Origin of the sequence: uncultured Pelagimonas sp., from assembly GCF_947498515.1 — a bacterium.
Taxonomy (GTDB): domain Bacteria; phylum Pseudomonadota; class Alphaproteobacteria; order Rhodobacterales; family Rhodobacteraceae; genus Pelagimonas.
The window spans coordinates 1-111046 of record NZ_CANMKO010000008.1 but is presented as its reverse complement, the minus strand read 5'-3'; the positions used below and the strand labels follow the sequence as shown (position 1 = coordinate 111046).

Sequence of the window (111046 nt, the reverse complement as noted above, 5' to 3'; positions counted from 1 at the left end):
GGACTATACCCCCAAGCAGATCAGCGTCAGCACAGGCGGCAAGCAGGTCTTGTACAACGCCTTGATGGCAACCCTGAATCCCGGTGATGAGGTGATCATTCCGGCCCCCTATTGGGTGAGTTACCCGGATATGGTGCGTTTGGGCGGTGGTGAGCCGGTGATTGTCGAAGGGGAACGTCAGCTTGGCTACAAGATCACCCCCGAAGCGTTAGAAGCGGCGATCACCCCGAAAACCAAGTGGTTTATCTTTAACTCACCCTCTAACCCAACCGGGGCAGGGTATTCGCGTGACGAGTTGAAGGCTATCACCGAGGTGTTGATGCGCCACGACCATGTTTGGGTGATGAGCGATGATATGTATGAACATCTCGCCTATGATGGGTTCGAATTCACCACCCCGGCGCAGATTGAACCACGTCTCTATGACCGCACTTTGACGGTGAACGGCGTGTCCAAAGCCTATGCCATGACCGGCTGGCGGATTGGCTATGCCGGTGGGCCCGAACATCTGATCGCGGCGATGCGCAAGATCCAAGGCCAGTCGACCACCAATCCATCAAGCATCAGCCAATGGGCCGCCGTAGAGGCGCTCAATGGCCCTCAGGACTTTCTTGCCGATAGGGCCGAGGCGTTCCTGCGGCGCCGCAACCTCGTGGTTGAGATGTTGAACGCCTGCAAGGGGATCACCTGTGAAACACCCGAAGGGGCGTTCTATGTGTATCCGTCGATTGCGGATTGCATGAACACAACCTCAGCGGGTGGCGCAAAAATCGCCACAGACGAGGATTTCTGCAAAGCATTGCTGGAAGAGGAAGGCGTAGCAGTCGTTTTTGGCGCAGCTTTTGGACTATCACCCAACTTTAGGGTGAGTTACGCTACGTCCGACGAGGCGTTGAAAGAGGCCTGCACCCGCATTGCCCGTTTCTGTGACGGTCTATCCTAAGGAGCTGATATGACAAGCGAGCTTCCTGAGTATTACTACCGCATCCGTGAAAACGGCGCGGCGGTTTTTCGTGTTGATACGGAGAACCGCCAGCGCCGGATTGAAATGGAACAAATCGCGGTGATCAACATGAACAAGGGCGAGATCAAGCCCCATGGTGATCGCGAATTAAGCCAAATGGACCAAAAGGAAATCAAGCGTTGGATGGCCGAACGCAAGGCGCTTTTGGCGATGCGCGACATCGACGATATTCATCGCGCGGTGGACTACATGAACACCACAACGCAATGGGCGCAATCCAAGGCCAGCCCTGAGCAGCTCGAAGAAGTGACGGATTCCTTGCTACTGGCAATGCATGATTTGCGCACCGTGCTGGTCCGCAAAAAGGCGGATCGTTTGACGAAAGGCTGACATCTGGCACGCCGGAGCCATCCCCCTGCCGGGCAAAGCCCGTTCGGCTTGGGGAAACCTATTGGCATTCTCCCCATGATCTTGCCCGGCGCTTCCTCCATACATGGATCAAATGTCATGGGAGGGAAGAGATGCTAAATCGTCCAACTTTGCCAACACCCGCGCGTCAGAGCTTGTTTCCCCTGTCGCCGGGGGCGCTGCGAACCTTGCTTGAGCGCTACGGCTCTTAACGCCGACGTTTCATAAACCATGGCATCGGCGGTGATGTCATTGCGGGCCTGTACCAGTAAAAACTGGACAGGCCTGTTTTTTGTTGGATTAGCTGCCTTGCAACTCGGCGCGGGCTTGGCTGCGCAAGTCATTAACAAGATCGGCATTGGCCTCTTCCCAGCTTTTGAAACCGCGATAACCCAAGCGGATTTGAGCGGCGCGTTCCGAGCTGCCCAAAGGGGCCGGGGTTTCGTCGATAAACTCAAGCTTGAGACGTTCGTAGTTGGCCATGCATTCGGTGACTTCTTCACGGGTTAAACCGCGCATCGCGGCCGCCTGATCACACATGTAATAAAGGCTCAGCAGGGACAAAATAGGGGTCATGGTGCTCTCCTTTGGGGGCGAAATGAGACCCCCAAAAGGTGGCAAAAATCCCCTGCGTTATGGTTAACGCACCGGTCGCCACCCTTTGGTGCCCCGAGATCAAAGGGTTATCCCAAAATGCCCGGCCAATTGGCTTCGCCCTTGGCGATATTGCCCGGAACATCCTTGAGCCACAATTCACGGGCGCGCAGATTGGCGTTCAGATAAAGTTTACCGTCATAAAGCGTCCAGGCTTCGGGCATCGTTGGCGCGACATATCCCAATGAGGCGGCATAGGCGCAATACCCGCCAAACTGTGGTGCATAGGCGGTTGGATTGGCCTTGAATGTTTCGGCATTGGCCGCCGAGGCAAAATGCCATTCGGCTCCGTTCCACGACACCGCATGAGACGCCGAGCCCGCGACCGGGCCGTTGTTGTCAAAATAGGCAACGGCGTCTGATCCGTCGATGGCAATGCCACCTTCGGCATAAATGGCCGGTTCTTTGGCCAATGCGGCGCGGGTCGACAGGATCAAAGCAGGGGCGGCAAGGGTCAGGCCAAGAAGAGAACGGCGGGTCATCTGGGTCATTGTGGGGCTCCGGTGTTGGTGTCTGTGTTACCAAAATGCGCGACATGGACGGTTTGCAAAAGACCCGGTCAAGCGGCTGTGATCACCCGTGTGATCAAGGCGGCAAATGTTTCAACATCGCAAATTGCGGCGGTTTTTCATCCTTTGGGTGCTGGGCCAAAGTGGGATTCGCCTATGGCGACAAGGCACCAAACATCCGAACTTTGGGCATTTATGATCGAATTTAGCGGAAAGAGTTCGGCTTTCCCCCTGTTTTTAGGGCTTTTTCGTATGAATAAATTGACTATTGCGCCGGTATTGGTAGCTTGGACAAAACACTGAATTAACCAGTCTTGAATGGGGGATATCATGCGTATTGCACGTATTTTCGTGGCGGCAGCCGCAATGGCCGTTTCTGGCTCGGCCGCTATGGCTTGGGGCGACATGTACATGGGGGATGCCACGCATAACCCGAATTCCAACGCTTTGGTGCATTCCTATAACGCACCCAATTACTGCCCTGCTGGCCTTCAGCCGGTTATGGCGGGTGGTGTGATCTGCTGCGGTACGCCGAATGCGGGTGCCTATGTTGACCGGCCGGGCAAAGTGCGCCGCGCGTCGACACCAAAGCCTAAATATCGCGCACCTGCGGCACGCGCTTATGCGCCCGCCGGCGAAAAGGGCGTTGTTTACCGCTAAGGCGCTTATCCCTTGGCTTTTGTCGTCAGGCCGCGTATATGCGCGGCCTGATCGCGTTTCACCACCACATTTTATTCACGGGGCCAAGCCATGCAAGGCAGTGCAAATCTAAACATCATGATCAAAGCCGCGCGCAAGGCGGGCCGTTCCTTGGTCAAGGATTTCCGTGAGGTCGAGAACCTCCAGGTTTCGATGAAGGGGGCCGGTGATTTTGTCAGCCGCGCGGACATCGCGGCGGAAAACACCCTCAAGGAAGAGCTGTTGGGCGCGCGTCCTACATATGGCTGGCTGGGTGAAGAAAGCACTGAAATCGCAGGCAAAGATCCGACCCGCCGTTGGATCGTTGACCCGCTCGATGGCACCACGAACTTTTTGCACGGGCTACCGCATTGGGCGATTTCGATTGCCTTGGAACACAAAGGTCAGATCGTGTCGGCGGTGGTGTTTGACCCGGCCAAAGACGAGATGTTCTTTGCCGAAAAAGGTGCGGGCGCTTGGTTGAACAACTCGAACCGTATTCGCGTGTCGGGCCGTAACCGGATGATCGAATCCGTCTTCGCCACCGGTGTGCCCTTTGCCGCGAAGCGTACCTTGCCCGCCACGCTCAAGGATTTGGCCCGTTTGATGCCGCAATGCGCTGGCGTGCGGCGCTTTGGGTCGGCTGCGCTTGATTTGGCCTATGTGGCCGCTGGCCGTTACGATGGTTATTGGGAGCGTGAGCTCAACCTTTGGGACATCGCAGGTGGCTATTTGATCGCTCAAGAGGCCGGTGCGTTGATCGAAGGCATCCGCAAAGATCAAAACCCACTCGAAAGCGGCAGCTTGATCTGCGCCAACAACGATATCTTTTCCAGCTTTGCGAAAACTATTCGCGACCCCAGCTAAGCCAGTTTAGCGGCGGGGTTGCCTTGCGACGGCGACCCCAAGAACCGGCCAACCACCCGTGTCATGTCTGATCTAGAACCGGAAACCAATCATCGCGCAGGCGTTGACCCGGTGTCATGTCATGACCGGGGAAGGGGGGCGAAGTTTTGCCCGGACGTTCGACATAGCGTGCGTCATCCCCCAAGAGCCGCAGAGAAAAGGCGCGACGGCGGTGATCGGTGGTATTGCCGCGCGCGCCATGCAAGACACCATAGTTGAACGCAACCGCGTCACCCGGTTCCATCGGCCATTCCAAAACTGTCATTCCCTCGGCATCCGGGTCCGGCACCGGCATGTAGGTGTCTTCGTCGGGATAAAAGTTCTCCTCAGATAACCAGCGCGTCGGCAAAACCGGCTTGTCCCAAAGATGCGAGCCAGCCACGCATCGCAGCGAGGCCTCGCGCACCGGATCAAGCGGAGACCAGAAGCTAACGGTTTGACGCCCCTCGACAAAATAATATGGGCCGTCTTGATGCCATGGGGTTGGCTTGGAAGTTCCCGGTTCTTTGACCAACACATGTTCGTGGAACAATTGCACTTGTTTTGACTGCATCAGATCGGCGGCCACGGCGGCAGCGGGGCCATTGCGGATCACATCCTCAAACTCTGGAATCCGTTGCCAGTTGCAATAGTCATCAAAAAATCGACCTGCCTCACCCTTGTGCAGGTTCTCGGCGGCATAGGGGCCGGGATTGGTCATATTGCGCTCAACACCGGCACGTAGGGTGTCGACCTGATCGGCCCAAAGCCCCTTGATAAGGGTGACCCCGTCGCGTTGAAATTGATCAATGTGATCTTGTGTGACAAGCGGATGCATAGCGTGCCTCTTAGGTGTCGGATGGGTGATTGACGCCATCCACCCATGAAATTGGTTCCATATCGACGGGGTTAACCCCTTCAATTGCATACAGGTTTACCCCATATTCATTCGGGTTTGAGCGGCGTTGGTGGTACATGTAAATGCCGCAGACCGAACAAAAGTGATGTTTGGCGGTATGGGTGTTGAAACTATAAAGGCGCAACGCCTCTTGGCCTTTGATCACTTTGATCCCGCCTAATGGAGCCGAGACAGCCGGAGCACCGCGACGACGGCAAAACGAGCAATCACAGCGCCTTGCCGTGTTAAAACTATCGGTGAGGGTCACGCTTAACTCGATGGCTCCGCAATGGCAGGTGGCTTTGACTGGGTCACTCATCTTTTCTTGATCCTAGGTACGCGGGTTTGTGAATAATCGGTTTCGGGGTGGGGCGGATGGCCGTGGTGGACCCGCCAAAAACGTGTGCCGCCAAGGCGCAAAAACGTCGGGATAGTTAGGACGAGCCCGGCGACAAATCCGCCCGCATGCGCCCAATAAGCGACGCCGCCACCGTTGGGATCGGACCCGACACCGCCAATCAACTGCATGCCAAACCATAGTGCCAGCATGATCCAAGCAGGCACCGGGAAGATTTTGAAGATGATGATCAGGATCACCAGAATGTCGATCTTCGCCTTTGGGTAAAGCAACAGGTAACCGCCCATCACCCCGGCAATTGCCCCCGACGCCCCAACGGTGGGCACATTGGAATAGGGGGCGGAAAGATAGTGGATTAACCCAGCGGCGATCCCCGCCGCCAGATAGAAGGCCAGAAAGCCAACATGGCCCATCTCGTCTTCTAAGTTGTCGCCAAAAATGAACAGGAACAGCATGTTCCCGGCCAAATGGGCAAGGCCGCCATGCAAGAACATGGAGGTCACCAATCCGGTGAAGCCATTGCCCTCGCTTAGGAAAATCGGGACAAGCGCGTAGTCGGCATAAAACTGCAAAAGCTCGCGAGGCGAGGCCGAAAGATGCCAAGTTGAGACAAAGACAACGACATTGATGATGATCAACGCATAGGTGACATAGGGCGTTCGGCCAGACGGGTTGTGATCGCGAATTGGAAACATATCGCGAGAGTGGCAGGCTTTGCGCGGGCGTCAAGCGCTATCGACTGGGTTGGTATCTGGGCGATGTCCTGCACCGCCCAGATGCATTTGGTTTATTCGTCGCCTGCCAAGAGTGAGGCATTGCCGCCCGCGGCGGTGGTGTCGATGCAGACATGGCGTTCGGCGCGCACATGCGCCTGATCCGGCATGTCAGTAATGAGCGAAAGGATCTGCCCAGGGCGGTCGGCCAAGGCGCGGCGATAGGGGCCCCCGGTGTCATCGTTGCCCCACCACAGCGCCCCTGAGAAACCAGAAAGCGTGGTAAGTGCATCAATTGGCAGCAGGCCGCGTGTCTCGATGGCAAAGCCGCCAAGGTCGCGAACCGCTTGTGCTTGTTTTGCGGCGTTTTCGGCACCCGGCCCAAGGCAAAGCACCGGGGGGCGGGGCATATGGCCGTGCTGATTGGATTCGCCCGTCGGGCCGGGCAATTCCTGTAAAACTGGCTCTGACTTGTCGCGCACGCCATTGAGCGCGGTTTGCACCCGATCCGCACTATCGTGGCCAGCCCAGTCACCGCTTTGGGACGCGGTGGCGACGTGGCGGAAGCGGTCAACATAGAACGGACCACCAGCTTTGGGGCCGGTGCCTGATAACCCTTCGCCACCAAAGGGTTGGCTTCCGACGATTGCGCCAATCTGGTTGCGATTGACATAGATGTTCCCGGCGTGAACCCGGTCTGTCACGTGTTGAACACGGTCATCAATGCGGGTCATCAACCCGAAGGTTAGACCATAGCCGGTGCCATTGATTGCATCGATCACAGTATCGATTTCATCGGCCTTAAAGGTTGCGACATGCAACACCGGGCCAAAGATTTCACGTTCAAGATCGGCAATGCCATCCACGCGGATCAAGGTCGGCGGCACGTAATATCCGGTTTCTGGCACAGCGCAGCGTTTGATTTCTCGACCTTCGCGGCGGGCCCTATCGATGTGGTCGATGATGCCAGCGCGGGCCGCATCGTCGATGACTGGCCCAAGGTCCGAACGCAGCTCCCACGGTGTTGCGGGCACCAGAGCGTCCATCGCACCGGTGAGCATCTCAAGGAAATCCTCGGCGATGTCTTCTTGAACATAAAGGCAACGCAGGGCCGAGCACCGCTGACCCGCCGATTGGAAGGCGCTTTCGACAATGGCTTGGACGGCCTGTTCAGGAAGGGCAGTGCTATCAACAATCATCGCGTTTAGCCCTCCGGTTTCCGCAATCAACGGTGTGCCGGGGGCCAGATTGGAGGCCACAGATTTATGAATAATCTGCGCCGTCTGGGTCGATCCGGTAAAGGCGACACCGGCAACTTGGCGTTGGCTTGTTAGGGCGGCCCCAACATCCCCGGCACCGGGGAGGAGTTGCAGCGCGGTCGCGGGAACTCCGGCCTCGTGCAGCAACTGAACCGCGCGATAAGCAATCAGGCCGGTTTGCTCGGCTGGTTTGGCCAAAACCGCATTCCCCGCCGCCAAAGCGGCCGAAATCTGACCGGTGAAAATTGCTAGAGGGAAGTTCCATGGTGAAATGCAGGCAAACACCCCGCGCGCCTCTGCCCCATCGGTTCGCGCGGCATAATAACGTAGGAAATCCACCGCTTCGCGCAATTCGGCAACCACATCGAGCATGGTTTTACCGGCCTCGCGATGTAGCAAGGCAAACAATTCGCCATAGTGCTGCTCATAAAGGTCTGCTGCGCGGTTCAAGGCGACGGCGCGTTCCGCTGGGGACGCGGCCCAAGGTAGGGCGGCCTGCGCCGCTAGGGCCACGATGTCCGGTGTTGCCCAGACAATATCGCCGACGCTTTCGGCTGGGTTCGCCGGATTGACCACAGGGCGCGATGGCCCCTTGGGGGTGTCTTTGGCGACAAGCGGATGGGCATGCCATTGGCTAGCATGAAACGGCTGACGCGCATCTTCGATTTGTTCAAGCGTTGGGCGGTCGCGAAGATCAAACCCGGCGGAGTTCGGTCGTTCGGGTTGAAACAAATCCGGTCCAAGGGTGATCTGCGCCTCTGACTTTGCTTCAAACGGATCGGCGGCCACCAGTTCCGGGGCAACGTCTTCATCGACAATCTGGTTCACAAAAGAAGAATTCGCGCCGTTTTCCAACAGGCGACGCACCAGATAGGCTAGTAAATCGCGATGTGCGCCGACGGGGGCATAAATCCGACACCGTGTCTGGTTTTGGTCTTTGACCAATTCATGAAGGGTCTCACCCATGCCGTGCAACCGTTGAAATTCATAGGCTTGTCCGGGTTCCGCCATCTGCAAAATCGCCGCAACCGTGTGGGCGTTATGCGTGGCGAATTGCGGGTAAATCCGGTCGCTCATGCTCAATAATTTGCGGGCATTGGCGATATAGGAAATGTCGGTGTTGGTCTTGGCGGTATAGACCGGAAAACCATCAAGCCCGGCCACCTGCGCCTTTTTGATTTCGCTATCCCAATAGGCCCCTTTGACCAATCGCACCATGATGCGCCGATCGTGTTGTTCGGCAAGCGTGTGCAGAAAATCGATGGTGGCCCCGGCCCGTTGGCCATAGGCCTGAACAACCACACCAAAGCCATCCCACCCGGCCAGCGATGGATCGCTTAGCACCGCTTCGATGACATCAAGCGAGATCGACAGCCTGTCAGCCTCTTCTGCGTCGATGTTCAACCCGATCCCAGCCGAACGGGCCAGGCCCGCCAAAGACCGTAGGCGCGGCACAAGATTTTGCATCACTGCATCGCGCTGCATTTCGTCGTAGCGGGCGAAAAGCGCGGATAATTTCACCGAGATGCCCGGATTTTCGCGAATATCGTCACTATGGGCGGCGTCTGCTATGGCCGAAATCGCACGCGAATAGGCAAGGTGATAGCGGCGGGCATCGGCCTCGGTGCGCGCGGCTTCGCCAAGCATATCATAGCTATAGGTGTAGCCGTTTGCCTCCATGGCGCTGCCGCGTTTCATCGCCGATTGAATGGTTTCGCCCAAGACAAACTGCGCGCCCATTTCCTTCATCGCGCGGGCGACGGCGGTGCGGATCACCGGTTCGCCCAAACGTTTGATCGCACCGCGCAAATGCCCGACGGGGCCGGGGGCGTCATCGTTCAAAACCTTGCCGGTCAACATCAAGGCCCAGGTCGAGGCGTTGACCAAAGGCGAGGTCGAGGCCCCCATGTGTTTGCCCCAATTGGACGGGGCGATTTTATCCTCGATCAGGGCGTCGATTGTGGTGGCGTCCGGAACCCGCAAAAGGGCTTCGGCAAGGCACATCAAGGCGATGCCTTCGTCGGTGGACAGGCCATATTCTGCCAAAAACACTTCCATCATGCCGGGTTTGGTCGATGATCGGATATCCCGCACCAATTGCGCCGCCTTCGTTGAAATCTCGATCCGTTCCGAGGCGCTCAAACTGGCCTGATTGCGCAGATGGGCCACCATCTCAGGTTCGGATGCATAGGTCAGGTCATCAACGCGGCTGCGCAGTTTGGATATGGGCATGGAATCCTCCGAAAGGGCCTTTGAGATGTCAAAGGTTGATGAATCCTGTGTAACCTATTTATTTCCATCTATTTCTCTGATATTGGCCAAAAAAGCAGGCGAACCGCCTTAGTTTTGATAAATGGACAGTCCAAATGGATCATATGAGCCTCGACCGATTTGATCGTGCGATTCTCACCACCTTGGCCGAAGAGGGGCGCATATCAATTGCGGATTTGGCGCGCCGGATCGGTCTTTCGAAATCTCCGACCCAAGCGCGCTTGCGGCGTCTAGAACGGGATGGGGCCATTCGTGGCTACCGTGCAATCCTCGATCCAATCCGCCTTGGCCTTGATCATGTCGCTTTTGTCGAGGTCAAGATGACCTCGACCTCCGAGGCGGCTTTGGCCAAGTTTAACCAAGCGGCGGCGGCCGTGCCCGAAATCGAACAAGTACATCTTATTGCAGGGAACTTTGACTACCTCCTCAAGGTGCGCACCGCCGACATGCGATCCTATCGACGGGTTTTGGCAGAGAAGATATCAACCCTGCCGGGGATGTCGGCCACCTCGACCTATGTCGCAATGGAAGCGGTCAAAGAGGACGGTCTCGCAGACGTGACTTGACGGATTGCTGATCTGTTGCACGATATCCGTATGATACGCACAGCTTTAATAACCATCTTTTGGGCTGGGGCCGCCGTTGCGGATGGCTGTCCCGAGGCACCAGACCATTCCGAACCCTTGCAAGGGTTGTATGTCCAACTTCAGCAAGTCGACGGCGACATGCAGGCGCGCCAAGTCTCTAACCAGATGTGGCAATATTGGGCCGATGCGCCCGATGAGGCCAGTCAGGAAATCCTAGACGAAGGCATGAAAGCGCGCGCCGCGTGGGACTTTCTAATGGCGATAGATCGGTTTGACGCGCTGGTCGCTTATTGTCCGTTTTACGCCGAAGGCTACAACCAACGCGCCTTCGTCAATTACTTGCGTCAGGATTATGAAGCCGCCTTGCCCGATCTTGAACGTACGCTTGAGATCAATCCCAAGCACTTGGGGTCTTTGTCGGGGCGGGCATTGACCCTGTTGGCGTTGGGGCGCGAAGTCGAGGGGCAAAAGGCCCTTCGTGAAGCGTTGGCGTTGAACCCGTGGCTGTCGGAACGGCATTTGCTAAAACCGCTCCCCGGACAAGAGCTTTAACCTTTCTGGGTCTTTACACCGACGACGGCCAAGCTATTGTCGCGCGCACTGGCCCGCGTGGTGGAATGGTAGACACAGGAGACTTAAAATCTCCAGGCTTAATAGGCCGTGCCGGTTCGAGTCCGGCCGCGGGTACCAGTGTTTATTTGTTGAAAGAATACGTATGCCGATCAGTGCTTCCAAATGGCGTGAAAGTCTTTTGGGGTTTTCTTTGGCTGTGGCGTTGCCTGTGATCTACGGGCTTCTATCTCATGGGGTGGGCGTAGAGCAGGCGCTAAATGGAGGTTTTACCGCTGTTTTCCTGCTTTTCGCACCGGTTTTGACCGTGTCTGAAAACCCTTGGCTTCTCTTGTTTGGGCTTGGCTTTTTGATCGGCCTTGGTGCCGCGTTCACCTATTTGAACGGGTGGATTTTGCGCTTGGTCTTTATGGTATTGGTCGTTTTGTGGATGTGCGTGGGGGCGTGGAGCGCCACCCAATACATTGCCATTTAAGGCTGTGCCTTGATTGCTTTAGGTTTTGCGCAACCGGATCACCACATCAACGGCGGCTATTTCCATACCTTCTGGGGCTTGCGGCAATTCGACGATTTTCAGCTGATCTGCCGAGGCATCAGTCAACTTGCCGCTGTCTTCCCAAAAGAAATGCGGGTGTTCGTGGGTGTTGGTGTCAAAATAGCTACGCGAGCCATCAACCGTTACCTCTTGCATCAAACCAGCCGAGCAAAACGCCTTGAGCGTATTGTAAACCGTGGCCAGCGACACCGGTTCGCCCATGGTCTTGGCACTTTCAAACAGGCTCTCGGCGGTGACGTGGCGATTTTGGCCATCGCCAATCAAAAGCGACGCCAAAGCAAGGCGTTGTCGGGTTGGACGCAGGTCCGATTTTCCGAGCCATTCTTTGCCGCGAGTCAGTGCCAGAGAGTTCATCAGGTGCCAGTTCCCATATGCTGCAGTCCTTATATAAGTCTGATTGGGGTATCTTTTCAAACGAATTTGCAGGTGCGCCTCACTCTCATCGCAAAGTGCCGCTTGGCGGCCCTGTGATTGTTGCCCTACTTGCTGGCATGCAAGGGCAGTGGTAGACGGGGTTTAAATAAGACAGAACAGAACAAAAGGGGCGTGTCCGCATGGCCGACTTTCCGACCAGCTTCAGCAAAGAAGACCTTCTAAAATGCGCCGCAGGCGATTTGTTTGGCCCGGGCAATGCCCAGCTACCAGCACCGCCTATGCTGATGATGGACCGTATTACCGAAATCTCGTCTGACGGTGGTGCACATGGCAAAGGCCATGTTTTGGCTGAATTCGATATCACACCGGACCTGTGGTTCTTTGACTGCCATTTCCCCGGCAACCCAATTATGCCCGGCTGCCTTGGTCTAGATGGATTGTGGCAGTTGACCGGCTTTAACCTTGGCTGGCGTGGCTGGCAGGGGCGCGGCTATGCGCTTGGCGTTGGTGAGATCAAGCTCAAGGCAATGGTTCGCCCCGAGGCGAAATTGCTGACCTATAAAATCGACTTCACCAAAGCCATCCAAACCCGACGTCTGACCATGGGTGTTGCCGATGGCGTCGTCGAAATCGACGGCGAATTGGCCTATGAAGTCAAGGACATGAAAGTCGCGCTGAGCGAAAGCTAAGTGAATATTTTCATCCGCTTAAATGATTTAAAAGAGGCCCGCGGGCCTCTTTTTTTGTCCAAGGACCTCAGCACCCCGATTTAGCCTGCCCTTTTGACTCTTAGCTCCGTCTCGGTCTTGTGCAGCTTGAATTGCGAAAGGCTGTTGATCAAATCGCTAAGCTTTTTGAATCCGAAACTGCGCGTGTCAAAATCCGTGTTTGCCGCCATGATCTGACTACCAAGACCAGAAAGCTTATAGCTATCACTGTCAGGGTCTATTTTATCCATGGCCGCATAGATCAGTGGCACAGCCTCTTGAGGTGATCGTTTGCCATTGAGTATCGCGCCACCGCTCCGGCGCGGTGTCTCTTCTACAATATTTTCCAGCAGAACAAACCGGTTACACACATTTCTCAGGCTTGCGGGTGTTTTGCTTTCTCCGATGCCAATCACATTAAGCCCGTGTTCCCGAATGCGGTTGGCCAAAGCCGTAAAATCGCTATCAGAGCTGACCAGGACAAAGCCATCAAAAATACCGGAATGCAGGAAATCCATCGCGTCAATGACAAGGCCAATGTCGCTCGAGTTTTTGCCTTTGGTATTGGCGGTGTTTTGATGCGCGACAAGCCCATGTTGATGCACTTGCTCGGTCCAGCCCTTTAGTTGGCCATTTGACCAATCGCCATAAACACGCCTAAGGGCGAGTTCCCCCAGCGTTCCAATTTCTTTCAAAATGGCCGTCGCAAATTTTGCCGGGATATTGTCGGCGTCAATCAGCACGGCAAGCCTCGGACGGTTTCTGGGCGTCATAAACATAACCTAATTTACATGCGTACAAAAATTTCTTTGCAGCCTATGTCGGAGAGCTTGCCAAGTATTTCAATCGGAAAGGACGATTTTTAAGAAACTCAAGAGGTTCTCCGGTTGTGCAAAGGGCCCTTGGACAAAGCACAGCGCCCTTTGATCTACGACATATTCGAGATTTACCATTTGTGCGATAATCGGGGCAGGAGGACACATTATGCGACAGCTATTATTGGTGCTTTTTCTGATTATCGGCCAGGTGGCCCATGCGGATTTCTTGTCAGACAATCGGGGCCATTGGGAGGGCAAGGGATACCTGCCATCCGGTCTTGAATGGCCGGTTTACATCGAGTTTCGATCAAACTCGGCCAAGGTTTACACGCCGGATGACGGGTGCGAGGCAAATTGGAGCTTTGAGCAGGTCACCAACAATCTGATCCGGGGGTGGGAACATGTTACCGTGGGAGCAGACCGGTGCTACGTCGGGCTCAAATTTGTCGTGACCCGTCATGACGCCAGCCGCATCAAGGTTGATTGGTTTCAGATGAACGGCATGCAAGTTGCCGAGGCGCTTCTCTGGCGGATCCAATAGTGCGAGCGGAGCTCATCAGAGTTTTTTGAACAGTGCAAGGTGGATGCAAATACCGCACCACCTTGCACCTTCCCCAAGCAATGCCCTACTAAGAGGCAAGCAAAATTAGGGAGGCCGCATGCGCCGTGTCGTCGTTACAGGTCTGGGGATTGTCTCCAGCATCGGGAACAATGCCGAAGAAGTTCTGGCATCTCTCAAATCCGGGAAATCCGGGATCACCGCCAATGAGGCGATGAAAGAACATGGGTTCCGCAGCCAGATCGCTGGCGATATCAACCTCAACCCAGCGGACCATATCGACAAGCGTACGCTGCGCTTCATGGGCCCCGGTGCGGCCTATGCCTATATCGCCATGCAACAGGCGATTGAGGATTCCGGTCTTGAGGAAAGCGACGTTGTGAACCCGCGCACCGGTCTTGTGGCTGGCTCGGGTGGCCCGTCCACCAGCGCCATGTTGGCCGCCCATCAGACCGTGTTGAAAACCGGCGCGACCAAGCGGATCGGCCCTTTTGCGGTGCCCAAAGCCATGTGCTCGACGGTTTCCGCCAACCTGTCGACCGCCTTTCAAATCAAGGGCATCAACTATTCCATCACCTCGGCCTGTTCGACGTCGCTGCATTGTATCGGCAACGCAGCCGAGCAGATCATGATGGGCAAGCAGGACGTGATGTTTGCCGGTGGCGGCGAAGAGCTTGATTGGACCCTGTCCTGTCTGTTTGACGCGATGGGCGCGATGTCCTCGAAATACAACGACACACCAGAGCGCGCGAGCCGCGCCTTTGACGCGGATCGCGACGGCTTTGTGATTGGCGGCGGCGGCGGTATCGTCGTGCTCGAAGATCTCGAACACGCCAAGGCGCGTGGCGCAAAAATCTATGCCGAAGTCACCGGCTATGGGGCCACCTCCGACGGCGCAGACATGGTTGCTCCATCTGGTGAAGGCGGCGAACGGGCAATGCGCGTGGCGCTGTCCACCGTGCCAGAAGGCCGCAAAGTTAGCTATATCAACGCGCATGGCACATCGACCCCGGTGGGTGATGTTGGTGAAATCGAAGCCGTCCGTCGGGTGTTTGGCGAAGGCTCGACACCTCCGGTCTCTTCGACCAAATCGATGACCGGCCACAGCCAAGGGGCGACAGGTGCTCAAGAGGCGATCTATTGCCTTTTGGCCTTGGAACATGACTTCTTGATCCCATCGATCAACGTCGAAACCCTCGACCCGGCGCTCAAGCCCGAGGAAATTGTGACAGAGCTGGTGGAAAACGCCGGGCTGGATTCGGTGATGACAAACTCATTTGGCTTTGGCGGCACCAACGGCTCGATGGTCATGTCGAAATTCAAGGATTGATTTGAAAAATGACCATTGATCTCAAAGGGAAACGCGGCCTCATCATGGGTGTCGCCAATGAACGCTCTATCGCTTGGGGCATCGCCAAATCCTGTGCCGAAGCCGGGGCTGAGTTGGCCTTCACCTACCAAGGTGAAGCCTTTGGCAAACGGTTAGAGCCACTGGCGGCCAGCGTCGGAAGTGACTTTATGGTTGATGTCGACGTCACCGACGACGCCTCGCTCGACACCGCGTTTGAACAGCTTGGCGCGCGTTGGGACAGCATTGATTTTGTTGTTCACGCCATTGCCTATTCCGACAAGAATGAGCTGACAGGGCGGATTTTGAACACCTCGCGCGAGAATTTCAAAAACTCGCTTGATATCTCGGCCTATTCTTTCATCGAAGTGGCGCGCCGCGCCCACCCATTGATGAAGGAAAACGGCGGCACCCTGTTGACGCTCACCTATATGGGCTCAACCCGCGTGACGCCGAATTACAACGTCATGGGTGTTGCCAAGGCGGCGCTGGAATCGACCACGCGCTATCTTGCCAATGATCTTGGTCCCGAAGGGATTCGCGTCAATGCGCTCTCACCGGGGCCGATGAAAACCCTTGCTGGGGCGGCGATTGGTGGGGCACGCAAAACCTATAAGCACACCGATCAAAACGCGCCTTTGCGTTCAAACGCGACGCTTGACGCGGTGGGCGGCACGGCGGTTTGGCTGATTTCCGATGCGGGTGCTTGCACCACTGGCGAAATTGTTCGGGTCGACGGCGGCTTCCATGTGCTAGGTATGCCGCAACAAGAGAATCTGTGATCTAGGGGGCTGTTATGCTGCGTTTTGTGTTGTCGAGTGTTGCCATGCTAGGCGTGGCGGGATGTATGCAAGGCGCGGCCCCCGATGCCAGTACGCCGTCAAGCGACGGTGTGGCGCGCAAATTGGCCAAAGGGGTGTCCCCGGCAGAGGCAGCCGTGGCCCTTGGCCCCGATGCCGGGTTCGAACGTAATCCCAACAATTGGGACGAAGCCTGCGTCAGCTATAACTACGGCTCCTCCGAGGCACCCAAATTTGTACATGCGGTGTTTGTGAATGACGCGATGACCCGGGCAACGGATGGGCATCTCGATATCTGTTCCTACGCCGAACAGGGGTAGGGGCACCGCCTCGCAAATTCCGTGCACGGAATTTGCAGCGCTTGCTACGCGGTTAGGGCAATGTCAAAACCATTGCCCAGGCTCGATCAGACCTAAATCCAGCAACTGACGGGAATGCCATTCAAACGGCGTTGAATTGTACCAGCGGAAACTACGGATATCAAAAGTTGATCCGGGATTGCGTTTCAAAGCTTTAGCGGTGCGAAACGACACAATCGCCGCCGTTAGGTTGTTGTGCCAAGGGCAGGTGTAGGTGTTGTATTCTTCGTCATCAAAGGTGTGGTCGTCGCGCATTTTCAAACCCGGTTTGGATTTGAACAAGGCCACGCGGTCAATTTTGCGCCGTTCAACGGGTACGTGTTCTTCGTAACGCCACCGCAAACCGCCAAAGAAATCGAGTTGCCGTTCCTTGGGGTAGTTGTTGTTGGCCGGGTCGGATCGGGCCAGAGCGTAATAGCCCGACCGATCCAGATGCGCATCGTCCAGCGACACAGCATTGGGGCATTTGTCGAGATCGCCGGCGTATAGGTCGACCACATAGGCCAGCATTGAATCGCGCCGCTCTTCGGTATGATAGCTCAACAACTCGCCCACCGTCCGCGTCTCGCAAAACGGATAGAACAGATATTCGGCGTTGTAGCAGTAATACATCCAGACGTTGGGGGCAGCTTCGATCACGGCGTTCATCGCGTCTGGCAGGGCGTTGTCCACCGTCATATCGTATTCGACCCGGTGCACTTTGTTTTCCAGATCGGGGGGTAAGGTGAACAGGGATGACATAAAGACCGTCACCGATGTGAACCCAGAATGCAGGTGATGGCGCAGGGTTGTACCCAGCTCTGCGTCATCTTCGGCAAAAACCAAGGCGATTGGCCCTTTGGCCAGCGCCGCGCCGCCGCGTTTGAGATAATCGTTGAGCCCGTCGTAATACATGATCTGCCTCTTTGCCGGGATTGCCCCGGAAATTTCTCCCAGAATCGGTGAAAATCTCGTGCATTGCAAGACAGGGTCTTTTTGCGTTATCTGCGGCCTCTGATCGGGGTGCGAATTTTTCGACGAAAATGGCCGCCCGCCCGCCAAAAACGCGACAGGACATGACATGACCGAGCCCAAGAAGCTTTTCATCAAGACCTATGGTTGTCAGATGAACGTCTATGACAGCGAACGCATGGCCGAGGCCATGGGCGGCGAGGGCTATGTTCAAACGGACACACCCGATGACGCGGACATGATTCTCCTCAATACCTGTCACATCCGCGAAAAGGCGGCGGAAAAGGTCTATTCCGAGCTTGGCCGCTACAAAGGCCTCAAGGCCGAAAAACCGGATCTCAAAATCGGGGTTGCCGGTTGTGTGGCTCAGGCCGAAGGCCAAGAGATCATGCGCCGTCAGCCAATGGTCGATTTGGTGGTTGGTCCGCAAAGCTACCACCGTCTGCCCGAGCTTGAGGCCAAAGCCCGCTCTGGTCAAAAGGCCTTGGATACGGATTTCCCCGAGGATGACAAATTCACCGCTCTGAAGTCACGCCCCAAAGCCAAGCGTGGCCCGACGGCGTTTTTGACCGTGCAAGAGGGCTGTGACAAGTTCTGCGCCTTCTGCGTCGTGCCCTACACCCGTGGGGCCGAAGTCAGCCGCCCCGCGACCCGCATCATGGATGAGGCGCGTGATCTGGTGGACCGCGGCGTGCGCGAGCTGACCTTGCTGGGCCAAAACGTCAACGCCTATCACGGCCACGACAAGGGCCTTGGTGGGTTGATCCGCGAATTGGCCAAGATTGACGGCTTGCAACGCATCCGCTTTACCACTTCGCACCCCAATGACATGGACGATGATCTCATTGCCGCTCATGGTGACTGTGACAAGCTGATGCCCTACTTGCATTTGCCGGTTCAGGCCGGGAGCGACAAGATCCTCAAACGGATGAACCGCGCGCACACAGCCGAGGAATACCTGAAGCTGATCGAAAGACTGCGTTCCGTGCGCCCCGATCTGCATCTGTCCGGTGACTTTATCGTCGGCTTTCCCGAAGAAACCGAAGCAGATTTCCAAGACACGCTCGACCTGATCAAAGCCGTTGAATATGGCTCGGCCTTTTCGTTCAAATACTCTGAACGCCCTGGCACCCCGGCCGCTGAACGCGCTCAGGTCCCCGAGGATGAAAAGAATGACCGCCTGCAGCGTCTTCAGGCCCTGTTGTCTCAACAACAGCGCGCCCTTCAAGACGCAATGATTGGTCGCGATGTTTCGGTTTTGATCGAAAAAGCCGGTCGCGAGCCGGGGCAGATGGTTGGAAAATCCGAATATCTGCACGCCGTTCATGTCCAAGCAGAAGGACAAGCCGAGGGAATCGCCCCCGGTGACATGATCCCGGTGCGAATCGTTTCGTCGGGTCGAAACTCACTAAATGGCGACGTACTCCCGCGCTAAACCCCTTAACAAGCCATTGTTTCGTAATGGCGAACAAGGTTATCCACAAGAAAGCATTAGGAATTCGGGAATTGTTTCCGATTCCGCGCCAATGAGTCGGCCTTTTCGCTTCACACGCGTGAATTGTTTGCTAATGTGTTGATTATAGTAAGTTTGCGTGTGCCGCTGCCAAATCGTGCGCGCGCAGTGGGGGAAACACAAACCAAGGGACAGTGGCTGTGGCTAATCGTATGACCAAAGCCGTCGGCGCAATCGCGCTGGCTGCTCTCGCTGGCATTTCGGCCGCCGCGCCGGCATTTGCCGATGTAGCGGGGCAAAAATCACCTTTTATTTCGACGCAAAACACGCGCACCATTCAGGGTGAGCAATATATTCCAGGTATCTGGATTGACCCGGATGGCTGCCAGCACTGGGTTATGGATGATGGTGTCGAAGGGTACATGTCACCGCGCACCGACCGCAAAGGCATTCCAGTCTGTAACCGCGGCAACGTCTGCGGCGTTATGAACTCTGACCAATTCTTTGCGACAGATAGCCACCGTATCTCGTCGTCGGGCAAACAGCGTCTGGCACAGTTCTTCAACGATGCCTCTGCGACCGCCTATATCATTGCCGGTCATACCGACAGCCGCGCCTCGGACAGCTACAACATGAAACTGTCCTACAATCGCGCGATGGCGGTTGCACAGGTTGCGCGCTCCACCGGGGCCAATATCTCGGACGTGCGTGGGTTTGGTGAGCGTCAACCCGTTGCCTCCAACGCAACGTCGACCGGCATGGCTAAAAACCGCCGTGTTGAAATCATCTGTATCCGCTAAGGGGGTCACACTATGAAACTGACGAAATTGGCCCTTGTGACCGGTGTTGCCGCTGCCTTCTTGGCGGGCTGTACCCCGATCGGACCGGACAAAAGCCTCGACCGTGGCCTGTTTGACAAAGATGACCTAAGCACCATGCATGCGGGTATCTGGGTTGATCCAAACGGCTGTGATCACTGGATCATCGACGATGGCGTCGAGGGTTACCTGTCGGCGCGTCTCGACAAATATGGCAAGCCTGTTTGCTCCGGTACCGCGCCTCCAACGGTTGCTACCGGCAACTTCAAGCAAGGGTCGACATCTATCATTGGTGACCCGCGCTAAAATCTGGATACTCCATCCTACAAAACGGCCGCGCAGCGTAATGCGTGGCCGTTTTTGATTCTATCCCCAGAAGAATGAACTACGACACTTGCGCATCGGCGCGTGGCTTGGCACCATATCTATGTATTTTGGCGCAGGAGACATGCGTGACCACTGGCCCATTGACCGAAGCTGTTCTTGAATTTCCCGACAACCGTTTGTTGATCGAACTTTGTGGGGAATATGACCGCAACCTGACTGACATCGAGGCGCGTACCGGGGTGCAAATCCTGCGTCGCGGCAATCAGCTTGCCATCCACGGTGTGCCCGAAGCTCAGGCTGAGGCAACTGAGGTGCTGCGCTCTCTTTATGATCGGCTCGAACAGGGGCGTGAGGTGAGCCATAGCGACATCGACCGCGAATTTCGGATGAGCGAAGAACCAGGCCCTGATAGCCAGATGGAAATGTCCATCGGTGAAAAGGTTGAGATTAAGACGCGCAAAAAGCTTATCGAGCCACGAACAGACGCGCAAAAGACCTATGTGAAATCGCTGTTCGAAAAAGAACTGGCCTTTGGCATTGGCCCAGCGGGGACCGGGAAAACCTATCTCGCGGTTGCGGTTGGGGTGAACATGTTGATCACCGGGGCCGTTGATAAAATCATCCTGTCGCGGCCGGCGGTCGAAGCGGGCGAAAAGCTTGGCTATCTACCCGGTGACATGAAGGACAAGGTCGATCCTTACATGCAGCCGCTTTATGACGCGCTGAACGACTTTGTGCCGGGCAAGCAACTGGCGAAAATGATGGAAGAGAAAACCATCGAAATCGCGCCCTTGGCCTTTATGCGCGGTCGGACATTGTCCAACGCCTTTGTGGTGCTGGATGAGGCGCAAAACGCCACCTCGATGCAGATGAAAATGTTCCTGACCCGTCTGGGCGAAGGGTCGCGGATGGTCATCACCGGCGACCGCACCCAAATCGATTTGCCGCGCGGTATGCCCTCGGGCCTTGCAGATGCAGAACGTCTCCTTGATCGTATCCCCGAGATTTCGTTCAACTATTTCACCGCCAAAGATGTTGTGCGCCATCCGCTCGTGGCCGCGATTATCGAAGCCTATGAAGAAGACGCCAAATCCTGATGGGCATTTCGTCTTGCCCGACAAATTCCGGGGGGGCGGGGGCTTGCCCTCGCATCTATCCGCATGACAACTGATACGGTTTTAGAAGACCCGCGTTGGCAAGAGGTCGATCTCATTGCGCTGGCCGAACAGGCCGAACAGGGGGTGTTTGCCCGGCTTTCACTTGATCCTGATAGCCACGAAGTGGTGGTCATGGGATGTGATGACAGCCGTATCAAGGAGTTGAACACAGATTTTCGCGACAAGCCGCGCGCGACGAACGTTCTCTCTTGGCCGTATGAGGACCTGTCCGCCGAAACGCCCGGCGAGTCTCCGCTCGCGCCCGAGGCCGAAGAGCTCGGTGATATTGCCATTGCCTTTGAAACCTGTCAGCGCGAAGCGCAGGAACAGGGCAAACCCATGGCCGATCACGTCACTCACTTGCTTGTTCATGGCGTGTTACATTTGTTGGGGTATGATCATATCCGTGACGAAGATGCCACGCTTATGGAACAGTTAGAGGTTGAAATACTTGGCAAACTCGGTCTGCCCGACCCATATAGAGGGGATACAGGGCCAGCCGGCCTATGATTGGTATGGATTGATGGGCGAAACAGACGGCTCGTCTAACGCAGCGCAAAGCGCGCGTGAGATGACACAATTGAATAAGAAACAGAGCGAAGGTGGCTTTTTCCACAAGCTTTTTGGCCGGTTAGGCGGTGCGCAGAATGTGGAAGATCCACAGCCTGTCAAACCCTTGCGAACCGTGTACCAACCTCCGACGCTTGGTTTGGGCAACCTGTCCCGGATGCGGGTCGAAGACGTTGCGATACCCAAAGCCGACATCGTTGCGGTGCAAAACACCATCACCAAAGAGGAATTGGTGAGCGTGTTTCGCGAATCGGGTCTGACCCGTTTGCCTGTCTATGACGGGACGCTCGACACCCCGATTGGCATGGCCCACCTCAAGGATTTTGCCCTAAGCCAAGGGTTCAATGGCGCAGGTGGCAGTTTTGACCTCAAGAAAATGCTGCGCCCGCTGCTCTTTGTGCCTCCGTCGATGCCGATTGGCGTTCTGCTTACCAAGATGCAGACAGAACGGCGGCATATGGCCTTGGTCATAGATGAATACGGCGGTGTTGACGGTCTCGTCACGATCGAGGACCTGATCGAACAGGTCATCGGTGAGATTGAGGATGAACACGACACCGATGAGGGGCAATACTGGACCAAGGAACGGCCCGGTTGCTACCTTGCTCTGTCGAAAACTCCGTTAGAGGAGTTTGAGGCCGAGCTGAGTATGCAGCTCACCGATCACGACGATATTGATGCCGAAGAGATCGACACGCTGGGCGGGTTGGTCTTTATGCTGGCGGGCCATGTGCCGACGCGGGGCGAAATCGTTCCGCACCCAGCGGGGCTAGATTTCGAAGTGGTCGATGCCGATCCGCGCCGGATCAAACGTCTGCGCGTTCGCTTGCCCGGTGTCGCGCGCGCCTCTGTCACCGCTCCCAAGCCCCCAGTTTCGGCCCCCAAAGCCGGGAATGCGCATGCCGACTAAGACGCAGGTGGCCACCCCGCCGCTGATCCGTTGGATACGCTTGCCGCTGGCCATTGCGGCGGGTGCGCTTATGGCGTTGGGGCTTGCGCCCTATGACCTTTGGTATCTTGGGTTGGCCGGGCTTTGCTCTGCGTTTTGGTTGTTTCGCGCCGCGCCGGTTGGTCTTTTTGCGGTCGGCACCGGCTGGGGCGTCGGCCTTGGCTATTTCGGTGTTGCGCTTGGCTGGATCGTCGAACCCTTCATGGTCGACGCGGCGGCCACTGGCTGGATGGCACCCTTTGCCTTGTTGGGCATGTCAGGGGGGCTGGCGCTCTTTTGGGCGCTGGCATTTTGGTTGGCGGGTCACAACGCCCGCTCACCGGCCATTGCTCTGGTTCTGACGTGGAGCGCCGCTGAACTGGCCCGCGCCTACGTCTTCACTGGTTTTCCATGGGCCTTGCTAAGCTATGTCCTCATGCCAACGCCGGCTATGCAATGGGTGTCGGTGTTTGGCCCTCATGGGCTGACATTCGCGCTCCTCTCCCTTGCTGCAATGATGGTCGGGGCGATCCGGTCAACCAGCAACCAGAGGCTTTTGGCGGGTGGGGCAGCCGTGACAGTCACGGTATTGTTTGGCGGCGGCTGGTTGCTCAGCCCGCCCATGCAAGACCTGAGCGACCGACCCTATGTCCGTCTTATTCAGCCAAATGCCGAACAGCACGAAAAATGGGATCCTCGCATGATCCCGGTGTTTTTTGAACGCCAACTCAAATTGACCGAGGCCTCCGCGATTGAGGGCGGGCAAAAGCCCGCGCTGATCGTTTGGCCGGAAACGGCACTGCCGGTGATGTTGGAACGCGCGGATGACGCGCTTGGCATGGTTGCTGATGCCGCCGCAGGTGCACAGGTCGTCGTTGGCCTACAACGCGGTGGGGAAGGAACCTATTTCAATTCTCTGGCGCTTTTGAATGGCGAGGGTCAGCTGGCCCAGGTTTATGACAAGCACCATTTGGTGCCGTTTGGTGAATACATGCCCGCGGCGGCGGTGTTCAAACGCTGGAATATTGCCGGTCTCGCGGCGCGCGCGGATGGCGGCTATACACCGGGTCCGGGGCCGACATTGCTTGAAATGGGCAAACTTGGTTTGGCGCTGCCGCTGATCTGCTACGAAGCGGTGTTTCCCCAAGACGTCTACCGCAGCCCGTCACGCCCGGACTTCCTTTTGCAGATCACAAATGATGCGTGGTTTGGCAAATGGTCCGGCCCCTATCAACACCTTGCCCAAGCGCGCATTCGCGCCATCGAACAGGGGCTGCCGATGCTGCGTGCCGCCAATACCGGGGTTTCGGCGGTGATTGATGGGGCAGGGCGTATCGTTGCAGACCTTGATTTGGGTGTTGCGGGCAAAGTTGATGCGCCTTTGCCAGCGCCCTTACGGGTAACGGTTTATTCACGCTTCGGGGATTTACCGACACTTATCTTATTAATCGTCTTGTGTATCGGCCTATTCAGGCCGAGGTTGCGCAAAACCGATTGACCTTTGTCGTGGCCCCGCCTAGGCGGGTCTTTATCTCAACCTGTCACAACGGCTTCCTGGCGTGACGGCGTTTAACCAATGGAGCACTCATGTCCCGACAGAACTACACTTTCACTTCGGAATCCGTATCCGAAGGCCACCCTGACAAGGTTTGTGACCGCATTTCAGACGCTGTTCTTGATGCTCTTATTGCCGAAGATCCGCTGGCACGCGTTGCGTGTGAAACCTTTGCCACAACCAATCGTGTGGTTATCGGTGGCGAAGTCGGATTGACCGATCAGGAAAAACTACACGACTATATGGGCAAAATCGATGCGATTGCCCGCGCCTGTATCAAAGATATCGGCTATGAGCAGGACAAGTTTCACCATGAAACTGTCGAAATCACCAATCTCTTGCACGAACAATCTGCGCATATCGCGCAGGGCGTAACGGGCGAGCAAGGCGACGAAGGCGCCGGGGATCAGGGGATCATGTTTGGTTACGCAACCAACGAAACCGACGCCCTCATGCCCGCGCCGATCCAATATAGCCACGCGATCCTGCGCCGTTTGGCCGAGGTGCGTAAAAACGGGATCGAGCCTGCGCTTGGCCCGGATGCGAAATCGCAGCTGTCCGTGAACTATGAAAACGGCAAGCCCGTTGGCATCAGCTCGCTTGTTCTCTCGACCCAGCACTTGGACGAGACCCTGAGCTCCAGCGATATTCGCGCCATTGTCGAACCCTATATTCGCGAAACGCTGCCTGATGGTTGGCTGACCGATGCCACCGAATGGCACGTGAACCCGACGGGCAAGTTTGTGATCGGTGGTCCAGATGGCGACGCGGGTCTGACCGGGCGCAAGATTATTGTCGACACCTACGGCGGCGCGGCCCCGCATGGCGGCGGTGCGTTTTCGGGCAAAGATCCGACCAAGGTTGACCGCTCGGCCGCCTATGTTGCGCGATATTTGGCCAAAAACGTTGTTGCGGCGGGGATGGCGGATCGCTGTACCGTGCAATTGTCTTATGCGATTGGTGTGGCCAAGCCTCTGTCGATCTATGTCGACACCCACGGCACCGGTGACGTCGAGGCCCGCGATATTGAAGCGGCGATCCCAAAGGTGATTGACCTGACTCCGCGCGGCATCCGTACCCATCTTGAGCTGAACAAGCCAATTTATCAGCGGACCGCAGCCTATGGCCATTTTGGGCGCGCTCCAGAAGCCGATGGCGGCTTTAGCTGGGAGCGGACCGATTTGGTGGACGCACTGCGCAAGGCGGTGTGACCCCAAATCTTTTGTAAAAGATTTGCAAATTCCGTGCACGGAATTTGGGCGCAGGTTTCACGACCTGCGCCCTTTTTCATCCGATCAACGTGATTTCACAGGGGCCGGATGCACGTCGCAAACTATGGATCGCCTCTAATTCCGGATCGTTGATCCAACCCATCGCGGCCTCGCGATCGGGGAACGATAACAAAACGGCGCGTCCCGGTGCTGGGGTATCGCCCTCAAGCCGGGTTGGTGTCGCGCTCATCGCTTCGGGCTTGGCCCCATATTTCGCTAGCGCGGCACCGGCTTGTTCGGCATAGGCGTCAAAGCTGTCTTGATCGGTGATGGTGAGTTGTACAAACGCATAGATCATTGTGATGTCCTGTTTCCTGAGGTGGGCCTGATGTAGGCCCCGCCGCAGCGTGCGAAAACGAGTGCTTTTGCATATTCTTCATGCGAAAAGGCACGTATGGATGCACATTGGGATGATTTGAAAACTGTTATGGTGCTGGTCCAGCGCCGCTCATTGGCCGAGGCCGCCAAAGTCTTGGGGATTAGCTACACCACCGTTGCGCGGCGTGTGACTCGGCTTGAAACGCAGTTGCAGCAAGGTCTGTTTATCCGCCAACCTGACGGGTATCAGCCAACCGAAGCCGGGCTTTTGGTGGCCAAACATGCCGAACAAATGCAAGCCGCCGAACATGATATGATGCGCGGGTTGACTGGCGGTGACACGCGTTTGCAGGGCAAGCTAACCGTCACCGCGCCGCAACTCATGATCGCCTATGTCTTTGCGCCCGTTCTTAAACAATTTCAAACGGCGCACCCGGCGGTCGACTTGCAAATTCGCGCCACCAATGATGTGCTTGATCTCACCCGGCGCGAGGCCGATTTGGCCATCCGTGTGAGCCGCAGTCCGGGGGATAGCCTAACGGGCCTGCGCCTCGCGGAGCAGGAAACCGCAAGCTTTGCAACGCAGGAGTGGGCAGACCGCTACCGCAGCAACCCGCAAGGCCCCATGGATTGGATCGTTTACGCCGCCCACAAATCGCTTCCTGAAATGGTGTTAGAGGCCGCGCCGGGATCGCGAATTTGTTTTCGCTTTGACGATATGGTGGCCATGGCCGGGGCCGCGCAAGCCGGGCTTGGCGTGGTGCGCATGCCGGTGTTTTTGGGGCGGGCTTTGCCGGGGCTTGTGCAGCTGCCGATCCTGCCGCCCCAGCCCTATGCCGATATCTGGGTTGTTGGGCACCCTGACGTCTGGCCCTCGGCGCGGGTCACCGCCTTTCGCGAGATGCTTGTGCCGTTCATGCGGGCCAAACGGGCGGAATTTGTCGGATAACGCGCCTACACGGGGCTCTGAAAGATTGCCATGCGCGCCCGCTCTGATAAAAGCGCCGCCATGACCACATCAAACAAACATCCCGGCGCGCCGTGGCGCAACTTCTATGGACGTATCAAGGGCAAGACCCTGAAACAGTCACAAGAGGCCTACCTTGACGAAGATCTCGCGGCTTTGTCGCCCGGTGCGATCGACTGGGACGACAACCCCGAACGTACGCCGCTTGACACAAAGGCGATGTTTGACGGCAAACCGGTTTGGCTGGAAATCGGCTTTGGGGGTGGCGAACACATGGTGCATCAGGCGGTGAACAACCCCGATGTCGGCATCATCGGATGTGAGCCTTATATCAACGGGGTTGCCATGTTGCTTGGCAAAATCCGTCAATCTGGCGCGACGAACCTCAAGGTGCATCCCGGCGATGTCCGCAACCTGTTTGACGTGCTGCCTGCGCAATCGCTCGACAAGGCGTTTTTGCTCTATCCCGATCCTTGGCCGAAAAAACGCCACCATCGTCGTCGTGCCGTGACGCCAGAATATCTCGACCCTTTGGTGCGGGCGCTTAAACCGGGGGCAGAGTTTCGTGTCGCCACCGACATTCCCGACTATGTGCGCCAAACCATGATCGAAGTGCCCAAGGCAGGTTTTGAATGGTTGGCGGAAGGGCCAAGCGATTGGCGCGACCCGTGGGGGGATTGGATTTCGACCCGCTATGAGCAAAAAGCGCTCCGCGAAGGCCGCGTGCCCCATTACATGACCTTTCGTAAGATTTAAGCGGGCAGGGGGCGCTGCCCCGTCTCAGCGAGGCTGAGACTCTCCGGGATATTTTGGGAAAGAAGAAACCAAAGGCGTGTTTCGTGACGCATGGACAGTGCGCGGGGCATGTTTTATCACTCCCGCGACCGCTAACAGGAAAGAATATTACCTATGTCCAGCCACGGTGACCCGATCCCGATGACCTCTCGCGCCTCTGGCCCTTTGATGGGTGAGGCGCATGTGCCGGGTGACAAATCGATTTCGCACCGGTCGCTGATCTTGGGTGCGATGACCGTTGGCGAAACCAAGGTCACCGGATTGCTCGAAGGGCAGGACGTTTTGGACACCGCCAAGGCGATGCAGGCCTTTGGGGCCGACATCGAAAAGCGCGATGGCACATGGTATATCAATGGCGTTGGGGTCGGAGGTTTTGCCGAGCCGGAGAACGTGATTGATTGTGGCAACTCCGGAACTGGTGTGCGTCTGATCATGGGGGCGATGGCGACCTCACCAATCACCGCGACCTTTACTGGCGATGCGAGCCTGAATGGCCGTCCAATGGCCCGCGTAACCGATCCGCTAGCGTTGTTTGGGACTAAATCCTATGGCCGCGCAGGTGGGCGTTTGCCGATGACAATTGTGGGCGCTGCCCAACCTATGCCGGTCCGTTACGAGACGCCGGTCCCCTCGGCGCAGGTGAAATCAGCCGTATTATTGGCTGGCTTGAATGCACCCGGTGAAACCGTTGTGATCGAAAAAGAAGCCACCCGCGATCATTCCGAACGGATGTTGGCCGGATTTGGCGCGACGATCAGCACCGAGCAAACCAATGAAGGGCGGGTGATCACCCTTCAGGGCCAGCCCGAGTTCAAACCGCAAACCATCATTGTTCCGCGTGATCCCAGCTCGGCGGCCTTCCCGGTCTGTGCGGCGATCATCACCGAAGGCTCGGATGTCTTGGTGCCCAATATCGGCCTGAACCCAACCCGCGCTGGATTGTTCTTTACCCTTCAGGATATGGGCGCAGACCTGACCTTTGAAAACATGCGCGAAGAGGGCGGCGAACCGGTTGCCGATCTACGCGCGCGCTTCTCTCCTGATCTCAAGGGGATCGAAGTGCCTGCCGATCGCGCCGCAAGCATGATCGACGAATATCCGATCCTCTCTGTGGTTGCGGCATTTGCGAGCGGCAAGACCCACATGCCCGGCGTCAAAGAGCTCCGCGTCAAGGAAAGCGACCGGATCGACGCCATGGCCATCGGGCTGCGCGCCGCCGGTATTCGCGTGGATGAGGGCGAGGATTGGTGGACAGTTCATGGCCTTGGTCACGGCAATGTGCCGGGTGGCGCCACCGCTGCAAGCCAGCTTGACCACCGCATCGCTATGTCGTTTCTGATCTTGGGCTTTGCCACGCAAAAACCGATGTCGGTTGATGATGGCGGACCAATCGCCACCTCTTTCCCAATCTTTGAAAGCCTGATGGGCGATTTGGGCGCTACGATCGAGCGTTCAGGAGCCGCGTCATGATGCGCGCCGCTCCGATCCTTGCTGCCCTGTCGGCATCGGTGTTCGGGGTGATGATTTGGTTGGTGGCGACAGTTTTGAAACCCCATGCCGACGGTTTGGCAACCTTTGACGAACGGTTTTTTGGCTATACTCTGCTTGATGCGCGCACCTACCTTGATGCGCTCGACAGTGTTGGCCGCGCCACCTATTTGGTTGAAATGCGGGCGCTCGATACCGTGTTCCCGGTGGTCTTTGCCATGTTGATTGGCCATCTGACCATGCGCTGTGCGGCGTGGATGCACCCTTGGTCGCGCATGATACTGGTGTTGCCGGTGGCGGGGTATGCGATCATGGATTTGGGTGAAAACGCCCTTGTTGCCGGGCTTTTGCACGCCGGGTCCGACGGGGTGACCGCCGACATGGTGTCGCTTGCGTCTGAATTCACCATCACCAAATCGGTTTTGTTTCTGATTTCACTGGTGCTTTTGGCGGTTTTGTGGCTAGTCGCGCGTCGAAAACAGAGCGCATAAGAGGCAGTTTATGGCGTTTACAATTGCAATCGACGGACCGGCGGCGGCGGGCAAGGGCACAATTTCCAAGGCCGTTGCGGCGCATTTTGGCTTTGCCCATCTCGACACGGGCCTGTTGTACCGCGCCGTAGGGGCCAAATTGTTGGCCGGAGTTCCGGCAATAGACGCAGCACTTGCGCTTGAGGCGGCGGACTTGGAACAGGGTGATTTGCTGCGCACGCCCGAGGTCGCGCAAGCGGCGTCAAAGGTTGCGGCGATCCCCGAAGTGCGGGCCGCTTTGGTCGATTTTCAGCGCGCTTTTGCCCGTCGGGCCGGGGGGGCTGTTTTGGATGGTCGCGATATTGGCACGGTGATTTGCCCCAATGCCGAAGCAAAACTATTTGTCACCGCCTCTGCTGAAACCCGCGCCCTGCGTCGCTTTGCCGAGCTGCAAGACAAGGGGTTGGCGGATGATTTCGCCACCGTTTTGGCCGACGTCAAAGAGCGGGATGACCGGGATATGAACCGCGCCGATGCGCCGTTGAAACCGGCGCAGGATGCGGTGTTGATCGACACCTCGGATCTGAGCATTGATCAAGCTGTGCAAACCGCGATCACCGCAATAGACGAGAAACGCGGCCAATCCTCGTAGTTTGGGCCGATAGGCTTGGGGGGCTTAGGCGCTCTTGGCCCGGTCTTCGACCTCGGCGTCAAATTTGGCGCGGGCGGCATCGATGCTCTTTAGGTTGTCTATTGCCCAGTATCCCATCGCCTTGACCGGTTCGCGGAAGGATTCCCCAAGCGGGGTCAGCGCATATTCAACCTTGGGTGGGATGGTCGGATATTGGGTGCGGCTCACCAGCCCGTCGCGTTCCAACTCACGCAAGGTCAGGCTCAGCATCCGCTGTGAAATCCCAAGATGACGTTTCAATTCGTTGAACCGCAAAACTCCGTATTGCGCCAATGAAATCACGATTAGAACGCTCCAACGGTCTCCGACACGCGACAAGACATCGTTGATACGTTGGCAATCGGGGCATTTTGCGGCGTCGGCCATGGGTGGTTCCCTTTTTGTGACCGGGGCACAAATTTGTGCCTTCTTGTTCCGGCATTAGTTCTGTTTATATAGCCAGTTACAAATTGATACCACCCCAAGGATGAAAAGACGATGACGTCGCTACTGGACAAACTGAACTGGCGCTATGCCACCAAAAAAATGGACCCGAGCAAAACGGTTCCCCAAGACAAGCTCGATCAAATCCTAGAGGCCATTCGCCTCGCGCCGACCTCATCGGGGACACAGCCCTTCGAAGTTTTCGTCGTCACTAACCCTGAAATCCGCGCCGAGATTCAGAAGGTCGCTTGGGATCAGGCACAGGTGACCGAAGGCTCGCATCTTTTGGTTTTTGCAGCCTGGGACAATTACACAGCGGATCGGATCGACGCGGTTGTTGACCAGATGGAAGACGAACGTGGCAAGAGCGAGATGCTAACTGGGTATTACGACAACCTGAAAAACACCTACCTGCCGCGTGACACCGACGTGAATCACAATCACGCCGCCCGTCAGGCTTATATCGCGCTGGGTTTTGCCCTTGCCGCGGCGGCCGAGCTTGAGGTCGACAGCACACCAATGGAAGGGTTTGACCCTGACAAGGTCGACGAAATTCTGGGTCTGCGCGAAAAGGGGCTGCGCTCCACCACGCTTTTGCCATTGGGCTATCGTCAAGAAGACGCCGATTGGCTGGTGAATATGAAGAAGGTGCGTAAGCCGAGCAAAGGTTTCATCACTGAAATCGCTTAAATCGCCAATCACCTGACCCAAAAGGTCCAAATCGGTCAGACCAAAAACCTTGGTCTGACCTTTTTCTTAAACAAAAATCCGTTTCAGCCGCTGATTTTTATTCGGCAGAGGTGCCCGCGTCGGTCGCGTGCACAGCGTAGTTCCAGAAACCGGTCGGGCGCGCAGGCTTCCGTTGACCGCGCCATCTACCTTGTAAACAAATGCCGCGCCGCATTCCGCCATTAACGTTCTACCAACCAAGGGCGCGATGAAGCACATGGGGGGCTTCTCCATTGATGCGTCTGTGGTGCTTTGGCGGGTGCTAAGCAAAAGGGTCGCAGATTCATTGTTACACTTGCGGTTGTCTAAACCTTCTCAAATAGCTGGTCCAGCCCCGACACCTTTTCGATCACTCCAGAAGGTGCAAAGGTCACAGCAGTTTTAGCGCCCAATCTTGACCCTTGGCTGGTTCTTTGGTTGCTTTCGTAGGTGTTTCAAGGGTGTCAGGGTGAATGATGAAAGATGATGCGGCGGTTGATCCATGGCTGGACGACCTTTTGGATTACCGGTCTTTTGGCAAGACATTCACAAATTTGGTGACCTCCTTTGACGAAGGGAGGGTGATCTCGATTGAGGCCGGATTTGGCCGCGGCAAGACCTTTTTCCGTCAAGCATGGGCACGGGAGTTAACGGCCAGAGGCGAAGTGGTCATCGAGCTTGATGCGCAACGTTCGGATCACTCCGGTGACCCGGTTGTAACCTTTATGGGGGCGATGGCCGCCAAACTCTCTAAACACGAAACCACGAACGCACAGAAAGCGTTGGTAGCTGTGTCCAAATATGGGCGTATGGGGCTGCGGGCCGGCCACGTTTTCTTTTGCGTGAAGGCGCAGAAGAGCTAATCGGAGAGGCACAGGAGACCTTGCTGGCCGAAGTTGAGGGTTGGGAGGCCTTGGAAGACGCAATCAAGGACGGTGGCGACGCTCTGACCAAATCCGCAGGCGCAGTCATTGCCAAACAGTTGGCAACTGAAAAAGCCCGTGAAACCATTCCGAAACAGTTGGAGATTTTGCGGAAGGCGTTGACCGGCAAAGACGACGGCGGCCGTGTTATCATCTTGATTGATGAGCTTGACCGTTGTCACCCCGACTATGCTTTGGCGCTGCTTGAGGCGATGAAACTGGTCTTTGATCAACCGGGGTATGTTTTTGTCTTGATGGTCAACGCGGATTACCTCGAACGCATTGCCGAGCACCGTTTTGGTAAGATGGAAAAGGGCGAGCGATACCTGGAAAAGTTCGTCGACATGAGACTGGCGCTGCCAATGACCGATGCGGTATTGTCGGCGGCGGTTGAGCGATTGGCTCGCAACCTCCCGCTGGCCGTTCCGTTTGGTGAGCATGAGGAGTTTTCGGTGGAACGAGCCGCCCGTTTGGCGGGGGAGCTAGCCCCCCAAAGCGGGTTGTCGATGCGGCAGTTAAAGCGGGTGCTTTTACGGGTCGAGATGGCCTTGCGCTGTTATAAAGACCAACCGATAGATTGCGCGCTGTTGGTTTGGTTGGCGTTTCGGAAAGTCTACGCAGACAAACAAGAAATAGAACTCTCCACTTCCTTTCTTACGCGAGCGGGTCTGCCCCCAGATTTAGCGGTAGTCGTCGGGGAAGATACCTTTGGAAAAAGGAAGCAAGAAAAGATTTTAACGTTTGTTCGAAAAAATTGCATGGAGCTGGATGATCTTTCCGATGACCGGTATTTTCTTCCAGATGAGCAAAACTACCACTGGTGGGCTAAGATTGGTATCTACCTCGCCCCCAACTACATCCCCCGCCACCAAGCCATGCTCGATGCTGTCCACCAAATCGAGGCGAAATGACCCGTCGGGCTTGCCCATAGCCATATTTCATTGTAAGGACGCCGCTATCTGACGGCCATCAAGAGTCGCAGTTCGTGGTGAGCAGGGCCTGGGGATTGCCTCCGGCCCTTCTTGTTTGTGTTTTTCACCGCATCTGCACGCTACATATGACGGCCCCAGAAACAACGAAACTAAGACCCGTGGAGACAACCGCGCGGCCCGAATAAACCAATGTAAAGGATTTGACGCCACATGGCTGATGCAACAATGGAAGAATTCGAAGCCCTCTTGAACGAGAGCCTCGAAATGGACACACCGGAAGAAGGTTCGGTTGTCAAAGGTAAGGTTATCGCAATTGAAGCGGGCCAAGCCATTATCGACGTAGGCTACAAGATGGAAGGCCGCGTTGAACTTAAAGAATTCGCAGAACCCGGCGAAGCCCCTAGCGTAAATGTTGGCGACGAAGTCGAGGTTTACCTCCGCTCCGCCGAGAACGCCAAAGGCGAAGCCGTTATCTCGCGCGAGATGGCGCGCCGTGAAGAAGCCTGGGATCGCCTGGAAAAAGCTTACGCCGACGACGCCCGCGTCGAAGGTGCAATCTTTGGCCGCGTCAAAGGTGGCTTCACTGTTGATCTGGGTGGCGCAGTTGCGTTCTTGCCCGGTTCGCAGGTTGACGTGCGCCCCGTGCGTGACGCTGGCCCATTGATGGGTCTCAAGCAGCCGTTCCAAATCCTGAAAATGGACCGTCGCCGTGGTAACATCGTTGTATCGCGTCGTGCGATCCTCGAAGAATCCCGTGCCGAACAGCGCGCCGAAGTTATCGGCAAGCTGCAAGAAGGTGATTCCGTTGATGGTGTCGTCAAGAACATCACCGAATACGGTGCGTTTGTTGACCTCGGCGGTGTTGACGGCCTTCTGCACGTCACCGACATGGCATGGCGCCGTGTGAACCACCCATCCGAGATTCTGACAATTGGCGAAACCGTCAAGGTTCAGGTCATCAAGATCAACAAAGAGACCCACCGTATCTCCCTCGGCATGAAACAGCTGCAGGAAGACCCATGGGATCTGGTTGGCGCCAAGTACCCATTGGCATCGGTCCACAAAGGCCGCGTCACCAACATCACCGATTACGGTGCATTTGTTGAGCTTGAGCCCGGCGTTGAAGGTCTGGTTCACGTGTCCGAAATGTCTTGGACCAAAAAGAACGTTCACCCCGGCAAGATCGTTTCGACCTCGCAAGAAGTTGACGTCATGGTTCTGGAAATCGACGGCTCCAAGCGCCGCGTTTCCCTTGGTCTCAAGCAGACCATGCGCAACCCATGGGAGCAGTTCGCTGAAACCTATCCTGAGGGCACTCAGGTTGAAGGCGAAGTCAAGAACATCACCGAATTCGGCCTGTTCATTGGCCTCGAAGGCGACATCGACGGCATGGTTCACCTCTCCGACTTGTCCTGGGACGAGCGCGGCGAAGATGCGATCCAGAGCTACCACAAGAACGACGTGGTTCAGGCCGTTGTCTCCGAAGTCGACATCGAAAAAGAGCGTATCTCGCTTTCGATCAAAGCCTTGGGCGGCGACAAGTTCGCAGATGCGGTTGGCGGCGTGAAGCGCGGCTCGATCGTAACCGTCGAAGTGACAGCCATCGAAGATGGTGGCGTCGAAGTGGAATACGAAGGCATGAAATCCTTCATCCGCCGCTCCGACCTGTCGCGTGACCGTGCAGAGCAGCGCCCAGAGCGCTTCAATGTTGGTGACAAAATCGACGTTCGCGTAACCAACATCGATTCCAAGACACGTCGTCTTGGCCTGTCGATCAAAGCGCGCGAAATCGCAGAAGAAAAAGAAGCCGTGGAACAGTATGGTTCCTCCGACTCCGGTGCGTCCTTGGGCGACATCCTGGGCGCAGCTCTGAAGAGCGGCGACGAGTAATCGTTCACCCCTTTGAAAACTCGAAAGGCCTCGGAGAAATCCGGGGCCTTTTGCTTTTGGGCGGTTTTGCGAATGGCGCTTTAGCCGCATGCATTTTCGGCAAAGCGCCCATTATTCTTGTTGATCAAAGGCCGCCCGTGATCGCGCGACGTCACTGTGCCTGCTGGCCGCCCAGCCCGTCAGCGCTTTGAGCAGCGGCAAGAGCTCTTGCCCCATATCAGTCAAAGTGTATCGAACGGCAACGGGTGGTCCGGCGTCCACGTCGCGCGTCAGATAGCCGTCTCGTTCAAGGCTTCGCAGGTTTTCGGTCAGAACACGTTGTGTGATGTCGCCAACGGTTCGTTTCAACTCTCCAAACCGCAACGTCCCATCCTCAAGCGCCAGCACGATCAACATCTGCCATTTCCCCGTCACCTTCGACAGAACTTGTCGAACAGGACAGCCATCGACCTCGGCTTTGGATACGGCGGTTACCTTAAGCATACTTGGTTCCTATATAGTGCGTAATTGATACTAGGTGCAGATTTGATACTTCATTTCATACCGAAGGAATCATCTCCTCACAACGGTTGAATGGAGCACCAAAATGACCGCACAAGACCTCGTCCTCGCCGCAGTGGCCGCAATTTTCACCGACTTTGACGTCGATACCGCCAAAGGGTTGTTGGCCCCTGACTACATCCAACACAACACCGCGGTGCCAACCGGGGCGGCCCCCGTTCTTGGTTTTATTCCAGGGTTGGAGCAAAGCGGAATTGCCCTGACAACGCACCGCGTTCTGAGCGAAGGCGACATGGTTGTCTTGCACAATACCTATGCCAATGCGCAGGCCCTTGGCGCAGAAACCCTCGTGGCGTTTGACGTGTTTCGGGTCCAAGATGGCCGGGTTGTTGAACATTGGGACAACCTTCAGGTCCCGCCAACCGAAACCGCGTCGGGCCGCTCAATGACAGATGGGCCGACCGAAGTTGTCGATCTGGCCCTCACAGGTGAGAACAAGGCACTGGTAAAAGGGTTTATTGCCGACGTTTTGCACGGTGGTGCCCCGGAGCGGATTACCACCTACATCTCGCCCGAGCTTTACCTCCAGCACAATCCATTGGTTGGTGATGGGTTGGATGGGCTTGGTGCGGCATTGACCGCAATGGCCGAGGCTGGTCAGGCGATGGCCTATTCTGAAACTCATATTGTTGTCGGTCAGGGCAATTTTGTGTTTGCTGCGTCCGAGGGTACGATTGGTGACACCCCGACGGCATTCTTTGACCTCTTCCGCGTTGCGGATGGCAAGATTGTCGAGCACTGGGACACCGTTTCGGAGATCCCCGCTGATATGGCTCATGAGAACGGCAAGTTCTAATCTCGTCGCACCCTTCGTCTTGCGAGGCGTCGGGTGCGCCCTTGCAAACAAGAGGACACCCATCATGTCACGCGCCCCCGAAACTGATCGAACATCAGACAAAGACAAAGCGAATGTCATCGCGTTTTACGAGATGATGTTCAACGATTGCCGGCCCGCCGAGGCCATCGCGACCTATGCCGGGGCGGAGTACATCCAACACAACCCGCATGTTGGCGATGGCAAAGCGGCCTTTGTCGCCTATTTCGAACGGATGGCGACTGAGTACCCCGGCAAACGGGTTGAGGTGAAACGTGCCATTGCCGAAGGCCAATACGTTGTGTTGCACTGCCATCAGATTTGGCCAGATGGTCTTGAATACGCGGGCATCGACATCTTTCGTCTCGATGACACCGGCAAGATCGTTGAGCATTGGGACGTGCTACAGGTCCTTCCCGACAACAGTGCCAACGAAAATGGTATGTTCTAACGCTTGGGTGCCGGGGTTTGGCGCGCGACTATGATATTCGCTAAACGGGCACAGGAGATGTCTTTCTCCTCTAAAATTGAGTTGCACTCGCCCAGCCGCCGCCCATAGTCTGATCACATTATAGCAGTGCGATTTTTGGGGGCGTTATGAAACGATTGATGGGTGGATGTGTTTTGGCTTTTTTGGCCATGCCGGTCTTTGCTGCCGGGGCGGACACGTTGAAAATGAAATTCAAGGTTGAGTCCGGCGTTCACATGATGATCGGTGTCTTTGGCAGCGAATGGGAACCGGGGCAGGTTCAGACCGAGGCCGCCAAGAACTGTGGGCAAATTGGCAAACCATTGGCGAGCTTCAAGGTCAAAGGTCGCAATTCCCAAGGGCTCAAAGTGTTTGAGGCGACCTGTAAATAGGGCCCCACCACGTGGCAGGGCCCTGAACCTTCAAAGGGTGGTGCTGTCATAGCGCAGGCGAATAACCTGCTGCTGGGTGTAGTCGTCAAACCGCTCGCCCAGCTCTTCAAATCCGAAACGCGCATAAAAACGCCGCCCGATCGGGTTGTCCTTGAACACGTCGAGTTCCAGAACCGGATGTTTGCTTAGGGCATGGGCCAGTAAGGCCCGCCCTTGCCCCGCGCTCTGACGCTCGGGATTGACGAAAAATCCGCCGACTTCTGTCCCCAATAGCGCGATGAACCCGGTGACAATGTCGTCTTGCGTGGCGACATAGGTTTCGGCGTTCGGCAAATAGATTTCGCGCACATTGATCGCTTCTTTGGCCCAGAATTCCTCGGACAAAAAGCTATGCGCCTGACGGCTGGCCGCAAGGTAGATGTCGACAATAGCATCATCGTCGGATGTGGGGTGATAGGGTCTAATCATGGTTTTGATATCTCGTTTGGCAGGGGCAAGACTCGCCAGTTTTGAATTGGATACACGCTTTGGCCCGGCAACCAGCCGGTTCACATACGTGGCAATGTTCATGGGTGTGGTGGCACCCGGCCCAATCAGGACATCAAACCTCCTGTATTTGCACACGAGCTAGTCGGAATGCTTGCCGTTTTCAAGCTAAGTAGAGCCCGGATCGCCACGAAGTCACGGCGAATCGCCGCAGGGAATGCTGCGCCTGCATAGTCGCCATCAGCCCCCTTTCAGTGCCGTTTTTGACAGCATGCGACGAGATTTCTTGTCAAATAGCTGCAAAACATGACTTTTTCCGCGATTGAAGAGTTTTCGGAATGGATTAGCCGTCTTATAGTCGAGCCATATCAAAGTACGCAAAGTCGTACCTCAGGGGGGAAACGAGGCCATGATTAGGTCAGAATTGATCCAGAAGATTGCAGATGACAATCCACACCTGTATCAGCGGGATGTGGAACGGATCGTCAATACGATCTTCGAAGAGATTACCAATGCCATGGCTCGGGGCGACCGGGTCGAGTTGCGGGGCTTCGGGGCGTTTTCGGTCAAGAAGCGGGACGCGCGCACCGGCCGCAATCCTCGTACAGGGGAATCGGTTGAGGTCGAGGAAAAGCACGTGCCCTTCTTCAAGACCGGCAAGCTGCTGCGGGACCGCCTGAACGGAAAATAATCGATGCGTTACATTCGCTACGCTTTCTATGCGGCCCTCGCCATTATCTTGATCACGGTCTCTGTGGCCAATTTGGGCATGGTGACATTGAACACCTTGCCCGAGGGAGTGGCTGGCATTCCCGGTATGGGATGGCTGGCGCATTCGATCGAGTTGCCATTGTTCGCGGTTGTTCTGGGCAGCTTGGTGCTTGGCGTTGTTCTGGGGGAAATCCTGGAATGGTTCCATGAGCACAAGCATCGCGCCGAAGCCGCCCAAAAGGGCGCGCAGGTACGCAAGCTTGAGCGTGAGTTGAAGAAAACTCAGGCCGAGCGTGACAAAGACAAGGATGAGGTTCTGGCTCTGCTTGACCAAGCAAGCTGATCCTACTCAAATTGTTGCCCGAGATGGGCTGGGGGAGGGGGCGCTGCCCCCTCTTGCTTTTCAAGCAATTCACCCCTGGGATATTTGTTGAAAGAAGAAGCGAGGGTGCGCGGGATGGATGTTCGCGTCAAAATCTGTGGGTTGAGCACATCGGATGACGTCACGGCGGTTGCTCAGGCCGGAGCCGCCTATGCCGGTTTTGTGTTTTTCCCAAAATCACCGCGCAACGTGAGCGTGGCGCAGGCGCGCGATCTCGCGGTTGAGTGCCCCATTGGCTTGGCCAAAGTGGCGTTGGTTGTGAATGCCGACAATGCTTTGCTTGATGAGATCACCGGCAATGTTGCCATCGACATTTTGCAATTGCATGGCAAGGAAACGCCCGAACGCGTGTCTGAGATCAGGGCGCGCTATGGGTTGCCAGTGATGAAGGCCGTGGGCGTTGCCGGTGCTGATGATCTGCCCCAGCTCGCGGTTTACGAACAGGTTTGCGATCAAATCTTGGTTGATGCCAAGGCGGCAAAGGGCGCGGATCTGCCCGGTGGCAATGGCTTGGCCTTTGATTGGAAACTGATTGCCGGGCGTCGCTGGTCTCGGCCTTGGATGCTGGCCGGTGGGCTGACCCCGGACAACGTGGCCCGCGCGGTGGAATTGACCGGCGCGACACAGGTGGATGTCTCATCCGGTGTCGAAAGCGTGCCGGGGCGCAAGGATGCCGATTTGATTGCGCGCTTTGTGAATGCCGCCAAAGCCAGCCGCGAAATCCCCAAGCTTTAGCAAAAAGCCCCGGCCCTTAACCGGGGCTTTGTCTTATAGCACTGTCAAAACCTGTTCCGGCGGGCGGCCAATGGCGGCTTTGTCACCGGCAAACAGGATCGGGCGTTCGATCAGCTTTGGCTGATCCGCCATGGCCTGCAACAACACCGCGTCATCACTGTCTTTGCGGAGACCCATGTCTTTGAACGCGGCCTCTTTGACCCGCATCATCTTGATCACAGGCAGGCCAAGCGCGGCCTGTGCGGCCTTTAACTCGTCCAAACTTGGCGCATCCTCAAGGTATTTGCGTATCTCGGGTGTCACGCCCTTTTCCTCAAGCAGCGCAAGGGTTTGGCGCGATTTCGAACAGCGTGGATTGTGCCAAAGGATCATGTCCATGCCTCCCGTCCACTGCCAACCGCATCGGCGACATTGGCGAACCCATCGCGGGCCAAGAGCTGATCCAACCCACGGGCGATCTCGGCCCCCAAGGTCAAACCGCCATAGACCAGCGCCGTATAAAGCTGTACCGCCGAGGCCCCGGCGCGGATTTTCTCATAGGCTTGCTGGGCCGATCCAACGCCACCAACCCCAATAAGGGGCAGCTTGCCCTCGGTCAAAACCGACAATTGCGCCAAAACGCGGGTGGATTTTTCAAAAAGGGGTTGCCCCGAAAGCCCGCCCATTTCGCCTTTGTGCTCCGATTTTAATCCGTCGCGCGACAGCGTCGTGTTGGTGGCGATCACCCCGGCCACACCAGACGCCAGCGCCACTTCGGCCACATCCTGCAACCCCTGTTCGTCCAGATCGGGGGCGATTTTCAAGAACACCGGGATTGGCGTGTCAAGCGCGGCTCGCGCCTCCATCACCCCGGCCAAAAGCGCCGCAAGCGCCTCTTTGCCCTGCAAATCGCGTAGCTTTTCAGTGTTGGGAGAGCTGACATTGACCGTGGCGAAATCCAGATGCGCGCCACAGCGGCTTAGAACTTTGGCGAAATCGTCGGCGCGGTCATCGCTGTCTTTGTTGGCCCCAAGGTTGAGGCCCAAAACCATGTCGCGCGGGCGTTTGGCAAGCCGCGCGGCGGCGGCCTCCATGCCTTCGTTGTTGAAGCCAAAGCGGTTGATCGCGGCGCGGTCTTCGCTCAGCCGGAACAGGCGGGGCTTGGGGTTGCCGGGTTGGGCGCGCGGCGTCACGGCCCCCACTTCGACAAAGCCAAATCCGGCGCGTGAAAGGGCGTGCAACGCCTCGGCGTTTTTGTCGAACCCGGCGGCAATGCCAATCGGGTTGGCCATGTTCATCCCCGCCACCGAACAGCGCAAGCGTTCAGATGTCACCAGACCGGGCAAGGGCGCCAGACCAAGGTTCAGCGCCTTGAGCGCCACCCCATGCGAGGTTTCCGGATCAAGCTTGCGCAACAGGCCCATGCCTAGGTTTTCGAGCGCTTTCATACCATCTCCTCCGGGAACTGATGCCCGTCGGGGCCAAGCGGCAAATCGCGGGTCCACAGAATGTCGGCGACACGCAATGGCGCATAAAGATGCGGGAATTTAGCGCCACCGCGCGACACTTCCCATTTCAACGCCGCACCCAATGCCTCGGCGTCCAAGGCCGCCAACGTCAGATCGGTTTCATCGCTAAAATGCTTGGCGGCGGTTTCGCGTGCCTGCTCGGCGGTCGAGAAATGCACAAAGCCATCAGAGACATCAATCGGCGCGCCGGCGGTTTCGCCTTTGGCCTGCAAATCGGCCCATTCCGGGGCCCGGAGGATTTTGTAGATCAGCATGTGGGCGTGATGCCGTGCGACGGGGGGCGGGTCAAGCGCATTGGCCACAACGCGCCGAGGATTAGGTGCATCAGCGCGGTGACGTCCGACCAATTTGCCCCTAACCGGCGTTAGCCCGTGGTTTTGGCGACAACCGAGCGTGGCTCAAGATCGGATTGAAGGGAGTTGAGCCGGTCAACGACTGCGGCCCGGCGATCTGTCAAATCCGATAGCAAGCGATCAATATGTTCTAGCTTTTCGGTCATTTTTTCGATGCCATCGTCACAAGGGCCTGCGCCGTCATCTGATAGGCAGGCGGCCATGCCCCGGATTTCACGGGTGGAGAACCCGGTTGCGATAAAGTCGCGAATGCGCGCGGCACGGCGCAGGTCCGCCGCGCTATAATGACGGTAACCGTTGAGCTGACGCCCAACCTCCATCAACCCTTCTTTTTCATAGTGACGTAAAATGCGTTGAGAAATCCCAAGCGTATCTGCCGCTTCTTTGGCCTGCATGTCGGTGCCTTTCCTACCAATGCCTATCTTTAATTAGGCGGCTTTAGCCTCATTCAAAGGGGGCCGGGGCGGTGAAATCCCCCCGACCACCCTATTGTCTTAAGTTCGAAGGGACCAACCACCGTCGATCGTTAGAACTTGACCCGTCAACCATGCATTGTCCGGGCTGCCCAAACGCAAAATCCACGGAACAATATCATCGGGTGTTCCGCGTCGTCCAAGCGGGATTTGCGCGGCTTCTTGGGCTTCGACCTGTTGCGCCATTTCGCTGGGCAAGCCCATCATCCCCGTTAAGGCGTTGCTCTTGACCGGGCCGGGGGCAATTGCGTTGACCCGAATGTGGTCGGGCGCAAATTCCATGGCCCAGGCGCGGGTCAAGCTTTCTAGCGCGGTTTTGGTGGCGCCGTAATGGGCTAGCATCGGAATGGCGTTGCGCGACACGGCCGTGCCAATGTTGACGATGGCACCTTTGCTATCGCGCAAGGCGGCCTGACCGGCTTTGACCAAAAGAGATGGCGCCGTGATGTTGATCGCCGCCATTTTGGCAATGGCCTCGGCATCATAATCACCCGAGGGGAGCGGATGGCCCGCACCGGCGTTGTTGACGATCAAATCCAACCGGCCCCAGCGCCCCGTTGCGGCGTCAACAATCCGCGCGGCACTATTTGGGTCGGCGCTGTCGGCTGTGACCGTTTCAATCGCATCGCTGATCTCCGCGACCTCGGCGAGCTTGGCACCATCCCGCCCGGTGATCAGCACATTTGCCCCGTTTTGAACCAGCGCGAGCGCCGTGGCTTTGCCGATCCCGGAACTGCCTCCGGTGACAATAGCGACCTTCCCGTGCCAGCTGTTTTCACCCGAACTTGTGCCAATAGATGTGTCTGTCATGTTGCGTCTTTTCCTATCTGCGAGGGTCTCGCGTTTTGATGAGGAGGCCGGTTTAGCGCTATGACACTAGTGTCAGGGTCAAGCGCAAATTTCATGGCGTTGGCGTCCGCGAATGGGTCGGCTGTGCGGTCGAATAGAGGCAAACCGACACGAAACCGAAACATTGCTTAACTATTGATCAAAGCCATTGGGCGGTGGAACGCTGCGCCGTAACGGAGCCTTTGACAAGCTGTGCGCGTGGGTGCAGCATAACGTGATAATAAAAACCGACAGAGGGGTTATAATAATGTCTGTTCGTCTTTTCTCGTCCGCCGCGGCGCTTGCTTTGTGCGCCGGAGCGGCCAGCGCTGACTATTCGCTGACCATTTTGCACACCAATGATTTCCATGCCCGTTTTGAGCCGATCAGCAAATATGATTCGGGTTGCGGCGAAGAAAGCAACGCCGAGGGCAAATGTTTTGGTGGTTCGGCACGTCTGCAGACCGCGATCACCGAGGCCAAGGCCCGGTCGAACAACCACATTCTGGTGGACGGCGGTGACCAGTTTCAGGGCACGCTGTTTTACACCTATTACAAAGGCAAGCTTGCTGCCGAAATGATGAACCAGATGGGCTATGACGCGATGACCGTGGGCAACCACGAATTCGATGATGGCCCCGAGGTCCTGCGCGGCTTTATTGACGCGGTCGAATTCCCGATCCTGATGTCCAACGCCGATTTTTCGGCCGAAGCTTTGCTGGCCGATAGCCTGCTGAAATCGACGGTGATTGAACGTGGTGGCGAAAAGCTCGGCCTGATCGGTCTGACACCCCATGACACCGATGAACTGGCGAGCCCTGGCCCCAACATCACCTTCACCGACCCATCGCAAGCGGTTCAGGGCGAAGTCGACAAACTTACCGAAATGGGCGTGAACAAGATTATTGTTCTCTCGCACTCCGGCTACGGTGTGGACCAAATGGTTGCGGCCAGCACCACAGGAGTTGACGTGATTGTTGGCGGGCACTCAAACACCCTGCTGTCTAACACCTCTGATCGCGCGGCGGGTGCCTATCCAACAATGATCGGCGACACGGCGATTGTTCAGGCCTATGCCTATGGCAAATTCCTCGGCGAGCTGAACGTCACTTTTAACGACGAGGGTGTGATCACCGAAGCCGTTGGTGAGCCGGTCCTTCTGGATGCCTCCGTGGCCGAGGAAGCGGGCACCAAAGCGCGCATCACCGAAGCCGCCGCCCCATTGGAAGAAATCCGCAACAAGGTTGTGGCCGAAACCGCCGAAGCCATTGATGGCGAGCGCGGGTCGTGCCGGGCGATGGAATGCGCCATGGGCAACATCATTGCCGATGCGATGCTTGACCGGGTCAAGGATCAGGGCATTGAAATCGCCGTGCAAAACGGTGGCGGCATTCGCGCCTCGATCGACGCGGGCGAAGTGACCATGGGCGAAGTGCTGACTGTGCTGCCGTTCCAGAACACCCTGTCGACCTTTGAAGTCTCGGGTGAAACCATCATGGCGGCGCTTGAAAACGCAGTCAGCCAGCACGAAGAAGGCGCGGGCCGCTTCCTTCAGGTGGCGGGCATGACCTATGCCTTTGATGTGTCCAAACCCGCCGGTGAGCGTGTGTCCGACGTGATGGTTGGTGGCGCGCCGATTGATCTTGCCAAGGTCTATGGCGTTGTGTCCAACAACTATGTGCGCAATGGCGGCGATGGGTTCAAAATGTTCCGTGACGCGCAAAACGCCTATGACTTCGGTCCCGATCTGGCGGATGTCACTGCGGAATACATGGCCAAAATGGGCCCTGTGACACCGAAACTAGACGGTCGTATCACCGCGAAATAATTCATCCTGAAATGGGATGAAAAAGAGGGCGGGGGCCAAAGCCTCCGCCCTTTTTCTATGTGCGTTCTTATTTGAGGGCCGCGTTCAAAAGCGCCATCTGCGCCCCGCGATTGTCACCGGCCAAGGATTGCGCGGTGTCGGTGGCCGCTGTGCCGTCATACCCGGCCTGACCAAGATCGGCCTGAAGCTCGGAAAGGCTTTTGTCGGCGACCAGCGCGAGCTTATCCAAGGAGACGCTTGACATGGTGCTGATCAGCGCGCCGGGGCCTTTGCTTTGTTGATCTGAGACCGGGACCAGCATGGCCGCGACAAGCAACACGGCGCATCCGCCCATGATTGCCTTGGCGAGAGGGCGTTTAAGATAGGTGGTAAAGGCGCGCCAGTTGAGTACCAAATGCGCCACGGCCGCGACAAGCAAGACCCAACCCGCCCATTCATGAATAGGATCAAGCAAGCCCAGCTCGATGTGGAAAAACATCAAAGCGCCGGAAACGGCCATCAAAAGAAAGGACCCGACGATGAGGGGGGTGGCCCATTTGCGAAGCGAGAGTGCCATGGGAAGGCTCCTTTGAAATCGTATCACAAGTGATACGCAGGAGCGGCGATGTTCCGTCGCCAATTGGCCGGTGAAACTTGACTGATGATACTTGGCCGGTGAAACGGCGCTCGCTCCTAAAGGAGCATCGCCCCGCCCACCGTCCCATCGGGCGTATGATTTAGAGGTTTGGTTTAGCCATCGGTGAACTGCATTTTGGCAAGGCGGGCATAGAGACCGCCTTCGGCCACCAGATCGTCATGCGTGCCTTGGGCAACCACATGACCGTGATCCATAACCACAATGCGATCCGCCTTTTTGACCGTGGCCAGACGGTGCGCAACAATGATCGTCGTGCGGTTTTCCGACAGGGTATCGACCGCCGATTGCACCGCGCGTTCGCTTTCGGCATCAAGCGCCGAGGTGGCCTCGTCCAACAACAGCACCGGTGCGTCACGCAAGATGGCCCGCGCAATCGCAACGCGCTGCTTTTGACCACCCGAGAGCATCACACCGCGTTCGCCCAGCCATGTGTCATAGCCATCCGATAGGGTCGTGAGGAACTCATGCGCGGCGGCGGCCTTGGCGGCGGCTTCGACTTCGCGGTCGCTTGCATCGGGGCGACCAAAGCGGATGTTGTCACGTGCCGAGGCGGCAAAGATCATCGGCTCTTGTGGGACAAGCGCGATATGGCTGCGGAAATCGGCGCGGGTCATGTCGGGAAGGGCAATACCGTCCAAGGTGATTTGACCCTGAGAGGGGTCATAAAACCGTTGGATCATTTGAATGATCGTGGTTTTACCGGCCCCGGACGGGCCAACCAGCGCCACGGTTTCCCCCGGCGCAATGCTGAGCGAGATGTTGTCCAAGGTCGCCACATCCGGGCGCGATGGGTAGGAAAAGCTAACCGCGTCAAAGGTGATTGCGCCCTTGACCGGTTCGGGCAAGGTTTTGGGGCTGTCTGGGTCGGTCACGCTGTCTTCGGCTTGAAGCAGTTCAACAAGGCGTTCGGTGGCCCCGGCGGCGCGTTGCAATTCGCCAAACACTTCGGACAACGAACCAACAGCACCGGCAACCAGCACGGACAAGATCACAAATTGCACCAAGGTTCCGGCGCTCATGCCGCCGGCGCGCACATCCCATGCGCCGATCCAAAGCACGCCAACAACGCCTGTAAAGACAAGGAAAATCACGATGGCGGTCATGACGGATCGGGTCCAGATCCGCTGTTCTGCCGAGTGAAAGCTTTTTTCGGTCACATCGCCAAAGCGTGCGCGCGACCGGGTTTCATGGGTATAGGCCTGTACGGTTTGGACGGCGCTTAGCGCCTCGGACGCATTGCCCGAGCTTTCGGCGATCCAATCCTGATTCTCGCGGCTGAGCTTGCGCAAACGACGCCCCAAAACCATGATCGGGATCACAACGGCGGGCACGATTAGCAACACCAAGCCGGTGAGCTTGGGCGAGGTGAACAACATCAACGTCATGCCACCAAAGAACATCAGCACATTGCGCAAAGCGACGGAAACGGACGAGCCAATCACCGACAGGATCAAGGTCGTGTCGGTGGTGATGCGGCTAAGCACTTCGCCGGTCATGGTCTTTTCGTAAAAGGACGGCGACAAGCCGATGACCCGGTCAAAAACCGCCTTGCGGATGTCGGCGACAACCCGTTCGCCAAAGCGCGTGACAAGAGCGTAGCGCAATGCGGTCCCCACAGCCAAAGCCGCGGCAATCGCCAAAGCAGCGCCAAAATAACGATCCAACAAGGCCCCGTCTTCGACGCTGAAATTGTCGACCACCCGGCGCACCGCCATGGGCAATATCAACGACAGGGTCGCCGTGGTGATCAACGCCAGCAACGCGGCGAACATCTGACCCCGGTAAGGGCGCATAAATGGCCACAGCGCGCGCAGCGATCCAAGGCTTTTGGACTTCTCGCGATCAGCTTCGGCTGAGGTCATGGTTGTGCCACGGGCCATGGGTCTTCCTTTGCATATTCGTTCAGCGGTTTTGCCACGTGGCGCGCGCGGGTCAAGCGTTGAGTTGACGCGGGAGGGGACATTCGTGGTTAATCATGGCCAATGCGCACCGACACCAAGCGTTTTGGTTGCATATCACAAGGGCGGGGATCGGTGCAGATGTGTTATCTGGCTTGAAATCGGGTCATTTGGCTTTGCACCTGCGGTTAGGAATGCCATTGTCGACGTGGCTAAGTAGAGTTGACGAGTCATCACACATATGGGCGACCAAATGGGCGAGGGCGGTGATGGGGCAAAGGGTGCGAAATGATTGCTGAACAGGGTCAAAACACAATCTTCACACGAGTTGTAGCCATCTGCGCGATTGTGTTGCTTGCGCTGGTAACGGGATGTGGCCGCGCGCCCGATCTGATTGGGATCGACAACCCCGAAATTCCCGTCGCCTCGGTCAAAGAGGCGACGTTACAAAAGGTTTTCCTCGCCACCACACGCCAACCCACCGAAGTGGCCGGGGCGTTTTTCTCGGAAAAGCGTGCCCCTGAGCTGGGCTTGGCTTCGGTTCAGGTCTCCGTGCCGCCCAACCGTTTGCCCGGCGAATTGCGCCGCCCCAAGGTTCTCCCCCCTGATCCGCGCAAGGAATACGCGGTGATCGATCCGGTGCGCTATGGCACCGAAGCGGCCTTTGTTAGGTCTGTGAATGCCGAATTGGCCAGACTTCCGGCTGGCAAACGCGACATCCTGTTCTTTGTGCATGGCTACAACAACACCACCAGCGACGCGGTGCTGCGCTTGGCGCAATTTGTTCAGGACAGTGAATTCGAAGGTGTCCCGGTGTTGTTTGACTGGGCCTCGGCGGCCAGTTTGATCCGTTATGTTTATGACCTCAACAGCGCGCTGATAGCCCGCCCGCAGGTACGGGAATTGGGCCGTATTCTCGATCAAACCAACGCCGAAGGCTATGACGTCTTTGCCCATTCGATGGGGGCGTTTTTGACGATGGAAGCGATGGTCGATCAGGTGCAGCGCGGTCAGCTGAACAAGACGAAACGCTTGCGCAGCATTGTTTTGGCGTCTCCTGACATCGACATGGATTTGTTCCGTACCCAGATTGGTGAAATCGGGCCAGAGACGCATCGCTTGTTTGTGTTGATGTCCCAAGACGATGGCGCCCTCAAGTTTTCCCGCCGCATTGCCGGGGGCGTGCCACGAGTTGGGGCTTCAAATGCCCAAGAGCTCGCGGATCTTGGGGTGGTTGCCATTGACCTGTCCGAGATCGAGGATTCCGCCTCGGGCAACCATTCCAAATTCGCAGGCTCTCCCGAGGTTGTCAAAATCTTGGGGCGGGGTTTGAACAGAAGCCGCAGCTTTGACGTGTCCGAACGCCCAACTCATCTCCAAGATATGCTGCGCGGAATACCGATTACCGTGGTCTTTCGATAATCCTGCAAAGGCCGGGAATTGGGCCGATTGGATAATTGGCCCAAGGCACCCAACATCATTTGTCAATTGATAGTCAATTTAAATGGCGGTGCCGGGGTATCAATCCTGATAATCGGCATAGGCTAGGGGGCGGTTTTTTTGAGGAAACCAATGGGCGACCTGTTTCCCTGCCCCCAAAGGCGTTGTTTAATTCAGATGCCCCAAATGCACATTTAACCTATGAATCGCATATTTTGCGAAACCTGCTTATTTAGGTGAAACGACATAGGATTGATCAATTTAATCGTGTTTTCGCCTATTATTTGCGCGCAAAGCACGATATTTCACGTGTTTAACGCTATTTGTTTCCGCCGATTGCCAAAGGTCCCGTTATGTCAACCCTCCTTGTTGCCCCCCAAACGCCCCTGATAAACCTGTCTGACGGTTTCAATGGCACTCCAGACTATCCCCAAATCACTGTTTTGAATGACGGCAATTCCGTTTTGACTTGGACCGCAAGGGGCGGCCGGCCGGGCGAAGCCGAGGTTTGGGCGCGCGTTAGCGCACCAGACGGAACACCCATCGGCGCGGCGTTTTTGGTGAATACAACCACAGACTTCTCACAATCCGAACCCGACGTTTTGGCACTGCCAGATGGTGGATTCGTGATTGTCTGGCAATCATTTGGCCAAGATCACTTTTTCTATGAGTCCGGGCCGACACAAGGGAGAGATTGGAGCCAGCAATTCGGTGTCTACCAACAGGTTTATGACGCCGATGCCAATCCGGTTGGTGGCGAAACTCTGGTGAATGAGGGCCACATTTTCGGGGCCCAAGTGTGGCCCGAACTTACCCCTTTGGCCGATGGCGGATACGTTGTTACTTGGGTGCATAACAATACCATTACCGAAGAGGAACACCGCTATACCCTTTATAGCCGCGTGTATGATTCCTCGGGTGATCCCGTCGGCGATCCGTTTAGGAACCCCGGAAGCGCGCCCTTCGAAACAAATGCGGGAACGGCCTACGAACCCCCCTATTACAACACTGTGGCCTCATCTCTGCCCAATGGCAACTTGGTCTATTCTTGGTATGCGGTCCACAGTGCGGATATTTTCATAACGATCACAGATCTCGACGGTGCTTTGGTCAATCAATTCAAGCTGACCGAAAGTTTGGACGTTAGTCCCAACTATATCCAATCGGTTTTAGGCTTGCCCAATGGCAATATCATGATTGCCTGGTACGACGATAATTTCATATCTGATAGTTTAGCCGTTGCGATCGTGGATGAAACCGGTGAACACGTTGTCCCGGTGACGTTTGCGGTGCCTTTTGATCAGGAGATCAGATGGGACTTGAGTGGCGTGGAATTAAATCTCTTGCCGGATGGCAATGTGCTCGTGTCTTGGATCGATATCAACGACGGAATCTTGCGGGGGCGTATCATTTCTCCGGACGGAACACATTTGACCGACATCATCAATCTGACCCCAGAAGGGGTCATTCCAAACGGCTATGAAATCGGGGTAGAAGACGGGCGGATCGCAATCTACTCCGAGTTGAATCTTCTCCAAAATGACATCCTGACAGCGGACTCGTTTGTACAATATTTCACTGTGGGCCTTGTCCCCGATGACATCGAAGGCACATCCCGAGAGGATCTGATCGAGATCGAAGGGTCAGACGGGCTTGCGCGTTCCGGCCCCCGTGACGATACGGTCATCGGCGGCGAAGGCAGTGACCTTGTTATGGGCGGTTCGGGTGCCGATTCTTTGGTTGGACATACCGGTGACGACCGCTTGATTGGGGGCTCCGGGGCTGACACGCTTTTGGGCGGCGCGGGCCGCGACGTGCTTGTGGGCGGCACTGCCCCAGATAGCCTCGTTGGGGGGGATGCCGACGATTATTTAGAAGGCGGCGCTGGCCACGATATGCTGCGCGGTGGCGCAGGCGATGACTATTTGTTTGGTGGTATTGGGTCGGACACACTGTTTGGCGATGCAGGCAACGACTTCCTTTTAGACGCAAGCCATATTCGTTTCGGCCCCCCGCTCGATCCAAGCTTTTTGTACGGAGGCGAGGGGGATGACACCCTAGAAAGCATCGTCTCGGGGGGCTTATTGGATGGTGGGCCTGGAAATGACATTTTGCAGAACCTTACCGATGCGCAATTTGGGGCCGGGTCAACCGTACGCGCTGGCGAAGGCGACGACCTTGTTTTCACCAACCAGCGAACCAACCCTATCGACGGGGGGGACGGATATGACATCCTGTTTTTCGATGTCGATGTCGTGGTCGACAGCAATAGAGTCTACGTCGATATGGAGGCCGAGACGTTTTACGATGGCAATTTTCTGAGAGAAAATGTTGTGGCGTCTCCGGTTGGGTCTGTCACAGGGTTCGAAGAAGTTGTGTTTGGCAATGGTCCGATACATCTCGCTTATGGCGGTTTTGAAACGGATGATATCGTGTCCTATGACTCTCGCTCCTATGGTTCTGACATCCTTTTCTTTACGAATGTGATTCTGGATGCCCGTGGCGGCGACGATTATATTTATGATCGCTTCCAAGAATTCAACGAAGCGGACCAGGGCCTTTACGAAGCCGGCTTTGCCACGATCCATGGCGGGGACGGGAATGACACAATTAGATCTGGTAACGCCTTTAGTGAAATTCATGGCGGGGACGGTGATGATTTTATCACCGCGCGGGTCGCAGTCGACCTGTTGTATGGGGATGCTGGCAATGATCACCTCGAATCCGGGGGCAGTGACGACACGCTCTTTGGCGGCACCGGAAACGACACCTTGCGCGGCAATGAGGACCAAGATCGCCTCGAAGGCGGTGAGGGGGATGACCTGATTGCTGGCAACACGGGTGACGACATGATGCTAGGCCAAGACGGTGATGACGCGCTCTTTGGCGGGAATGGACGTGATCGGGCCACGGGTGGTAACGGCGATGATGACATCCAAGGCGGTGCTGACCAAGATACGCTTTATGGCAACAATGGCCGCGATACGTTGAACGGCAATGACGGCAATGATTGGCTGTCGGGCGGCAATGACCGCGACCTGCTTTTGGGGCGCACCGGCAATGATTCACTACGTGGTGGCAATGATGATGACCGGATCTATGCCGGGGTCGGCAATGATGTGGTCGCGGGCAACTCTGGCAATGATCAGCTCTTTGGTGGCAGCGGCAATGACCGGATTTTTGGTGGCCGTGGCAATGACACCCTAACTGGTGGCTTGGGGCAGGATTGGCTTGTCGGCGGGCAGGGGGCCGACGTCTTTGTCTTTACCGCCGTCGATCAAAGCCCACATGGCGCCGATCGCGATATTATCGTCGACTTTACGGCTGGCGTTGATTTGATTGACCTGTCCGGGATCGCCCCCTCGCTGACCTTTGTCTCAAGCTTTAGCGGCGTGGCAGGCGAGGTGCGCTACAACGAGAGTGTCGGGCGGCTCTATGTTGACACAACCGGAAGTGGCGCGTCCAATCTCTCCATTGATATCGAGACGGCGACCGCCCTCACGGCTGGTGATCTGATCTTGTAGCGCCTTGTCTTGCTACTCCGCTCCAGTGTGCCAACGGCTCGCCGCCGCGGCAAGACGGGCCCCAAACAAGCGCGCGGTTTGGGCATCTGCGGCGCTGATCGGGGTTTCGGAGTCACCGTCTCCCGTCGCCATAAGGCCAAGCCAACTGCCATCGCGGTTTAGCCCAACGGCCTCGGGAAAGACCGGCGCACCGATGGTGTTTTGCCCGACCCAGATCATCCCCATTTGCGCCGCAAAGACCGTCAAACGCATCAGCGCCGTCAATTTATCCCCCGACGGGTGCACCGCCACGGTAAACCCGGCGGCCATCTTGTCACCCCACGCCTGATGCTGCCAACGCTCGGCCGCCTCTTCGATGAACATGTCAAACCGCGCGGCACTTGACCCCATATAGGTTGGCGTGCCCATGGCAATTAGCGTTGCGGCATCAAGTGCATCCCAATCCGCGTCCTCCATCGCCGTCACATCGACCAACCGGGCACCGCCCGCGCCTTCGCTTATCAAACGGGCCAAAGCGGCGGTATGTCCGTCAGCGGAAAAGTAAGGAATACAGATCAGAGGGATATCGGCTTGCGTCATGGGCGCAGGTTGGGCGATTGTCGCGCCAGTCACAAGAGCGAAAGAGCCGCCATGGTCTCGGTCAAAGAACAATACGAAGCCTACCCCTATCCCGAACGTGATCCGAAGGATGAGGCCAAGCGGCTGATCACCGGCTCACCCTCACATCCGCTTGAAATGGATCACTATCTGTTTGGCGGTACGCGCGATTGGTCCAAACCTTTGCGGGTTCTGGTGGCGGGCGGCGGCACCGGCGATGGGCTGATCCAACTTGCCCAAACCATGACAAGCGCCAAGGCCCCCTATGACATCACCTATGTCGACCTTTCAACCGCCTCGCGCGGTGTGGCCGAGGCGCGGGCCAAGGCGCGCGGCTTGACCAACATCCGCTTTGAAACCGGAAGCCTTCTCGACGCGCCCGACTTCGGCGAATTCGACTATATCGATAGCTGCGGCGTGCTTCACCATCTGCCCGATCCGGCGGCGGGCTTTGCCGCCCTGCGCGCCGCGCTTGCGCCCGGTGGTGGATTTGGCTTCATGGTCTACGCTCCTTATGGCCGCTCCGGCGTCTACCCTTTGCAAGAGGGGTTTGGCACCTTGCTAGACGGGCTTTCCCCCCAAGACCGGCTAGAGGCGGCGCAAAAGATTGTTGCCAATCTGCCCGATGGCCACCCGTTCAAAACCAACCCAAACCTCAGCGATCATCACGCCAGCGACGCGGGGTTTTACGACCTGCTGCTGCATGGTCAGGACCGCGCCTATAGCGTGCCCGAACTGGTACAAGAGCTAACCGATACCGGTTGGCGGCTGCAAAGCTTTTGCACCCCGGCGCTCTATGATCTGACCCGGATCGCACCACGCCCCGAGGGTATGGATGACACCACCGCCATGGGGGTTGCGGAAAAGCTCACCGGCACGATCCGCCTGCATGTGGGGTATGCGGTTGCGGCGGATGATCCGCGCAGAATTGCCAAAGGCAGCAACCGCAAACTGGTGCCGCATCTGCGCGGGGTGTCCCCCCAAGCGCTTGCCCAAGCGGTGGCCAAAGGCCGCGCCATCCCAGTAAGCGCCGATGGCCTGCGCGCCAAACTGACCCTACCCAAATCCGCCGCGCCTCTTATCGCCGGGATCAATGGCAAACGTAGCCTCGCCGAAATCGCCCAAGGCGCGCGCATGGATGCGCTGGGCTTTGGCATGGCTTGGACCCCGGTGGAAAAGGCCCTGTGTGATTGGGGCTTGATGCTTTATTCTGGTTTGCAAAACCACAAAGGGTAACAAAATGTGCGGGCGCTTTGCCGTGACATTGCCAAACGAAGCCATGGCCCAGCTGTTCAACGCTGCGCCTGCCAATGACCTTCCCGACGTGCCCAATTTCAACACCTGCCCCACCACGCAAATTCATGTGGTGGAACCGGGCGCGCGGCGCTTGCTGCGTCCGATGCGCTGGGGCTTTATTCCACAGTGGTATGACAAGCCCAATGGTGGCCCGCTTTTGATCAACGCCCGCGCCGAAACCATCGCCGAAAAACCCGCCTTTCGCGCCGCATGTCGGGCGCGGCGCTGTTTGATCCCCTGCAACGGGTTTTATGAATGGACCAAGGACCCGGACGGCAATCGGTTGCCGTGGTACATCACCCGGCGCGACGGTGCGATGATGGTCTTTGCCGGGGTGTGGCAGGATTGGGGGCCCGATGACAACCGCTTGCGGACCTGCGCCATGGTCACGATTGGGGCCAACACCCCGATGCGCCAAATCCACCACCGCATGCCCGTCATTCTCGAACCGGAAAACTGGGGCAAATGGCTTGGTGAAGAAGGTCATGGTGCCGCCAGTTTGATGCGCCCTTCATCGGATGATGTTTTGCAATTTCATCGGGTCGGCACCTCGGTCAATTCCAACCGCGCTCAAGGTCCCGACCTTATCCAAGAAATTCCCGCAGGTTGAGTGTTGACGCCGCCCCAAGGCTGGCCTAAACCCTGTCTTCGCTGCGGGTATGGTGAAATGGTATCATAAGAGCCTTCCAAGCTTAAGGTGCGGGTTCGATTCCCGCTACCCGCTCCAAATCTCTCCATCATGAAACGCGCATGCGATGCCAACACCGGTGATCGCACGGCACCTCGTTTTCAACCTTGGCTTGGCGATTGTGTCGCTCGATTTGCTTGGGTGACAAAACGGCGGGGGCCGGGTGTGGTTCTTGCGATTAATGGATTCTAACTAAAATTAACCGGTTTGGGCCCATCGCCATGGCGTGTTCCTGTGCTGCCACTGGCAATCTCTCCCAAATAGCCTCAGAATCGGACAGATTGCTGGCCAAGGCCTTGATCTGGGGCCCCAAAACGCCGGGGCAATCTCCCCCAAACTTGGTGGAATTTGTACCCTTTGCCCCGTTGCCTATTCGGCGAACGGCGCATTACCAGCAGCGGACGATGCGTTAATCTTGGTGCCAAGGCTCAGATCAACAAGCTTGCCGCGCCTTCGTGTTTTAGCAAGGCGACCTTGGTTTCGACCCCGTGACTGCCGGAAAATCCGCCCAAACCGGTCGCTGCCAAAACCCGGTGACACGGGATGATCAACGGGATCGGGTTGCCACCACACCCGCCACCCACCGCTTGGGCAGAGGCTTGTAATTCCTGAGAAATTTCACCGTATTGTCGGGTTTCGCCAAAGGGGATAGCCAACATCGCGTCACAAACCCGGCGCTGAAAGTCCGACCCTTGCACCTCTAGCGGCAGGTCGAATTCGCGCAATTCATGGGCAAAATACGCCGCGATTTGCTCTTTGGCGGCGCGCAAAATCTCTGTTTCATCACCCGTTTCACCACGGGCCCAAGCCACCCGCGTTACCGCATCACCCACCTGTATCACGGTCATGTAACCCGTTGGAGTATCGAAAGAAATCTGAACCATGCACCAAGGCTACGCAGCTTGTCTCGTTTTGACAAACCTTTTGTCGCAAACAGACCCGACAGCCGCTCTCGCCCAAACGCAAAGTGTTTTAAAATCAGGAGATAAGCATGAAAACTGGGTTCATTGGGCTAGGGGCCGTCGGCGGGAAGTTGGCTGGCAACTTATTGAACAACGGCGTGGGTTTGACCGTGCACGATCTCGACGCCTCAAGGGTCGCTGAGTTTGTCGCCAAAGGGGCCACTGCGGGCGAGTCCGCTGCGCAGATGATGCGCGAATGCGATGTTGTCATCACCTCATTACCAAGCCCTGCGGCGTCAAATGCGGTGCTTACCGAAATGCTGCCGGAAATGCGTTCTGGCAAGACATGGGTCGAGATGTCGACCACAGATCCGGCCTTGATTGTTGAACAATCAGAACGGGTTGCGCAGACAGGTGCCACCTGTGTTGAGGCTCCGGTGTCTGGCGGATGCCACCGCGCAGCGACCGGGAATATCTCGATCTTTGCGGGTGGGGAGCGTGCGGGGTTTGAAACCGTTTTGCCCTTGCTGACCATTCTGGGGCGCAATGTCTTGCACACAGGCGAGATTGGCAGCGCCTCACAGCTCAAGGTCATGACCAATTATTTGGCCACCGCCAACCTGCTCACCCTATGCGAAGCTCTAACAACAATGAAAGCCGCTGGGTTGGATATGGCAACCACCTACGAAGCGATCCGGATCAGCTCTGGCAACAGCTTTGTGCATGAGACCGAAAGTCAGTTGATCCTATCCGGCTCACGCGATGTCGATTTCGCCATGGACCTTGTGCAAAAAGACATTGGCCTGTTTCAGGAATTGGCCGAAACCCACAACGTTCCTTTGGAAATATCCCCACAAATCATAGCCTTGATCAAAGACGGGCAGGACCGATATGGCCAGAGCGCACAATCGGATCGCATGATTGAACGGTTGGAAGAGGCAACCGGCCTAAGCGTTCGGGCAGACGGGTTTCCGACGGAGTTGGTCGACGATGAACCACCTGCGCGAGGCACGGAAGTGGTCATCAAACGCTAGATTGGGGCTTGAGAGGCAAGGCCACTTCTCCGTAAGGTCGCCATCTTGAAGCCAAGCAAGGGGCCTTGCCATGACACAGGTAGATTCACGGGCGACTTTCGTTTTTGACCCGCTATCAGCGGCGTTTGCCGACGATCCCTATGCGATCTATCGCACCATGCGCCAGATGGATGCCCCTTATTTTTATGAGGATGTCGACAGTTGGATGTTGACCAAAATGACTGATGTCGAGGCTGTGGCCTCGGATCGGGCCATGGTGCGTAGCCTTGATGATGTGATGAGCGAGGACGAGCGCAAAGAGGCGCAGCGCAAGATCAACTGGCATGACATGCCACATCACGAACGCTTTGTTCAAACCAACCTTCTGGAAAGCGAAGGCGCGGTGCATCATCGCCTGCGGACATTGGTGTTCCGGGAATTCACCCGCGGCATGATCGCTCGCCAACGCGACGCGATCCAAACCTTTGTTGATGGTAAACTGGATGCTTTGTCTGATCGGCAAGAATTTGATTTCATCGAGGATTTCGCTGCGCATGTGCCGGGGCATATCATCGGACGTTTGCTTGGCGTACCGGATGAACATTGCCCACAATTGCGGATTTGGTCCGAGAATGTGGTTCGGTTTTTCGACGTAGGTCGGGACGATAACGACAAGGCGATAGCCGAACAGGCAACAAAGGAATTCTACCTGTTTTTGCTGGATTTGGTCGCCGAACGCCGCAAAAAACCGCAAGACGATTTGCTAACCCAGTTGATGACCCATCATGATGCGGGCCGTTTGTCAGAAGACGAATTGATCGCCACGGCAATGCTGATTTTGATGGCGGGGCATGGCTCGACCATCGATGTTTTGGGGTCGGGCATGCACGCGCTTTTGAAATACCCCGATCAGCACCAAAAGCTACGTGACACCCCGGAATTGATCGGCAGCGCGGTGCAAGAGATGTTCCGATTTGATGCGCCCTTGCCCTATTTCCATCGTATCGCGACCCGCGATTGCACGGTCGGCGGGCAAGACTTTGAGGCAGGCACGCGTTTCGGGTTGCTTTATGGGGCGGCAAACCGCGACCCGGCGCGCTTTGACAATCCGGATCAATTTGACATCACACGGGCCCCCAACCGGCACATCGCCTTTGGACGCGGCGCGCATTTGTGCCTTGGTAACCATCTGGCAGCGCTGGACATGGATGTTATTTTTTCGACGTTAAACCGGCGCTTTAGCAAGATTGAGCTGACGGCGGATCACGTGGACTACAAACGCGGGCTGTCGGTTCGCGGGCCTAAATCGCTCCGGATCGCGGTGACAGCGGCCTAAGCGCGCCGCAAACCGGGCTTTTCCCTGCGGCGTTTTGCGCGTATTGGCGAGACTAGAGAACAGGGGACAGACATGAGCGACACGGAATTGGCACGTATCAAAGCGTCGGCGTCACGACGGGTGATCGGAGCAGGGGCCATGATCGGGCTAGGGGCGTTGATGTTGTATCTTGCCTTTGCCGCTCCGCCAGAAAACCCACTTTGGCTGATCTTTTTGATCGGTTGTGGTCTCTTTGCGCTTTGGGTGTCCCAGATGCTCTGGCAAGCAACGTCGCGCGAAATCATTCTAACCGAAGACGAGCTGATCGACAGCGAAGGTGACGTTCTTGCCCGGATTGATCAGATCGCAAAGGTCGATCGCGGTGCTTTTGCAATGAAACCCTCAAACGGTTTTATCATCTTTCTCAAGGAGCCGATGCCGCGCGCTTGGCATCCTGGCCTGTGGTGGCGTTTGGGCAAACGGGTTGCGATTGGTGGTGTGACCTCGGGGGCGGAAACGAAACCCGTTGCCGACATCATCACGCTGCGCATAACCAAGCTTGACCAATAAACGCAAGTTGGCCACGCCCGTCGCCGGGCGCGGCCTAAGGTCGGGATCCCGCTGGGGGGCTAATGAATCCCAATCCGGTATGGTTTAGCTGTTTGAGAACACGACCTGTGGCGCGTAACGCGGGCGGGTAAAGCTATAGGTGTGGATTTCAAAATCGCTTAGACCGACGTCAAAGATCGGTTCGTGCAGGTCCCAGGTTTCAACCATAATCAACTGATCGCCACCGCTTGCAACAGGCAGTTTGTCGGCATAGGCGGTTAGGCTTCCGTTGTTCAGAACCGATTGATTGCCACGCTTTTTCGACCAAACGACGCTCCAAGACGCGGCATTTGCATCATATTGAACGACGGTCACACGCAGATCGCTTTCGTTACCCGACCCTTTGGTCAGTTCGCGCAGAAGCTTGCGGGCGTTGGTGACATATGTCCCGCTGATCGGATCGGTCTCGCGTGAGATCATGTCGCCGATAACATAGTTGGCTTTTTGGCTAACGCTTTGTTGGCGGAAGGCGTCAAAGTAGACCCAGCCAGCGCCGAACAACCAAAGCAAAACCGGGAGAACGATCATCGCTTCGATGGTGATGTAGCCTTGGGTGTCATCAGAAAAGCGGCGGAAGCGGGATTGGAACAGAGCAAACATAACGGTCCCTTCCTTATGATGGTTCGTGAACAAAGGCCGAGCTGACAACAAGGGCGGTATACCCTTCGGCGTCTTTGGCCAGGCTGGAACTGATCGTGCCGGCAGGCGTGATCGGCTGGTATTTGAAGCAAGCGCGCAGCAGCATCATCTCGTTCGAGTTGCCGTTTGTGAACGACCGGTTCGGTGTCACAGCGGCGGTGGTGTCGACGCAGTCGGCGGCATTGATGACACCGCTCCAGTCGCGCATATCAAGGGAGACCATCTCAAGATGAAGCCGATCCATACAGCTTGGAAGAACGGCCGCCCCGTCACAAATGGATTGCTTGATGGCCGAATGATCGCTGACGGAACCGAGACGAATGTCACGGACGGTATCATCAAGGGCCCTTTCCAGCGCGGTTTGGCGAATGGTCACGGTGCCAAGTTCGATGGACGACAGGATCAAGATGAGAAAGAGCGGTGTCCATAGGGCGAAGGGGACGACAACACTGCCCTCTTCTTGGGTGCGAAACCGGGCCAGTTGGGAACGAAGGGTACTGATCATTGGGTCAACCTCAGCATTTGGAGGGAACGGGCAATCGAGGAAAAGGTGTCGTTCAGGTCGTCGCCGGAAACGTCAAAGTAGTGGGCAACTGACGAGGCGCAATCTTGCATCGCATCCAGACCGGCCTGGGGTGCTTCGACGCCGATGGCATAAACAACAACCCCGTTGTCGCGCGCCGATTCACAGACCGTAGATAGGTTTGTATCCGCCTGAGAGCCGTTCACGGTCGCCTGATACCCATAGTAGGCGTTGGCGTAGTCGTCATAGGTTAGGAAGCCGTCAACATATGCTGGGTAGTAAAACTCCGATGCAACCGCAGCGATGCTAAAGCGCGAATACAATTCGGCGTTTGTCATCTGATAGGGTTCGACGCCATTGCTTATTGCGGAGCTTTCCGGGCGGTTTTGATACTTCATCGCATAACCTTGGCCAGAGTTGCCTAGCCAATAGTACACATCGCTATCATCTCCGGCGTTGTCTTGCACACGAAACGCGAAGCGGTCATCGTTGAGTGTGTTCGTACCACGCGTATCAACCCAAACTTCGGACATGCCGAATTTGAACTCTGGTTTCAGGTCATACTGAGTAGTGTTCTGGCCGTCGGTCATGACAACCACAAATTTGAGCGTTTCGCTATCCGCATAGGCGGCCGGGCGGCTTGAATGTTCGGGGGCAACAAATCCGGCAACCGACAGGGCCTGAACCGCGGGGCGGGCCGCCGGATCCAATAGGGCCGCGCCCCATTTCATGCCTAGGTCAATCGCGGTGTTGCCACCTGCGTTCAGCGTATCGATATGCGCTTTGAGCACATCTGCATCGGAACTATGGGCGATAACCGCACTTGTTTGACCCGTCGCACACCATGGCTTGGCAATTTCACCGCCACTGGTCGAGGAGTTATAGGGGTCAAAGTGCCCCAACCGACCCAGTTCAGTTGATGGGTCAACCGCTGTGCTGGTGAAGTCGTTGGTTTCAAAGGTGGCACAGCTTGAATAGTCGTGCACGTCATCCAAGGTGAAATATTGGGATACGGTATCACCTAGGTTTACGGTCGCATTATAAGGAATAACCGAAATCGACACCATGTCCGAGCCATCCGCCGGTAGCATCAGGTCAACAAACCCCTTGGCGGCGTCGCGCAGTTGCACGATCTTGTTGCCCCCCATCGAACCGGACACATCCAGCACCAGAGAGATTTCGATCTTGGTCAAACCATGTTCCGCTGTCGCGCTGCCCGAGGCTTGGAGGGTGTCAACGCCAAGCAAACTCATGAAATTCGAGGGCATGGTCGCGTTGCCATCCGCCGTCACACGTTTGTAGTTCAAGCTCTGATCTACGGACACACCGCTAAGCGCATCCGACATGTTCATGGCGCGAAAGTATTCCTGAACCACGAACTCCGGGTCCATGGTGTTGTCCATGTTGGCGGCGGCAAGAACGGCACGGTCCAAGGTGTTTTGCACCTTGTTGCGCTTTAGCTCGGCGTGGATCATGTCGATCCCGATGCCGCCAAAGACCATCATAATGAGGGCCCCGGTGACGGCGACATAAGACATGGCACCATCGTCATCGTGCCGGAAACGGCCAAAAAGGTTGCTGGTCGACGACTTAAGCGCGCCGGGCGTCTTTATCTTCGAAATGATCCGCATCCTGTACCTTTCTTCCGGGACGTCCCGGGATATCACTCATGCTGTACGCGTTGGTTGCCTTATTTATGGTTGAGTATGATGGCCAAATTTGGGCGTTTTGAATGGCAATTTCGAAGATTTTTATATAAAAAACAAAACATTAACCTGTTTTTGGGGCGTTTTGTTTCCACGCCACAGACAATCGGGGGGGATCTAGGGGGAAATCGCGCCTCAATTCGGGCGAAAAAACGATGCCAAAAAAAGATTGTGGCGTTAACGTGATTCTCATTGACCTGTTTCTAGGGTGACACGAACTGGCCCGTGCTGCGGCCTGTGTGCATTTTATCTGGGAGGGCTACGATGTCCGCTGCACCTATGAATGAACCTACGTTCCGTGAATCCGTTGACCTTATGTACAACCGGGCTGTGTCCCTAATGGACTTGCCACCCGGCCTCGAGGAGAAGATCAGGGTTTGCAACGCCACATATATGGTGCGCTTCGGTGTGCGCCTGCGCGGGCAAATCCAAACATTTGTTGGATATCGATCAGTCCATTCGGAACATATGGAACCGGTCAAAGGCGGTATTCGCTTTGCCTCGGCGGTGGATCAGGACGAGGTTGAGGCGCTTGCGGCGCTGATGACATATAAATGTGCCTTGGTCGAAGCCCCTTTTGGCGGATCAAAAGGCGGGCTTTGTCTAGACCCGCGTCAATATGATGTTCATGAGCTGGAACAGATCACCCGTCGTTTTGCTTATGAGTTGGCGAAACGTGACTTGATCAATCCTTCGCAAAACGTGCCGGCCCCGGATATGGGAACTGGCGAACGTGAGATGGCTTGGATTGCGGATCAATATGCCCGCATGAACACAACAGATATCAACGCCCGTGCTTGTGTGACGGGCAAACCGCTTAATGCTGGTGGTATTTCTGGTCGGGTCGAGGCGACAGGCCGCGGCGTTCAATACGCTCTTCGTGAATTCTTTCGCCATGAAGAAGACAAGGCCAAGGCCGGTTTGTCGGGAACGTTGGAAGGTAAGCGCGTCATTGTCCAGGGGCTTGGGAATGTGGGCTACCACGCTGCGAAATTCCTCCAAGAAGAAGATGGATCTCGTATCACCGGGATTATCGAGCATGATGGCGCTTTGTTTAGTTCTGATGGGTTGGACGTTGAGAAAGTCCGTCAATGGATCGTCAAACATGGTGGCGTAACTGGATTTCCAGATGCCAATCACACCGCCGAGGGCGGTGCCGTAATGGAAGAGGATTGCGATATTCTAATCCCCGCAGCGTTGGAAGGGGTGATTAACCTGTCCAATGCGGATCGCATCAAGGCGAATTTGATTATCGAAGCCGCCAACGGCCCGGTGACCGCCGGAGCGGACGATATATTGCGTGACAAGGGTGTTGTGATCATCCCGGATATGTATGCCAACGCCGGCGGTGTGACCGTGTCCTATTTTGAATGGGTCAAGAACCTGAGCCACATTCGGTTTGGTCGCATGCAGCGCCGTCAGGAAGAGGCGCGCCATCAATTGGTGATTGATGAACTCGCGCGGCTTGATAATGCCATGGGTGATGCTTGGTCCCTCAATCCCAAATTCAAGGAAAAGTACCTGCAAGGCGCTGATGAGCTTGAGCTGGTGCGGTCGGGCTTGGATGACACCATGCGGATTGCCTATCAATCCATGCGCGAAGTTTGGCATGGCCGCGAGGATGTGTCTGACTTGCGCACGGCGGCCTATATCGTCGCAATTGAGAAAGTTGCCAAAAGCTATCAGGCTAAAGGTCTGTGATCTTTTAAAGCTCAAAGGGGCGCAAAGTGCCCCTTTGGTTTACAAAGTGTTTTTATCCAATTGTGGATACACGCCCCTTTTTCGCCACAATTTCGGTCCGCTTTGTAACCGAATGCCTAATTAATCCTAAAACCTGAAACCGCATGCCGTCCCAAGGTTTGCGGAACAAGGGATTAGGACCATGCCACGCGAAAGTCACAGGACGCAGGTTTTCCACGGGGGGGAAGATCTTGGTGCTCAGGCTTTTTCAGTAACCGCGAACATGTCCGGCTGTGAGGTCAGCCTGGATACAATTGGTTTCGTTCGCGCGCCCAATACTAAAAAGCCCCCTTTACGGGGGCGCGCGGTTTTTTCGGCGGTCCGAAGGGATGTGATCCGAAAGCCCACCCCCCTAAAATCAAAGAATGACAGCGACACAATCGCGGGTTGCGACAGCTTCCGGCCACCTTTTCAGGAGGAGCGGCCCCGCTTGTTGAACCTATCTCAACCAGCGACACCCAATGAGTTGACGCAATTTGGAAGTACGTCATGTGGAAATACCCTTAATACGGTAATTTCACCCTCTCAAGTCGCTAAAAAAGGCAATTCCCTGCAATTTCCTAAGGTTTTGACCTCTAAATGGTGCCGCTTTGGACAGGAACGCGCCCCAATTCTGTCCAAAACCGGCGTTAATCATTTGTTTAGACCTCGGAAGGACTCCGGGGAGAGTGAAGGAGAGAACGCCATGTCTAGCACAAGCGCGATCATAAAAAGCTTCTCTAAGCAGGAAGATGGCAACGTCACCATTTTCTCTGTGTTCATGCTGGTGCTGATCCTCACGATCACAGGTGCCTCGGTGGACATCATGCGTTTTGAAGCGACCCGTGCCAAAATGCAGGGTACACTCGACCGTGCCGTGCTTGCTGCGGCCGATCTTGATCAAGAACAAGACCCTGTCGCCGTTGTTAATGATTATATGGCCAAAGCGGGCCTCGAAGATGTGTTGTCTGATGTCCAAGTGGATCAAGGCATGAACTACAGAACCGTTACCGCCACTGGTAGCGTCGATCTGGATACCATCTTTTTGCACATGTCCGGTTTTGATACGTTGACCGCACCGGGCCACGCCGTCGCCGAAGAAAAGATTTCGAACGTCGAAATTTCGATGGTTTTGGATATCTCCGGGTCCATGGGGGGCAGCCGCATTGAGAACATGCGCGACGCCGCCAAGGAGTTCGTCGATACCGTCATCCAAGAAAATTCGGACAGCGGCCTGACCACAATTTCATTGGTTCCTTATAACGCGACCGTCAACCTTGGCAGCACGCTATCGAACTATTGGACCTTGTCCGGTCTGCATTCCTATTCGAATTGCGGCACCTTCCCGGCCACCGCCTTTGACAGCACAGCTATCGATCCGTCTGTTGAAATTGAGCGTCTGGGCCATTTTGACCGCTATTCGACCAACGAAAGCAGCAGCGCGATTTCTAGCCCATGGTGTAAAACTGGCGATCAAGGCGCGATGATGGTGCACAGCTCAAACAAGACGACGCTGAAGTCACACATCGACAGCCTCAGCGCCGGTGGTAACACCGCGATTGATCTGGGGATGAAATGGGGTGTTGCCCTGTTGGACCCTGCTACACAACCTGCCGTCGCTGCCATGGCCGTTGATGATCTGGTTGTTGACGAAGCCGCCGATCGTCCAGCGACCTTTGACGACCCAGAAGCCATCAAGTTTGTTGTGGTCATGACCGACGGTGAAAACACAACCCAGTATGACCTGAAATCGCACCGCAAATACGGCCTTTCGGACATCTGGATTGACGACCGTGGAACTTCGAGCACCAGCGATGACCGGTTCTCACTCCGTGTTCAAAACCACTCGGGTACCAACAACGACGTCTATTTCTGGCACCGTGAGCGCAATGATAGCTGGAATGATCGCTATCGTAGCACCCCGGACGGCGGTTCAAACGCCCGCCAGATGACCAACGTCGAGCTGTTCGCCCGCTTTGGCACCAAGGCCGTTGCCAAGAAGATGTACACCAAACCGTACTATGATGGCTGGGTTTCGCAGAACACTTACTACGATGTCTACTATGCTTCCGAAGCCATCGTGAACGGATCTGCAGCCGACGAACGCCTGGCAGACATCTGCCACGCCGCAAAAGAAGAGGGCATCGTTGTCTTTGCCATTGGTTTTGAAGCCCCAGAGGGTGGTCAAACAGCCATGAAAAACTGCGCGTCCTCCCTGTCTCACTACTTTGACGTTGAAGGTGTTGAAATCACTGAAACCTTCCACGCCATTGCCCGTCAAATCAATAGCCTGAGGTTGATCCAATGATGTCACATATCACTCAGTTCACCCGGCGCTTCCAGAAGGAAGAAGACGGTAACGCAACGGTCGAATTTGCAGTCTACTTCACTGTATTCTTCCTGATCCTCGCCGCCTCTGTCGAAATCGCCTATATCAACCTTCGGCATGCCATGCTGGAACGAGGTGTTGATCTAGCGACCCGAGACATCCGCCTTAGCACCGGACACATCCCAAGCTACGAAGAGGTGCGGACCAAGATTTGCGAAGAGGCAACCATTTTGGATGCGTGTTCTTCCAACCTGCGTCTGGAAATGGTTTCGGTTGATCCGCGTGCCTTTAACGCCGCCGCGCCGACCGACACAGATTGTCAGAACGCCGTCGAAGATCCGCGCCCGGTGCGCAGCTTTGAACACGGTCAGGACAACCAGCTGATGCTGATCCGCGCCTGTCTGAAGTACAAACCGATGATGCCGACCACCGCCATTGGTAAAGAACTCAATTTGGATGAATACGGCTATGCGCAATTGATTGTGACATCGTCCTTTGTCCAGGAGCCGAGGTAACCGCCATGTTGAATTCGATCCTGACCCGCTTCAAGGCGTTTGCCCAAGACGAACAAGGCAACGTTGCGATTGAAACCGTGTTGTTCGTCCCCTTGATGCTCACCATTCTGGCCGCGACCTTTTCGTTTCATGATGCGTTTCGCTACAAAAGCCTGAACGTTAAAGCCGCCTATACCATTTCGGATGCGATCTCTCGGGAGACTGATCCAATCGATAACGAATATCTCGATGGGATGGTTGAGCTTCTTGAGTATCTGACCCGGTCCGAAGGCCCTTATTCGTTGCGTGTTACTCTGGTGCGTTACAATGCGAAAAAGAGCAAATACGTCTCGGAATGGTCCAAGACACGTGGCGATTTTGACCGCTTGAAAACTTGGCAATTGCGCTCGATGGAGGAACGCCTTCCGACCCTGTTGCACAACGAACGCGTAATTTTAGTGGAAACCGCCACCGATTATGTGCCGCCGTTTGAGGTTCCGGGCCTGAACGAAGAAGGTCTGTTCTACAACTACGGGTTCACTCGGCCACGCTTTGCCCCGAAAATTGTCTGGACAGACAGCTAATCGCGACACAACCGGTCGCATTCGGGCAAGGCGCAGACGATTTACCGCATTGATACTGTTAGGCAGGGCTGGTTCACTGGCCCTGCTTTTACGTGGGGTAGGGCGATGCGCTTTTCAGGGCTGCGGATTTTGAAAGAGGGGCTGACCGGCAACAAAGGCTGGTCACCACATTGGCGTAATCCCGACCCCAAGACAGAATATGACATCGTGATTATCGGTGGCGGTGGGCACGGCTTGTCGACCGCCTATTACCTTGCCAAGGAACACGGGCTCACCAATATCGCGGTTCTGGAACGCGGGTATCTTGGTGGCGGCAATATTGGCCGCAATACAACGATTGTACGTGCCAACTATTACCTGCCCGGCAATTCCGAGTTTTACAGCCATTCGCTAAAGCTTTGGGAAGGGCTTGAACAAGAGCTTAACTACAACGTCATGCATTCGCAGCGTGGCATCATCAATTTGTTCCATTCTGATGGTCAACGTGATGCCGCCGTGCGGCGCGGAAATGCGATGCAAAATCAAGGGGATGATGCGCATCTCTTGGGGCGGGATGAGCTTAGAAAAATGCTGCCCTTTTTGAATTTCGACACGGCGCGTTTTCCGATCTATGGCGGTTTGTATCATCCGCGCGGGGGTACGGCCCGCCACGATGCCGTCGCATGGGGCTATGCGCGCGGGGCCGACCAACGCGGTGTTGATTTGATCCAAAACTGCGAGGTCACCGGCATCGATACGACAAACGGTCAGGTCACCGGCGTGCAAACCACGCGCGGGCCGATCCGCGCCAAAAAGGTGGCGATGGTTGCGGCAGGGCGATCTTCGCAGGTGGCGCAAATGGCCGGGCTGCGACTCCCGATCGAAAGCCATATTCTTCAGGCCTATGTCACCGAAGGGCTCAAGCCAATCATCGACAATGTCGTGACCTTTGGCATGAGCCATTTCTATATTTCGCAATCCGACAAGGGCGGTTTGGTCTTTGGTGGTGATCTGGATTTCTATGCTTCTTATGCGGCGCGGGGCAACTTGCCGGGCAAGGAACAGGTGATGGAAGCGGCCATGACCCTGATGCCGGCCATTGGCAAGGCGCGGGTGCTGCGCAGCTGGGGCGGGATTATGGATATGTCGCCTGATGGCTCGCCGATCATTGATCACACGCCGATCGGCGGCCTCTATCTCAATACAGGCTGGTGTTATGGCGGCTTCAAAGCGGTGCCTGCGTCGGGGTTTGCCCTTGCGCATTTGATCGCCACGGATCGCCCCCATGCAAGTGCGGAAAAATTACGACTGGACCGGTTTGAAACCGGCATCGGTTTGATGGACGAAGAAGGAACGGGCGCGCAACACAACCTCCACTAGGGAAGGAAAAACTATGCGTAACTTTTCAAAGCTTATGTCGATGGCCTTGGCCGGGGCGCTCGCCATGTTCGCAGGAACGGCGCAGGCCAACGAAATTCGGCCCGGTTGTTATGAGCGGTTTTATTCATCGGGCCATTTGGCAACCCATCCAGATCAGCATGTCGCGGCGGTGCGGATGAAGGTGGGTGAATGGGCCACCAATGTTTCGCGTGCAACGTCGATCGAAGTGGTTTTGGCCAATCAGGGCCGTGTCGCCGGAAGCCGGTATGCCGGGCGCACCCTGTCTCAGTTTATGTTTTGTGGGACGGAAAGCCGCTGGGACACATGCGTTGTGGAATGTGACGGCGGGTCGCTTCAGGTGACCAAGCAAACCAACAGCACCATGACCTTTCGCACGAAATACCTTTTGGTGGGCGAGGTTGCAGATTGTGGCGGGTCCGTCGATTTGGCTGAGATTCCGGGCCGCTGGGTGAGTTACAAGCTCAACCGCGTGTCGGATGCCGCCTGCAATGGAATGTGAGGTGACATGAGACTAACCTGTCCGAATTGCGGGGATCGCGATAGTCGCGAGTTCACTTATAAAGGGGCCGCGTCGATGTTGGATCGCCCGGCACCGGATGCCGGGGCCGCGATCTGGCACGCTTATTTGCACCTTCGCGACAATCCCGCCGGACAGGTTGAGGACCTTTGGTATCATGGCGGCGGGTGTGGCGCTTGGCTCATCGTGACCCGCGATACCATCACGCATGACGTTCAGGCCGTGCAACTGGCGGAGGCGCGAAATGCGGGTTAATGGCAAGGGCCGGATAGATCGCAACAGACCAATATCGTTTCGGTTTGACGGTCATGCCCATGTTGGGTTTGCGGGCGATACCCTTGCCTCGGCCTTGATGGGCGGCGGTGTTCGGTTGCTGGGACGTAGTTTCAAATACCACCGCCCTCGTGGGGCTATGACCGCCGGATCCGAAGAACCCAATGCGCTTGTCACGATGCGAAATGGCGCGCGGCGTGACCCCAATATCCGGGCGACGGTGCAAGAGCTTTATGACGGATTGGACGCCCAGAGCCAGAACCGTTGGCCGTCTTTGGGATTTGATGTTCTGGGCCTAAATGACCTTGCCGCGCCGTTTTTCGGAGCGGGTTTTTACTACAAGACCTTCATGTGGCCCAAGGCGTTTTGGGAAAAACTTTACGAACCTGTCATCCGCCGCGCCGCTGGCCTTGGGGCGCTATCCGGCGAGCCACCGGTTGAAGCGTACGAAAAGGCCTTTGCCTTTTGTGATGCTCTGATTATCGGCGGCGGACCCGCGGGCCTTATGGCGGCGTTGACCGCTGGCCGCAGTGGCGCGCGGGTCATTCTTTGCGAAGAAGATCGCGAATTTGGCGGGCGGCTTTTGTCTGAGGTCGAAGAGATCGACGGGCAACCCGCCGATGATTGGGCGGCCGGGGCGGTGGCCGAATTGCGCACGATGGACAATGTGCGGCTTCTACCGCGATGTGCGGTGACCGGGGCCTATGATCAAGGGACCTATGGCGCGCTTGAGCGGGTCGCGCATCATGTCGGTGATCCCAAAGGGGCCCCGATGGAATGCTTTTGGCGTATCCATGCCAAGCGGGCCATTCTTTGTGCCGGGGCGTTGGAACGTCATGTCGGTTTTCAGAATAATGACAAACCCGGCATCATGATGGCCGGGGCGATGCGTAGCTATCTTAACCGATGGGGCGTTGTGCCGGGCAAGGCCTTGGCCGTGTTCGGCAATAACGATGACGCCCATCGCACCGCACGCGATTTGACCAAGGCCGGTCTGCATGTGGCGGCTCTTATCGATAGCCGCGCGGATGCGCCGAACTTGGCCGGGGATGTGCCCTATTTTCCGGGCGCGCAGGTGTCGCGCGCCTATGGGCGTTTGGGGCTGGAGGCCATTCAAATTCTCCGCCCCGACGGATCGCAGTTTCGCATGCAGGTTCAGGGGTTGGCGGTTTCGGGCGGGTGGAACCCGTCGTTGCACCTAAGCTGTCACATGAACACGCGGCCGATTTGGAACGACACGATAGCAAGCTTTGTTCCCACCAATGACGCGGTGCCCGGCATGTCCGTGGCGGGTGCGGCCAAAGGAACGTTTTCCACCGCGGGGTGTTTGACGGACGGGGCACAGGCCGGGCTGGAGGCTCTCCGCGATCTTGGGTTTTCGGTGCAGAGTCCGGAGGTACCAGAGGCCGAAGATGCACCGTATCGCATTCGTCGGTTGTGGACGGTGCCCGGCAAGGGGCGCGCGTGGCTCGATTTTCAGAACGATGTGACGGTTAAGGATGTCAAACAGGCAGCCCAAGAGAACTTTCGCTCTGTTGAACATATGAAGCGTTACACGACCCAAGGTATGGCCCCGGATCAGGGTAAAAGTTCAAATGTTTTGGCCTTAGCTGTTTTGGCCGATGCCACCGGGCGTGATATTCCAGACACCGGAACCACAACCTTTCGCCCGCCCTTTACTCCGGTTTCGATTGCCGCGATTGGGGCGGGATCACAGGGCAAAGGATACGCACCTGAACGGTTCACAACCTCGCATCAGGCCAGCGAAGTGGCCGGCGCGCCAATGATCGAGGCCGGGCTTTGGTATCGCCCGAGCTATGTGCCGGTTGAGGGTGAAAAGACGTGGCGACAAAGCTGTGATCGCGAAGTGCGCATGGTACGCGAGCATGTTGGTATTTGCGATGTCTCGACCCTTGGCAAGATTGAGCTTCAGGGGCCAGATGTCGGGCAATTCCTTGATTTTGTGTATGCAAACACCTTTAGCACGCTCAAATCGGGGCGGGTGCGCTATGGTTTGATGCTACGCGAAGATGGGTTTGTTTTGGATGACGGCACCTGTGCGCGGCTTGACGTCAACCGCTGGCTGATGACGACAACAACCGCGGCGGCGGGGCAGGTGATGCAACATCTTGATTGGGTGCATCAGGCGTTTTGCTCCGGTTTGAAAATGCGCTTTGCATCGGTGACCGAGCAATGGGCGCAGTTTGCGGTGGCGGGACCAGAGTCACGGGAGCTTTTGAACGGGTTGTTGGATGTGCCCATTGATGATGCGCAATGCGGGTATATGCAATGTGTGCCGGTGACCGTTGGTGGTGTGAAAGCGCGGCTTTTTCGGATCTCGTTTTCCGGTGAGCACGCCTATGAAATCGCCGTGCCTGCCCGGTTTGGGACCAGCTTGTTTGAAGAGCTTGTTGCGCGTGCCAAGACGCTGGGCGGAGGGGCTTATGGTATGGAAGCCTTGAACGTTCTGCGGATCGAAAAGGGGTTTGTTACCCACGCGGAAATCAACGGCACGGCCACGGCGGATGATTTGGGATACGGGCGTATGGTGTCGGCCAAAAAGGATTGTATTGGCAAGGTCATGTCGCGCCGTCCGGGGCTAAGCGGGCCGGAACGAGCGCAGTTGGTTGGCTTGCGGCCAACCGCGGCAATCAAAGAGATGCCAGCCGGTGCGCATTTGTTTGAGGCGCAGAGCGCCGCCACGCGGGAGAATGATTTGGGCTATGTCACGTCAACCTGCTATTCGCCAACCTTGGGTGAGGTTCGGGCCTTGGCCTTGTTGCAAAATGGCCGGGCGCGCCATGGCGAGATGATCAAATTGGTCGATCATTTGCGCGGGGTTGAGACCCTATGCGAGGTCACCGATCCGGTTGCGTTTGATCCTGAGGGAGGGCGGCTTCGTGGTTGACTTGCGCGCGATATCACCGTTGCAGGGGCAGGACGCGGTTGAGATGCCGGGGGTGACGATTTGTGAAGTGCCGACGCGCTTGATCACCTTGATTGCCCCTTTTGCCGGACAAGATGGAGCACTTGCGGAGGCAATGGAGGCGCAGTTTGGTTTTGGGTTTCCGAAGCCGGGGGAGGTGTTGGGCGAGGGTTCATTGCAGTGCCGATGGTTTGGGCATCGTCAGGCGATTTTGATCGGGGCGACGGAGCCCGAGTCGATGCAGGAGGTTGCCATGATTACCGATCAAAGTGACGGATGGGTGGCTGTGCAGGTGTGCGGGGCGCATGCGGAGCAAGTTTTGGCACGAGTGATCCCGGTTGACTTGGCGGAAGTTGCGTTTCCAAAGAATTCAACGGCGCGGACGGTTTGCGGTCATATGATGATTTCTGTGACACGGATGGGTGAAGATCGCTTTGAAATCATGGGGTTTCGGTCAATGGCGCAGAGTCTAGTGCATGAGATTGGGCAAGCGGCGGGCTTGGTTGCTGCGCGCGCTGGTCTGCCTTAAGTTAGGTCGACACCATCACCATGGATTCACAAAGGCGAGGAATGACAATGCGTGTTTTGCTGGCGGCGCTGATTTGCGCGGCACCAATGGTTTCTGCACAAGAGGCTGTGAAGCCCGATTGCGAGGCGCAGGCCGCTTTGGTCATGGACGTGGTGAATGGACGTATTGATGGGGTGCGCAAGGGCAAAGCGCGCCGGACGCTGAGCAAAGGTCTGGACCGGACGGCGGCGGATATGCTGGCGGAATGGGTGTATACGTTGCCCGAAGACCAATTGACCGACGAGATTGGCACCACTTGGAAGGCGCAGTGCGACGCCCTTTAGATAAAACGCTGTTACATTATGCGCCTTGCGGCGCGCATGAGACCTCACCGCCCGGCAATGCCGGGCGTTTCGAGTTGGTGCCAGTGGCGGTCTAGCGCCAAAGGCATCTGCTAGCCCTTGAGGCACCCAATGGAATCGAGATACTAAACCTCATGAGTCTGCCCCCTGGATTTTTGGATGAACTGCGCAATCGCACCAGCTTGGCCCAAGTGGCCGGGCGGAAATTGATGTGGGATGCGCGCAAATCCAATCAAGGCAAGGGCGATCTATGGGCACCGTGCCCGTTTCATCATGAAAAGACCGCATCCTTTCATGTCGATGATCGCAAAGGATATTATTACTGCTTTGGGTGTCACGCCAAGGGGGATGCGATCTCGTTTGTGCGCGAGACTGAGAATGTTTCGTTTATGGAAGCCATTGAGATTTTGGCGACCGAGGCCGGTTTGGAAATGCCCAAGGCCGATCCGAAGGCCAAGGAAAAAGCCGACCGGCGTACCATCCTGAGCGATGTGATGGAGCAAGCCGTGCAATTCTTCCGACTTCAGCTTAAGGCCGGGGCAGGGGGAGAGGCGCGGGCTTACCTAGATAAACGGGGTCTAAGCCTTGAGACTCGCGATCGGTTTGAGATTGGCTTTGCCCCTGCGGGTTGGGAAAACCTGCGCGAACATCTTAAGGCCAAGGGAATTGCTCCGGACCTGATGTTGGCCTGTGGGTTGGTTAAGAAGTCCGACAAGGGGCGCGAGCCTTATGATGTGTTTCGTAACCGGATTATGTTTCCGATCCGCGATGCACGTGGCAAGGCGATTGCCTTTGGCGGCCGGGCGATGGACCCGAATGACAATGCCAAATACCTAAACAGCCCGGAAACGGAACTGTTTGATAAGTCACGAAATCTCTACAATATGCGCCCGGCGCGCGAGGCGTCTGGACGCGGACAGCCTTTGGTGGTTGCCGAAGGGTATATGGACGTGATTGCCTTATCCGAAGCTGGGTTTGGGGCCTGTGTTGCCCCCTTGGGGACGGCGGTAACAGAACCGCAAATGCAGCTCATGTGGCGCATGTCGCCTGAGCCGCTGATTGCGTTGGACGGGGACAAGGCCGGGCTGCGTGCCGCCTATCGGGTGATCGATCTGGCTTTGCCCTTGCTTGAAGCGGGCAAAGGTCTGCGCTTTGCGATCATGCCCGAGGGCAAAGACCCCGATGACCTTGTGCGGTCGGGTGGCCCGGAGGCGGTGCAAAAGGTGCTGGATGAGGCCATGCCGATGGTGCGTCTGCTGTGGCAGAATGAGACCGAGGGCAAGGTGTTTGACAGCCCCGAGCGCAAGGCCACGCTCGACAAACAATTGCGCGCCCGAATTGCCAAAATCACCGACCCGCATTTGCGCCGCCACTATGGCGATGAAATCAAAGACCTGCGGTTTCAGTTGTTCCGCGCTGGGCGGTCGTCCGGGGGCGGTGGAAATCGCCCGCAGGGGCAGGGGAAATCCAACTGGTCGCCGCGCCGCGATTGGAAAGCGCCGCCGCCGCCAACCATTGGGGCCAAGAATTCGCTCTTGGTGGCGGCCGGTGATAATGCCGAGGCCTCGCTCAGAGAAACGGTCATTTTGGCGGCTATTCTGATGACGCCGGATTTGGCGCTAGAATTTGAAACCCAGCTGGAAATGATGCCCTGTCATGACCCCGATCACGCGCTTCTGCGAGATGTGATTTTGCGCAACATTGGCCATGAAAACGACATGAGACAACGCGCAGAAGAGGCAATTGGCCCTGAGACCCTTGAAACCATGCTTGCGGCGCGCCATGTGGCGGTTGTGCCCTGCATTCGCACCCCCGGCAACTCCGATATGGCCCGCATGACCGTGGCCGAAGAATTGGCCAAGATGGACGCGTTGCATGGATGGCATGCCGAACTGGCCGAAGCGCAAGAAGACCTAGAAGACCAAGCGGACGAAGCGCTGACGTGGCGTTTGGCTGAGGCCGCAAAAGTGCGCGCGCAAGCCGGGCGCCAAAGTGATGAAGAGAGTGCCGAATATGACGTTGGCCCGAACGGAGCCCCGATAGATCGAGAGGAACGCAGTGCTTTTGATTCGCTGCTTTCAACAATTCGATTCGACAAGGGCCGCGGTTAATGTCTTTTTGGTGAGGAAACGGTAAAGAAATAGGGGTAGACGGGTGTGCGAATCGCTTTATCGCGCTATTGATTCGCTTTAAACGAATCGCCCGCCTTTCCGATCAGGAGACTTTCATGGCCGCCAAGGACAACGATGACGCCAAATCTGAGCGCAATGAAGAGGACGCAAGCCTCGACATGAGCCAGGCTGCGGTCAAGAAAATGATCGCCGAAGCGCGTGAGCGTGGCTACATTACATACGACCAGCTTAACCAAGTTCTGCCACCTGATCAGGTCAGTTCGGATCAGATCGAAGACGTGATGTCGATGCTCTCTGAAATGGGTATTCAGATCACCGAAGACGATGAAGAGCCGGAAGAAGAAGACAAGGGCGCAACCGATCTGGTTGAGACCAAAAAACCCGGTGAAGTGACACTGGCGGCTGGCTCGGCTGAAAAGCTTGATCGCACCGATGATCCGGTTAGGATGTACCTGCGCGAAATGGGCTCGGTTGAGCTTTTGTCGCGTGAAGGTGAGATCGCGATTGCGAAACGCATAGAGGCCGGTCGCAACACGATGATTGCCGGGCTTTGCGAAAGCCCGCTGACCTTCCAAGCGATCACCATCTGGCGCGAAGAACTTCTGTCCGAAGACATTCTTCTGCGCGATGTGATTGACCTCGAAACCACCTTCTCCGGTCAAATGAACGAAGATGGTGAAGTCGAAGAGCCGGTTGTTGCACCCGCAGCGGGCGGCGAGGCGATCAAACCGAAAGAAGAGACCCAAGAGCTCGACGCCGATGGCAACCCGATTGCCAAAGACGACGACGATGATGACGACGACGAACAGGCCAACATGTCTTTGGCCGCGATGGAAACCGCGCTTAAGCCAACCGTGCTTGAAACGCTGGACCGCATCGCACAGGACTATGAAGAGCTTGCCGAGATGCAGGATAGCCGTATTTCGGCAACCCTGAACGAAGACAACAGCTTTGGCGCAGCTGATGAAGAGCGCTATCAAAAGCTGCGTGCCGAGATTGTTTTGTTGGTCAACGAATTGCACCTGCATAACAACCGGATCGAAGCGTTGATCGACCAGCTTTACGGCATCAACAAACGTATCATGTCCATCGACAGCGCCATGGTGAAGCTTGCCGACCAAGCCCGCATCAACCGTCGCGAATTTGTTGAAGAGTATCGCAACCACGAGCTTGACCCGAATTGGCTTGAGCGGATGGGTGAAAAATCTGGCCGTGGTTGGCAGATGTTCATCGAACGCTCGACCGACAAAGTCGAAGGGCTGCGTTCCGATATGGCGCAGGTCGGTCAATACGTTGGTCTCGATATTTCCGAATTCCGCCGCATCGTGCAGCAGGTTCAGAAAGGTGAGAAAGAGGCGCGTCAGGCCAAGAAAGAAATGGTTGAGGCAAACCTCCGTCTCGTTATTTCGATCGCCAAGAAATACACCAACCGTGGCCTGCAATTCCTGGATCTGATCCAGGAAGGGAACATTGGTCTGATGAAAGCGGTTGATAAGTTTGAATATCGCCGTGGTTACAAATTCTCGACCTATGCGACGTGGTGGATCCGTCAGGCGATCACCCGCTCGATTGCTGACCAAGCCCGCACCATCCGTATTCCGGTCCATATGATCGAAACGATCAACAAGCTGGTCCGGACCGGTCGCCAGATGTTGCACGAGATTGGTCGCGAGCCGACACCAGAGGAATTGGCCGAAAAGCTGCAAATGCCTTTGGAAAAGGTCCGCAAGGTGATGAAAATCGCCAAGGAGCCAATTTCGCTTGAGACGCCAATTGGCGACGAAGAAGACAGCCAGCTTGGTGATTTCATCGAGGACAAGAATGCCGTTCTGCCACTGGACAGCGCCATTCAGGAAAACCTCAAAGAAACCACAACGCGGGTTCTGTCCTCGCTCACACCGCGCGAAGAACGTGTTCTGCGGATGCGGTTTGGCATCGGTATGAACACCGACCACACGCTCGAAGAAGTTGGCCAGCAGTTCAGCGTTACACGTGAACGTATTCGTCAGATCGAAGCCAAAGCCCTGCGCAAGCTGAAGCACCCAAGCCGGTCGCGCAAATTGCGCAGCTTCTTGGATCAGTAAGCCATGTCTTGGTTGTCAAAGATTTTCGGCGGCGGCGCATCTTCGGATGCTGCCGCCGAAGTTATTGAATACAATGGGTTTCGCATTACCCCGACTCCGGTAAACGAAGGCGGCCAATACCGCATCGGAGCCCGGATAGAACGTGAAGTGGATGGTGAGATCAAAACCCACGATCTGATCCGCGCGGATATGATCCGTGATTTTGACGAATGCAAAGACGCCTCTATCCGCAAAGCCAAGCAAATGATTGACCAAATGGGTGATCGGCTGTTTAGCGGATGACCCTATAGGTTTCAGAAACGCGTCGTTCATGCGGCGCGATGTGCAACGGGATAGGTGGCTGACATGAAACGTCTGGGTTGGCTGCTTGCCGGACTGTGTTTGCTCTCGGTTCCAATCGTTGTTCTGGGCGTTTGGCTTTGGGATTGGCCATCGTCCTGGCTTGGTGGGCCTATTCTGGCTCTTGGATCGCTCAAAATCACCTCGGCCTTAAACGTGATGGTGAAATGGACGCAAATCCCTGCACGTGTCACGTCTTCTGAACGCCAGCGGTCAAGTGGGAACATTAAACTTGGGTTCGTCTATGTCGTCTCAGGCGTTGAGTATAAAGGCGAATGCCCGGGCCGGTTGTCGATCAATACGGGGGACACCGTGTCGGTGTTCGTGAACCCGATTGATCCGACGGAGTACAAAACCCGTCTCTTAACAGACGCCATTCTCGGCACGTTTATTGCCATTATCGGTTTGGTCCAACTGATCTGGTGACACGGTAATCACTGGTTCTTTAATGACGTAGTTGGGCCTTGCCTCTCACTCCCTTCCGTTGTCCAAGGTCGTTGGATCTCACAAGCGGGACACAAGCACATCACCGATAGTTGAGCGCACATCACCTCTGCGCGTGCGCGCATTGCGTATGGCGCTGCGGCTCCCATCTCTAGGATACAAACCCGGAGCCTTCCAATGAAACATATTCTCCTCCTCGGCCTTTTAGCCACCGCCCCCTTCGCGGCACAAGCGCACCACGGCCCTGACCTTACAATCGCGCAGCTACAAGGTGGTACCGCCGTGTCGATTGCCATTAGCCAGCCCCATTTTGCACCAGCGTTGAGCCAAGCTACAACAGCGTCGCAGGCGACTGTTGTTGCTGGCGGAAGCTAAGGCTTGCGTCGCCTAGCGTAGCAAGCCAGTTTGGCGCGCAAAATTAAGGAGCGCGCCAATGCAAACCCGTTTTACGGTCACCACTCACGGACCAGGCCTTTACGAGTTCACCGATCAGGTGGCGGCTTGGATTACGGGAACGGGTTTGCTTACCCTCTTTGTTCGGCACACCTCTGCGAGCCTGTTGATTCAGGAAAATGCCGACCCAGAAGTTCAGACCGACCTTCAGAACTTCTTTCACCGTTTGGTCCCCCCAACTACAAATCCGTCAATGTCCTATCTGACCCACACCTATGAGGGGCCAGATGACATGCCTGCCCATATTAAAGCTGCGATGATGCCAGTGTCGTTAAGCATTCCTGTGACACAGGGCCAAATGGCCCTTGGAACGTGGCAAGGGATTTACCTATTCGAGCATCGCAATGCAGCGCATCACCGCGAAATCATTGCGCATCTTGCGCTAGAGTAACGGCAGCTTCTGGGTCTGGGTTCGTCTATCTTTGCTTCATCTAGCGGCTGCATTTCCCCTCTACCCAAATTGTGGCGGCTGGCCTATAGTGGCTGTGGATAAGTGGGGATAAACCCTACAGCCAAAGCGCGGTGTAGCAATTTCGCGGCTTTTTCGGCCGGGCGCGCGACATAAAAATACAAAGGGGGTGCAAAGCGCCCCGAGGCAGAGAAGAAAACGAGGGGGACGGCCATGCGCTGCCCATTTTGTGGAAATATAGACACCCAGGTTAAAGATTCCCGGCCTGCTGAGGATCATGTTTCGATCCGTCGGCGCCGGTTTTGCCCCGCATGTGGCGGGCGATTTACCACCTATGAACGTGTGCAACTACGCGATCTAGTGGTGATCAAATCCAACGGACGTCGCGAAGATTTTGATCGCGACAAGTTGGAACGTTCAATCCGTATCGCGCTACAAAAGCGTCCGCTTGAACCGGATCGCATTGATCAAATGATCTCGGGTATTGTGCGACGGCTTGAAAGCATGGGTGAAACCGACATTGCATCGACCCAAATTGGCGAGATTGTGATGGAAACACTGGCGCGGATCGACACCGTAGCCTATGTACGTTTCGCCAGTGTTTACAAGAACTTCCAAGCCGCAGACGATTTTGACAAATTTGTCAGCGAGCTGCGACCAGAGGTTCCAGACACCAAGTGAGCGACCAAGATCAGCGCCACATGGCCCATGCCTTAGGCTTGGGCCGTCGCGGGATGGGCAAGTGTTGGCCCAACCCGGCGGTGGGCTGTGTGATCGTCAAGGACGGTCGCGTCGTTGGGCGCGGCTGGACCCAAGAAGGCGGGCGACCACATGCGGAACCCCAAGCGCTTGCTATGGCGGGGGATGCGGCGCAAGGGGCGACCGCCTATGTGACGCTGGAACCCTGTTCCCACCATGGAAAAACGCCACCCTGTTGTGACGCTTTGATTGCGGCGGGCATTTCCCGAGTTGTCGCGGCTGTGTTCGATAGTGACCCGAGGGTGAGCGGTCAAGGGTTTGAAAAACTTCGCAAACACGGTGTTCAAGTCACAACTGGTGTCTTGGCGCATCAGGCGTTGCATGATCATTCCGGTTTCTTCTTGAGGGTTGAGCAAGGGCGTCCGTGGGTGACGTTGAAACTCGCTCTAAGTTTGGACGGACGTATCGCAACCGCTACCGGCGAAAGCCAGTGGATCACAGGCCCTGCGGCGCGTCGGGCTGTACATGCCTTGCGCGCGACGCATGATGCGGTGATGGTCGGTGGGGGGACGGCTCGCGCCGACAATCCGGCATTGACGGTTCGGGGGATGGGGGACGTCCGTCAGCCGGTGCGCGTGGTCGTATCCCGCAATCTTGACGTGCCGTTGCTTTCCGAGTTGGCCCAAACGGCGACAAAGGTTCCTGTGTGGCTCTGTCATGGTCCCGATATCCGTCCTGAGTTGAAATCGGCTTGGGAAGGGATCGGAGCCAAGCTTCTGCCGTGCCACCTTGGAGGTGGCCGGGTTGATCCAAGGTCGGTTTTGCAATCGCTTGGTGCGGCGGGTTTGACGCGGGTTTTTTGTGAGGGCGGCGGGCAGTTAGCGGCGTCTCTTCTCGCACAGGACCTCGTCGATGAGCTTCAAGTTTTTTCTGCAGGTCTTGCATTGGGGGCCGAAGGCCAGCCCGGATTGGGCGCTTTGGGCGTTGATCGACTCGCCGACGCACCACGTTTTGACCTTGTGGATGTCACGGTGGATGGAGCGGATGTGAGACACATTTGGCGCCGCAGTGCAGCAAGCTAAAAAGATGTATATTTCCGTAGGGTTAACTTGCTTTGTTTGAGCGAAGTTACTGGGTTATGATACCCTGTGGAAAACTCAGAAAATAGTTGCAGCGCCGGGGTATAGCCGCAGAAGCTTTAATAAAACCTTAACGGCGCCAAAGATGCGCCTGACTGGCGAGGGCCCCTTGTAGCTTGGACAAGCTCCGGTTGAAGGGCCCCGGCGACGGAAGGTTTCCGGTTTCGAGGCGTTCGAGAACGGTTTCAATCGGGCAGGGGAGCTTTCGGATCGGGTCATAATAGCGCGGATAGTCAACTAGAACGGCGTACATGAGTGCGTTTAAGTCAGGACGTGGGCCTTGCAAGCGTCGGGCCGGAACCCGCCCTAGATCCCGCGTAAGTCCCCAACCTGCATAAAAGGGTGCCCCAAAGGTTGTGACGCGACAGCTGCGGATTAATGCCTCAAAGCCGGTCAGAGACGTCATGGTCCAAACCTCATCGACCTGTTTCAACACCTCGGAAATATTACAGTTTTCCAACGTCATATCAGCCCACTCTTCAGGAGCCTCGACATGACCTTTACGTAGACCTGCCACAACATCGGGATGGGGCTTCCACAAGACGACAGCGTCGGGATTGGCATCTCTCGTTTTGCGCAAAAGCTCGGTGTTGCTCTGCAAATCCGGACTGCCTCTTAGGATCGACGCATCGTCTTCAACTTGACCGGGTACCAGAATACGGTGACCGGGGGAGAATGTGGGTAACTCACCGGAGAGATTGTATTTGGACAAATTTGAGCGCAATAACCGGTCTCGGATGCGTTCAATACGTTCGATTTGGTCCGGCCTTAATCCCTTGGCAACCCTTTGAACCATGTCCTCAAGCCGCGATGGGGCAGTTGGATCATAGTAAATTCCTAGGTCATCCAGAACGAGTGACAGCGGAGGCGTCAATTCGGCCCCTAGGCCGCGTGATCGCACAAACCCGTCTTCGACCCGGACAACATCGCCCTGAGCTTTCCCAGCCCAAGCCATCCGGCGGCGACCGGTTTTTCCCGATATGTTGCGGACCTTTGTAGGCGTGTCTTCATAGCAAACAGGGTGATGAGAGCCAAAAAACGCCTGCAGGGGCGCGCGTTTCCAAAGGCGCATTCCGCTTGCGACCCAGCCTTTGCTATCTTCAGTCCACGCCCGAAGCTGGGCTTCCATCGCCCCAAGTGCGTCTTCAAACGAACCCGTTTGACCGGAATAGGGATCAAACCAGCGCGGATACAGGATCATCGCGGCGGCAAACATTTGGGCGCGTGACAACGGACGACGGCGGCGGGCAAATACATCTTCGTCGTCCGTAAGCCCCCAACCCGCATAAAACGGGCCGCCGAAAACACGCGGTTTGTGCCCGGCGAGGATTGCCTCAAACCCCATTTGCGAACTCAGGGTGTAAACTTTGGTCGCGCCCTCCAAAAGTCGCCAAGGCGAAATCGGCGCGTCAAAAAACTCAATATTCCCGGTGGCGTCTTCGCTTCGGTAATGACCGGCGCGATACCCGGCTGCGGTTTCGGGGTGGGTTTTGATGACGATGCGGGCGCGGGGATTTTCCTCTTGTGCCACAAAGAGCATTTCCAAAAAACGACTGCGATCCCCTTTGCTGGCGCGGACTGCGGCGTCGTTTTGAGTTTGGTCAACAACCAGCACATAGCCGGGGTCGGGGGCAGAGATATCTGGGTCGCAGGCGCTGTATTTGGACACTTGCGCCTCTTGCATGCGCGCCATGCCCGCCCGTGCACGCGCCATGAGCGCCCCGTCATCCAAAGGGTGGGTTTTAAGCAGGGTTTCGAGATCGGATGGAGCGGCGGGATCAAAGTGAAGCCCCGTTTCGTCGATCATCAATCCAATCGGCGGCTCGCCAGCGCGGCCGGGATGAAGCGAGCGTAAAAACGCATCTTCGATCCGAACAATTGGTGCATTGTATTTGGCGGCAATGGCTTCGCCACGATGGGACGTCGGGGATTGCCCCCAAACCCCTACAAGATCACCAGCTTTTGGAAGACCCAATGACAGGCGATACCCAGCGCCGTGCAACAACAAGCGAACGCGTTTCTGAGTAAAAAAGCCGCCGTTATACACATAAAGACGCCGGGAAGTCTCCTCCCCGGCGTTGTGATCCTGATATTGAGACAAGGGCGTCAGCCTCAGCCACCCAGACCCAAGAGGGAATCTGTGGTGGAGGTCAGTGTTCCTACCGCGCCAAGCGAGCCGGATAGGGCTGCGATCAGCTTGTTCCACTGGGTCCAAGGGGCCTCTGTCACATACAACGTGTCTTGGTCGCGAACGACGAAATCGCGCGCCATGAACATACCGTTTGGCTCGGTCAGGTTGAGAACATAGACCATGCGCTGTGCTCCGACCAAATCATCACGGCCAAGAACTTGATTGGCGATCTCAGCCGGTTCGTTGCGGAAGATAAATACACCGGTCGGATCCGCGCCTGTGGCCAAGAGACCGCCAACCTGCGCAATCGCTTCGACTGCGCTTAGGCTGTGGCTTTCAAACGGCACACGGGCCTGAGAGCCGGTTGCGCCAAGGGCGGTAAAGGCACGGGTGTCTTCCTCGACGAGGATGCGGTCACCGCCGCGAAGTGCGATGTCGACTTCGGGATTGCGGTAGAGGTCCTGGAACCAAATCTTGCCAGTTTCGCCGCCACGTAGAACCGTGACTTGCGCGATTTCAGGCTCGATTGTCACACCACCGGCGCGGGCCAACATGGCCGCGAGGGTGCGGGTTGGACGTTCGATGGCGTAAACGCCTTGGCCGCCAACGGCCCCGACAAGGCTAACGGTCGATCCGTCGCCGGCCACGCGGCGCACCTCGACCTGTGGATCAGGTGTTTGATCTTCCAGCTTGCGGGTGATGATCTGACGAATGCGTTCGGGGGTGTTTCCAGCGGCTTTGATCCGGCCCGCATAGGGCACAAAGATAAAGCCAGAACCGTCAACCTGAACCTCTTCGAGGATGGTGGAATTCGCAGCCTCGGGGGCCAACAATCCGTCATCGACGTTTTCCCAGATCGTCAAACCTAGCGTGTCACCTGGGCGGATGGTGTCCGACCCGAGGGTGCTGGCGTTCTGGAAGCTTTCGGAAAAGCCAAGCGCGGGAACAACGGCGGTTGTGCGCGTCACGCGGTCATTGATGGCAACGATAAAGGCGTCGCCTTCGCGTTGAACGGACCCGGCGTAGATTTCTCTTTTGTTGGGGCCCAAACGGGGGAGGCCGCAAGATGCCAGAATCGACACCGCGGCCAGTAGGGCGACCATACGCGCCCACCTGGTAGTGGAGTGTTTCACTGCTCGGTCTCCTCGACCTATATGTCTGCCTCAGTTTTTTTTAGTAACGTACCGGGTTTGAATAAAAAACGCCAGTACTAGGGGTTGTGCCGCCTAATGCACCACCCGCAACTGTTGCCTCGGAGCCGCGGTGCCGCGAACAAGCGCCTGATAAGGATCATCAGAGGAGAGCATCATATCGACCACTTGGCGAAGCAGTTGCCGCCGCCCGCGGGCCGAATAAAAGCCGCCGGGAACCTGCGATGTTTCAAGCAGGTAGCGACGGTAATCTTTGAAGGCGCGGTTGTCCGGGCGCGTCGGCATGGAAAAGAATTCGTCCAACGGCTGTTCTGAGACAAATTCCGGTTTGGCATAGACCGCCGCGCCAAAAACCTTGAGCGGAATGCCGCGCCAAAGCACCTGTTGCCCGGCGGTAGAATTCACAGTGACCGCGCTTCGCGCGTCGTTCAAAAGCTGCGCAAGCTTGCCGCCGCGCACATAATGGACGCGATCCGCGACATTGTATTTTTGTGCTAGCTTACGCACGGCGCGGCGCATGTTGACCCGACCATCTTCGAGCGGATGGGCCTTGAAAACCAAGTGATGGTGGCCGGGAGCCCCTTTGGCAAATCCGGCCATCACCTCTTCGAGGAAGTCCGGCATGGTGGCAAAGGGAGAATGTTTTTGAAAGCTGCTATCATGTTCAAGCTGCATCAGCGCCAGATGATAGGGAAACCCACCCAAGCGAATGCGCGCGGTCGATACCAACCGGTCAATCCAAGTGGCTGGCATCAAAAGCAAGCGGCGCAGGTACAACCCAAATTCCTGAACAACGGTAAGCGAGCGATGCGGGCGAAAATTCCGGTAGTCACCGTTTCGAAACATCACAAACCAATGATAAAGCGCGCCATAAAACATGTGCTGACGCATGTCGCCCCAATGCCCGGGGGGGAGGGGGGCCTCCATATCCGATAGGGCCAGTGCCTTTTGCATGTCCTCGACTGAGGTTTGCATCAGGGTCGAATGCCCGTTCGAACCACCGCGTTCATAGGTTACCCAATAGGGGCGCATGTAGCCTTCTTCAAAGACATGGATGCCAAGCCCGCGCCCTTGGGCAATCTCCACGGCTTTGGCATGAATCCCGCGTACATCGCCATAAAGCACAATGTCGGTGACGTGCTTTTCGTCGAGTAACTCGGTGAACCGTTCTGGCCAGTCGTCCTGACATCCACGAAACGGGATGTAGCTTGTGGAATGGAACCAAAAGGCACGATCGCCGGCATTAAACCCCACCCGCCAGACATCTGCCCCCGTCTTGCGCAGCATCGCGCCAAGGCGGTGAAAGAAGGGTCCATGTGGGCCCTGTAGAAACAGGAAGACCCGTTTTTGGCCGGTTGCGTTGCTCATGATGGCGTTTTATGTCCTTGTCCTAACGAAATCTTTAACCTCTGAACCCGGCGAAAATAAGGCCACATCGCGCCGCAGCCCAGAGGAGCCGCCACATGCGAAAGGACGCGAGATGTTCACAGGTATTATCACCGATCAGGGCCGTATCGTCGAGCTTGAGCAACGCGGCGATCTTCGGGCGCGGATTGCAACCTCCTATGACACCAATTCAATTGATATCGGTGCGTCGATTGCCTGTGACGGTGTGTGCCTGACGGTTGTGGCTTTGGGGGATGATTGGTTCGACATGGAGATCAGCGCCGAGACCGTATCAAAGACCAATTTGGCCGATTGGACGGTGGATCGCGTTATCAACCTAGAACGTGCGCTCAAAGTCGGTGATGAGCTTGGTGGGCATATCGTGTCTGGCCACGTGGATGGTGTGGCAAAGCTTGTTGATATGCGCGTCGAAGGCGATAGCACGCGGCTCACCTTTGACGCGCCACGCGAGTTGGCCCGTTTTATCGCGCCCAAAGGCTCCGTTGCGTTGAATGGCACGTCGCTTACGGTCAATGAGGTCGATGACACGCGTTTCGGGATCAACATCATCCCACATACCCAAAAGGTCACCACTTGGGGCAACGCCAAGGTTGGCGATACAATCAACCTCGAGATCGACACGCTGGCCCGCTATGTCGCGCGCCTTGGCGAAATGAGCTGATCCGGGCTTCTTCTTTCCCAAAATATCCCGGGGAGTCCCGAGCGTGCTCGGGACGGGGCAGCGCCCCATCCGCGCGCAAGGCAATCCCCTATTCGGCAGGTTGAAACCCGACGATCAGCTGGTGTAACCCAATGGCCGCCCCTGCAAAAATCGCCAAGAAGGTGACCGGGGCCGACAAAGCCAAAACCGAAAACGCCGAAAGCCCTTGGCCGACGGAACATCCCAACGCCAGAACTGCGCCAGCACCCATAAGGCCCGCGCCAAAAATCTGGCGCTTTAACTCGCGCGGGTCTTCGCAGGCTTCCCAGCGGAAATGCCCCTTGATCATTGAGCCGACAAAGGCCCCGACCCAGATACCGGCAACTGAGCCGACCGCGAATGACAAGGGGCGCACCGAACCGGTCATGAACCACAGGATGCTTTCCCCCATTGGGGCCGCAAAGCTGTGTGATACAATTGGCAAAGCTTCAAATCCGCTTTCGGCGACCCAAGCGGTTCCTGCCCAGCCACTGACAATGGCGAACCCAACCACAAAGGCCCAGACAACTTGCGCGGGCTTATCCCAAATATCCTTGGACAACAGCGACCCAAGCAGGATGGCAGCCCCCATTGTGCCCCCTATCAAGGGCACGGAGATGCCGGTCAGCTTTGCGAGGTGATGAGCAATGCCGGGTGGAATATCGGTCGATGTAACATCGATTTGAGGGAAAACAGCGTTGCGCATCGGGGCCAGAGGTCCAGACAGAACCACATAGGTCGACACCCCCATGACCAGCACAATCACAAAGCTGCGCAAATCGCCTCCGCCCAATCGGGCGACGGCCCCGTATCCGCAATTTCCCGACAGGGCCATGCCATAGCCAAATACCAAGCCACCGATCACCGAGGCCATCGGCATCCAGCGGATTGACAAATAGTAGCTGCTGGCTCCGTCCAGATAGCCGGTTCCGATCAAAGTAAAGCTGCCGAGAATGGCAAACCCAATGGCCACGCCCCACATGCGCATGCGCACCATGGACCCGCCATAAAGCGCATCTTCGATGGCCCCAAGGGTGCAAAAACGGCCCAATCGGGCCGCAAGACCCAACAAGATGCCTCCGAATAGGCCAATCAAGGCCACCATCTGATGGTCAGACAAGATATCACGCATGCAAAGGCCCTCCTCCGACCGTCGCCAGCTTACTTGCTTTCAACTGTGACAAGGTTGCGCCGAGGCGGCCCTAAAATCAATCGCCGAAATCAATCGTCTTCGGCGCAGAACAGCTCGTAGACGCATTCCAGCATTTTGCGCGGGCGGTCATCGGCTAGCCTGTAAAAGATCGCTTTGCCCTCGCGGCGGGGCACAACAAGCCCCTCAAGACGTAGGCGAGACAACTGTTGGGACACGGCCGCCTGACGGGCCGACAGGAGGTCTTCGAGCTCGGTCACCGACTTTTCGCCAGACACCAAATGGCACAGGATCATCAATCGGCCTTCGTGACTAATCGCCTTAAGGAAAGCCGACGCTGTGGTGGCTTTGTCGACGATGCGGTCCAGCTCGTCATCACTTAGGTCATCAGAAAGTACGGGAAGGGCCATGGGTCAGATCAGTCTCAGTTGGTCGCCGGTTGGAACGCGGTGTGGTCCTGTAACAGTTTTGCCAAGATTGGCCAAAAGAAATCCTCTCCCGGATATCCTTCGATGCGCGCAACCTCGTTGTTGCCTTCTAGCAGAATAAAAGTGGGGGTAAAGTTCACCCTTCGTGCATATTTAATACCATCGGGTGGCCCGACATGCAGATCGGCGCGCATCAGGGGCGCAAATTTGCCCTCGGCGGTGTTGGGATAAGCCGGACCAATCTCATCATCCCACGCGGCGCAATAGGCGCACCCGGGTTGATCGACCATCACAAGACGGATGTCTTGATCTGTGTCCTTGGCCAAAGCCAGTCCAGCGCTGGCGATTAATGCCAGCATCGCATATGCAAATTGTCTCACCTTGGATCACCAATTGACCATTCGTTATCGAACAACATAATCTGAATATGTGAATTGATCAAGGAGCACCCATGTTCGACATCAGTTATGCCGGGGCTTTGCTTGCCGGGTTGGGTGCGTTCTTTACCCCGTGCATTTTGCCTATGGTGCCTTTTTACCTGTCCTATATGGCCGGGTTGTCGATGAGCGAGCTTCGTGACGAAGGCGGGATTGCGCCGGGGGCGCAGCGGCGCTTGATCCTCTCTGCCATTATGTTCGCCCTTGGGGTCACAACGATCTTTATGTTGCTCGGGCTTGGGGCGACTGCACTTGGTCAGGCCTTTGCCGATTGGAAAGACGCTCTGTCCTATGTGGCGGCGGCGATTATCTTTGCTTTTGGGCTGCATTTTCTTGGGGTTATCAAGATCGGCTTTCTCTATCGCGAGGCGCGCATGGAAAGCAAAGCCGACCCGTCGACGGTTTTCGGGGCCTATGTCATGGGCTTGGCGTTTGGCTTTGGCTGGACGGCCTGTGTGGGGCCTATTTTGGCGACGATCCTTGCGATTGCCTCGGGGATGGGGGAGCTCTGGCACGGTGCGCTTTTGCTGGCGGTCTTTGGGATCGGTATGACCGCGCCCTTTGTTGTGGCGGCCGTTTTTGCCCAGCCGTTCCTGCGTTGGCTGCAAAAACACCGTTCAAAAATGGTCCATGTTGAAAAAGCTATGGGCGTCATGCTGATTATATTTGCGATCCTGATTGCAACCGATACGGTGGGTTGGATCGCCGAACTCATGTTAAAGGCCTATCCGAACTGGGTCTGAGCCAAAGCGAGACTGGGAGGAATTTGAAATGCGACATTGGATTTTGGCGGCGGTGGCCGCGCTGATGGCTGTACCTGCGATAGCGGAAATGGGCGACGACGGGCTACACAAGCAGCCGTGGATGCGCGACACGTTCAAAGACCTGCGCGAAGACCTTGATGAAGCCAATGCTGAGGGCAAGCGTTTGGTGCTGTTCTTTGAACAGCGTGGGTGCATCTATTGCGCCAAAATGCACGAAGAGGTTTTCTCGGATCAGGGCATCTCTGACTACATCGCCGAAAACTATTTCGTGGTGCAGATGAACCTCTATGGCGATGTCGAAGTCGTCGACTTTGACGGGGATTCGCGCAGCGAAAAAGACATGGCCCGCAAATGGCGTGTGATGTTCACACCCAACATCGTTTTTCTACCTGAAGAGGTGCCAGAGGGCGTAAATGCCATGGATGCGGCGGTTGCAGTGATGCCGGGTGCCTTTGGCAAAGGCACGACAAAAGATATGTTTACTTGGGTCGCGGAAAAGCATTATGCACTTGAAAACGGTGAAGATTTCCAGCGTTACCATGCGCGGATGATCCAAGAACGCAGCAACGGAAGTTTCGACTGATAGCGCCTTGCCTGCGACAAGAAATTCACGTTTGCGAATTTGTTGTTGCGTTGAGCGGGGCCTGTGCCCTACGGTATACATCAGCGAGCAATGACGAGAGTAGAAAGCCCCAGCGCGACGGGGCCGCGAGCAAGGCCGAAAGGCCAGCAAGCCTAGGGAGGGAACATGAGGCTTACAACACTAACAACAGCACTGGTGCTGGCAGCGGGGATGGCCGCAGCCGAGACCGTGCTACCAGCCGACGTGGCATATGGTGAAGAGGGCGTTGTTGAAATGTCCCTAACCGGCAAGCCCGGTGATGCCGAAAATGGCCGCTCTGTTTTTGGATCTAAATCCAAAGGCAATTGCGTGTCCTGCCATGCGGTTGAGCAACTGGCCGATGTGCCATTCCACGGCGAAGTTGGACCGGACCTGTCCTATACAGGTGAGGCCCGCAGCGAAGCGGAACTGCGCGGCATCGTGGCCAACGCCAAGATGACCTTTGAAGGCACGGTAATGCCCGCCTTTTACAAAACCAAAGGCTACATTCGCCCCGGTGACGCCTACACAGGCAAGGCCGGTGCTGAACCTTTGCCGCCGCTTTTGTCGGCTCAAGATATCGAAGATGTGGTCGCATTCCTGCTGACGCTCAAGGAAAGCTGACCTTAAACTAAGGAGACAGACGATGGAATTCACACGTCGCGAAACATTGGCCATGGGTGCCGGTGCAGCGCTGATGACCGTCCTGCCGCTGCGTGCAAGCGCATCCGCGTCGGACGATCTGATTGCCGAGTTCACAGGCGGGGCCGATATGGCCGATACTGGCCTTGAGCTGACTGCGCCTGAAATTGCGGAAAACGGCAATACCGTTCCGATCGCGGTATCCGCGCCCGGCGCAACCGCAATCATGGTTCTGGCCACAGGCAACCCGACGCCGCCGGTTGGTACATTCAACTTTGGCCCACTGGCTGCCAGCCAGTCCGCCTCGACCCGTATTCGCCTGGCCGGTACGCAAGATGTCGTTGCTGTTGCCAAAATGGCCGACGGCAGCTTTGCCCGCGCCTCCAAGACCGTCAAGGTCACCATCGGCGGCTGCGGCGGCTAAGCAGCGGAGCAATCCCAGCAAAAGTGGACTTCGGTTTTTTGCGGCTCGGGATTGCGACCAAAACGTTAGGAGAATTGAACAATGGCATCTGGTGTAAAACCCCGCGTCAAAGTCCCCAAAAAGGCCGCTGCTGGTGATGCAATCACCATCAAGACCCTGATTTCGCACAAAATGGAATCGGGTCAGCGCAAAGGCAAAGACGGCAACATCATTCCGCGCTCGATCATCAATCGCTTTACCTGCGATTTTAATGGTCAGAACGTCATTGATGTGACGCTTGAGCCTGCCATCTCGACCAACCCATATGTGGAATTCGAAGCCACCGTGCCCGAGGCCGGTGAATTCAAATTCACATGGTACGATGATGACGGCGACGTCTATGAGACCGCCAAGAAAATCGCCATCGGCTAAACGCTGGCTTCTTGTGCCCCGGATCGCGAACGCATGAAAATGCTTTTGGGGCACAGGTTCAAAGGGAGGGAAAATATATGAATTTCAAGGCACTGACGGCCCTAGCCCTAGTGGCAGGCCTTTCGGCACCTCTGGCCATAGCGGGCGGCGCAGACGATGACACAATGGTCATCAATGGCGACACCGAGCTGGTCACTAAAACCGCCGCTCCGGCCCATCTTGATGGTGCGCTGGACGAGCTGATTTCGGGCTGGCACTTTCGCTCGGATGAAACGCAATCACTTCAGCTGGACGACTTCGACAATCCGGGCATGATCTTTGTGGATCAGGCGATGGATCAGTGGAACGCCGCTGAGGGCAGCGAAGGCAAAGCCTGCGCAGACTGCCACAATGATCCTGCCGACTCGATGGCAGGTGTCAAAGCGACATACCCCAAGTGGAACGAAGAAGCTGGCGAAGTCCGCACTCTGCAGATGCAGATGAACGACTGCCGGGTGAACCAGATGGGGGCCGAGGCGTGGAAATACGACGCTGGTGCAGCCGTCAACATGGAAGCGATGCTGTCGTTCCATTCGCGTGGCATGCCAATGAATGTGGCCATTGACGGCCCTGCGGCCGATATGTGGGCACAGGGTAAAGAGCTGTACTATACACGTACCGGTCAGCTCGAGCTGAGCTGCGCCAATTGCCACGAAGACAACTATGGCAATTACATTCGTGCGGATCACCTGAGCCAAGGTCAGATCAACGGCTTCCCGGCCTATCGTCTGAAAAACGCCAAGCTGAACGGGGTGCATTCGCGCTTCAAAGGCTGTGTGCGTGATACGCGCGCCGAAACCTATAGCCCAGGTTCGGCCGAGTTTATCGCGTTGGAGCTCTATGTCTCCTCGCGTGCGAATGGTTTGGCCGTCGAAGGCCCCTCCGTCCGTAACTAATATTTTGCCCCGCATCGGTTGCCCGGTGCGGGGTTTTCTTTCCCTAAATCCATTCATTATCGTGAATGCGTTTGCGGTAACACCCTGAGATAGAAAGCACTCCCCATGATCTCTCGTCGCGATTTTTTGCAGGTTTCCATGGCAGCTACGGCCATGATGGGCGCGTCTGGCTATGGCACTTGGGCGCGCGCAGCCACGCAGCAAAGCCTGACTCAGGACCAGCTTTTGCAGTTCGACACCTTTGGAAATGTCTCGCTTATTCACGTCACGGACATTCATGCCCAGCTGATGCCGATCTATTTCCGCGAACCGTCGGTTAATATCGGGGTTGGTGGCAACAAAGGGGCCGTGCCGCATTTGACCGGAGCGGATTTCCGCAAAGCCTATGGCATCGAAGATGGGTCTCCCTCCCACTACGCGCTGTCATCGGGTGACTTTGAAGCTCTGGCCAAAGGCTATGGCAAGGTTGGTGGCCTTGATCGTGTGTCGACCGTGGTGAATGCCATTCGCGCCGACCGCCCGGATGCGATTTTGCTGGATGGTGGGGATACATGGCACGGGTCCTACACCTGCTTTCACACCGAAGGGCAAGACATGGTGAACTCCATGAACGTCCTGAAACCCGACGCGATGACATTCCACTGGGAATTTACCCTCGGTTCCGAGCGTGTGAATGAAATCGTCGAAGGGTTGCCCTTTGCCGCACTGGGTCAAAACATCTTTGACTCCGAGTGGGATGAACCGGCTGAGCTGTTCAAACCCTACAAGTTCTTTGAGCGTGGCGGCGTTAAGGTTGCCGTGATCGGTCAGGCCTTCCCCTATATGCCGATCGCCAACCCGCGTTGGATGTTCCCGGAATACAGCTTTGGTATTCGCGATGAAAACATGCAGGCCATGGTGGATGAAGTCCGCAGCATGGGCGCGGAATGCGTTGTGTGCCTGTCGCACAATGGCTTTGACGTCGACAAGCAGATGGCGACCAAAGTCACCGGGATCGACGTGATCCTGTCAGGTCACACCCATGACGCGTTGCCCGAACCGGTGCTGGTCGGCGAAACCATCGTTGTGGCTTCTGGCTCAAACGGCAAATTCGTCAGCCGCGTCGATCTGGATATCCGCGACGGCCGGATGATGGGCTATCGCCACAAGCTTATCCCGATTTTCTCGGATGTGATCACGCCTGATCCGGTGATGACCAAGGTTATCGAAGAGCAGCGCGCGCCGTACAAAGACCAGCTGAGCGAAGTCATCGGCCAGACCGATAGCACGCTCTATCGTCGTGGGAATTTCAACGGCTCTTGGGATGACCTGATTTGTAACGCGTTGATCGAAGAGCGTGAGGCCGACATCGCCATGTCGCCCGGCGTGCGCTGGGGGCCATCATTGCTTCCTGGTGATGATATCACCCGCGAAGACATCTGGAACGTCACCTCGATGAGCTACGGCGAGGCTTATCGCTCTGAAATGACCGGGGAGTTCATCAAGGTGATCCTTGAGGACGTGGCCGACAACATCTTTAACCCCGACCCTTATTACCAACAGGGTGGGGACATGGTGCGTATCGGTGGCATGGCCTACCGTTGTGACGTGACCAAGCCACAGGGCGAGCGGATTTCCGAAATGACCCTGTTGAAAACCGGCGAAGCCGTTGATCCGGCGAAAAACTACGTTGTTGCCGGCTGGGCAAGCGTCAACGAAGGCACCGAAGGGCCACAGATTTGGGACGTGGTCGAAAGCCACATCCGCAAACAGGGCACCATCAAACTTGATCCTAATAACTCTGTCACGGTGGTGGGCGCATAAGCGCCCGCCCTCGCGGCACGTTTTGGCGGCAAATTTTTTTCGCCAAATCATTCACATAGATGAATTCGATGATCCGAAAGGAGACACACAATGGCAGATAAACCCAACACGGGTCCCTCACGCCGCCAGTTCCTGACCAGCGCCGCAGCGCTTGGGGCCGGGGCGGTTGCCGGTGGGGCAAGTGCAGGCACACCCGATCCACTTATCACCGAAGTTCAGGAATGGGCGAGCGGTTTGGGCGACGGCGTAGACGCCGCACCATACGGCGCACCGATCCAGTTTGAGGGCGACGTGATCCGCCGCAACGTGGAATGGCTAACCGCCGATACCATCAGTTCGATCAACTTTACGCCGATCCACGCGTTGGATGGGACAATCACCCCACAGGGTTGCGCGTTTGAGCGTCATCACTCGGGTGCGATTGAGCTAAAAAAAGAAGATTACCGGTTGATGATCAACGGCTTGGTCGACAACCCACTGGTCTTTACCTACGAAGACCTTGAGCGTTTCCCACGTCAGAACCACACCTATTTCCTTGAATGCGCCGCAAACACCGGCATGGAATGGGCCGGTGCTCAGCTAAATGGCGCGCAGTTCACCCATGGCATGATCCACAACATGGAGTATTCCGGCGTCACTTTGCGGACGCTGCTGGAAGAAGCCGGTTTGGACGCTGCGGGCGATCTCAAAGACAAATGGGTGTATGTTGAGGGCGCGGATGCGTCGTCGAACGGCCGCTCGATCCCGATGGAAAAAGCCTTGGACGATTGCTTGATCGCCTTCAAAGCCAACGGCGAGGCGCTTCGTAAAGAGCATGGTTATCCTGTACGACTTGTTGTGCCCGGTTGGGAAGGCAACATGTGGGTCAAATGGATTCGCCGTATTGAGGTCATGGATGGCCCGATCGAAAGCCGCGAAGAGACTTCGAAATACACCGATGTTCTTGAGGACGGGACCGCGCGCAAATGGACATGGGTCATGGATGCGAAATCCATCGTCACCTCACCAAGCCCGCAGTCGCCCATCAAACACGGCCACGGCCCGTTGGTTATCACCGGTTTGGCATGGTCCGGTCACGGCAAGATCACCCGCGTTGATGTCTCCAAAGATGGCGGCAAAACATGGGAAACCGCCCGTCTTGGCAAAGAAGGTGAAGACAAAGCCCTTACGCGCTTCTATCTCGACACCGAATGGAACGGCGAGGAAATGTTCCTGCAATCGCGCGCCATTGACGAGACCGGTTATGTTCAGCCGACCAAGGCCCAGCTGCGCGAAGTACGTGGATTGAACTCAATCTATCACAACAACTGTATCCAGACCTGGTGGGTGAAAGCCGATGGGGAGGCAGAGAATGTCGAAGTTTCTTAATCTGACGGCGGTTGCGCTGTTTCTTGCTACACCAGCGTTGGCCGAAAAACATGGGCTTGGCCGCACCGCTTTGCCCGAAGAAATCGCGGCATGGGATATTGATGTTAGCCCCGATGGCACGGGTCTTCCGGATGGGTCGGGCAATGCCCTTGATGGCGAAGAAATCTTTGCCGACAATTGCGCGAGCTGCCACGGTGATTTTGCCGAAGGCGTTGATAATTGGCCGAAATTGGCCGGTGGTGACGGAACTTTGGCAGATGAAGATCCGTTGAAAACGGTTGGGTCCTATTGGCCCTACCTGTCGACCACATTTGACTATGTGAATCGCTCGATGCCCTTTGGTGCCGCGCAGACGCTAGAGCCAAATGACGTCTATGCCATTGTCGCCTATATCCTCTATTCAAATGATTTGATCGACGAGGAATTCGAGCTGTCCAAAGAAACCTTCTTGGACGTCGAAATGCCCAATGCCGGTGGTTTCATTCTCGATGATCGGGCCGAAACCGAATACACCAAATGGCGCACCGAGCCGTGCATGGAGAACTGTAAGGACAGCGTGGAAATCACCATGCGCGCCTCGGTTTTGGATGTAACGCCTGAGGAAGAGGGGGCGGAAGACGCGCCCAAAGAAGCCATGGCAGCCCCTGAACCCGCCCCAGAACCCGCCGTTGAGCCAGCGCCAGAAGCCGCTCCGGAACCAGCACCAGAGCCGGAACCCGTTGTGGTTGCCCTTGATGCCGATCTGGTCGCCGCGGGCGCAAAGGTCTTTAAAAAGTGCAAAGCCTGCCACCAGGTTGGCGAGAGCGCCAAGCACAAAACCGGGCCAATTTTGAACGGTATCTTCGGGGCCGAGGTCGGTGTTCAGGATGGTTTCAAGTATTCCAAAGTCATGAAAGGCCATGGCGGAACTTGGGACGAGGAAACCTTGACCGCGTTTTTGACCAAGCCCAAGAAATACATGAAGGGCACCAAAATGTCCTTTAACGGCTTGAAGAAAGACAAGGATATCCTTGCCATGATCGAGTATCTTAAATCGGTGTCGCAGTGATGCGCGGCTGGTTGATGATATCGACCCTCGCGTTGGCCCCTTTGGGGGCCGCGCAGGCTGAGGAGGCGGGTGAAGCGTTAGGAGACGCAGAACGCGGCGAACGGCTCTATCGGTCTTGTATCGGCTGCCACCAAGTTGGTGAAGGCGCTGAGCATAAAGAAGGCCCAAGCCTCAACGATTTGTTTGGCCGTCGCGCTGGCAGCATGGAGGGGTTTGAGTATTCCAAGGGGCTGAAACGCGCCTATTCCGATGGGATGGATTGGACGTTTGACCGGTTGGATGTGTATATCCAAAACCCGAAGTCCTTGGTGTCAGACACCAATATGGATTTTCGAGGCGTCAAAAAGGTGGAGGATCGCCACGACATTCTGGCCTATCTGCGCACCTTTTCCGCTAGCCCACAGGACATTCCGGAATCCGAACCAACCGCGCTTGCCTATAACGTTGAGCTAAGCCCCGAAACGCTCGCCATTGTTGGTGATGCGGATTACGGCGAATATCTCGCGTCGGAATGCATCACCTGCCATCAGGCAGATGGGGATGATGACGGCATTCCGGGCATTTCGCATTGGTACGAAGAAGACTTCGTGATCGCCATGCATGCCTACAAGCAAAAGCTGCGTCCACATCCGGTGATGCAGATGATGGCGGGTCGCCTCAGCGATGAAGAGATCGCGGCGTTGGCAACCTATTTCGCCAACATCGAGTGATAGGGAGGGGTCGGGTATTCCGCAATTGTTCAGCATAGTCAAAAGCATCACACTGGTGTCACAGGATACGGTTATTGTCCTGTCATTCCTTGTATTAGCCGGGCGTAATCGTCTGGCACTTTTGATCGGAGCTTTTGCAGATGTCCTTTCCGGCCCGCATTATCGCTTTGGGAACGGTATTGGCGCTGGCAGCGGCCCTCGGGCTATTGCCACTCTGACCACCCAAGAATTTCAAACCAATTTCACCCCGTAGCCCTTGGGCAGCGGGGTTTTTGCATGCGGTGACGCATGTACATGACAACAAGGAGGAGACAGACATGACATTGAACAGACGCGCCTTTATCGGCACTTCAATTGCGGCATCGGCGACATTGAGCGCCCCAATGGTACGCGCCATGGGCAAGCCACGCGTCGTGGTGATTGGTGGTGGGGCAGGCGGGGCCACGGCTGCGCGCTATATCGCCAAGGATAGCAAGGGCGAGATCGACGTCACCCTGATCGAACCGACGCGCACTTATTACACCTGCTTCTTCTCAAACCTCTATATTGGGGGCTTCCGCGAGCTGTCCTCGATCGGTCACACTTATGGCACGCTGGCCGCTGAATATGGCATCAACGTTGTGCATGACTGGGCCACTGGTGTGGACCGCGATGCCAAGACCGTTGCGCTGGCGGGCGGCGGTTCGGTGCCCTATGACAAGCTGATCATCAGCCCTGGCATTGATTTTGTCGACGGTGCTGTGCCCGGTTGGTCTACGGCGGCACAAGGCAAGATGCCCCACGCCTACAAAGCCGGGACGCAAAGTGAATTGCTCAAGCGCCAAATCATGGCGATGCCCGAGGGCGGCACCTATGTGATGGTTGCGCCGCCCAACCCGTTCCGTTGCCCTCCCGGTCCTTATGAGCGGATTTCGATGGTGGCGCATTACCTCAAGGCCAACAACCCAACCGCCAAGATCATCATCGCCGACCCCAAGCCCAAATTCTCCAAACAGGCGCTGTTTGAGGAAGGCTGGGCCAATCACTATGACGGTATGATCGAACGGGTCGGGCCTGATTTCGGCGGCGAAAACGTCTCGGTCAACCCGGACACAATGGAAGTCGACATTGATGGTGAAGTCGTCAAAGCCGACGTCTGTAACGTCATTCCGGCGCAAAAGGCGGGCTTGATCTGTGAAGCTGCGGGCCTGACCGATGGCAACTGGGCTCCTGTTTCAGCGCATAGCATGCAAAGTAAGCTGGACGAAAACATCCATGTCTTGGGTGACGCATCAGCACAGGGTGACATGCCAAAATCCGGCTTCTCGGCCAACAGCCAAGCCAAAGTTGCCGCCATGGCGGTGCGTGGTGCCTTGACCGGGTCAAAGGTCTTCCCGGCCAAGTTCTCCAACACCTGCTGGTCATTGATCAACACCGATGACGGGATCAAGGTTGGTGCCTCCTATCAGGCCACAGATGAGAAAATCGCCAAAGTGGACGGATTTATTTCGGCCACCGGAGAAGATGCCGAGCTGCGTCAACGCACCTATGAGGAAAGCGTTGGTTGGTACGCGGGCATTACGTCGGACATGTTTGGGTAAATCCAGGGGCGACTGTTCGACGTTCAAGGGGGTGCGGAAACGCGCCCCCTTTTTGTTGCCTAAACGCTTGTCATATTTGTAAAAATTTGTTTTACCGTTTGGCAGGCGGAGGACACAATGAACACGACTTCTTCATCGCGGCGGATTGGTGTTGCCCTGATCGGCGCGGGCATGATTGCGCAAACCCATATCGAGGCTTTGTCTGCGGCAAAGTCGGGGCTTCAACTAAAGGCAATTTTGTCCCGAACACCGGACATGGCGCGTTACCTCAATGCCTATTACGATGGCCCGTCGCCGGTGTTCACCTCGGATTTGGCACAGATCACCAATGACCCAACGATTGATTTCGTTATCGTCGCAACGCCGCCCAGTGTGCGTATCGATTTGATCACAACACTGGCGCAGGCTGGTAAACACATTTTGTTGGAAAAACCGGTTGCTCGCACCTTGGCCGAAGCCAAAGAAGTTGTGCAAATTTGCCAAAATGCGGGTGTGACGCTTGGGGTGTTGTTTCAATTCCGCAAACGCGCACCGTCTTTGATGGCGCATCGCATCCTTGCCAAGGGGCGACTTGGCCGTTTGGGACATGTGGAGATTTCCGTGCCGCTCTGGCGCTCGCAAGCCTATTACGATGAGCTGGGCCGGGGCACCTATGCCCGTGATGGCGGCGGGGTGTTGTTAACCCAAGCCATCCACACCCTCGATTTGGCGCTAAGCTTTACCGGTCCGGTTGCCTCTGTTCAGGCCATGACCGCAACAACCCCGTTGCACGACATGGAGGCCGAAGATTTCGCCGCCGCCGGATTGCGTTTTGCCAATGGGGCCGTTGGATCGCTGACCGCCAGCACCGCGACCTACCCGCATGGTTTGGAATCCCTGACGCTGCATTACGAACACGGGTCGATGCGGATCGACAAAGACCGGTTGGATCTGCATTGGCGCAACGGGGCGGTCGAACATTTTCCACCGCCTGGCTATGCCAAACCCGAAAAACATGAATGGCATCAGGCCGTGATCGAAGATTTCGCCAAGGCCATCGCCACGGGAACGCCCCCCATGGTGTCTGGCACGGCGGCGTTGGGCGTACATCACCTGATTGATGCCATTGAAACCTCATCGCGTCTCGGGCAGGTTGTTACCTGTCCGGTGTGACTGAAATCCCTTTGGGGGCAGATGGTTAGATCGGCAAATACCCTTAATCACAATGGGTTTTCTGTTATGCCACACGATCACCACCATCATCATGTTGACCCGGACGCTGGGGATGGAAAGCTTGCTTTGGCCGTTGTCGTCAATGTTGGCCTGACCATTGCACAGATCATTGGTGGGATTTTGTCCGGCAGCCTCGCGATGATTGCGGATGCGCTGCACAATTTCTCGGATGCGGCCAGTTTGGTGATCGCGGTTTGGGCCCGAAAAATTGCCCGCCGTCCCGCTGATGCGGCAATGACATTTGGCTACGGGCGTGCCGAGGTTGTGGCCGCCTTGATCAATCTGACGACTTTGATCGTTTTGGGGCTCTATCTGATCTACGAAGCGATCATGCGGTTTTTTGAACCGCAAGAGGTCATCGGTTGGATGATTATCGTTGTCGCTAGCATTGCGCTCTTTGTTGATCTTGTCACTGCGCTTCTGACATGGCGCATGGCCAAAGATAGCGTCAATATTCGCGCCGCGTTTCTCCACAATGTCGCGGATGCGCTTGGGTCGGTCGCGGTTATTTTTGCCGGTTTGGTCATTATGGCCACTGGCTGGAATTGGGTCGATCCTTTGGTCACGCTTGGCATTGCTGGCTATATTCTATGGATGGCGTGGGGCGAAATCGGCGGTGTGGTGCGTATCCTGATGCAGGGCACGCCGCCGGAACAGGATGTCGAAGCCATTATGGCCACTGCTGAATCCGTTGCCGGGGTGCAAGGCCTGCATCACGTGCATTTCTGGATGATGGAAGAACATCGGGCGGCTTTGACCGCCCATATGGTTCTTGATGCCGGTGCCTGGTCGCATGCCGACGGTATCAAGGCCGCCGTAAAAACCCTGTTGGACCACAAGCACGGATTGACCCATGTGACCCTCGAAATGGAATGTGATGCCCACCAATGCCGGGGTGAACCTCGGATCGGTCATTGATGAGTGATTGCCTAGACAGACCGCTATCGATTGGTGTCTGTTAAAGCGATCCACATCACGTGAGGCCAACATGACACCTGCCACGACCAAGACGTTCTTCGAAGGGCAAGGGCTCCATTTTTTCTGCCTCTCGCTGCTGCTGGCGCTGCTTTTTGTGGCCAGTCACATGCCGGGTTTTGGCGACGGCACTTTCCTAGGTCTGAGCACCTGCACTTGGGTGGAGTTGGCGGTCGCAAATGCGGTGATCCATCAGGTTTATGTCTGGCTGTGCTGGCGCCTCGAACTGGATGGCCAAAACTTGACGCGGTTTTTGGGCCGCAATGCATTTCGCTTTTATCAGGTCGGATTTGCCGTTCTGATCCTCTTGCGGCCGGTGCTCGCTTTTGCGGTTGGCTGGTCAAATCGTGGCACCCTTCCGCTTTCACCGTGGGTTGGGGGCGGTATCGCCCTACTGCTCTGTTTTCCTGCGGCTTATCTGTTTTATAGCGTGCGCACCTATTTCGGGATCGAACGCGCTTTTGGTATCGACCATTTTGATGCGTCCTATCGTGACAAGCCTTTGGTTCGAAAGGGGATTTTCACTTGGACACCCAACGCCATGTATGTGTTCGGTTTTTTCATTCTTTGGGTGCCGGCATTTTTGTTTCAATCTGTCGCGGCGTTCTGGCTGGCGGCATTCAGCCACCTATATATTTGGGTGCACTACTATTGTACCGAAAAGCCAGATATGCGGCGGATTTACGGGTCGTAACCCCGATCTATGAGGGCACAATTATCAGTTGAAACGCTTTTCTCCTGCCATCCCCTTGCAGCCCCCAATGCCCAGCACTAAGACTCTATCAACACCTAGGCTTTAGGCAGTATCCAAAGATCAAGCAGGCGGGACCGTGATGAAAGATCCTTTAGACGTATATATGAACACCCTTGTTCCCATGGTTGTCGAACAGACAAGCCGCGGTGAACGGGCCTATGACATCTTTTCGCGCCTGTTAAAGGAGCGGATCATTTTTCTAAACGGTCCTGTGCATGATGGCATGTCGTCGCTGATCGTGGCCCAACTGTTGCACCTTGAGGCGGAAAATCCGTCCAAGGAAATCAGCATGTATATCAACTCCCCCGGTGGCGTTGTGACCTCGGGCCTGTCGATTTACGACACAATGCAATATATCCGTCCCAAGGTGTCGACCCTTGTGATTGGTCAGGCGGCGTCGATGGGGTCGCTTTTGCTCACCGCCGGTGAAAAGGACATGCGTTTCTCGCTGCCCAACTCCCGCGTTATGGTTCACCAGCCCTCTGGTGGCTATCAGGGGCAGGCGACGGACATCATGATCCACGCCGAAGAAACGCTGAAACTGAAAAAACGTTTGAACGAAATCTACGTTCACCACACTGGCCGCACCTATGAAGAGGTGGAGCAAGGTTTGGAGCGAGATAACTTCATGTCGCCAGAAGAGGCGAAAGACTGGGGTCTGATTGACGAAATCGTGACCTCGCGCGCCAAAGACGGCGACGACGAATAAGAAACGGGCATCCCGGCCTTTGCTCACCAAATGGGTAAAGGTCGGGATGATTTTCCGATTGTCGCGCCGTGAAGCCTGTCCTAAGCTGGCAGGAACGTGGTGATTGGCGCGAAGTGGGGGTGCCTTTGGTTACCCGCAAAGTGAATAAACCGGGACGTTGACCGGGAAAGGTGCAATATGGCGACGAATTCAGGCAGTGACAGCAAGAACACCCTCTATTGCAGCTTTTGCGGCAAGAGCCAGCATGAGGTGCGCAAGCTGATCGCAGGCCCTACGGTCTTTATCTGCGACGAATGCGTCGAACTGTGTATGGACATCATCCGTGAGGAAACCAAAGGCGCTGGCCTGAAATCCTCCGAAGGGGTGCCAACACCGCAAGAAATCTGTGAAGTTCTAGATGATTACGTCATTGGTCAGGCCAAGGCGAAACGCGTTCTGTCGGTGGCTGTGCACAACCACTACAAGCGTTTGAACCATTCGCAGAAATCATCGGATATTGAGTTGGCAAAATCCAACATCTTGCTGATTGGCCCAACGGGCTGCGGTAAAACATTGCTGGCGCAGACATTGGCACGCATCCTTGATGTGCCCTTTACCATGGCCGATGCGACGACACTGACCGAAGCGGGTTATGTGGGCGAAGATGTTGAAAACATCATCCTCAAGCTCTTGCAGGCGTCGGAATACAATGTTGAACGTGCGCAGCGCGGCATCGTCTATATCGACGAAGTTGATAAAATTACGCGTAAATCGGAAAACCCATCCATCACCCGCGACGTCTCGGGCGAAGGGGTTCAGCAGGCCTTGCTGAAGCTGATGGAGGGCACCGTTGCCTCTGTTCCACCACAGGGTGGGCGTAAGCATCCACAGCAGGAATTCTTGCAGGTTGATACAACCAACATCCTGTTCATCTGCGGTGGCGCTTTTGCGGGGCTTGATCGGATCATCGCCCAACGTGGCAAAGGCTCAGCCATGGGCTTTGGTGCGGATGTGCGTGACAATGATGACCGCGGCGTTGGTGAAATCTTTCAAGATCTGGAACCAGAAGACTTGTTGAAGTTCGGTTTGATCCCGGAATTCGTTGGCCGTTTGCCGGTGATTGCAACCCTCGAAGATCTCGATGAAGACGCGCTTGTTACCATTCTCAGCGAACCAAAGAACGCATTGGTTAAGCAGTACCAGCGCTTGTTTGAGATGGAAGACGCGCAGCTAACCTTTACCGAAGATGCTCTTAGCGCGATTGCCAAAAAGGCGATTCAGCGGAAAACCGGTGCCCGTGGTCTACGTTCCATTCTCGAAGGCATCTTGCTGGACACTATGTTTGAGCTGCCTGGGATGGAAGACGTCTCCGAGGTCGTCGTCAATGATGAGGCGGTCAATTCTGAGGCCAAACCATTGATGGTACATGCCGAGAAAGAAAAAGAAGAAGCCAGCTAAACCGGCTGATCTTCTGAAATTGCGAGGGCGAGCGGCACATCGCTCGCCTTTTTCTTTGCGACTTCCATCTCTTCAGGGCTTGGGTCGGCCCAAGTTGGGCCACTCACAAACCCGGCATCAGCCAAAGCCCTATGCGCAGCAGCGAAATCTAACTCGCTGAGCCACAACCGTGCGACGGTTTCATTTTCCGGAACCCAGCTGCGATGCAGTGTGTTTACAAGAACCGGCTCGATTGCTGCAAAGCTTCGGGCGTGTCTGAGGATGAACCCGGTGGCTTGCGACACCCGTCGTGCGACCACGGCCAGTTTTTGATGCTCCCGCGCGACCATGGCAAACAAGTGGATCGCGGACCCTTCGGAAGCAACAACTTGCTTGGCTGCTTTGTATCGCGCAATTTGGGTCGGTAAATCATGAGCTTGTGGGTGGAAAACCTCATATCCCTGATCCGCCAATAGATCGTCTAGATGGTCTTCACATAAAATTTTGCCACGTCCTCGACCAAGGCGGGACCGGCTAATGTAGAGCTTCTCTGGCCCGTCCGGGCTGATGTTGCGGGCAAAGTGATTACGGAAATAAGCACGGGCATGATCCGTGCCTTCGATGATTTGCCCAAGCCCAAATCCTTGGCCCGGAACATATAGTTTTTCAACTTGTAGCGGACGATCGGCCTGATAAACGCGGCTCACACCAGCCATGCCAAAAAAGTCGAGGTGAAAGGGTTCAGGTTTGTATCCGGCACCAGGGCTTTTGGGGATAAACAGCACGCCATCGATTTTCTCGGGCAAGCCGGGTATCGGCCAAAGCCTCCCACTGCTTTCCACTAAGAAATGTCCAAAGTGGCGAAACAAAACACCGCCCCAAAGCCACGTGCCCGGCAACTGGGCCACGGGCCCTTCGGGTTTGTCGGGAAGTGTGGTCAGCGGCCTCGCTTTTCGCCAATGCGCACCTTGGGCGCAGAACGACCCATTTTCACGCAAGATTCCAGCGCGCTGAACAAATTTTCTCTCAGCCGGAGGTACAACGATTGGGTTGCGCAAGACTTCGACACGACGTGACCACCCTTCGTTTGGATCAGGGCGGCGAAAAGGTTTGTTCGAGATGTGCGTGTTCTGAGACATTTCAAATCCGGGACGTGATGTAAAACACCGTGGCATTTTGCCGATCAATAGGGCAAGCATGTGCCTAATCTTAGGTCAATTCAGGGTAGTGAAACCATGAGCATCCGGCGCATTTCCTCAGGTGGAGAATTCGAAGCGAAGGTCGGCTATTGCCGCGCTGTTGTGGCAGGCGGGTTTGTACATGTTGCGGGTACAGTTGGGCAGGGCGACGATGTGGTTGCGCAATGCACATCGGCGCTTGGCATTATCGGCAATGCTTTGGCCGAAGCCGGGGTAAGCTTTTCTGAGGTGGTTCGGGTCAATTACTACCTTCCGGATCGTCATGAATTCCCACAGTGTTTCGACATTCTGGCCGCGACCTTTGGTGAAAACCCACCGGCGGCGACGATGATTGAGTGCGGTCTGATTGACCCGAAATACCGGATCGAAATTGAAGTTACGGCTCTCGCTGCCGAGACGTGACGAATTTTCGGCGAAAATCCGTGCGTATTGGGCCGGTTTACCACCCTGCGGCAGCGGGAACACTGGACCTTTGCCCCGGATTTCGCCATATAGGCGACAAGAGAGACAGGAGTCGTCCATGAGCATTCTCAGCAAGATCTTGCGCGTCGTGACATGGTGGAACGGTGGTACGCTGACAACCGTTCTTTATACGCGTCGCAACGGCGTCAAAGTGGGCGAGGATGATCAGGGCAACGTCTATTACGAATCCCGTGATGGCAAAAAACGCTGGGTGATGTTCAATGGTGAGGTCGAAGCTTCGCGCGTCAGCCCAGATTGGCACGGCTGGCTGCACCATACATTTGATGAACGTCCCGGTGACAAAGAACTGACCCACAAGTCTTGGGAAAAGCCGCATCAGGAAAACGTGACAGGGTCTGCTTTGGCCTATGCACCGACCGGGTCGCTACGTGCATCTGATCCAGCGGATCGTCGTGATTATGAGGCCTGGAGCCCGGAATAAGGAGCTCAGAATGAGCCATTCGGCAACTGAAGTAGTAGTAGGCGGCGGCGTTTTGGCCGCCGCTTTGGCATTTGGCCTCTATGCGGTGCAAAGCACGGGCATGACGCTTGGCAGTGCCGGATATGAATTGCGCGCCTCGTTCCGCTCACTTGAAGGGATTAGCGTCGGCACGGATGTGCGATTGGCAGGGGTCAAAGTCGGGACTGTTTCCGGCATTGTCTTGAACACCGAAACCTATCGCGCCGATACGGTTGTGACCATCAACGGTGACATCGAAATTCCCGACGACAGCGCGATTGTCATCGCATCCGAAGGATTGTTGGGGGGCAATTTTGTCGAAATTTCCCCCGGTGGCTCACCGTTCTATTTCGCGGCGGGTGATGAGGTTCTGGATACGCAGGGTGCGGTTAGCTTGCTGACTTTGTTGTTGAAATATGTGGGTGGTGGGGACGAATGAAATACCTAGCAGTCGCCTTAACGCTTTGTGCGGCCCCGGTGTTTGCACAGGAATCCGTGAACACTGGTGCGGGCGCGGTTCTGCGCGCCTTGGACAAGCTTAACGCCAAAGTCTCGGACATTCAGCTGCTGAACGGCGAGCGGGCTACGATGGGGTTAATCGAAGTCACGCTAAATGAATGTCGATACCCCAAGGGTAACCCATCGGGCGACGCTTATGCCTTTGTGACGATCCGGGAGGCCGGCGTTGCCGAACCGGTTTATCGTGGCTGGATGGTGGCGTCTTCGCCGGCGCTTAACCCGCTTGACCACCCTCGTTATGACGTTTGGGTTATGCGCTGCACAACGTCCTGACCGGATGCTGCTAGCGGCTGAGACTGAATATCCGCTTCCCCCTGAAGCGCTTGTTTCAGTTTAGCCCGATAGGTGTCACGGGGTATTTCAACGGCACCCAAACTCGCAAGGTGCGGGGTTAGAAACTGTGTATCAAAGAGAACAAAACCACAGCGGCTAAGCAAATCCACCAGCCAGGCCAAGGCAATTTTTGAGCCATCGCGCCGGGTTGAAAACATGGATTCTCCACAAAAAGCCCGACCAACGCAAACACCATAAACGCCACCGGCCAGTTGATCGCCCATCCAGACCTCAAGCGAATGGGCAAACCCCATAGCATTCAACTCTGTATATAGCGTGCGAATTTCGGTGCTGATCCAAGTTTCCTGACGATCGGCGCATCCATCCAGTACCGCGCCGAAGTCGCGGTTGAGAGTAACAGTGTAGTCATCTTGGCGCAGCCGTTTGGCCAGAGATCGACTGATGTGAAACTCATCCAATGGAAAAATTCCGCGCATACGTGGTTCGACCCAGAACAGTTCAGGGTCATTGCGATGTTCTGCCATTGGGAAAACACCCGCACAATAGGCCTGCAAAAGGAGGTCTGCGGTGACAGGTTGAGAAGGTGTGGAGGTCATAAAAACGCTAAATGCAGCATGCGGTCGGATCAGGGTAATCAGAATGTAGGCATGCGTGCAAGGTGCGAAAACGCAAATGGCGAACCCATTGGCCCGCCATTCGAAAACCCAGACTAGGGATATCCTTAGCGCGTACCGGAGCTTGAATCCGATACCGCGACGATCAAAGCCAAGCCGACGCCAGCCAAAACAGCCATCGCAGCCGGGTCCAAACCAGACCCTGGCGCTGATGAGCTCGCCGCAGCGAGAAATGCGTCATCATCATCGTCGTCTGTTGATTGTGCGAAGGCAGGCGCGGCGGTAGCAGCACTCAATGCGAAAGCAGTTGTTAATGCGACCAGCGTTTTCATCGTGATCTCCTACTAAAAAATCTTAAATTCAATTAGAATTATACCCGATATTAACTTCGACCCAAAGTCAAAAAAGGAAGTTGGGTTCGTATCGGCGAAAAAAAGTGAGCCGGCTTAAAAAACTGGCTCACTGGGGATTCTATTGGCGATCCAAGCCGCCGGCTTCCAACCATTTCTCCAACCAGTGGATATTGTAATCCCCTGTATGGATGTCCTTTTCCTGCAAAAGCGCGTGGAAAAGAGGCACAGTGGTTTCGACACCATCGATAATCAGTTCGCCCAAGGCACGGTTCAAACGCGCCAGCGCTTCGGGGCGATCTCGTCCGTGTACAATCAGTTTGCCGATCAAACTGTCGTAATAGGGCGGGATTTTGTAGCCGTCATAAAGTGCCGAATCAACGCGCACCCCAAGGCCGCCAGGGGCATGGTACTGGGTGATTTGACCAGGACAGGGCACAAAATTTGGCAGGCGTTCTGCGTTCAATCGAACTTCAATCGAGTGGCCGTTGATCTTGAGATCTTCCTGTTTGAAGGACAGCGGCATGCCAGCGGCGACGCGGATCTGTTCGCGCACCAAATCCACGCCGAAAATGTTCTCGGTCACTGGATGTTCGACCTGCAAACGCGTGTTCATTTCGATGAAATAGAACTCGCCCTTTTCGTACAGGAATTCGATGGTTCCGGCACCGGCATAGCCAATGCGCGCCACGGCATCAGCACAGGTTTTACCGATTTTCGCGCGCTCCTCGGGGCTAATACAGGGGCCGGGGGCCTCTTCAAAGACCTTCTGGTGGCGACGTTGGAGCGAGCAGTCGCGCTCTCCCAAATGCACCGCGTTGCCCTGACCATCGCCAAACACCTGAATTTCGATATGGCGCGGCGTGGTCAGATACTTTTCAATATAGACCTCGTCGTTGCCAAAGTTTGACTTGGCTTCGGAACGCGCCGTTGGAAAGGCCGATTTCATCTCTTCGGCGCTATTGGCCACCTTCATGCCGCGTCCACCACCACCGGCGGTGGCTTTGACGATAACGGGGTAGCCAAACTCTTCGCCGATTTTTAGCGCGGCATCCAAATCAGGAACGCCACCATCGGAACCGGGCACACAAGGAACGCCGAGGTCCTTCATTGTGTCCTTGGCGGTGATCTTGTCGCCCATCATGTTGATGTGTTCAGCTGTAGGGCCGATGAATTTCAGGTCGTGGTCTTCGACGATCTGCACAAAACGGGCGTTTTCCGACAGGAACCCATAGCCCGGATGGATCGCTTGCGCGCCGGTGACTTCACAGGCGGCAATGATCGACGGGATCGACAAATAGCTATCGGTGCCCGGCGCAGGGCCAACACAGATGCTTTCATCGGCCATACGCACATGCATGGCGTCGGCGTCAGCTGTTGAATGAACGGCAACCGATTGGATGCCCATTTCGCGACAAGCGCGGACAACGCGCAGCGCAATTTCGCCCCGGTTGGCGATTAAAATTTTATCAAACATGCGATGCGTCCTTATTCAAGGATGATCAGAGGAGCACCGAATTCCACCGGCGCGCCGTCTTCAACCAAGATGCGCTTAACGGTGCCTGCACGTGGCGCAGGGATGTGGTTCATGGTTTTCATGGCCTCGACGATCAACAACGTGTCGCCTTCTTTGACCTGTGCGCCGACGCTGATAAAGGCGGGCGAACCGGGCTCGGCTTGCATATAAACCGTGCCGACCATGGGGGATGTCACCGCGCCGGGGTGGCTCGCAGGGTCTTCGGGCATCTCAGCGGCAGGTGCGGGCGCAGCAGCAGGTGCCGCAGCTACCGGAGCGGCCGCCGGAGCAGCAGCCATTGGCGCGGCAGCGGTCATGGTGATCTGCTGCTGACGGCTGACGCGAACGTTCAGGCTGTCATCTTCGCCGTATTCGCGCATGACCTCCAGTTCGGTTAGGTCATTTTCCTGCAGAAGCTCTGCCAAAGCCTTGATAAAGGCTACATCCGAGTCGTGGTTTTTCTTACTCATGCGTTCCTCGCCCATTCCCGAATGACGTGACGGTATTTTCCGCAACGTCGGTTGCCCGCTTATAGGCCAAGCTATCGGCGGTGAAAAGCAAAGCTGACATGGGATTGCACTCCTTTTGCTTCAAGGTTTTAATCGCAAAGAATTATCGGGGGAATGGAATGAATATTGCGCAGTGGCTGGCGAGAACCGCCCAAATCACCCCGGATCGTCCCGCTTTGCACCTTGGGACACAGGTTTTGGCAAATTACGGAGCCTTTCATGAGGCCGCATTGCGCATCGCGGCGGGATTAATCGCACAGGGAGTCGCTCCGGGTGACCGAGTTGCGTTGTTCATGAAAAACGTTCCCGACTACCTAATTGCCGAATATGGCGCGTGGTATGCGGGGGCGGCGATTGTGCCGATCAATGGCAAACTACACCCCCGCGAAGCCGCCTGGATCATTGAAAACGCCGGTGCGAAACTTGGCTTTGCGACGCCTGATCTTGCTGTTGTTCTTGCAGAGCACACATCGGCCAAAGTGATTGAAATCGGCTCCGACCCTTGGCAGTCCCTACTGGCAACTCCCCCCGCCGATCAGATCATTTTTCGCGCGCCCGATGATCTGGCTTGGCTGTTTTACACATCCGGCACAACTGGGCGGCCCAAAGGGGTCAAGATGACCCACCGCATGCTGATGACCATGTCAGATTGCTATCAAAGCGACTGTGATTTGGTACGAGCAGAAGATTCGATCCTGTATTCCGCCCCAATCAGCCACGGGGCTGGCATCTATAATATGATGCATATGCGCGCCGGGGCGCGGCATGTCTTTCCCCCGTCCGGTGGTTTCGACGAAGGTGAGGTCCTTGATCTGGCCGCTCATTTCGGCAGCGCCCATATGTTCATGGCCCCAACCATGGTCCAACGTCTGACCCGCTACGCCAAGACCTTGGGTCGCGACGGCAATGGGTTACGCACCATCGTTTATGCCGGGGGGCCGATGTACAACGCCGATATCATCGAAGCGGTCGATCACTTTGGCCCGGTTTTTGCACAGATTTACGGGCAGGGGGAATGCCCGATGGGCATCACTGCGCTGTCCCGTCATGACGTAACGGACCGGAGCCATCCACGCTGGCGTGAACGGCTCGGCTCGGTCGGACGGGCGCAATCCTCGGTCGAGGTGCGGATTGCAGATGACGAGGGGCGCGACCTTCCGAATGGCGAGGTCGGTGAAATTTTGGTGCGCGGTGACATTGTCATGCCTGGCTATTGGCAAAACCCGGAAGCAAGCGCAAAAACGTTGGTCGATGGTTGGCTTTGGACCGGTGACATGGGGGCGATGGATGTTGATGGGTACGTCACCCTCAAAGATCGCTCGCGCGACATGATCATATCCGGCGGCACCAATATCTATCCGCGCGAAGTCGAAGAAGCGTTGTTAGAGCATCCCGATGTCGCCGAAGTTGCGGTTTTGGGTCGGGCCCATCCGGAATGGGGCGAAGATGTCGTTGCGTTTGTCGTGACAAACACGGATGTAGACGCGGCAGCGCTGGATGCTCACTGCCTCGCCCGGATTGCCCGCTTCAAGCGGCCAAAGGCGTATTTCTTTGTCTCTGACTTGCCGAAAAACAATTACGGCAAAGTGCTCAAGACCTCATTGCGCGAAAAGCTGGCCGCCTCTTCGTAGGCGGGTAGAGTTGGTTGCGCCATAGGCAAGGGCCTGTCTTCTGACAATTCGACAGGTTTACCTGTTGGGCGGGTTTCAGGCGACGTTTGAGTGGCCTTTTCAACCTCCACAGCGTCCTCTGTTGGATGCTCCGGTGATGTGACCTCAAATGCAGGCGGGGCCGTAGCTTCCATTTCCTGCGCCTGCTCATCCAGCATTTGGCTGATTTTCAGCTGCATGATTGTGGGCGGGGCGATGTGATCATCGGGGATCGGCTCACCGTTGACTGCTTTCCAAAAATTGCCCGGCGTCTGGCCGCGAGTCAACGCAGCATCAGGATTTCGGGCTTGGTCCAATGGCTGAACCTTGGTCGTTGGTTTCTCTTGGCGCTTCGCTCCGGGAAGGCCATGGGGGTGTCCCGTGGCCAGCGGCGCAATCCACAAGGAAGGGCCTGTGAGTTGCATATTTCTACTCCATCCAGTGCGCCCCCACCGGATTAGGTTATCATATCATGACCAATATCGCAGCTAGGTGCCTTGAATTGAAGGTATTTTCCTACTGAATGGTTAATCCGGCCTTTGGATACAGGCACAAAAAAGGCGGGGAAAGCCCCGCCTTTTTCATAGGTATGAAACCCAAGTTTACTTGTTCATACGGTTTTCAATCAGATCCTCCACCACGCTTGGATCTGCGAGTGTTGATGTGTCGCCAAGGCTACCGTAGTCGTTTTCGGCGATTTTGCGCAGGAT

Annotated in this window: 122 protein-coding genes, 2 tRNA genes and 1 riboswitch (1 of these 125 cut by a window edge); of the genes, 87 read left to right on the top strand and 37 right to left on the bottom strand. The window is 56.2% G+C overall.

The features are described from left to right. Both Q1A43_RS15765 and Q1A43_RS15760 read left to right on the top strand, forming a co-directional pair. Positions 1-943, top strand: partial view of a pyridoxal phosphate-dependent aminotransferase gene (locus Q1A43_RS15765; RefSeq protein ID WP_299936729.1) — the 3' portion only. 260 nt of this gene lie to the left of the window's left edge; the window shows 943 of its 1203 coding nt (coding positions 261-1203); its start codon lies beyond the left edge, outside the window; its stop codon occupies positions 941-943. A gap of 9 nt (positions 944-952) precedes the next feature. Further along, positions 953-1354, top strand: a complete 402-nt coding sequence (locus Q1A43_RS15760; protein ID WP_299936726.1) for a hypothetical protein — start codon at positions 953-955, stop codon at positions 1352-1354. 318 nt (positions 1355-1672) lie between these two features. Here Q1A43_RS15760 and Q1A43_RS15755 read toward each other — a convergent pair whose 3' ends face one another. Continuing rightward, positions 1673-1948: a hypothetical protein gene (locus Q1A43_RS15755; RefSeq protein ID WP_299936723.1), complete on the bottom strand. Its 276-nt coding sequence runs from the start codon at positions 1946-1948 to the stop codon at positions 1673-1675. 107 nt (positions 1949-2055) lie between these two features. Next, positions 2056-2517 carry a YHS domain-containing (seleno)protein gene (locus Q1A43_RS15750; RefSeq protein ID WP_299936721.1) on the bottom strand — a complete coding sequence of 154 codons (462 nt, stop codon included), beginning with the start codon at positions 2515-2517 and terminating at the stop codon, positions 2056-2058. A 78-nt stretch (positions 2518-2595) separates the two neighbouring features. On the opposite strand from Q1A43_RS15750, the gene Q1A43_RS15745 reads away from it, so the two are divergent. The 3 genes from Q1A43_RS15745 to Q1A43_RS15735 all read left to right on the top strand — a co-directional run bounded on the left by Q1A43_RS15745 (position 2596) and on the right by Q1A43_RS15735 (position 4080). Continuing rightward, on the top strand, positions 2596-2838 hold the full coding sequence (locus tag Q1A43_RS15745; RefSeq protein ID WP_299936718.1) for a hypothetical protein: 243 nt from the start codon (positions 2596-2598) through the stop codon (positions 2836-2838). A gap of 27 nt (positions 2839-2865) precedes the next feature. Continuing rightward, entirely contained in the window at positions 2866-3195 is a 330-nt protein-coding gene (locus Q1A43_RS15740; protein WP_299922720.1) for a hypothetical protein, read from the top strand. A 90-nt stretch (positions 3196-3285) separates the two neighbouring features. Next, the gene (locus Q1A43_RS15735) at positions 3286-4080 is read left to right on the top strand and encodes an inositol monophosphatase family protein (RefSeq protein ID WP_299922721.1); all 795 of its coding nucleotides are present in this window, start codon (positions 3286-3288) and stop codon (positions 4078-4080) included. A 61-nt stretch (positions 4081-4141) separates the two neighbouring features. Here Q1A43_RS15735 and Q1A43_RS15730 read toward each other — a convergent pair whose 3' ends face one another. The 4 genes from Q1A43_RS15730 to putA form a co-directional block, all read right to left on the bottom strand. Then, a complete protein-coding gene (locus Q1A43_RS15730) occupies positions 4142-4936 on the bottom strand; it encodes a phytanoyl-CoA dioxygenase family protein (RefSeq protein ID WP_299936715.1) in 795 nt (264 codons plus the stop codon). Positions 4937-4946: 10 nt separating this feature from the next. Continuing rightward, entirely contained in the window at positions 4947-5315 is a 369-nt protein-coding gene (locus tag Q1A43_RS15725) for a GFA family protein (protein ID WP_299936712.1), read from the bottom strand. Continuing rightward, the gene (locus Q1A43_RS15720) at positions 5312-6049 is read right to left on the bottom strand and encodes a rhomboid family intramembrane serine protease (RefSeq protein WP_299922726.1); all 738 of its coding nucleotides are present in this window, start codon (positions 6047-6049) and stop codon (positions 5312-5314) included. The genes Q1A43_RS15725 and Q1A43_RS15720 overlap by 4 nt, the downstream gene beginning before the upstream one ends. Before the next feature lie 92 nt (positions 6050-6141). After that, a complete protein-coding gene (putA, locus tag Q1A43_RS15715) occupies positions 6142-9558 on the bottom strand; it encodes a bifunctional proline dehydrogenase/L-glutamate gamma-semialdehyde dehydrogenase PutA (protein ID WP_299936709.1) in 3417 nt (1138 codons plus the stop codon). A gap of 134 nt (positions 9559-9692) precedes the next feature. Here putA and Q1A43_RS15710 point away from each other — a divergent pair, with 134 nt between their 5' ends. The 4 genes from Q1A43_RS15710 (at position 9693) to Q1A43_RS15695 (ending at position 11229) form a co-directional block, all read left to right on the top strand. After that, positions 9693-10163 (top strand): Lrp/AsnC ligand binding domain-containing protein, encoded by a 471-nt coding sequence (locus Q1A43_RS15710; RefSeq protein WP_299922730.1) that lies wholly within the window; start codon positions 9693-9695, stop codon positions 10161-10163. 30 nt (positions 10164-10193) lie between these two features. Continuing rightward, the gene (locus Q1A43_RS15705; RefSeq protein ID WP_299936706.1) at positions 10194-10736 is read left to right on the top strand and encodes a hypothetical protein; all 543 of its coding nucleotides are present in this window, start codon (positions 10194-10196) and stop codon (positions 10734-10736) included. A 51-nt stretch (positions 10737-10787) separates the two neighbouring features. Beyond that, positions 10788-10874: transfer RNA gene (locus Q1A43_RS15700), tRNA-Leu, on the top strand. 25 nt (positions 10875-10899) lie between these two features. Further along, positions 10900-11229 (top strand): hypothetical protein, encoded by a 330-nt coding sequence (locus tag Q1A43_RS15695; protein ID WP_299922734.1) that lies wholly within the window; start codon positions 10900-10902, stop codon positions 11227-11229. Between the two features lie 18 nt (positions 11230-11247). On the opposite strand, the gene irrA is transcribed toward Q1A43_RS15695, so the two are convergent. After that, on the bottom strand, positions 11248-11664 hold the full coding sequence (gene irrA, locus Q1A43_RS15690) for an iron response transcriptional regulator IrrA (RefSeq protein ID WP_299922736.1): 417 nt from the start codon (positions 11662-11664) through the stop codon (positions 11248-11250). Positions 11665-11864: 200 nt separating this feature from the next. On the opposite strand from irrA, the gene fabA reads away from it, so the two are divergent. Further along, the gene (gene fabA / locus Q1A43_RS15685) at positions 11865-12374 is read left to right on the top strand and encodes a bifunctional 3-hydroxydecanoyl-ACP dehydratase/trans-2-decenoyl-ACP isomerase (RefSeq protein WP_299936704.1); all 510 of its coding nucleotides are present in this window, start codon (positions 11865-11867) and stop codon (positions 12372-12374) included. Between the two features lie 80 nt (positions 12375-12454). On the opposite strand, the gene Q1A43_RS15680 is transcribed toward fabA, so the two are convergent. Further along, positions 12455-13165, bottom strand: coding sequence for an NYN domain-containing protein (locus tag Q1A43_RS15680; RefSeq protein WP_299936701.1), 711 nt, complete (start codon positions 13163-13165; stop codon positions 12455-12457). Between the two features lie 211 nt (positions 13166-13376). Between Q1A43_RS15680 and Q1A43_RS15675 the strand changes: the two genes are divergently transcribed. The 4 genes from Q1A43_RS15675 to Q1A43_RS15660 all read left to right on the top strand — a co-directional run bounded on the left by Q1A43_RS15675 (position 13377) and on the right by Q1A43_RS15660 (position 16237). Then, on the top strand, positions 13377-13751 hold the full coding sequence (locus Q1A43_RS15675; protein WP_299922742.1) for a hypothetical protein: 375 nt from the start codon (positions 13377-13379) through the stop codon (positions 13749-13751). Positions 13752-13869: 118 nt separating this feature from the next. After that, positions 13870-15099 (top strand): beta-ketoacyl-ACP synthase I, encoded by a 1230-nt coding sequence (gene fabB / locus Q1A43_RS15670; protein WP_299922744.1) that lies wholly within the window; start codon positions 13870-13872, stop codon positions 15097-15099. An 8-nt stretch (positions 15100-15107) separates the two neighbouring features. Further along, positions 15108-15899, top strand: a complete 792-nt coding sequence (locus Q1A43_RS15665; RefSeq protein ID WP_299936698.1) for an enoyl-ACP reductase — start codon at positions 15108-15110, stop codon at positions 15897-15899. A 14-nt stretch (positions 15900-15913) separates the two neighbouring features. Further along, a complete protein-coding gene (locus tag Q1A43_RS15660; protein ID WP_299922747.1) occupies positions 15914-16237 on the top strand; it encodes a hypothetical protein in 324 nt (107 codons plus the stop codon). A gap of 63 nt (positions 16238-16300) precedes the next feature. Here the strand turns inward: Q1A43_RS15660 and Q1A43_RS15655 are convergent, their stop codons facing one another. Then, complete coding sequence (locus tag Q1A43_RS15655) at positions 16301-17170, bottom strand: hypothetical protein (RefSeq protein WP_299936695.1); 870 nt, start codon at positions 17168-17170, stop codon at positions 16301-16303. 166 nt (positions 17171-17336) lie between these two features. Between Q1A43_RS15655 and miaB the strand changes: the two genes are divergently transcribed. The 8 genes from miaB (at position 17337) to metK (ending at position 25246) form a co-directional block, all read left to right on the top strand. Continuing rightward, positions 17337-18662, top strand: a complete 1326-nt coding sequence (gene miaB, locus Q1A43_RS15650) for a tRNA (N6-isopentenyl adenosine(37)-C2)-methylthiotransferase MiaB (protein ID WP_299936692.1) — start codon at positions 17337-17339, stop codon at positions 18660-18662. Between the two features lie 218 nt (positions 18663-18880). Next, complete coding sequence (locus tag Q1A43_RS15645; RefSeq protein WP_299922753.1) at positions 18881-19480, top strand: OmpA family protein; 600 nt, start codon at positions 18881-18883, stop codon at positions 19478-19480. Positions 19481-19492: 12 nt separating this feature from the next. Further along, positions 19493-19804 (top strand): hypothetical protein, encoded by a 312-nt coding sequence (locus tag Q1A43_RS15640; RefSeq protein ID WP_299922755.1) that lies wholly within the window; start codon positions 19493-19495, stop codon positions 19802-19804. Positions 19805-19950: 146 nt separating this feature from the next. Then, the gene (locus tag Q1A43_RS15635; protein ID WP_299922757.1) at positions 19951-20922 is read left to right on the top strand and encodes a PhoH family protein; all 972 of its coding nucleotides are present in this window, start codon (positions 19951-19953) and stop codon (positions 20920-20922) included. A gap of 63 nt (positions 20923-20985) precedes the next feature. Further along, complete coding sequence (gene ybeY / locus Q1A43_RS15630; RefSeq protein ID WP_299936689.1) at positions 20986-21492, top strand: rRNA maturation RNase YbeY; 507 nt, start codon at positions 20986-20988, stop codon at positions 21490-21492. A 13-nt stretch (positions 21493-21505) separates the two neighbouring features. Then, on the top strand, positions 21506-22462 hold the full coding sequence (locus Q1A43_RS15625) for a hemolysin family protein (protein ID WP_299922760.1): 957 nt from the start codon (positions 21506-21508) through the stop codon (positions 22460-22462). After that, on the top strand, positions 22452-23978 hold the full coding sequence (gene lnt, locus Q1A43_RS15620; protein ID WP_299936687.1) for an apolipoprotein N-acyltransferase: 1527 nt from the start codon (positions 22452-22454) through the stop codon (positions 23976-23978). The genes Q1A43_RS15625 and lnt overlap by 11 nt, the downstream gene beginning before the upstream one ends. Before the next feature lie 37 nt (positions 23979-24015). After that, positions 24016-24064, top strand: a riboswitch (SAM-SAH riboswitch). A gap of 3 nt (positions 24065-24067) precedes the next feature. Continuing rightward, entirely contained in the window at positions 24068-25246 is a 1179-nt protein-coding gene (gene metK, locus Q1A43_RS15615) for a methionine adenosyltransferase (RefSeq protein ID WP_299922763.1), read from the top strand. A 76-nt stretch (positions 25247-25322) separates the two neighbouring features. On the opposite strand, the gene Q1A43_RS15610 is transcribed toward metK, so the two are convergent. Continuing rightward, entirely contained in the window at positions 25323-25604 is a 282-nt protein-coding gene (locus tag Q1A43_RS15610) for a DUF1330 domain-containing protein (protein ID WP_299936684.1), read from the bottom strand. Between the two features lie 96 nt (positions 25605-25700). Between Q1A43_RS15610 and Q1A43_RS15605 the strand changes: the two genes are divergently transcribed. The 5 genes from Q1A43_RS15605 to cmk all read left to right on the top strand — a co-directional run bounded on the left by Q1A43_RS15605 (position 25701) and on the right by cmk (position 29996). After that, entirely contained in the window at positions 25701-26573 is an 873-nt protein-coding gene (locus Q1A43_RS15605; protein WP_299936682.1) for a LysR family transcriptional regulator, read from the top strand. A 60-nt stretch (positions 26574-26633) separates the two neighbouring features. Then, positions 26634-27347, top strand: coding sequence for a tRNA (guanosine(46)-N(7))-methyltransferase TrmB (locus Q1A43_RS15600; RefSeq protein WP_299936679.1), 714 nt, complete (start codon positions 26634-26636; stop codon positions 27345-27347). A 153-nt stretch (positions 27348-27500) separates the two neighbouring features. Further along, positions 27501-28856 carry a 3-phosphoshikimate 1-carboxyvinyltransferase gene (aroA, locus tag Q1A43_RS15595; RefSeq protein ID WP_299936677.1) on the top strand — a complete coding sequence of 452 codons (1356 nt, stop codon included), beginning with the start codon at positions 27501-27503 and terminating at the stop codon, positions 28854-28856. Next, entirely contained in the window at positions 28853-29365 is a 513-nt protein-coding gene (locus tag Q1A43_RS15590) for a hypothetical protein (protein WP_299922770.1), read from the top strand. Before aroA ends, Q1A43_RS15590 begins: the two co-directional genes overlap by 4 nt. A gap of 10 nt (positions 29366-29375) precedes the next feature. Continuing rightward, positions 29376-29996, top strand: coding sequence for a (d)CMP kinase (gene cmk / locus Q1A43_RS15585; protein WP_299936675.1), 621 nt, complete (start codon positions 29376-29378; stop codon positions 29994-29996). Positions 29997-30020: 24 nt separating this feature from the next. On the opposite strand, the gene Q1A43_RS15580 is transcribed toward cmk, so the two are convergent. After that, complete coding sequence (locus tag Q1A43_RS15580) at positions 30021-30401, bottom strand: helix-turn-helix domain-containing protein (RefSeq protein ID WP_299922772.1); 381 nt, start codon at positions 30399-30401, stop codon at positions 30021-30023. Between the two features lie 111 nt (positions 30402-30512). Between Q1A43_RS15580 and Q1A43_RS15575 the strand changes: the two genes are divergently transcribed. The 4 genes from Q1A43_RS15575 (at position 30513) to rpsA (ending at position 34911) form a co-directional block, all read left to right on the top strand. Further along, entirely contained in the window at positions 30513-31148 is a 636-nt protein-coding gene (locus Q1A43_RS15575; RefSeq protein ID WP_299922774.1) for an NAD(P)H-dependent oxidoreductase, read from the top strand. Between the two features lie 491 nt (positions 31149-31639). After that, positions 31640-32029: a P-loop NTPase fold protein gene (locus Q1A43_RS15570; RefSeq protein ID WP_299936673.1), complete on the top strand. Its 390-nt coding sequence runs from the start codon at positions 31640-31642 to the stop codon at positions 32027-32029. A gap of 119 nt (positions 32030-32148) precedes the next feature. After that, a complete protein-coding gene (locus tag Q1A43_RS15565) occupies positions 32149-33000 on the top strand; it encodes a P-loop NTPase fold protein (RefSeq protein WP_299936671.1) in 852 nt (283 codons plus the stop codon). A 231-nt stretch (positions 33001-33231) separates the two neighbouring features. Further along, positions 33232-34911, top strand: a complete 1680-nt coding sequence (gene rpsA, locus Q1A43_RS15560) for a 30S ribosomal protein S1 (RefSeq protein WP_299922779.1) — start codon at positions 33232-33234, stop codon at positions 34909-34911. A gap of 111 nt (positions 34912-35022) precedes the next feature. On the opposite strand, the gene Q1A43_RS15555 is transcribed toward rpsA, so the two are convergent. Then, complete coding sequence (locus Q1A43_RS15555; RefSeq protein WP_299936669.1) at positions 35023-35394, bottom strand: helix-turn-helix domain-containing protein; 372 nt, start codon at positions 35392-35394, stop codon at positions 35023-35025. A 103-nt stretch (positions 35395-35497) separates the two neighbouring features. Between Q1A43_RS15555 and Q1A43_RS15550 the strand changes: the two genes are divergently transcribed. The 3 genes from Q1A43_RS15550 to Q1A43_RS15540 all read left to right on the top strand — a co-directional run bounded on the left by Q1A43_RS15550 (position 35498) and on the right by Q1A43_RS15540 (position 37147). After that, entirely contained in the window at positions 35498-36268 is a 771-nt protein-coding gene (locus Q1A43_RS15550; RefSeq protein WP_299936667.1) for a nuclear transport factor 2 family protein, read from the top strand. A gap of 64 nt (positions 36269-36332) precedes the next feature. Then, the gene (locus Q1A43_RS15545) at positions 36333-36737 is read left to right on the top strand and encodes a nuclear transport factor 2 family protein (RefSeq protein ID WP_299936664.1); all 405 of its coding nucleotides are present in this window, start codon (positions 36333-36335) and stop codon (positions 36735-36737) included. 146 nt (positions 36738-36883) lie between these two features. Beyond that, entirely contained in the window at positions 36884-37147 is a 264-nt protein-coding gene (locus tag Q1A43_RS15540) for a hypothetical protein (RefSeq protein WP_299922786.1), read from the top strand. Positions 37148-37177: 30 nt separating this feature from the next. Here the strand turns inward: Q1A43_RS15540 and Q1A43_RS15535 are convergent, their stop codons facing one another. Then, positions 37178-37717, bottom strand: coding sequence for a GNAT family N-acetyltransferase (locus Q1A43_RS15535; RefSeq protein WP_299936662.1), 540 nt, complete (start codon positions 37715-37717; stop codon positions 37178-37180). A gap of 325 nt (positions 37718-38042) precedes the next feature. On the opposite strand from Q1A43_RS15535, the gene ihfB reads away from it, so the two are divergent. The 3 genes from ihfB to Q1A43_RS15520 all read left to right on the top strand — a co-directional run bounded on the left by ihfB (position 38043) and on the right by Q1A43_RS15520 (position 39461). Beyond that, on the top strand, positions 38043-38324 hold the full coding sequence (gene ihfB, locus Q1A43_RS15530) for an integration host factor subunit beta (RefSeq protein ID WP_299922790.1): 282 nt from the start codon (positions 38043-38045) through the stop codon (positions 38322-38324). 3 nt (positions 38325-38327) lie between these two features. Then, positions 38328-38687, top strand: coding sequence for a LapA family protein (locus Q1A43_RS15525; RefSeq protein WP_299922792.1), 360 nt, complete (start codon positions 38328-38330; stop codon positions 38685-38687). A gap of 114 nt (positions 38688-38801) precedes the next feature. Further along, complete coding sequence (locus tag Q1A43_RS15520; protein ID WP_299936660.1) at positions 38802-39461, top strand: phosphoribosylanthranilate isomerase; 660 nt, start codon at positions 38802-38804, stop codon at positions 39459-39461. A 33-nt stretch (positions 39462-39494) separates the two neighbouring features. Here the strand turns inward: Q1A43_RS15520 and arsC are convergent, their stop codons facing one another. From arsC to Q1A43_RS15495, 5 genes are all read right to left on the bottom strand, one after another. Further along, positions 39495-39833, bottom strand: a complete 339-nt coding sequence (arsC, locus tag Q1A43_RS15515) for an arsenate reductase (glutaredoxin) (protein ID WP_299936658.1) — start codon at positions 39831-39833, stop codon at positions 39495-39497. After that, positions 39830-40888 carry a quinone-dependent dihydroorotate dehydrogenase gene (locus tag Q1A43_RS15510; protein WP_299922796.1) on the bottom strand — a complete coding sequence of 353 codons (1059 nt, stop codon included), beginning with the start codon at positions 40886-40888 and terminating at the stop codon, positions 39830-39832. Before Q1A43_RS15510 ends, arsC begins: the two co-directional genes overlap by 4 nt. Then, positions 40885-41223 carry a DUF952 domain-containing protein gene (locus Q1A43_RS15505; RefSeq protein ID WP_299936655.1) on the bottom strand — a complete coding sequence of 113 codons (339 nt, stop codon included), beginning with the start codon at positions 41221-41223 and terminating at the stop codon, positions 40885-40887. The genes Q1A43_RS15510 and Q1A43_RS15505 overlap by 4 nt, the downstream gene beginning before the upstream one ends. Positions 41224-41333: 110 nt before the next feature. Continuing rightward, a complete protein-coding gene (locus Q1A43_RS15500) occupies positions 41334-41717 on the bottom strand; it encodes a MerR family transcriptional regulator (RefSeq protein ID WP_299936653.1) in 384 nt (127 codons plus the stop codon). 99 nt (positions 41718-41816) lie between these two features. Beyond that, the gene (locus Q1A43_RS15495) at positions 41817-42605 is read right to left on the bottom strand and encodes an SDR family oxidoreductase (protein ID WP_299936651.1); all 789 of its coding nucleotides are present in this window, start codon (positions 42603-42605) and stop codon (positions 41817-41819) included. Between the two features lie 286 nt (positions 42606-42891). Between Q1A43_RS15495 and Q1A43_RS15490 the strand changes: the two genes are divergently transcribed. After that, positions 42892-44451, top strand: coding sequence for a bifunctional metallophosphatase/5'-nucleotidase (locus tag Q1A43_RS15490; RefSeq protein WP_299922801.1), 1560 nt, complete (start codon positions 42892-42894; stop codon positions 44449-44451). Positions 44452-44518: 67 nt separating this feature from the next. Here the strand turns inward: Q1A43_RS15490 and Q1A43_RS15485 are convergent, their stop codons facing one another. Continuing rightward, entirely contained in the window at positions 44519-45007 is a 489-nt protein-coding gene (locus Q1A43_RS15485) for a DUF4405 domain-containing protein (protein ID WP_299936648.1), read from the bottom strand. Positions 45008-45180: 173 nt separating this feature from the next. Continuing rightward, entirely contained in the window at positions 45181-46968 is a 1788-nt protein-coding gene (locus tag Q1A43_RS15480) for an ABC transporter transmembrane domain-containing protein (protein ID WP_299936645.1), read from the bottom strand. A gap of 306 nt (positions 46969-47274) precedes the next feature. Between Q1A43_RS15480 and Q1A43_RS15475 the strand changes: the two genes are divergently transcribed. Together Q1A43_RS15475 and Q1A43_RS15470 are read left to right on the top strand one after the other, a co-directional pair. Next, positions 47275-48408, top strand: coding sequence for an alpha/beta hydrolase (locus tag Q1A43_RS15475; protein WP_299936642.1), 1134 nt, complete (start codon positions 47275-47277; stop codon positions 48406-48408). 371 nt (positions 48409-48779) lie between these two features. After that, positions 48780-51950, top strand: a complete 3171-nt coding sequence (locus Q1A43_RS15470; RefSeq protein ID WP_299936639.1) for a calcium-binding protein — start codon at positions 48780-48782, stop codon at positions 51948-51950. Positions 51951-51962: 12 nt separating this feature from the next. Here the strand turns inward: Q1A43_RS15470 and Q1A43_RS15465 are convergent, their stop codons facing one another. Beyond that, positions 51963-52529 carry a flavodoxin family protein gene (locus Q1A43_RS15465; RefSeq protein ID WP_299936636.1) on the bottom strand — a complete coding sequence of 189 codons (567 nt, stop codon included), beginning with the start codon at positions 52527-52529 and terminating at the stop codon, positions 51963-51965. Positions 52530-52580: 51 nt separating this feature from the next. Between Q1A43_RS15465 and Q1A43_RS15460 the strand changes: the two genes are divergently transcribed. The 3 genes from Q1A43_RS15460 to Q1A43_RS15450 all read left to right on the top strand — a co-directional run bounded on the left by Q1A43_RS15460 (position 52581) and on the right by Q1A43_RS15450 (position 54570). Then, positions 52581-53783, top strand: coding sequence for a bifunctional 2-polyprenyl-6-hydroxyphenol methylase/3-demethylubiquinol 3-O-methyltransferase UbiG (locus Q1A43_RS15460; RefSeq protein ID WP_299936633.1), 1203 nt, complete (start codon positions 52581-52583; stop codon positions 53781-53783). 4 nt (positions 53784-53787) lie between these two features. Beyond that, a complete protein-coding gene (locus Q1A43_RS15455; protein WP_299936630.1) occupies positions 53788-54453 on the top strand; it encodes an SOS response-associated peptidase in 666 nt (221 codons plus the stop codon). A 43-nt stretch (positions 54454-54496) separates the two neighbouring features. Then, positions 54497-54570 (top strand) — tRNA-Gly (locus Q1A43_RS15450). A 389-nt stretch (positions 54571-54959) separates the two neighbouring features. On the opposite strand, the gene Q1A43_RS15445 is transcribed toward Q1A43_RS15450, so the two are convergent. Continuing rightward, the gene (locus Q1A43_RS15445) at positions 54960-55415 is read right to left on the bottom strand and encodes a methylated-DNA--[protein]-cysteine S-methyltransferase (protein ID WP_299936629.1); all 456 of its coding nucleotides are present in this window, start codon (positions 55413-55415) and stop codon (positions 54960-54962) included. A gap of 107 nt (positions 55416-55522) precedes the next feature. On the opposite strand from Q1A43_RS15445, the gene Q1A43_RS15440 reads away from it, so the two are divergent. The 3 genes from Q1A43_RS15440 (at position 55523) to Q1A43_RS15430 (ending at position 58331) form a co-directional block, all read left to right on the top strand. Next, positions 55523-56467: an NAD(P)-dependent oxidoreductase gene (locus Q1A43_RS15440; RefSeq protein ID WP_299936627.1), complete on the top strand. Its 945-nt coding sequence runs from the start codon at positions 55523-55525 to the stop codon at positions 56465-56467. Between the two features lie 70 nt (positions 56468-56537). Then, positions 56538-57782, top strand: a complete 1245-nt coding sequence (locus Q1A43_RS15435) for a cytochrome P450 (protein WP_299936625.1) — start codon at positions 56538-56540, stop codon at positions 57780-57782. A gap of 72 nt (positions 57783-57854) precedes the next feature. Continuing rightward, a complete protein-coding gene (locus tag Q1A43_RS15430) occupies positions 57855-58331 on the top strand; it encodes a hypothetical protein (protein ID WP_299936624.1) in 477 nt (158 codons plus the stop codon). Positions 58332-58415: 84 nt separating this feature from the next. Here Q1A43_RS15430 and Q1A43_RS15425 read toward each other — a convergent pair whose 3' ends face one another. Genes Q1A43_RS15425 through Q1A43_RS15415 form a run of 3 tightly spaced genes read right to left on the bottom strand, consistent with a single transcriptional unit; the run spans position 58416 to position 61163 of the window. Next, positions 58416-58970 (bottom strand): hypothetical protein, encoded by a 555-nt coding sequence (locus Q1A43_RS15425; protein ID WP_299928997.1) that lies wholly within the window; start codon positions 58968-58970, stop codon positions 58416-58418. 13 nt (positions 58971-58983) lie between these two features. Further along, a complete protein-coding gene (locus tag Q1A43_RS15420; RefSeq protein WP_299936622.1) occupies positions 58984-59514 on the bottom strand; it encodes a TadE family protein in 531 nt (176 codons plus the stop codon). Next, positions 59511-61163, bottom strand: a complete 1653-nt coding sequence (locus tag Q1A43_RS15415; protein ID WP_299936620.1) for a TadE/TadG family type IV pilus assembly protein — start codon at positions 61161-61163, stop codon at positions 59511-59513. Before Q1A43_RS15415 ends, Q1A43_RS15420 begins: the two co-directional genes overlap by 4 nt. Positions 61164-61502: 339 nt before the next feature. On the opposite strand from Q1A43_RS15415, the gene Q1A43_RS15410 reads away from it, so the two are divergent. The 18 genes from Q1A43_RS15410 to ribD all read left to right on the top strand — a co-directional run bounded on the left by Q1A43_RS15410 (position 61503) and on the right by ribD (position 79972). Then, the gene (locus Q1A43_RS15410; RefSeq protein ID WP_299928988.1) at positions 61503-62939 is read left to right on the top strand and encodes a Glu/Leu/Phe/Val dehydrogenase; all 1437 of its coding nucleotides are present in this window, start codon (positions 61503-61505) and stop codon (positions 62937-62939) included. Positions 62940-63663: 724 nt separating this feature from the next. Further along, complete coding sequence (locus Q1A43_RS15405; protein WP_299936618.1) at positions 63664-65265, top strand: VWA domain-containing protein; 1602 nt, start codon at positions 63664-63666, stop codon at positions 65263-65265. Further along, complete coding sequence (locus Q1A43_RS15400) at positions 65265-65801, top strand: TadE/TadG family type IV pilus assembly protein (RefSeq protein WP_299928984.1); 537 nt, start codon at positions 65265-65267, stop codon at positions 65799-65801. The genes Q1A43_RS15405 and Q1A43_RS15400 overlap by 1 nt, the downstream gene beginning before the upstream one ends. 5 nt (positions 65802-65806) lie before the next feature. Beyond that, a complete protein-coding gene (locus Q1A43_RS15395) occupies positions 65807-66364 on the top strand; it encodes a hypothetical protein (protein ID WP_299928982.1) in 558 nt (185 codons plus the stop codon). Between the two features lie 105 nt (positions 66365-66469). Next, positions 66470-67723 carry a sarcosine oxidase subunit beta family protein gene (locus Q1A43_RS15390; protein WP_299936616.1) on the top strand — a complete coding sequence of 418 codons (1254 nt, stop codon included), beginning with the start codon at positions 66470-66472 and terminating at the stop codon, positions 67721-67723. A 13-nt stretch (positions 67724-67736) separates the two neighbouring features. Then, positions 67737-68243, top strand: coding sequence for a hypothetical protein (locus Q1A43_RS15385; protein WP_299936614.1), 507 nt, complete (start codon positions 67737-67739; stop codon positions 68241-68243). A gap of 6 nt (positions 68244-68249) precedes the next feature. Further along, complete coding sequence (locus Q1A43_RS15380; RefSeq protein ID WP_299936612.1) at positions 68250-68516, top strand: sarcosine oxidase subunit delta; 267 nt, start codon at positions 68250-68252, stop codon at positions 68514-68516. Then, complete coding sequence (locus Q1A43_RS15375; protein ID WP_299936609.1) at positions 68506-71442, top strand: sarcosine oxidase subunit alpha family protein; 2937 nt, start codon at positions 68506-68508, stop codon at positions 71440-71442. The genes Q1A43_RS15380 and Q1A43_RS15375 overlap by 11 nt, the downstream gene beginning before the upstream one ends. Next, entirely contained in the window at positions 71435-71989 is a 555-nt protein-coding gene (locus Q1A43_RS15370) for a sarcosine oxidase subunit gamma (protein ID WP_299936607.1), read from the top strand. The genes Q1A43_RS15375 and Q1A43_RS15370 overlap by 8 nt, the downstream gene beginning before the upstream one ends. A 41-nt stretch (positions 71990-72030) precedes the next feature. Beyond that, positions 72031-72312, top strand: coding sequence for a hypothetical protein (locus tag Q1A43_RS15365; RefSeq protein WP_299936605.1), 282 nt, complete (start codon positions 72031-72033; stop codon positions 72310-72312). 152 nt (positions 72313-72464) lie between these two features. Then, entirely contained in the window at positions 72465-74441 is a 1977-nt protein-coding gene (gene dnaG / locus Q1A43_RS15360; protein WP_299936602.1) for a DNA primase, read from the top strand. A gap of 116 nt (positions 74442-74557) precedes the next feature. Next, positions 74558-76546, top strand: a complete 1989-nt coding sequence (rpoD, locus tag Q1A43_RS15355; protein WP_299928960.1) for an RNA polymerase sigma factor RpoD — start codon at positions 74558-74560, stop codon at positions 76544-76546. A 3-nt stretch (positions 76547-76549) separates the two neighbouring features. Continuing rightward, complete coding sequence (locus tag Q1A43_RS15350) at positions 76550-76828, top strand: HlyU family transcriptional regulator (protein ID WP_299928957.1); 279 nt, start codon at positions 76550-76552, stop codon at positions 76826-76828. Positions 76829-76891: 63 nt separating this feature from the next. Next, positions 76892-77311 (top strand): DUF3592 domain-containing protein, encoded by a 420-nt coding sequence (locus tag Q1A43_RS15345; protein WP_299936598.1) that lies wholly within the window; start codon positions 76892-76894, stop codon positions 77309-77311. Between the two features lie 195 nt (positions 77312-77506). Further along, on the top strand, positions 77507-77704 hold the full coding sequence (locus tag Q1A43_RS15340) for a hypothetical protein (protein WP_299936595.1): 198 nt from the start codon (positions 77507-77509) through the stop codon (positions 77702-77704). Positions 77705-77762: 58 nt separating this feature from the next. Further along, positions 77763-78173 carry a secondary thiamine-phosphate synthase enzyme YjbQ gene (locus Q1A43_RS15335; protein WP_299936592.1) on the top strand — a complete coding sequence of 137 codons (411 nt, stop codon included), beginning with the start codon at positions 77763-77765 and terminating at the stop codon, positions 78171-78173. 231 nt (positions 78174-78404) lie between these two features. Further along, positions 78405-78872, top strand: coding sequence for a transcriptional regulator NrdR (gene nrdR, locus Q1A43_RS15330; RefSeq protein ID WP_299928946.1), 468 nt, complete (start codon positions 78405-78407; stop codon positions 78870-78872). After that, entirely contained in the window at positions 78869-79972 is a 1104-nt protein-coding gene (ribD, locus tag Q1A43_RS15325; protein ID WP_299936589.1) for a bifunctional diaminohydroxyphosphoribosylaminopyrimidine deaminase/5-amino-6-(5-phosphoribosylamino)uracil reductase RibD, read from the top strand. Before nrdR ends, ribD begins: the two co-directional genes overlap by 4 nt. 127 nt (positions 79973-80099) lie before the next feature. Here ribD and Q1A43_RS15320 read toward each other — a convergent pair whose 3' ends face one another. The 3 genes from Q1A43_RS15320 to Q1A43_RS15310 all read right to left on the bottom strand — a co-directional run bounded on the left by Q1A43_RS15320 (position 80100) and on the right by Q1A43_RS15310 (position 84679). Further along, positions 80100-82130, bottom strand: coding sequence for a capsular polysaccharide biosynthesis protein (locus Q1A43_RS15320; RefSeq protein ID WP_299936586.1), 2031 nt, complete (start codon positions 82128-82130; stop codon positions 80100-80102). Positions 82131-82141: 11 nt separating this feature from the next. Continuing rightward, complete coding sequence (locus Q1A43_RS15315) at positions 82142-83263, bottom strand: polysaccharide biosynthesis/export family protein (protein WP_299928939.1); 1122 nt, start codon at positions 83261-83263, stop codon at positions 82142-82144. A gap of 123 nt (positions 83264-83386) precedes the next feature. After that, positions 83387-84679 (bottom strand): capsular biosynthesis protein, encoded by a 1293-nt coding sequence (locus Q1A43_RS15310; RefSeq protein ID WP_299928937.1) that lies wholly within the window; start codon positions 84677-84679, stop codon positions 83387-83389. A gap of 112 nt (positions 84680-84791) precedes the next feature. On the opposite strand from Q1A43_RS15310, the gene Q1A43_RS15305 reads away from it, so the two are divergent. Next, the gene (locus tag Q1A43_RS15305; protein WP_299936583.1) at positions 84792-85379 is read left to right on the top strand and encodes a riboflavin synthase; all 588 of its coding nucleotides are present in this window, start codon (positions 84792-84794) and stop codon (positions 85377-85379) included. Positions 85380-85467: 88 nt separating this feature from the next. Here the strand turns inward: Q1A43_RS15305 and Q1A43_RS15300 are convergent, their stop codons facing one another. The 3 genes from Q1A43_RS15300 to Q1A43_RS15290 form a co-directional block, all read right to left on the bottom strand. Continuing rightward, positions 85468-86529 (bottom strand): YeeE/YedE family protein, encoded by a 1062-nt coding sequence (locus Q1A43_RS15300; protein WP_299936580.1) that lies wholly within the window; start codon positions 86527-86529, stop codon positions 85468-85470. A gap of 89 nt (positions 86530-86618) precedes the next feature. Then, on the bottom strand, positions 86619-86957 hold the full coding sequence (locus tag Q1A43_RS15295; RefSeq protein WP_299928930.1) for a metalloregulator ArsR/SmtB family transcription factor: 339 nt from the start codon (positions 86955-86957) through the stop codon (positions 86619-86621). Positions 86958-86971: 14 nt separating this feature from the next. After that, on the bottom strand, positions 86972-87355 hold the full coding sequence (locus tag Q1A43_RS15290; RefSeq protein ID WP_299936578.1) for a thioredoxin family protein: 384 nt from the start codon (positions 87353-87355) through the stop codon (positions 86972-86974). 71 nt (positions 87356-87426) lie between these two features. Between Q1A43_RS15290 and Q1A43_RS15285 the strand changes: the two genes are divergently transcribed. The 17 genes from Q1A43_RS15285 to clpX all read left to right on the top strand — a co-directional run bounded on the left by Q1A43_RS15285 (position 87427) and on the right by clpX (position 102785). After that, entirely contained in the window at positions 87427-88155 is a 729-nt protein-coding gene (locus Q1A43_RS15285) for a cytochrome c biogenesis protein CcdA (RefSeq protein ID WP_299928924.1), read from the top strand. Positions 88156-88183: 28 nt separating this feature from the next. Beyond that, positions 88184-88759 (top strand): thioredoxin family protein, encoded by a 576-nt coding sequence (locus Q1A43_RS15280; RefSeq protein ID WP_299928921.1) that lies wholly within the window; start codon positions 88184-88186, stop codon positions 88757-88759. Between the two features lie 165 nt (positions 88760-88924). After that, positions 88925-89401 (top strand): sulfur oxidation c-type cytochrome SoxX, encoded by a 477-nt coding sequence (gene soxX, locus Q1A43_RS15275; RefSeq protein WP_299936575.1) that lies wholly within the window; start codon positions 88925-88927, stop codon positions 89399-89401. Between the two features lie 22 nt (positions 89402-89423). Further along, positions 89424-89843 (top strand): thiosulfate oxidation carrier protein SoxY, encoded by a 420-nt coding sequence (gene soxY / locus Q1A43_RS15270; protein WP_299928915.1) that lies wholly within the window; start codon positions 89424-89426, stop codon positions 89841-89843. Positions 89844-89924: 81 nt separating this feature from the next. Continuing rightward, positions 89925-90254, top strand: coding sequence for a thiosulfate oxidation carrier complex protein SoxZ (gene soxZ / locus Q1A43_RS15265; protein WP_299928912.1), 330 nt, complete (start codon positions 89925-89927; stop codon positions 90252-90254). 77 nt (positions 90255-90331) lie between these two features. Further along, positions 90332-91189: a sulfur oxidation c-type cytochrome SoxA gene (soxA, locus tag Q1A43_RS15260; RefSeq protein WP_299928909.1), complete on the top strand. Its 858-nt coding sequence runs from the start codon at positions 90332-90334 to the stop codon at positions 91187-91189. 105 nt (positions 91190-91294) lie between these two features. Further along, positions 91295-92992 carry a thiosulfohydrolase SoxB gene (soxB, locus tag Q1A43_RS15255; protein WP_299936573.1) on the top strand — a complete coding sequence of 566 codons (1698 nt, stop codon included), beginning with the start codon at positions 91295-91297 and terminating at the stop codon, positions 92990-92992. Positions 92993-93082: 90 nt separating this feature from the next. Then, the gene (gene soxC, locus Q1A43_RS15250; RefSeq protein WP_299936570.1) at positions 93083-94360 is read left to right on the top strand and encodes a sulfite dehydrogenase; all 1278 of its coding nucleotides are present in this window, start codon (positions 93083-93085) and stop codon (positions 94358-94360) included. Next, positions 94344-95408 (top strand): c-type cytochrome, encoded by a 1065-nt coding sequence (locus Q1A43_RS15245; RefSeq protein ID WP_299936568.1) that lies wholly within the window; start codon positions 94344-94346, stop codon positions 95406-95408. The genes soxC and Q1A43_RS15245 overlap by 17 nt, the downstream gene beginning before the upstream one ends. After that, on the top strand, positions 95408-96118 hold the full coding sequence (locus Q1A43_RS15240) for a c-type cytochrome (protein ID WP_299936565.1): 711 nt from the start codon (positions 95408-95410) through the stop codon (positions 96116-96118). Before Q1A43_RS15245 ends, Q1A43_RS15240 begins: the two co-directional genes overlap by 1 nt. A 55-nt stretch (positions 96119-96173) precedes the next feature. Continuing rightward, positions 96174-96371, top strand: a complete 198-nt coding sequence (locus tag Q1A43_RS15235; RefSeq protein ID WP_299936561.1) for a hypothetical protein — start codon at positions 96174-96176, stop codon at positions 96369-96371. A 64-nt stretch (positions 96372-96435) separates the two neighbouring features. Next, positions 96436-97698 carry an NAD(P)/FAD-dependent oxidoreductase gene (locus Q1A43_RS15230; protein ID WP_299936559.1) on the top strand — a complete coding sequence of 421 codons (1263 nt, stop codon included), beginning with the start codon at positions 96436-96438 and terminating at the stop codon, positions 97696-97698. A 117-nt stretch (positions 97699-97815) separates the two neighbouring features. After that, complete coding sequence (locus tag Q1A43_RS15225; RefSeq protein ID WP_299936556.1) at positions 97816-98850, top strand: Gfo/Idh/MocA family oxidoreductase; 1035 nt, start codon at positions 97816-97818, stop codon at positions 98848-98850. Positions 98851-98916: 66 nt separating this feature from the next. Then, a complete protein-coding gene (locus tag Q1A43_RS15220) occupies positions 98917-99828 on the top strand; it encodes a cation diffusion facilitator family transporter (protein ID WP_299936553.1) in 912 nt (303 codons plus the stop codon). 70 nt (positions 99829-99898) lie between these two features. Continuing rightward, positions 99899-100579, top strand: a complete 681-nt coding sequence (locus Q1A43_RS15215) for a methyltransferase (RefSeq protein WP_299928884.1) — start codon at positions 99899-99901, stop codon at positions 100577-100579. A gap of 139 nt (positions 100580-100718) precedes the next feature. Beyond that, entirely contained in the window at positions 100719-101348 is a 630-nt protein-coding gene (locus Q1A43_RS15210; protein WP_299928882.1) for an ATP-dependent Clp protease proteolytic subunit, read from the top strand. Between the two features lie 177 nt (positions 101349-101525). Then, on the top strand, positions 101526-102785 hold the full coding sequence (gene clpX, locus Q1A43_RS15205; RefSeq protein ID WP_299928880.1) for an ATP-dependent Clp protease ATP-binding subunit ClpX: 1260 nt from the start codon (positions 101526-101528) through the stop codon (positions 102783-102785). Here clpX and Q1A43_RS15200 read toward each other — a convergent pair. Then, positions 102782-103903: a glycosyltransferase family 61 protein gene (locus Q1A43_RS15200; protein WP_299936550.1), complete on the bottom strand. Its 1122-nt coding sequence runs from the start codon at positions 103901-103903 to the stop codon at positions 102782-102784. The two genes, clpX and Q1A43_RS15200, sit on opposite strands and share 4 nt — an antisense overlap. A gap of 96 nt (positions 103904-103999) precedes the next feature. Between Q1A43_RS15200 and Q1A43_RS15195 the strand changes: the two genes are divergently transcribed. From Q1A43_RS15195 to Q1A43_RS15180, 4 genes are all read left to right on the top strand, one after another. Continuing rightward, on the top strand, positions 104000-104365 hold the full coding sequence (locus Q1A43_RS15195; RefSeq protein ID WP_299928877.1) for a Rid family hydrolase: 366 nt from the start codon (positions 104000-104002) through the stop codon (positions 104363-104365). Positions 104366-104483: 118 nt separating this feature from the next. After that, the gene (locus Q1A43_RS15190) at positions 104484-104867 is read left to right on the top strand and encodes an NADH:ubiquinone oxidoreductase subunit NDUFA12 (protein ID WP_299936547.1); all 384 of its coding nucleotides are present in this window, start codon (positions 104484-104486) and stop codon (positions 104865-104867) included. 10 nt (positions 104868-104877) lie between these two features. Then, complete coding sequence (mlaD, locus tag Q1A43_RS15185; RefSeq protein WP_299928873.1) at positions 104878-105324, top strand: outer membrane lipid asymmetry maintenance protein MlaD; 447 nt, start codon at positions 104878-104880, stop codon at positions 105322-105324. After that, a complete protein-coding gene (locus Q1A43_RS15180; RefSeq protein WP_299928870.1) occupies positions 105321-105677 on the top strand; it encodes a DUF2155 domain-containing protein in 357 nt (118 codons plus the stop codon). The genes mlaD and Q1A43_RS15180 overlap by 4 nt, the downstream gene beginning before the upstream one ends. Here Q1A43_RS15180 and aat read toward each other — a convergent pair. The 4 genes from aat to accB form a co-directional block, all read right to left on the bottom strand. Further along, positions 105641-106294, bottom strand: coding sequence for a leucyl/phenylalanyl-tRNA--protein transferase (gene aat / locus Q1A43_RS15175; protein ID WP_299936544.1), 654 nt, complete (start codon positions 106292-106294; stop codon positions 105641-105643). The two genes, Q1A43_RS15180 and aat, sit on opposite strands and share 37 nt — an antisense overlap. Positions 106295-106419: 125 nt before the next feature. Then, positions 106420-106644, bottom strand: a complete 225-nt coding sequence (locus tag Q1A43_RS15170) for a hypothetical protein (protein WP_299936541.1) — start codon at positions 106642-106644, stop codon at positions 106420-106422. Positions 106645-106783: 139 nt separating this feature from the next. Continuing rightward, complete coding sequence (accC, locus tag Q1A43_RS15165) at positions 106784-108139, bottom strand: acetyl-CoA carboxylase biotin carboxylase subunit (RefSeq protein WP_299928864.1); 1356 nt, start codon at positions 108137-108139, stop codon at positions 106784-106786. A gap of 11 nt (positions 108140-108150) precedes the next feature. After that, complete coding sequence (gene accB / locus Q1A43_RS15160; RefSeq protein ID WP_299928861.1) at positions 108151-108648, bottom strand: acetyl-CoA carboxylase biotin carboxyl carrier protein; 498 nt, start codon at positions 108646-108648, stop codon at positions 108151-108153. Positions 108649-108806: 158 nt separating this feature from the next. Here accB and Q1A43_RS15155 point away from each other — a divergent pair, with 158 nt between their 5' ends. Next, the gene (locus Q1A43_RS15155; protein WP_299936538.1) at positions 108807-110318 is read left to right on the top strand and encodes an AMP-binding protein; all 1512 of its coding nucleotides are present in this window, start codon (positions 108807-108809) and stop codon (positions 110316-110318) included. Here the strand turns inward: Q1A43_RS15155 and Q1A43_RS15150 are convergent. After that, positions 110264-110761: a hypothetical protein gene (locus Q1A43_RS15150; protein ID WP_299936535.1), complete on the bottom strand. Its 498-nt coding sequence runs from the start codon at positions 110759-110761 to the stop codon at positions 110264-110266. The two genes, Q1A43_RS15155 and Q1A43_RS15150, sit on opposite strands and share 55 nt — an antisense overlap. Positions 110762-111046 lie beyond the last annotated feature (285 nt).

Coding starts and splice junctions, on each gene's coding strand:
- Q1A43_RS15215 (WP_299928884.1), top strand. CDS start 99,899: ATGACACCTGCCACGACCAAGACGTTCTTCGAAGGGCAAGGGCTCCAT.
- Q1A43_RS15610 (WP_299936684.1), bottom strand. CDS start 25,604: ATGATCTATGCGTTTGTACAACTCACCATCACCGATCAAGACAGCTTT.
- Q1A43_RS15660 (WP_299922747.1), top strand. CDS start 15,914: ATGCTGCGTTTTGTGTTGTCGAGTGTTGCCATGCTAGGCGTGGCGGGA.
- Q1A43_RS15625 (WP_299922760.1), top strand. CDS start 21,506: ATGGGCGAAACAGACGGCTCGTCTAACGCAGCGCAAAGCGCGCGTGAG.
- Q1A43_RS15435 (WP_299936625.1), top strand. CDS start 56,538: ATGACACAGGTAGATTCACGGGCGACTTTCGTTTTTGACCCGCTATCA.
- Q1A43_RS15400 (WP_299928984.1), top strand. CDS start 65,265: ATGTCACATATCACTCAGTTCACCCGGCGCTTCCAGAAGGAAGAAGAC.
- Q1A43_RS15755 (WP_299936723.1), bottom strand. CDS start 1,948: ATGACCCCTATTTTGTCCCTGCTGAGCCTTTATTACATGTGTGATCAG.
- Q1A43_RS15200 (WP_299936550.1), bottom strand. CDS start 103,903: ATGTCTCAGAACACGCACATCTCGAACAAACCTTTTCGCCGCCCTGAT.
- Q1A43_RS15525 (WP_299922792.1), top strand. CDS start 38,328: ATGCGTTACATTCGCTACGCTTTCTATGCGGCCCTCGCCATTATCTTG.
- Q1A43_RS15655 (WP_299936695.1), bottom strand. CDS start 17,170: ATGTATTACGACGGGCTCAACGATTATCTCAAACGCGGCGGCGCGGCG.
- Q1A43_RS15555 (WP_299936669.1), bottom strand. CDS start 35,394: ATGCTTAAGGTAACCGCCGTATCCAAAGCCGAGGTCGATGGCTGTCCT.
- aat (WP_299936544.1), bottom strand. CDS start 106,294: ATGACCTCCACACCTTCTCAACCTGTCACCGCAGACCTCCTTTTGCAG.
- Q1A43_RS15315 (WP_299928939.1), bottom strand. CDS start 83,263: ATGGTCGCCCTACTGGCCGCGGTGTCGATTCTGGCATCTTGCGGCCTC.
- Q1A43_RS15730 (WP_299936715.1), bottom strand. CDS start 4,936: ATGCATCCGCTTGTCACACAAGATCACATTGATCAATTTCAACGCGAC.
- ihfB (WP_299922790.1), top strand. CDS start 38,043: ATGATTAGGTCAGAATTGATCCAGAAGATTGCAGATGACAATCCACAC.
- Q1A43_RS15210 (WP_299928882.1), top strand. CDS start 100,719: ATGAAAGATCCTTTAGACGTATATATGAACACCCTTGTTCCCATGGTT.
- Q1A43_RS15385 (WP_299936614.1), top strand. CDS start 67,737: ATGCGTAACTTTTCAAAGCTTATGTCGATGGCCTTGGCCGGGGCGCTC.
- Q1A43_RS15220 (WP_299936553.1), top strand. CDS start 98,917: ATGCCACACGATCACCACCATCATCATGTTGACCCGGACGCTGGGGAT.
- nrdR (WP_299928946.1), top strand. CDS start 78,405: ATGCGCTGCCCATTTTGTGGAAATATAGACACCCAGGTTAAAGATTCC.
- cmk (WP_299936675.1), top strand. CDS start 29,376: ATGGCGTTTACAATTGCAATCGACGGACCGGCGGCGGCGGGCAAGGGC.
- Q1A43_RS15600 (WP_299936679.1), top strand. CDS start 26,634: ATGACCACATCAAACAAACATCCCGGCGCGCCGTGGCGCAACTTCTAT.
- Q1A43_RS15430 (WP_299936624.1), top strand. CDS start 57,855: ATGAGCGACACGGAATTGGCACGTATCAAAGCGTCGGCGTCACGACGG.
- accC (WP_299928864.1), bottom strand. CDS start 108,139: ATGTTTGATAAAATTTTAATCGCCAACCGGGGCGAAATTGCGCTGCGC.
- Q1A43_RS15480 (WP_299936645.1), bottom strand. CDS start 46,968: ATGGCCCGTGGCACAACCATGACCTCAGCCGAAGCTGATCGCGAGAAG.
- Q1A43_RS15680 (WP_299936701.1), bottom strand. CDS start 13,165: ATGACGCCCAGAAACCGTCCGAGGCTTGCCGTGCTGATTGACGCCGAC.
- lnt (WP_299936687.1), top strand. CDS start 22,452: ATGCCGACTAAGACGCAGGTGGCCACCCCGCCGCTGATCCGTTGGATA.
- soxY (WP_299928915.1), top strand. CDS start 89,424: ATGGAATTCACACGTCGCGAAACATTGGCCATGGGTGCCGGTGCAGCG.
- dnaG (WP_299936602.1), top strand. CDS start 72,465: ATGAGTCTGCCCCCTGGATTTTTGGATGAACTGCGCAATCGCACCAGC.
- Q1A43_RS15640 (WP_299922755.1), top strand. CDS start 19,493: ATGAAACTGACGAAATTGGCCCTTGTGACCGGTGTTGCCGCTGCCTTC.
- metK (WP_299922763.1), top strand. CDS start 24,068: ATGTCCCGACAGAACTACACTTTCACTTCGGAATCCGTATCCGAAGGC.
- Q1A43_RS15225 (WP_299936556.1), top strand. CDS start 97,816: ATGAACACGACTTCTTCATCGCGGCGGATTGGTGTTGCCCTGATCGGC.
- Q1A43_RS15150 (WP_299936535.1), bottom strand. CDS start 110,761: ATGCAACTCACAGGCCCTTCCTTGTGGATTGCGCCGCTGGCCACGGGA.
- Q1A43_RS15380 (WP_299936612.1), top strand. CDS start 68,250: ATGAGACTAACCTGTCCGAATTGCGGGGATCGCGATAGTCGCGAGTTC.
- soxA (WP_299928909.1), top strand. CDS start 90,332: ATGAATTTCAAGGCACTGACGGCCCTAGCCCTAGTGGCAGGCCTTTCG.
- rpsA (WP_299922779.1), top strand. CDS start 33,232: ATGGCTGATGCAACAATGGAAGAATTCGAAGCCCTCTTGAACGAGAGC.
- soxC (WP_299936570.1), top strand. CDS start 93,083: ATGGCAGATAAACCCAACACGGGTCCCTCACGCCGCCAGTTCCTGACC.
- Q1A43_RS15545 (WP_299936664.1), top strand. CDS start 36,333: ATGTCACGCGCCCCCGAAACTGATCGAACATCAGACAAAGACAAAGCG.
- Q1A43_RS15580 (WP_299922772.1), bottom strand. CDS start 30,401: ATGGCCGACGCCGCAAAATGCCCCGATTGCCAACGTATCAACGATGTC.
- fabA (WP_299936704.1), top strand. CDS start 11,865: ATGGCCGACTTTCCGACCAGCTTCAGCAAAGAAGACCTTCTAAAATGC.
- Q1A43_RS15245 (WP_299936568.1), top strand. CDS start 94,344: ATGTCGAAGTTTCTTAATCTGACGGCGGTTGCGCTGTTTCTTGCTACA.
- Q1A43_RS15170 (WP_299936541.1), bottom strand. CDS start 106,644: ATGAAAACGCTGGTCGCATTAACAACTGCTTTCGCATTGAGTGCTGCT.
- Q1A43_RS15365 (WP_299936605.1), top strand. CDS start 72,031: ATGACAATGCGTGTTTTGCTGGCGGCGCTGATTTGCGCGGCACCAATG.
- Q1A43_RS15340 (WP_299936595.1), top strand. CDS start 77,507: ATGAAACATATTCTCCTCCTCGGCCTTTTAGCCACCGCCCCCTTCGCG.
- Q1A43_RS15465 (WP_299936636.1), bottom strand. CDS start 52,529: ATGACGCAAGCCGATATCCCTCTGATCTGTATTCCTTACTTTTCCGCT.
- Q1A43_RS15675 (WP_299922742.1), top strand. CDS start 13,377: ATGCGACAGCTATTATTGGTGCTTTTTCTGATTATCGGCCAGGTGGCC.
- Q1A43_RS15280 (WP_299928921.1), top strand. CDS start 88,184: ATGCGACATTGGATTTTGGCGGCGGTGGCCGCGCTGATGGCTGTACCT.
- soxB (WP_299936573.1), top strand. CDS start 91,295: ATGATCTCTCGTCGCGATTTTTTGCAGGTTTCCATGGCAGCTACGGCC.
- Q1A43_RS15300 (WP_299936580.1), bottom strand. CDS start 86,529: ATGCGTGATATCTTGTCTGACCATCAGATGGTGGCCTTGATTGGCCTA.
- Q1A43_RS15415 (WP_299936620.1), bottom strand. CDS start 61,163: ATGCGGATCATTTCGAAGATAAAGACGCCCGGCGCGCTTAAGTCGTCG.
- Q1A43_RS15750 (WP_299936721.1), bottom strand. CDS start 2,517: ATGACCCAGATGACCCGCCGTTCTCTTCTTGGCCTGACCCTTGCCGCC.
- ybeY (WP_299936689.1), top strand. CDS start 20,986: ATGACAACTGATACGGTTTTAGAAGACCCGCGTTGGCAAGAGGTCGAT.
- rpoD (WP_299928960.1), top strand. CDS start 74,558: ATGGCCGCCAAGGACAACGATGACGCCAAATCTGAGCGCAATGAAGAG.
- Q1A43_RS15295 (WP_299928930.1), bottom strand. CDS start 86,957: ATGGCCCTTCCCGTACTTTCTGATGACCTAAGTGATGACGAGCTGGAC.
- Q1A43_RS15440 (WP_299936627.1), top strand. CDS start 55,523: ATGAAAACTGGGTTCATTGGGCTAGGGGCCGTCGGCGGGAAGTTGGCT.
- Q1A43_RS15305 (WP_299936583.1), top strand. CDS start 84,792: ATGTTCACAGGTATTATCACCGATCAGGGCCGTATCGTCGAGCTTGAG.
- Q1A43_RS15520 (WP_299936660.1), top strand. CDS start 38,802: ATGGATGTTCGCGTCAAAATCTGTGGGTTGAGCACATCGGATGACGTC.
- aroA (WP_299936677.1), top strand. CDS start 27,501: ATGTCCAGCCACGGTGACCCGATCCCGATGACCTCTCGCGCCTCTGGC.
- Q1A43_RS15310 (WP_299928937.1), bottom strand. CDS start 84,679: ATGAGCAACGCAACCGGCCAAAAACGGGTCTTCCTGTTTCTACAGGGC.
- Q1A43_RS15390 (WP_299936616.1), top strand. CDS start 66,470: ATGCGCTTTTCAGGGCTGCGGATTTTGAAAGAGGGGCTGACCGGCAAC.
- Q1A43_RS15500 (WP_299936653.1), bottom strand. CDS start 41,717: ATGCAGGCCAAAGAAGCGGCAGATACGCTTGGGATTTCTCAACGCATT.
- Q1A43_RS15460 (WP_299936633.1), top strand. CDS start 52,581: ATGGTCTCGGTCAAAGAACAATACGAAGCCTACCCCTATCCCGAACGT.
- Q1A43_RS15535 (WP_299936662.1), bottom strand. CDS start 37,717: ATGAACATTGCCACGTATGTGAACCGGCTGGTTGCCGGGCCAAAGCGT.
- Q1A43_RS15485 (WP_299936648.1), bottom strand. CDS start 45,007: ATGGCACTCTCGCTTCGCAAATGGGCCACCCCCCTCATCGTCGGGTCC.
- Q1A43_RS15575 (WP_299922774.1), top strand. CDS start 30,513: ATGACGTCGCTACTGGACAAACTGAACTGGCGCTATGCCACCAAAAAA.
- Q1A43_RS15570 (WP_299936673.1), top strand. CDS start 31,640: ATGATGAAAGATGATGCGGCGGTTGATCCATGGCTGGACGACCTTTTG.
- Q1A43_RS15405 (WP_299936618.1), top strand. CDS start 63,664: ATGTCTAGCACAAGCGCGATCATAAAAAGCTTCTCTAAGCAGGAAGAT.
- Q1A43_RS15180 (WP_299928870.1), top strand. CDS start 105,321: ATGAAATACCTAGCAGTCGCCTTAACGCTTTGTGCGGCCCCGGTGTTT.
- irrA (WP_299922736.1), bottom strand. CDS start 11,664: ATGAACTCTCTGGCACTGACTCGCGGCAAAGAATGGCTCGGAAAATCG.
- soxX (WP_299936575.1), top strand. CDS start 88,925: ATGAGGCTTACAACACTAACAACAGCACTGGTGCTGGCAGCGGGGATG.
- Q1A43_RS15420 (WP_299936622.1), bottom strand. CDS start 59,514: ATGATCAGTACCCTTCGTTCCCAACTGGCCCGGTTTCGCACCCAAGAA.
- Q1A43_RS15605 (WP_299936682.1), top strand. CDS start 25,701: ATGGATGCACATTGGGATGATTTGAAAACTGTTATGGTGCTGGTCCAG.
- Q1A43_RS15760 (WP_299936726.1), top strand. CDS start 953: ATGACAAGCGAGCTTCCTGAGTATTACTACCGCATCCGTGAAAACGGC.
- Q1A43_RS15540 (WP_299922786.1), top strand. CDS start 36,884: ATGAAACGATTGATGGGTGGATGTGTTTTGGCTTTTTTGGCCATGCCG.
- mlaD (WP_299928873.1), top strand. CDS start 104,878: ATGAGCCATTCGGCAACTGAAGTAGTAGTAGGCGGCGGCGTTTTGGCC.
- Q1A43_RS15230 (WP_299936559.1), top strand. CDS start 96,436: ATGACATTGAACAGACGCGCCTTTATCGGCACTTCAATTGCGGCATCG.
- Q1A43_RS15735 (WP_299922721.1), top strand. CDS start 3,286: ATGCAAGGCAGTGCAAATCTAAACATCATGATCAAAGCCGCGCGCAAG.
- Q1A43_RS15395 (WP_299928982.1), top strand. CDS start 65,807: ATGTTGAATTCGATCCTGACCCGCTTCAAGGCGTTTGCCCAAGACGAA.
- fabB (WP_299922744.1), top strand. CDS start 13,870: ATGCGCCGTGTCGTCGTTACAGGTCTGGGGATTGTCTCCAGCATCGGG.
- Q1A43_RS15335 (WP_299936592.1), top strand. CDS start 77,763: ATGCAAACCCGTTTTACGGTCACCACTCACGGACCAGGCCTTTACGAG.
- Q1A43_RS15445 (WP_299936629.1), bottom strand. CDS start 55,415: ATGGTTCAGATTTCTTTCGATACTCCAACGGGTTACATGACCGTGATA.
- Q1A43_RS15375 (WP_299936609.1), top strand. CDS start 68,506: ATGCGGGTTAATGGCAAGGGCCGGATAGATCGCAACAGACCAATATCG.
- arsC (WP_299936658.1), bottom strand. CDS start 39,833: ATGATCCTTTGGCACAATCCACGCTGTTCGAAATCGCGCCAAACCCTT.
- Q1A43_RS15740 (WP_299922720.1), top strand. CDS start 2,866: ATGCGTATTGCACGTATTTTCGTGGCGGCAGCCGCAATGGCCGTTTCT.
- Q1A43_RS15665 (WP_299936698.1), top strand. CDS start 15,108: ATGACCATTGATCTCAAAGGGAAACGCGGCCTCATCATGGGTGTCGCC.
- Q1A43_RS15410 (WP_299928988.1), top strand. CDS start 61,503: ATGTCCGCTGCACCTATGAATGAACCTACGTTCCGTGAATCCGTTGAC.
- putA (WP_299936709.1), bottom strand. CDS start 9,558: ATGCCCATATCCAAACTGCGCAGCCGCGTTGATGACCTGACCTATGCA.
- Q1A43_RS15475 (WP_299936642.1), top strand. CDS start 47,275: ATGATTGCTGAACAGGGTCAAAACACAATCTTCACACGAGTTGTAGCC.
- Q1A43_RS15455 (WP_299936630.1), top strand. CDS start 53,788: ATGTGCGGGCGCTTTGCCGTGACATTGCCAAACGAAGCCATGGCCCAG.
- clpX (WP_299928880.1), top strand. CDS start 101,526: ATGGCGACGAATTCAGGCAGTGACAGCAAGAACACCCTCTATTGCAGC.
- soxZ (WP_299928912.1), top strand. CDS start 89,925: ATGGCATCTGGTGTAAAACCCCGCGTCAAAGTCCCCAAAAAGGCCGCT.
- Q1A43_RS15190 (WP_299936547.1), top strand. CDS start 104,484: ATGAGCATTCTCAGCAAGATCTTGCGCGTCGTGACATGGTGGAACGGT.
- Q1A43_RS15495 (WP_299936651.1), bottom strand. CDS start 42,605: ATGACAGACACATCTATTGGCACAAGTTCGGGTGAAAACAGCTGGCAC.
- Q1A43_RS15550 (WP_299936667.1), top strand. CDS start 35,498: ATGACCGCACAAGACCTCGTCCTCGCCGCAGTGGCCGCAATTTTCACC.
- Q1A43_RS15590 (WP_299922770.1), top strand. CDS start 28,853: ATGATGCGCGCCGCTCCGATCCTTGCTGCCCTGTCGGCATCGGTGTTC.
- Q1A43_RS15155 (WP_299936538.1), top strand. CDS start 108,807: ATGAATATTGCGCAGTGGCTGGCGAGAACCGCCCAAATCACCCCGGAT.
- Q1A43_RS15350 (WP_299928957.1), top strand. CDS start 76,550: ATGTCTTGGTTGTCAAAGATTTTCGGCGGCGGCGCATCTTCGGATGCT.
- Q1A43_RS15490 (WP_299922801.1), top strand. CDS start 42,892: ATGTCTGTTCGTCTTTTCTCGTCCGCCGCGGCGCTTGCTTTGTGCGCC.
- Q1A43_RS15285 (WP_299928924.1), top strand. CDS start 87,427: ATGTTCGACATCAGTTATGCCGGGGCTTTGCTTGCCGGGTTGGGTGCG.
- miaB (WP_299936692.1), top strand. CDS start 17,337: ATGACCGAGCCCAAGAAGCTTTTCATCAAGACCTATGGTTGTCAGATG.
- Q1A43_RS15240 (WP_299936565.1), top strand. CDS start 95,408: ATGCGCGGCTGGTTGATGATATCGACCCTCGCGTTGGCCCCTTTGGGG.
- Q1A43_RS15510 (WP_299922796.1), bottom strand. CDS start 40,888: ATGAAAGCGCTCGAAAACCTAGGCATGGGCCTGTTGCGCAAGCTTGAT.
- Q1A43_RS15705 (WP_299936706.1), top strand. CDS start 10,194: ATGATACGCACAGCTTTAATAACCATCTTTTGGGCTGGGGCCGCCGTT.
- Q1A43_RS15505 (WP_299936655.1), bottom strand. CDS start 41,223: ATGCTGATCTACAAAATCCTCCGGGCCCCGGAATGGGCCGATTTGCAG.
- Q1A43_RS15345 (WP_299936598.1), top strand. CDS start 76,892: ATGAAACGTCTGGGTTGGCTGCTTGCCGGACTGTGTTTGCTCTCGGTT.
- Q1A43_RS15720 (WP_299922726.1), bottom strand. CDS start 6,049: ATGTTTCCAATTCGCGATCACAACCCGTCTGGCCGAACGCCCTATGTC.
- accB (WP_299928861.1), bottom strand. CDS start 108,648: ATGAGTAAGAAAAACCACGACTCGGATGTAGCCTTTATCAAGGCTTTG.
- Q1A43_RS15470 (WP_299936639.1), top strand. CDS start 48,780: ATGTCAACCCTCCTTGTTGCCCCCCAAACGCCCCTGATAAACCTGTCT.
- Q1A43_RS15695 (WP_299922734.1), top strand. CDS start 10,900: ATGCCGATCAGTGCTTCCAAATGGCGTGAAAGTCTTTTGGGGTTTTCT.
- Q1A43_RS15725 (WP_299936712.1), bottom strand. CDS start 5,315: ATGAGTGACCCAGTCAAAGCCACCTGCCATTGCGGAGCCATCGAGTTA.
- Q1A43_RS15425 (WP_299928997.1), bottom strand. CDS start 58,970: ATGTTTGCTCTGTTCCAATCCCGCTTCCGCCGCTTTTCTGATGACACC.
- Q1A43_RS15195 (WP_299928877.1), top strand. CDS start 104,000: ATGAGCATCCGGCGCATTTCCTCAGGTGGAGAATTCGAAGCGAAGGTC.
- Q1A43_RS15710 (WP_299922730.1), top strand. CDS start 9,693: ATGGATCATATGAGCCTCGACCGATTTGATCGTGCGATTCTCACCACC.